Here is a 111,759-nt window from a genome sequence, read left to right as displayed (position 1 = left end):
CTGCCCCGGGTGGGTATCGTCCTCGGCGAAGGCGCAGTCGAGGCGCTGGCCGAACCCGTCGTGCAGTGTGTCGCGTAGCCGCTTCGCAGTCTCCCGTGAGAGTCCGTCCAGCACCCAGACATCCTGCGTTATGTCGGCGAGGACGGTCGCGGCGCGGCGCATCGTGGCCCGGTCTTTGGCCTGAGACTCGAGCCAGCCCATGTTCCAGATCGCGACGTCGATGTCCTGATCTGTGGCTTTATAGGCCTGAAGTACGGCCTCGTTGCCGTCCGGCTCCGCGACCACCGCCGCCGGGACGGCTCTGACTTCCTGCGGCGCGGGCGGGCGGGGTATCGGCTCCGTCCGGCCGCGCACCCCGAACGGACCGGTGATCGAATCGAAGTCGACGAAGTGCGACAGCACGGTCTCGATGGCGGCCCTGTCGGGACCGGGGCGCGCGAGGCGATGCTCTAGATGGACAGCGATGGCGGAGAACTTGATGCCTTCGTTGGCGATCTCGTAGGCCGATCCGTCTTGCAGCCGCTTAGCCCGCTTCTCGTGTTTCTCGACCAGCCCGCGGTCGCGGCGGAAGGCGTGGTGCAGCCCGCAGAGTTTGCCTGTTTGCGCAATCACCGGCGCGCCGGAGGAGCCGCGATCGGTATCGGCGGCATAAAGGAGCAGGTCGCCGTCCACGTTTAGAAGCTCCGTGTCGTCGAGCGACGCCTGCTTGGGACGTCCGTTCGGGTGGTGGATCAGGAAGACCGGCTCGTGATGGCGCAGCACGAACGAACCGCGGGACATCGGGATATACCCGTACTCGCGGGCCGCTTCGTCGCCAATCCAGATGAAGCTGTAGTCGAGCCCCCCCACCGCCGCGCTAGTCAGGAATAGTCGCGCGGGGTCGAGCGGCAGCAACCGGCGCGGCACCGTCACCGTGCCGCCCGCGCCGAGCATCTGCTCGGGCGTGCGCTCGTACTCGAACTCTACGCGAGCCAGACCGGCCGATGTGACGTCGTGAAGCACGTGATTGTTTGTGACCAGCAAGTTTGGGCCTACGAGAAAGCCAGTTCCCGTCCAGTCCCCCCGTTCACCGCGGAAATTGACGCCGCTACAGGTAATGCGGGCGACCGCGCGCCGCCGGTCGGCCAAGATGGCGAGCAGTCCTGCATCGACGACATTCTCGACGCCCACGGCGGCCTCGAACCCCGAGCCGCCGAATCCTGCGGCCATCTCCTCGAAGTTATGGACGGAGCCCGGCGTGCCCGATTTCAGCTTAGCGTAGGCTTCGACGCTCGCCCAGTCGCTGATGAAGGGCGCGCTTTCTGCAGCCATCAAAAGTCCACCTCGGTGCCGCGCGTGTCGACATGGACGAAGTTGCTGTCGAAATAGCCCTTAATCCCGCCAGCATAGCGCGGATCGCTTTCGCGAACCTCACGCGCGACTTGCCGCCAGCGCTCCACCGTGCCGCCGGAGCAGGTCCAGTCTATGGCGTTGAACCGCATGTGCAGGCTTCCCGCGGCCCCGCCGATACAGGTATTATAAGACTGATCGCGATATGCGCTGAGAATGCGAACGGGGGCCCCCAGGCGATGCCGGATTTCGTCCAGCATCTGGGCCGTCATCCTCATGTTTTCCCAAAGATGGGACGGAGGCGGTGCGTTCCGCCCTTCGCAATCCTGACCGGGCTGGTTCCGCCAGCCGAGATAGAGCAGTTCCGTCGCCGAGAAGTGGCGCAGGCCGAGGCCGTCGACGAAGCTTTGAAACGCGGTCAGGTCGAAGCCGCCCGCCTCGAATGGCGAGTCGGCGGCCGCGATGACGGGGGCGTAGGCGGCGGCGAAGCGGGCGCGCCCGTCCGGGTCCGCGCCGATGCTCGTCAGGTCAAGCTCCCGCGAGGGGTCGATGAACGCGTCCTCGCCGGCGTCCGGGTCCCCGCTCGGGGCGGCGATGTCAGCCCAGAGCGCGTCCAGCGCGCTCCCCCCAGACGCGGGGGCGAGCGCGCTGCCGTCCACGGCGTGCGCTAGGAACGCGGCAGCAGGAGGCGCCGCGACGACGGGGGCCACCGGCAGGCGCGCCGGCCGCGCCAGGTACGCGGCTACGCTCAGCCCTTCCCTCGCGGCAATGGCGTCGAGGGCATCGCCCCAGTTGCCCTCCTCGTCGGGGACGGGGATGCCCGCCATCTCGAAACCGTCCTCTAGCCCACCCTCGAGGTAGTCGGCGATCCCGGTGGCGAGCGCGCCCGCAATACGATCACGGTAGCTCGGCTGCATGATCCGCTGTTCCTCGGCGGCGACGTCCATAAAGCTGACCTCGTTGAGACAAACCGCCGTATCGGGATGATGCCCGGATTCGTGCAGCACAGAGAGGCTCTTGCGAATGATCCCGTCGGCCGATTGGGTCGCGTTACGGTCGCGATGCCCGAGTTCGGCCAGCATGGCCGACTGCACGCTCCTCATCAGCCGAATTGATCGGCTGGACGCGGTGTTGGAGTGGAGCCAGGTCTCGGTACCCTGGACACTGCCGTTGAAGCCGTTGAAGTGGACGGAGACGAAGACCTCCGCGGCGACCTCCCGCGCTACGTCTCGACGAGCCGGACCCGAAACGCTCACGTCGGCGTCACGGGTGAGTAGGACGCGGTAGCCACGCGCCTCCAACATCGGACGCGCCCGGCGGCAGACATCCAGCGTCCAGCGCTTCTCCAGGGTTCCGGCGGGGCCGACGGCGTTGTTCCAGCTGGCTGAGGTAAAGTCCGTGTCTGTCGTTCCCCCATGGCCCGGATCGAGTACAACGGTCTGACGCCAACCCGTCTCGAAAGGGGTCTCCGGCGGAGACGCCACGGCGGCAATCTCGAACCCGTCGCCCAGCTTGGCGACATGGGCGCGCACGGCATCCATCAGCGGCGCTGCGGCCCGGGCGAAACCCGCGTTTTCAGGATGCAGTTCGTCGTCCCAACTGTTGCGGTGGTTGCCCACTGTGCCGGTCAGGTCGACGAAGCGGTAATTGTCGAACGCATCCTCCAGCGTCCGTAGCGCCTCGGCAAAGGCCGCCGAGATCACACGGATCACATCGCGCCCGATGTCGAGCGGGATGCCCGCATCCGCGAAGGGCTGCCCGAAATATCGCGCCCCCTCGATTGGAAAGGGCGTGTCGTAGCCGTGGCCGAACACCATCACCTGCGGATGGTTCTGCGCCACGTCAGTCAGGATGTGCCGGTAGTAGCCCAGGATATGTGCGACCGCTCCTTCGAGCGCGGCGGCATCTACCAGGTCCTCCGCCGAGGCGCCGTCAGCATAGGGCAGCAGCAGCTGCTCCAGCCGCCCGTCACCCAGCAGATCGTTGCCCCCACCCGACAACAGCATGACGGGCGCCCCGCTCTCCGACAGCGCGCCGTGGTACTCGCGCCGCACAGCCATGTGCTCCACCAGGTCTCCGGCCGCGTCCAGCGACAGAACAGCGAAGTCGTCCTGCGCCATGAAGACGTCAATGACGTCCTTCAGCTTGATAGGATACTGGAACCAGCTGTCCCCCTCCGAGACGATCCGGGTGCCGCGGAAATTACCTCCGGTCCTCACGCGGTAGACGGCCAGCCGCTTCGCGCGGCTGATGCGGTTGGCCCAATTGACGACGGCGCTGCCCTCGAACGGCCCGGGATCAAGTGCCTCACGGTACTCGGGTTTCGGCTCGACAGCGGCATCATAGGGGCGCCGGGAAGCCTCAGTGACCTGGAAGTGCTCGTCCAGGATGGCGTCCAGCTCGGCGACGTCATTGCGGGACAGCGCGTCATCAATACGGCGCTGCAGGTCGTTCGAATACGTCATTGCGATAACCCTCAATTGGAAAAGAATCTTGGTTCTCATAGTGTTCTCAAGGTCCTGCCCTCCAGGTGGCCTTGATGGTGCGACCGCGCGCGCCCGACGGAACTGGCGTGCCAAGGTGGGCCGACGACGACCCACGAAGGAGAGCGGCCATGACGAATTCTACCACAGATGGGCTCGATCTGGCGAAGAATATGGTCCAGTTGCACAGGACGGACGCGTCCGGCCGCGCAATGCTCCGACACAGGTTGTGGCCGACACAGGTGCCCGAATGTCTGATCTGCCTGCCGTACTGTCCGGTGTCGATGGAAACCTGCGGAGGTGGTGGAATGGGGGACCCAAAAATTGATTGATTGAACAAATAGGCGCCTCCACGGCCCGATCGGGAACATCTCATCCGGCGAAATCGGGAGAACCTTCGATGAACACAGCAAGCAATTGAATACGATCGTCTAAGATCAACCATGCGGCCTTCCGTGGATCCGGGGCGGTACGAATGCCAAAATTCAACCCGTGGGCTTTCGCTGTGACTGAAGGACCGCCAAGGGGCATGTCATAGCCTATATTCCGCACCGGGGACCCGATAGCGCAGTCGGCGTCGCTCTCGTCCAGCATGTCGGCAATCAGAACGCGCTGAGCATTGGGCTGAAAAGCAGCCATGTGCGCGATGGGAGTTAACGGCAGCAAAGTCCCGCAGAGGCGACCTTGAACTGCAAACCTTAGCGCCGTTTGGGTGGGCGACCGCAGCGAATGGCAGAAACGAGCCCTCTTTGAACGATGCCGCGCGATGTATGAACGGCAGCTTTTGATGGAGTGGCCAGAAACGTGACAAAACTGACGGCAATTTTGCTAGGGGTTTGTGGCACAAGATTTTTCAACGATTTCGGTTGATCATAGCGCGGAGACAAAAAAGACCGTTTGTGGCTGGCCAAAAGTATTCATTTTTTCAAACCGCTTAGTGTTGTATGCTCGCGCTCAACTCATGGGAGCTACTCGATGTCTATTGTGAAAGGACTACTTGGGCTGGCTGAGGTGGCAGTCAGGCAGGGAACACCTGTTCTCTCTGCGGAAGCGTATCAAATAGGCTTTGATAACGCACGCGCAGGAAATGCCAAGGAAACTAAGGTTATGCGATTAAAGGGTTATCAGAAGAATAGTGATCGCCCAGAACTACTTAAATACATCAACTCCAATTTCACAGATGCCTATGACGAAGGCTACCGAGATGGTTTGATGCAAGAAGAGCTAGAAGCGCGTAGACAACTCGGACGCTCAAGCCGCTTTGAATGACGCTCTGCCACGTGCGAAAGAAAATGTAGCTCCACCTAGGGCAGAAAAGACTGTTTTTGGCGCTGCTTGATTGTCCCGCCAACTAAGGAAAAGCAGCAGATTAGTAGCCGTGCCAAAGCGAGCGCCGATAACCGGCAAGTGGTGCATCTACCTACTAATTTTCACAAAATGACTTTGGACACAATGCAGAATAGGCTAGGTTCACGAAATCCTCCATAAGATAAGGGGTATTCGCGTTGAAAACCGCTAAATTTTTTTCTCTGACCGGATTCCTTGCGCTCATTGCGCTCATCCCTGTCAGCGCTGCCTCCCAACCCAACAACAGTTGCGACATCATTTTTTCAAAGGAAATGGACGATATGTCTGTGGCAGAGCTCATCTCGGGTTTGGAAGCCTACAAAAAAACTGCTCAGTCATCCTCTGATCATGGCGCATTGCTGATTGATTTGTGCTTAAACAGCCCCGGTGGATCAATATCTGCTGCGAAAACGCTGGTCGAGTATTTAGAAAAAGAGACAGACGGCCCCTGGTCTTCCCCTCACGGTATTTCTACCAGAGTCAAAAACGGCATGACATGCGCTTCGGCTTGCGCACTTGTATTCATGGCCGGGTATGATTGCTGGAAGAACCGTTGTCGAGTTTCACGAACTATAGAACCATTTGCAACACTTGCCTTCCATTCTCCGAACATATCACAAGCGGACTCGACTGCGACAAATCCAACGGTCTCTCGGATTGTTTATCAATCGGCAATGAGTGATTTGGGCTATTTTTTCCAGTTGAACTCCAATCCTTTATTCCTGGGTTCGCGGACTAGATTGCCTAGCACGTTGATCGGCGAAATGCTTAGTCACCATGATCAGGACTTTTTCATTGTTGATAAGTTATTTGAAGCCCTCACGTTCGACATTCAGCTAGCAGGCCATTGGAAAGAACCGATCATTAAGTCCGATGAAGATAGAGCGCTAGCAATGCAATCATTGTGCGATCAATATTATTGGCGCAATCAAGCAAGAAAAACCTATCCCGAAGCCGGTTATCACTATCCAGAAAATCGCACTGAAGCATGGTTCGGAGGCGACGGACCTTTGCAGGTAATGTCGGACTCCTTAAAAAATAAGGTGGTCTACTACAATAGGATGCTAGGTAGTGGAAACACCGCGTGGGCCGTTTGCGCATTCTACTCAGGAAAAGATATCGATTCCTCATTCATTCAAGTGCGGGCCGAGGGAACGGGCGCAGAGATCGAAAGTGCGGACTATGGGATGATATCTTTGAACAACCTAAATCATGAAAGTGATGCGTCGATATCCGAAGCTTGGTCGTTGATCGCACCCGGAATAAGCAGTTACAACGCCCACATGTTTTGGCCAATGTACGAGCGTCTTTCGGAAATAGGCTTAGTGAAACCATGACTAAACAAAGTTCACTTCTGTTGCTTCCGATCTTTTTGGTAGCTGTTTTGAACGCAAGCGATACTTATGCTCAAGATCGTTTGATCAGCACTGCGAAAATCGTTGATCTCGCAGAGAACATTGAAGATTATATAGCCGTGCAAGGGGGTGCGCCAATCGTCGTGATCGTAAAAAAAATTCCCGATCCAAAAATAACGGCCGAAGACATTTCGGCAATGGCAAAAGCGATTACACCAACTCCACGACCAGACAACAGCGGAAGTAATGTCCCTGCAAGTGTGGTCACCGTGTTTGAAGAACAACTCGAGTGCTTAACCACACGAACGAACGATGTAGTGAACGCGTTGACAGGGGCTGATGAAATGGTTGATTTTGCGACCGAGTTGAAGTCAATTTGTAGTGAGTGATGCTCCCAGATACAAAAAATGGGTCGATATCGGTGGCCTGACGTTGGCGGTCGTTGGCGTTTTTACATACTTTTATGGCGAATATCTTGACGACAAGAGAGCACGCGAGGCAGCGGTGTTGGATCGCGTTCAAACACTCCAGACTGAACCCTTGCTTGATCTCAGGCTAACCATCCTTCAGGAGTTCTCAGACAAGAAAACGCAGTTATTTCTTATTTTCGGTCCAACGGAATCAGAACTAGGAAACTACGTCACTGACAAGCTCAAAGACAATACGGATCTTCGCAATTCAATTATTCGCCTAGTTTATTTCTTTGATGAGATTCAAACATGCGTTGAAGCCGAACAGTGCAGCGAAAAGAAGTCCATGTCTTGGATGCAACAAGATGCTGCAGAAGTTAATAGTTTGTTTGGGCCATATATTGGTCAAATCGCATTGCAGTCCGGCCTACCTAGGTTAGGTTGCGGTATGTCGAAATTCGCTACGGGGAAACATCCCGTTCGTTGCGCATCTGCTCCATAAACTGGTCTCTCCAAAGCCGCAGAATGCCTGGGCAAAGATCAGGGGGGGCTACTCGCATTCTATAACTTCTTAACCCAACGCTGGCGGAGCATTAGGACTTCAAAACTAATTTGAAGCGCGGGACGGGTGAGCTTTGTTCTACCTAAGCGAACATCCGTTCCCTAGAACAAGGATCAAGGAATAGGCACTTGGAGATAGCCCACTGCCCGCCGGTAGGCACTGTTGCGCCTCGGCAAGACCGCGCCTTCTAGAACATTAATGTTTGCCAAGCCTGCGCCACTGTCTCGGCATCGGTCTGTCATTTGGTCAATCAGTTGAGCAACCGCATCCGCGCGGAGGTTTGGAAGGTCTGCGTTACCGAAAACGCGACGAGATTGCATTTCTCGACCGATGTCGATCTCCCTTGGCGCTTCCATAAATATCGCGTCCGAGGACCCCCTATCCTGTAGCGGCAAAACTCTCACGCGGATCGGCAGATCTTCCAAGGGTTCAGACCAGTCACCATCTGCGGTGTCTGCATAGCCCCGTATTAACATCTCGGCACTACTGAAGCGCTGCGCCACAAGGAGGCGGAGATAAGCGCTCTCGGCAAGTTCCGCGATGACGGGTTTACCTCTTGCTTCTGCTAGTTCCTCGCTCAGTTCAGAGAGGGCGTCCCAAAAATCTATATTGCTGAAGATTGCTCGGTTCGCCGCTTCACAAAGATTCGCAGCGAGAGCGCCGATCATCTGTTCCGATGGCGGGCCGCCCCAAGCGTCGACTGGTATCGCCTTACGCGGCTCGAAGCCGAATAAAGTGTATTGGTCTAGGGTAGTTTCTGTCCAATCGGGCCTTGCGATGGTGAATGTAGCCCATCGCTCGCGTCCCACGATAAGAACGTTCGCCGTCGGGTGGATTGAGATAACTTCAAGATGTTCGTTGATAGAGTTGAGGTTGTCGCGAAGCTTCGTGAAGGACTCGACCTCGCTTGGGGATAGCGTAAGGCGCTGCATCAAAAGGACAGTGTCGCGGAATTGACGTTCAAGTTCAGCCATGGCCTTATCAGTTTGCGACGCCTTGAGCTCGGCACTGATCGCACGCCTCGATGACTTCAGACGCTCTGCCCTTTCTATAGCCAATGAATCTCTAGCAGAATCTCGCTCCGCTTCCGCCAAAGATCTCGCCTCGGTGGCACGACTTTCTGCGTCGATGGCCAACCGGGACGTATTTTGCGCCTCGTCACGCGCGTTAGTGGCGGCATTTCGCGCAGCATTGGCAGCGTCTCGCTCTTTGATTGCCAAGTCCCTCGCATCCTCGGCGCCATCCCGCTGGGACGTTAGAGACTCGATGGTCGTGTTTTTTCCGGCAATCTGATCTTCTAGTGAACGGGTTCCGAGAAAAAGCGCGGCGACCATTAGGGCCGCGCCAACAATAATAAGTGCAACAGCGGGCGCACCGACGAAGCGACCTTCTGCGATGTTCAACTCCATTTGAAAAAAAGGCTCTCCGCGCCGCATGTGCCATGCACCGAGAACAATACCGATGACGAAAAGAGCTAGACCCGCAAACAATGGTAGGTATGTCATTTGACTGGTATAACATATCTCAGCCCGTGTGTCGGCCCCCGGTCGATGTCTCGGTCCTTCTCGACCTCGCGCTCCACTTCCCGCTCGTCCTCGATCTCCAGCCGCTCGCGCGGCTTGTTCAACACATCGTCCAACCGTTCGCGGATCGACCTGTCATCCTTATTGAGGCCATCATGCTCTGCGCTCTCCCGGTTCTTCCCAAGCGCCTCGCGTAATCGGTCATTAACCTCACGCAGATTTGCCTGTACTTCGTCACTCTGCCCACCACGCTCCGGCCCGTCCTGGTCTCGCCCGGTGATCCGCGCCAACCGCTTACGCACATCGTCTGACCCACGCTCTGCGCTGCGATCTTTCGATGTCGCCGCTGAGTGCAGCCAGACCAGCGGACACACGCCCCTGCCCCGCCTCGCGCTCGGCTCCATAGGTCTCCCGCGCGATATCCAGCCGCTCGCGCATTTCACGGAACGCGGCACGGGCCTGGCGGGCGGCATGGACCACAGCGCCCCGTTCCGTGACCGGCATATATGCCCGCCCCTCTCGCTCTGCCGCCGCCTTCTCGCGCCGTTCCATGGAATTGGCCGCTGGCCCCAGCTTCAGCTCCGGGTCGCGGTCCAGCTCCTCGGCCTTCAGATCATCGCCCCGCTCTTGCGCCGCCTTCCGCTGCTTCTTAAGGGACCGATGATCGACACGCTCCACCTCCCCTACCCGCTCAAGTGCGCGGTTCTCCAACTCGGCCCAACCCGGCCTCACCCGAACAATGCAACAGTCCCCTATTGGATGACGCGGGAAAGATCACACACGATGCAGAAGGCCTACAGTTTGGATCGCAGCGTCTCCTCAGGCTCGCAATGGCGGTAGACTCTGGAGTTCAAGCTGACCTTCTAAGAAGAATCTTGGGAGGCGATCCAATTCCCACTGGATAAGATTGCCCCAATCGCTCGCATGCCTCAGCCGCGCCTGATGTTTACGGCCTCGGCGAAAACGACCGTTTTTGGCACATGGGTTTTGGCATGAGATTTTAGGCCGAGCCTTGCATTCCTTTTAATGCGAAATAGCACATGCTACACTCAGAGTAATTCCTTAGGAGGTCACTGGAATGCGTACTTCATTGAAAGTCGCAAGTTGGTGTGGTGGGATAGCTTTTGTTGCTCAGTGGATTAGGAACATGGCCGTCCCTTCACAGGGTAACATTGATCGAATGTCGGAATACGAAATTTCTAGTTGGAACTCAGTCCTAGAACCTATTGGTTTTGTGGTGGGAATTCTTTGGATCGTGGCCGTGCCAGCATTTCTCTATGGGGCTTATCGGAGCATCATAGAGAGCCGACAACCAAACGTGACCAACATTGGCGGACATAGTATTTCTGCGGGCCCAGGAGCGATTGTAGGTACAGATTCCGCAGAGATCGTTACTGGAACGAAGGCAATTCACAGCACGGTGACGACCAATACCGACCTTGATCGAGCTCTCACAGAGTTAACACGGGCGGTTAGTCAGTCCAGCCTGCCCGAAATCGAGAAAGATCGAGCCGCTGGCTTGGTGGATGAAATACAGGAGGAGCAAAATAAGGATGCGCCTGAAAAGGCTAAAATCTCAAAACTGGTGCCAGAATTGCTAGAAATTGCTAAGAATGTCGGCCCGGCGGCCAAGAGTGTTACGGATGCCATTGCCATCATCCAGAAGGTGTCAAGCTAGTATCCTGTCAAATCTCATCCGTTTTTGTCACAGGCGATAACGACCGCTTATGACCGGCTCGGTTTCTCGAAAGCAGACCTTGGCGCAGCCGCAGCAAATTGCTGCTTTGTCCGCATACGCGCCATTCATTACCTTCTACCAGTAACCTATCACGCCGCCCGGTGAGGGGCGGCGTGGTTGGCGATTTCGGCGGCTTGGAGGAGGAGGTTTTGGGCCTCTTCGAGCTGCGCCAGTTCGGCGTTGAACCGTTTAAGCAGTGGAAGCAACCATTCCTCGCCATCGGTGATCTTTTTTGCGATCTGCGCTCTGGCGTTTCGGACCCTTTCGATATTGGTTTGCTTCGATCCGGTCAGGGTCCGGTGGATGTGGGGGGTTTCGGGAGCCGCTGCCCGAGCGGCGTATCTGGTCGACATAGCACTCCATACCCCATCACCGCAGATGCGCGGCTGATTTCGGGGGGCTGGGGTCGGGTGCTTACATTTGAAAACTCCTGTGTTCGGAGTACTGATATAACCAAGGGGGCTACACTTGAGTAGCTGGCGATATGGAAACAATGCGTTTCCACCGTTTAATCGAAGAGCAAAACCCCGACCTTCTTTCGAAAGCCGGGGTTTTTCAGAAATTGCTGGTTGCGCTTGAGGGGTTTGGTTTCTGGGGATCGAAATGAGCCACTTCATGGCGGTAGCCGGAAATTCCGGTCACCGCCATGCTGCGGGTCACTCGGCGGCGACTGCTTTGGACGCAGCGCCGTTACTGCCCTCGAACTTCCGACGCAGTTCTTCGAACTTGGCGCGCTCTTTTTCCTCGCGTTCCGCAGCCCGCTCGGCCTTACGGGCCTCTGCTTCCTCGGCCTTGGCCGCATCATAGGCGGCCACGATGCCCTCGACTTCCGAAGGGCACAATGGATGCTCCATGATGGAGCGGCGGTCTTTCGACGAGGACGCGCATGCCAGAGCGGACACGACCTCGATGCGGACCTGCTCGCTTAGGCTCGGCAGCACTGCTGCAAAGTTCTGACCGACGGCATTTGCGAAAGACAGGGCGCGGTTCAGCTCGTTGACCGCGGCCTTCGCTACGACGCCAGACTGTATAGCCTGGATGGTGCGGCGCGGGTCGCTGGAAATCGCGCCAACTGCAGGCTGGAAACCATCTGATGCCACCGCGTCAAGGAATTTGCGATGCAGATCGGTGAGGTTAGTTTTGGACATAGGAATTGCCTTTTTGTTAAGTTTAAAATCAGCCACCGGTGTTGCGCTAAGACATCAAAGGCGGCTAATAATGATCTCGGAATGTTTCTTTGGAGAAAATTGTCGAAAGCAGCACTTTTTTTGAAGAAACTTTGTAAGCCATTGATAGATCACGATTCATTTTTCATCAGGCTTAGGTCCATCGGGTGAAGTCGTGTCAGACCGGCCACCATCCACCGCTGAATGTCCACGCTTGAGCAACAATTGTTGCAGGCTGACGACCTGCTTTGCGACCGCTTTCCACGTCGTCCCTAGGTTCTGGCGAATGGCGGGCGGCAGCTCTTTCACAATGTCCATCAGCGCCTCGCGCGTGGTCTCGATCTGATCGAACTCTTCGATCAGTTTTTCCTTGGCTTCACCCCGTGCCCGGGTACGCATGGTGGACCAGACACGACCAAAGATCCCTTCTGCGCGTCGGCGTCCTTTCTTCGACTTGGCCACCCGCTGGATCAGCGTCTTGGCGCTACCGGAAGCCTTGCCGGTTTCGGTCACGGCCAAGCGCGGACCGTTGGCATTCTCCTTCAGCTCGAAGTAATCTTCTGCAAGGCCTTCTGCGGCAGCCAGAACCGAGTCGGCTTCGTCTACCATATCCTGGGCGACGGTTTCCCGCGCCCCGACGGCATCTGAGCGTGCCTGCACTTTAGCGGTATCGGCATTAACGGCAGATTCGGCCTCAAAAAGTGCCGTCTCTCGAGCGTCGAGATCGGATGACCGAGCATTCAGCTCGATGCGTTCAGACCATAGTTCGGTCGCAACCTCCTGCCGCCATTTCCATGTCGGCTTGTGCTCAACCGGGTCTGGCCCCTTCATGCCTGCGGCCCTCGTCTGCCGCGAAGCGAAAGCCCGCGCTTCTCCCCGCACCAGTCCGGCTTGAGCAAACCAAATCCCGGCAATGTCTTGTGCATGTTCATAGGACCGGATCGCGTCGTGCTTGGATGGGATGAGCATCGGCCGACCGTGCTGATCCTCCCCCCGGGGCAGGATCACGGCATGGATATGATAGGTCTTTTCATCTCGGTCAGCGCGGGCGTGCACCATGTCTTCCCCGAAATTGTAGGTCAGCCATCCGATGGCGAGGTCCTCAAAGTGCTTTTCCCGCCGGCGCTTTGCCATCATGCCGCGCCATGTCGACTGATCGCCAGCTGCGGCAAACCAATCTGCATGGGCTGTGATGATCACTTCGCGCATCGGACCATGTTTCGAAGGCCGCCAAGGATCCTTCGGGCCTTCGATCATGCGCTTCTTAATCTCTCCGATGCGCTTCCGTTTCGTGAGCTTTGTCAACTCGGTTGCAAAGTTCTCCATCCGCATGCCATCAATCTCAGCCAAGGCCTCTTTGGCCCAGGTGTCGCTACCGATTAGGAGCTTATTGAAGCGAGTTCGACGCGGCTCGAACTCATAGCCATACATTTGCTTTCGAAGGCGATGCAGTTCGAAACGGGACAGTTGCTCGGGGCGCAAGCCCTCAAAGCGCAGGACGATGGGATGGTTGTTGGTCGTCATTTTTGATCTCCAGACGTTGAGATCAGAAAATGGGTCGATGTTTCAGCGGACCGGAGAAATCAGTTGAAGCTAGCGTGAAAGGAGGTGCAGGGGAAAGTACTCACTAAGTAGACCGCACTCCGGCACCGTTGGTGCCTACGTTCGGTCTACCCGCTCGTCCAGGGCGCTGCCCCGGAACCCCGCCCGCCGGGGGCACTTATGCAGCGGGCACTCCTGCGCGGAGGGCGGCAAGGTCATCGTTCCGCACTCCCCTTGCAACCCCTACTCCCGGGGGAGCGTCGTTCCGCACTCCTCCCCCAAACCCCCGCCTGCTCGCAGGGTCCGTTCGGCACGCCCCTGCACCCCCTTGGTCTTTGCTCAGAACCCAGCAAAACACGAACCCATGAAGAGAACGCTTACGAAAGTGTTCTGTTCATGGGTCCTTGATCTCCCGACACGATCAGACCAGCAGCTCGAAAAGGTTTGCAGCCACCAGTGCCAAGGATCGGTATCCGCAGACAGTGGCCTTTGAAAGGCCTCGACTTTCCCGGAAGCCGACATTCTGTCAAGCCAAAAAGCTGGTCGCGTTTGCCCCGGAGCGAACATTTTCCGGCTGCGGGTATGCAGCGGTCGCAGCCGACCGCATGCAACCCGATCAGGACGTTCATTTTCGCACAGGTTGTGTCGTACGAGGACTTCAAATGTCTTGAAAACCATTATATCTGGCATGCAGGTTAAAGAAGATCAGGGCAGAGCTGACGGTCACGGCCCAACGGACACAGAGGAACAACATGCCTGTAAATTACATTCCGACTATTGGGCGCAGCGAAGAGAAGCATGATATTTCTCTTGTTGTATCTGAGATCAATGCAGAATCTGTGTTCCCTAAACAAGAGAACGTCGTTCTCTATGCAGGTTGGCCTCAAGTAAAAGACTATGACGGTAGAACTCATACCTCTGACCTTACCGCAGTAACCTCTGAACATGGCATTAAACTCGTAAAGTACTCCGCTAGCGCAGATATCAATATTCTTCGCAAGGAAGCACATAGTATTCTTCAAGCCGCAGCAACTACCGATTCTTTACTCTCTAAGAGCCTTATCCTTAAGAAGAAGAGGCGTTTGATAATAGACGTGGTGCCAGTTCTTTTTGCTCCGAATTTGGACGCAGAGGAATTGGGAGTTGCAGATGTTGAAGTCGCAGTCTCACAACATCAGCTTCTTGAAATTTTTCTCGAGGAAGACGAATCTCTAAATGAAGAGCAGGAAGTTGAAATTCGAGCAATCATAGAGGGCGCAAAGGCTCTGGGGCAATTGAAGCCAGTAGATGATGTCTCAGACGCACCTCCTTTAGCAAAAGCCCTCGCTGATCTTGAAGCGATAATATATAACTTCGACGCTACACAACGTTCCGTTGCTCTGACCAATATCGCCGGACCTCAACGCATCAGAGGACTTGCAGGAACTGGGAAGACCGTCATCCTCGCTATGAAAGCCGCTTTGGCTCATATTGAGGACCCAAGCGCTAACATCTTGATTACATACTTTACACGAAGTCTACGCGACGTAATCGAGAGGTTAGTCACAAGGTTCCATCGGCACTTTGCTGAAACCGACCCAAATTGGGAAAGAATTCACGTGAGGCATGGCTGGGGGAGGAGTAACACGCCCGGAGTCTACAGAGATACTTGCATAAGAGAAGGAAGGTCCCCGAAAAGCTTTAACGACCTAAGGGGGCACGCTGACCCTTTCGGCGCAGCATGCAGCGAGCTAGTGGCAGCTAACGCCATTTCCCCTTACTATGATGTAATTTTGATTGACGAAGGCCAAGATTTTCCCGACGGCTTCTACCAGATGTGTTTTTATCTTGCCAAAGGCGAGCGAGATAAAAAGCAAATTGTCTGGGCCTATGACGAACTGCAGAATGTTTTCAATGTGGAGGTTCGAGAACCCGAAACTCTTTTTGGAAATGATTCAGATGGACAGCCTAGAGTATCACTCGGCCGCAGCTTACCGCAGGGCACAGATACAAACGACTTTGTACTCCAACGCTCCTATCGAAATCAGCGGGAGGTTTTAGTACTCGCTCACGCCTTGGGATTTGGCGTTTATTCGAACACAGTTCAAATGCTTGAAAACGCCAAACATTGGGAGGATGTCGGCTATGAAGTAGTGGCTGGCACATTTGACACCGATAGCAATAACGTAGTCGAGCGGCCACTTAGAAATAGTCCGAGTGTTCTAAACTCCCCCGATGCGGTGCCGGTCATTAGCTTGAACTCAGCCCCGAATATTGATGATGAAGTTGAATTAGCCGCTCAGGAGGTTAAGAAGTTCATAGACGATGGAATACTCGCCCATCAAATATTAATTATCAGTTTGGATGATAGATCAGCTCGCCGCTATTTCTCCAATATTTCTGACCGCCTCAATCAATGGGGAATTCCTTGTAACAATATTATCCGAGATAAATACAGCGAACCTCCCTTTCGTATAGATGGCATGGTTACAATGAGTACGGTCTATCGTGCAAAAGGAAACGAGGCCGCCGTAGTGATCGTAGTCGGCTCCGACGCCGCAACGTTGCAAACACGAACTGGTAGAAACAAATTGTTTGTCACGCTAACTCGCACGAAAGCGTGGCTGCGCATATTCGGCGTCGAGACGAAGGTATTCCAAAGCCTTCGGGCTGAAATAGAGAAAGCTGTGAGTGAAGCTCCGAGAATTTCATTCAAAATGCCTAATATGAATACACTAAATACCATTCAACGTGGCTTGGAAGAGAAACATGCGCGACGCATCGAAGCAAAGCGCAGACTTGAGAAGATGAAGAGTGACTTAAATCTGTCGGATGACGACATCGGTAGCTTGATTGAGGATTAATTTTGACACGTGACCACTTCAATAATAGCATCCGCACGTCTCGAAAGGTATTAAAAGAGCTTGGACTTCTCGAAGGTAGTGTCTATGAGATTTCACTTCCCAGGTCTGCGGAGTTCAATAAGACTTGTCTTACTTCAAGAAGCTATGTGGAGATATATGAGAAAGCGCTCTCCCTTTCGCACTACAATCTTATTTTGACGGATCTTGCCTTCTTTCAATTTACATATAAATCACCAGTTGAATTTGCGCTCGCCTTTTACCCTAACCCCAGAATTACGGGTTCAGTTGATGCACTTTCCGACTATGAAGATTTGATTAGGCAGCGAAATGACGATGAAATTGGTGAGGAGGAATTTTCTGAATTAGTCACGCTTATGCCAGCTGAAATTTATGTGCCTCGCATGAGGTATGAATTTAGCAAAAGCCAGCTTCGCACGGTTACACACCCAGGGGCGCACTTCCACATTGGAATGTCCGGTGAGGATCGCTGGAGTTCGGAACGCAAACTGTCACCCCTTTCTTTTCTTTACCTGATGGTTAAATATTACTATCCAAATTACTGGTGGCCTAAGTCGAGGTTTTCGGGTGCAGAAGACCTTTGGAATGATGCCGAAACAATAGAAAACTGCTGGGACGAGAAACTGTCAAAATCACTCCGGAACGATGGCACCTCTCATCTCTTCCATGACGAAGAAAGAAAGAGTTTTCATTTTTCAGCTTCCTACTTTTAGATTGGCTTAGCTAACGCTCTTTTGGGGCCAGTGAAAGGTTTTGGGGTATGCGCCCACCTCGACACCCACAATGGCACCTACGGAATCTGAGTTTCATTCTTTCCGCTCAGAATGAGCGCCCCGTCACTATTTTCGCTTGCGCCGATTTTGCCGAGAGGGACACCCTCTCGGCGCTCTCCCAATTTTACGGCTTCAGCTCAGCCGCGCGTTTGTTGTGACGCGCAGCTGAGCTGAAGCCTTTTGCTTTAGCCTTTCCCGCTGGCGTCGTTTTACCACGCCACAGGAGGCCACTTTGTATCACCACCCCCACCTCTTTTCCGCAGCCCACGATCACATGTCGCTTCAGCTCGGCGATGTCGTATTGTTCCGCTTCCCTCTCAACGACACGAACACCGAACCCGGCGTGCCCAAACGGCGACCGTGTCTGGTGCTCAACACCCTGAGCAACAACGACGACCAATTTGTCGAGATCGCCTACGGCACCTCGGCGGACACGCGGGCTAATCGCGGCTACGAAATCATCGTCAAGCACCCCACCTCGCGTGAGGAGGCCGGGCTATCGAAGCCGACGCGGTTTATTGGCGCGCGACGCATTATCGTGCACGTCAATCACAGCGGTTTTGATGGCCAGACCGAAGGCCTGGAGATCATCGGCAAGCTGGACGCCCCTCTTTTGGAGCGACTCAATGCTGTCCGGGCCCGCATCCAAGCAGAGGCCGACATCGTTGCGCATCACCGCGAAGAACAGCGCGCGGAACAGGTGCGATGGGAACACGAAGCGCGCGGTTTCCGGTAAGGAACCGCGCTTTCGCATTTCACACACCAACTCAAATCAAGACAAGGAAAAAACCTATGGAAATGCCATTCAAATCCGCCAACGAGATCACCGCTATGGCCGCGTCGTGCTTCCCACTTGCACGAGTCGCAGCAACCGGAATCGAACAGGACGTCCTCGAGCTCGTTATCCCAGAAGCAAAGCGAGACGCACAAAAACTTCTCGCCATCCTACGCCGTGGCGCAATCTTCAAGAAGGGCGTTCTTGCGATGCTGCACGAACTGGTGGGTGTTCTGGATGCCCAGATCCTCGAAGGGACCTATGTGGAGACCTACTACGACCATAGCCCCGAGAATGCCTCCAGTGAGAGCAGCTGGAGCAAAGAGCGGCTGACGCCGGAAGCCGACCGACTTGCTAACGCAGTGGCGGTTCTTCTCGAGCTCTATGCCACCCTCGCGGCTGTGCACGACATCCTACAAGCTGAGAAGGCCCTGGAAGGGCTGCGCAGCGCAGCCTGACGGAACACGCGGGCCGGAACACCCGCGTCAGGGCGCGCCGGCGATACTTCTGCTGCTACAGATGTCGGCGCGCCTATCCTCAAAGCTCTGAAAGAACTCAGCGACGATCGCAAATGTGTAGCAATATGTGTAGCAAGAACAGGGTCCATCAAAACGTCGATGCGCGATTGGGCCTTGTTTTTATGGCAATTTCCCGCCTGAAAGACTGGGGAAATGGCGGAGACGAAGGGATTCGAACCCTCGAGACCCTTCCGGGCCTACTCCCTTAGCAGGGGAGCGCCTTCGACCACTCGGCCACGTCTCCGTCGACCCGTTTAGAGAGGTCGCGCCGAAGAGACAAGGCAAAATTGGCCAGAATTTTCGCATTTTCTGAAGGTCTAATTTGTCCGGCCTAGGGAGGCGGTTCCTTGAGTGCAGATCTGCTTAACTCGAAATGCTGCTCTGCAGAGAAACGTCGCTGCTGTTATCTCGTTCGACACCATTTCTTAGCAAGTCCAGCGCCTCTGTAGCAACTCACACGGGAGCGTGAATGACTTGTGAAGCCAAGCCAATTTTCGATCATGCTATTGTTATAAAAGGATGTTTTTGGCCACAGCGAAGCACCGCCGTTCTTAACAACCCGAACTTCTCCCCAATCTCGCTGCAAAGCCGAAACTTTGTTCATCCGGGCGTCGTTACTTCACCACAAACGATGACATCGCAATGATGCGATCTTAGAAAAACCCGAAGGAACACATTATGAAACTCATTCTTACAACAGCCGCCGCCGCATTGATTTCAACTGCCGCCGTCGCGGACAACTCGACCCGCTACAACGACATCTTCCTGAACACCTCGAATGGCGCGGGCGAAGTCTATGGCAACAATGACCGTATGCGCACCGCAGGCGAGTCGACCAAAGCCAATGACATCATGCTAAATACTGCTGATAAAGCCAAGAACGACGATACCGTGATGAGCAGCCGCAACGCCTTGAGCAGCCCCGGTGAAGGTTACGTCTATGGTGGCTTTGGTGCGGGCAACGACAGCAAATAAGCCGTTGACCACCCATTAAAAAAGCCCGGCAGTGCAAAACTGTCGGGCTTTTTGCATTAAGGCCGCGCTAACCGGCCTACTAATGCAGCGATCAGGTATTGAACAGAAAATGCAGCACGTCGCCATCTTTGACGATGTAGCTCTTGCCTTCGGCGCGCATTTTGCCCGCTTCTTTCGCGGGCCCCTCACCGCCGAGGCCTACGAAATCGTCATAGGCGATGGTCTCTGCTCGAATGAAACCCTTCTCGAAATCACCGTGAATAACGCCCGCTGCTTTGGGCGCCGATGTGCCGGTTTTGATCGTCCAGGCGCGCGCTTCCTTGGGGCCGACAGTGAAATAGGTCTCAAGATGTAGCAACTCGTAGCCTGCGCGGATCAAACGATCGAGACCTGCCTCTTTGAGCCCCATCTCTTCGAGGAACATTTCGGCCTCTTCGGCCTCCAGCTGGCTAATCTCTTCTTCGATCTGGGCTGAGATCACGACATGGGAGTTGCCCTGTGCGGCGGCCATTTCGGCAACCTTGGCGGAATGGTCATTGCCTTCGGCGGCTTCCGCTTCGCCCACATTACAGACGTAGAGCACCGGTTTCGTCGTCAGCAATTGCAGCATGCGCCACGCCTTGGCGTCGTCTTCGTCGACTTCGACGGCACGCGCGGGGTTGCCTGCCTCCAACGCCTCAAGTGCCAAGCGCATCAGACGTTCCTGCTGAACTGCTTCCTTGTCACCGCCACGCACTTTGCGGACGATGTTTTGCAGACGTTTCTCAATGCTCTCGATATCGGCCAGCATCAATTCGGTGTCGATGGTTTCGGCATCGGCCACCGGGTCAACGCGGCCTTCGACGTGGGTTACGTCGCCATCTTCAAAACAACGCAACACATGGGCGATGGCGTCAACTTCGCGGATGTTGGCGAGGAACTGGTTGCCCAAGCCCTCCCCTTTGGAGGCGCCCTTCACGAGGCCCGCGATGTCTACGAATGTCATCCGCGTTGGAATGATGCTTTTCGACTTGGCAATTTCGGCCAATGTGTCGAGCCGCGCGTCGGGCACGGCCACTTCGCCGACATTGGGTTCGATGGTGCAGAACGGAAAATTCGCCGCTTGCGCCGCTGCGGTGCGGGTCAGCGCGTTGAAAAGGGTCGATTTGCCGACGTTCGGCAGACCGACGATGCCCATTTTGAAACCCATGACGATACCCCTATAAAAGCTGCGCGTGTGTTAGGGGTAGTGGGCGCAAAGCGCAAGGCTCAGCGCGCGCGGCGGTCCTGATGCGCTTGATAGATCAAGATCCACGCCAGCAGGATGAACATCGGATGCGTCAGCCCTCCTGAGAAGACCACCGCAGGCACCCAGATGATGAACACGACGATTGACAAAAACAGCCGTCCGATCAGCAGGATCGACAGCGGCGGCAGGAAAAGGGCGAGCACATAATTCATGGCGTATGAGATAGGCGCGGCTTTGCCAATTGGAAGGGGCAAAATCGCGCCATCTGCGCTAACTGCGGAAATTTTGCTGTGCCCCGCCCTCTCTACGGATTGATTTTCACCGCTACTTTCGGCATTGCCGAGGAAAGCACCAACAAAGGCCAGCAGCATGACCCGTATCGACGCCAAATTCGAAGACCTCCGCGCCCGCGGCAAAAAGGCGTTTGTCTCCTATGTCATGGCTGGCGACCCGGATTTTGACCGCTCGCTGGAAATCGTGCGCGGTCTGCCCGCGGCGGGTGTCGATATTATTGAGCTTGGCCTGCCTTTCACCGATCCAATGGCCGACGGCCCGACGATTCAGCTTGCCGGTCAGCGCGCCCTTGCGGCAGGCATGACACTGAAACGCACACTCGAAATGGTTCGCGCGTTCCGCAAGGATGACGACACGACCCCGATCGTGCTGATGGGCTATTACAACCCGATCTATTCCATGGGTGTTGAGAAGTTCTTAACCGAAGCCAAAGACGCCGGGATCGACGGGTTGATCGTGGTAGACCTGCCACCTGAAGAAGACATAGAGCTTTGCCTGCCCGCGCAGGACGCCGAGCTGAACTTCATCCGCCTTGCCACGCCCACGACAGACGACAAGCGCCTGCCCCGCGTGGTGCGGAACACCTCTGGCTTTGTCTATTATGTGTCGATCACCGGCATCACCGGCTCAGCCGAGGCGAATGCCGCCGATGTTTCCCCTGAGGTTAAGCGCATTCAAAAGGCCAGCGGCCTGCCCGTGATCGTGGGCTTTGGCGTGAACACACCCGAAAAAGCCCGCGCCATCGCCGAAGTGGCCGACGGCGTGGTGATCGGCTCGGCCATCGTGAACCGCATCGCCAATGGCGACAGCCCCGAGGATGTTTTGGCCTTCGTCAAATCCCTCGCTGACGGGGCGCATTCGGCGTAACCCCCTACCCCAAAGAGATGAACCAAAGCCCGCGCCGCCTGATTGGCCGCGCGGGCTTTGCCGTTAGTGAGCCGTTCACAATTGCCAAGTCCTTCGCCAATTGCTACCCAAAGTTAACTCATTCAGCATAGGTGGCCCATGCCCGTCATCACCAGCATCGACGATCTCAAACGCATCTACAAACGGCGCGTGCCGCAGATGTTCTATGATTACGCAGAGTCGGGCAGCTGGACAGAGCAGACTTTCCGCGAGAACACCAGTGACTTTGACCAAATCCGCCTGCGCCAGCGGGTGGCGGTGGACATGTCGGGCCGCAGCACGGCAACCCGAATGATCGGCGAAGATGTGGCCATGCCCGTGGCGCTCGCCCCCGTCGGGCTGACGGGCATGCAATGCGCCGATGGAGAAATCAAAGCCGCCCGCGCGGCAGAAGCCTTTGGCGTGCCCTTCACCCTGTCGACCATGTCCATCAACTCCATCGAAGACGTGGCCGAGGCGACGACGAAACCCTTTTGGTTTCAGCTATATACCATGCGCGATCAGGATTATGTCAGCCGCCTGATCCAACGCGCTAAGGATGCCAAATGCTCGGCTCTCGTCATCACGCTTGATCTGCAAATCCTTGGCCAGCGGCACAAAGACCTGAAAAACGGTCTGTCGGCCCCGCCCAAACTGACCGCCAAGACAATCGCCAATCTCGCCACCAAATGGGGCTGGGGAATCGAGATGCTGGGCGCGAAGCGGCGGCATTTCGGTAATATCGTCGGCCATGTGCATGGCGTGACCGACAATGCCGACCTCGGCGCGTGGACGGCGGAGCAGTTCGACCCCTCGCTTGATTGGGACAAGATCGCCAAGATCAAAGAACAATGGGGCGGCAAGGTGATCCTCAAGGGGATTTTGGACGCCGAAGATGCACGGATGGCGCTGAAGGTGGGTGCCGATGCGATTATCGTCTCGAACCACGGCGGGCGGCAATTGGATGGCGCGCTCAGTTCAATCCGAATGCTGCCGGAAATTCTCGATGCTGTGGGCGATCAGATCGAAGTGCATCTTGATGGCGGCATCCGTTCGGGTCAGGACGTGCTCAAAGCCATGGCGATGGGCGCGAAAGGCACCTACATCGGGCGTGCCTTTATCTACGGCCTGGGCGCGATGGGCCAACAGGGTGTCACCCGTGCGCTAGAGGTGATCCACCGCGAGCTGGACCTGACCATGGCGCTTTGCGGCGAGACGCAAGTGGCCAACCTTGGGCGGCACAACCTCCTGATCCCCCGTAACTTTGGCGGCGATTGGCAGAAATGGCCGCGTGATCCGGCCAAATGCTGATCTTTCTTAGCCGCGAGCTGACCTTTCTCGCCACGCCCAAAACCGGGACAACGGCCGTTGAAATGGCGCTAAAGCCTGAGGCGGAAATCGTTTTTTCCCGCAATCGCAAACATTTAACCGCATTGCGCTACAAAAAACGTGTGCTGCCGTTCTTGCAGGATACCTTTTCGGCCTCACCCGAGCCGCTGGCGGTGATGCGCGACCCGGTCGCGCAAATTCGCAGTTGGTATCGGTATCGCAGCCAGCCCCGGCTGGATGGCAAAGCGCTTAGCACTAAGGGCCTGACCTTCGAGCAGTTCGCGCTCGAGGTGATCTCTGACGCGCCTCCGCCCCGCGCGCAGATCGGCAGCCAGTTTTCCTTTCTCACTTCGGGCCAAGGCGACCTACTGGTGCAGCACCTCTTTGCCTATGAGCGCCAACCGGCCTTTCGCGAATTTCTGGAAAACCGGCTGGGCCGTGAAATCAAACTGAAGCCCAAAAACATCTCTCCCCATGTGCCTGCGCCCCTTTCCTCTGAGGTAGAAGCACGGCTGCGCGCCGCGCGGGCCAAGGAATTTGCACTTTACGACCGGCTCATGGCAGCCGAAGGCTACCTGCATACGCCGCAGGAATAGCCCGGCACCCGGCCCTTTTGCCCTTTCCAGCCAAGCAAAACCGGTCTATACGCGCGGCTTCACGCGGGAATACAGCCTTGGAGGATTCCCGCCCTAATCAATTGGAGACTAAAATGGCCGGAGAGATTCCTGATCTTGAAGCCCAGGTACGTACGGGGACAGGCAAGGGCGCCGCTCGTCAAGCACGTCGTGACGGCATGGTTCCTGGTATCGTATTTGGTGGTGACAACGAGCCGCTGCCGATCAATATCCCGTTCAACAAGCTGCTGACCCGCCTGCGTCAGGGCCGCTTCAAAGCGACCTTGTTCAACCTTAAGGTTGAAGGCCACGACGACGTTCGTGTGATCTGCCGCGATGTTCAGCGCCATGTTGTCAAAGACCTGCCCACGCACATCGACCTGATGCGCCTGAAGCGGACCACCAAGATCAACCTGTTCATCAACGTCGAAGTTAAAGGCGAAGAAGAATGCCCCGGCCTGAAAAAGGGTGGCGTGCTCACTCTGGTTCGTCCGGAAGTTGAACTGGTCGTGACCGCGGCAGACATCCCTGAGTTCGTGACCGTGGACGTCACTGGTCTTGAGATCGGCGACAGCGCAACCATCAGCCGTGTCGACCTGCCCGAAGGCGCCAAGCCCACAATCGATCGCGACTTTGTTGTCGCTACGGTTTCGGCACCTGCCGGTCTGTCCGCGGCGGATGACGACGAAGACGACACTCCGGTAGACGAAGTGCCAACCACCGAAATGGGTCCGCCCGACGGTGAAGAATAAGCAATCTGCCGCAAGGCATTGCTGGAACGGGGTCGCATCATGCGGCCCCGTTTTGCGTATGGGGGATGATTTCTTTGAAAGAAATCACTACGGAATTTTCAAAAAATTCCGATGCACGGCAGGCCATTCCATCCCCCTGCCCCGCTTGCTAAAATGCACCGAACCACAGGAGACACCGCATGAAACTGATCGTCGGCCTCGGCAATCCGGGCGGCAAATACGCCCGCAACCGCCACAACATCGGCTTCATGGCGCTGGACCGTATCGCGGAGGATCACGACTTCGCCCCATGGAAGGGCAAGTTTCAGGGAAGCGTGAGCGAAGGGCGCTTTGGTTCTGACCGTGCGGTGCTGCTCAAACCCGAGACCTTTATGAACAACTCAGGCCAGTCGGTGCAGGCCGCGATGAAGTTCTACAAGATCGACGCGAGCGATGTGATCGTCTTCCACGATGAGTTGGACCTCGCGCCGGGCAAGGTCAAATGCAAGACGGGCGGCGGCCATGCGGGGCACAACGGCCTGCGCTCAATTCACGCGCATATCGGGGCGGAGTATGACCGCGTGCGCCTCGGCATCGGCCACCCCGGCCATAAGGACGCGGTGGCGGGCTATGTGTTGCGCGATTTTCCGAAAGCGGATGAAGGCTGGCTTGATGACGTGCTTCGGGGGATTACCGACGGCGCCGCTGACCTGGTGCGGGGCGACACCGGGCGGTTCATGAATGCCGTGGCCCTGCGCGTGGCACCGCCGCGTTCGGGCACCGGCAGCAAGGGGCCCAAAAAACCCGCAGATGCAAAACCGCAATCCGCCCCCGCGACTCCCGCCGCACCCAAGCCAGAGGCCGAAGCCCAATCGCCCCTGCAAAAACTGATGGACCGCTTCCGCTGAGCAAATCAGCCTGACGCAATGTCGGACTGGCCCCCGCCCCTGTGCCGTGGTTCACTGAAACTCAACAGGGGGGACATCATGCGAACATTTGGAAAATGGCTTGGCCGGGTCTTGCTGGCGCTTCTGGTTGCGGCAGTGGTCATCGGGCTTTGGAAGCGCGAAGAGATTGAGCGGCTTCTGGCGGTGAACTCTCTCTTCTCGGAAGAGAAGATTGTGCATAACTTCAGTCACATGGATGGTGCCTTCCTTTCTGCACCCGTCTCGCGTGGCGACGGGCTGACCAGCGAGCTTCCCTACGGCCCTGAAACCGAATTGCCCGAAACGGTCGACAGCTGGATCGCTGCCCGCGACGTGACCTCGCTCGTTGTGTTGAAAGACGGCGCCATCGTCTATGAAAACTACTTCCAAGGCACCGGACCTGAGGACCGCCGCATCAGCTGGTCGGTGGCAAAAAGCTATCTCTCCGCTTTGGTGGGTATCTTGCTGGACGAAGGCAAAATTGCGTCCCTTGATGACCAGGTGACCAAATACGCCCCAACCCTCATAGGCAGCGCCTATGACGGGGCGAGCCTGCGCAACGTGCTGCATATGGCCAGCGGGGTGACCTTCGACGAGGACTATCTGGACTACGATTCGGACATCAACCGCATGGGCCGGGTCGTGGCCTTGGGCGGCAGACTAGACGATTTCACCGCCGAATTGACCGAGACTTTCGCCGAGCCGGGCAGCCAGTGGCAATATGTCTCGATCGACACTCATGTGATCGGCATGGTGGTGCGCGGCGCCACGGGGCGCGGTATTCCTGAATTGCTGAGCGAAAAGGTCATTGCGCCCTTAGGTCTTGAATATGCGCCCTTTTACATCGTTGATGGTTCAGGCACCGCATTTGTGTTGGGCGGGCTGAACATGACCACGCGCGACTATGCCCGCTTTGGCCAGATGTACGCGCAAGGCGGCGAATGGAACGGCAAGCAGATCGTGCCTGAGCATTGGGTAGCGGAATCGACCAGCCCCACCGCCCCCACTGCCGACGGCCAGATCGGATACGGCTACCAATGGTGGATCCCCGTGGGCGCGGCAGAGGGAGAATATATGGCGCGCGGCATCTATGGTCAGTACATTTATGTCAACACGGCGCGCGATGTGGTGATTGCTACCAATGCCGCCGACCGCAAGTTCCGTGAGGCCGGCGTATCAGACAAGAACATTGAGATTTTCCGCGAGATCGCTACCTCAGTCTCAGGCGGCACTTAAGGCACAAAGGGAAGACATGACACCCGACAGCAGCATTAACGTTCTGAACCAGCCGCTTGTGATCTGTGGGACAGACCCGGTCACGGGCTTCTTTCGCGACGGGCATTGCAACACCTGCGTGCAGGATCAAGGCAGCCACACGGTCTGCGCAGTGATGACGGCGGAGTTTCTGGCCTATTCCAAGTATGTTGGCAATGACCTCAGCACCCCGCGTCCTGAGTTTGGCTTTGCGGGGCTCAAGCCGGGCGATCCTTGGTGCCTTTGCGCCGCGCGGTTCTTACAAGCCGCGGATGAGGGCTGCGCGCCAAAAGTCCATCTTGCCGCGACCCATTTGCGCGCGCTTGATATCGTGCCGCTGGAGGTGCTGCAAACCCATGCCACTAACACGAGTGACGGATAACCATGCGCCTACGCCTCCTGCCCCTCCTACTGCTTCTGCCTGCTACCGCCTGGGCTGAACCTACCCTGCGCCCTGCAGACAGCGCGCGGCTCGACAACTTCTATGCTGCTTTCGGCGATGCCATTACGCAGGCGCTAGCTTCGGGAGAAGCGGAAGATATCGCCGCGGTAACGCGCGCCCTTTCAGGCCAGCCGCAAGTGGCCTTCTCCGCCGATTTGCAGGGCGATTGGTCTTGCCGCACGATCAAACTCGGCGGGGTCAGCCCGCTGGTGGCCTACTCCCCCTTCAAATGCCGCTTTACCGCGACCGACCGGGGTTTTGCCTTTGAAAAGCTCACCGGATCACAGCTGACGCGGGGGGAGATCACCCTGCGCGATGGCCGCGCGATCTATGCCGGTGTGGGCTATGTCAGCGGGGAAACACCCCCAACCTATGCCGATCTGCCAGCGGATTTCACCTCTGGAGGTAAGGTGCAAAGTGACGTGGCGGTCTTCCAGCGGATCAGCCCGACGCGGGCCCGACTGCTGTTTCCGTCACCGGCTGTGGAAAGCGATTTCGATATTCTGGAACTGACGCGCTAAGGCGCCACGCCGCCCTTAGGCCGCGTGGCAGAGTTGTAGTTTCGACTTGGGACGCGGCATCAGCGCATCGTCCATCAAGTCTTCGATAAATGTACTCAAAAGCTGGGTCCGCCCGGTCACACCAGCCTTGCGATAAATCGCATTGGTCTGTGCCTTCACGGTCCCTTCAGAGGTGCCCCGCATTTCAGCAATGTCGCGCGTATTCAAACCCTTAGTCAGGAAAATCGCAACATCCCGCTCCGCCGGGGTAAGATGCCATTCGCGGAAGTGTTCTTCGAGCACATCGGCGAATTCCACCGTACAATGGCGCAAAGCGGTTTCTGCTTTTTCCGCGCGTTGGATGCTCATCCGAAGGGCCATCCAACCCAGCACAACACCAAGGATCAGACCCAAGACCTGGATCCCCTTGTTCGGTCCAATATCAGCGAGCGGAGTCCCAAATAGCGTCACGCCGCGCCCTTCCAGTGCAAAAACAAGCACGAAATACACTGTGGCGTTGAACTGTAGTGCGGCGATAACCCACAGCGCGATCTTTTTCTTATTATTCATGGTGAAGCCTTGCCTTGATGTCCGCCGTATCTAACCGCGGCACACCGAAGTGCAAGGGATGGCGGCCATGCGCCGTGATCAACCCTTAGTGATTTGGCACCCGCCCCGAAGGGCGAGTGCATTTTCTAGAGGCCAGTTTTCGGGTCAGTTTCTGGCCGGAAGATAGGTTTCACTCAGCGCCGCACGGAGGCGGCAAACCAAGTTTAGCGCGGGAAGCGGTTCACTTTGGCGTCGTCTTGGGCAGCGGGGAAGACAGTAATGGTGACGTCGGATGTGTCTTCGGCGCGGAAGGTGCCGCTGTTGAAGATGTCCAGTTTCACATTGTCGACCGCGTCGTTACGGCTGGAGTAAGAAACACCTGCCTCGGCTTTGTCGTTATAGCCGATTTGCTGGCCTTCCATGCCCTGTGCGAAAGCGGCGGAACCTGCTGTAGCAAGGATCAGGGCGGTTGTTACGAGTGTCTTTTTCATTGTCGTGTCCTTTCGGGGGAAAATTGGGTTTGATCCGCGATTAGCGCGGGAAGCGGTTCACAGACTCATCGCTCTGCTCGGTCGGGAAGACGGTGATCGTGATGTCCGACAGGTCTTCGGCGCGCAGGATGCCGTGCTTGAAGACTTCGAGTTTGGTCTCATCGACGGCTTCGCTGCGGCTGGAGTAGGAAACGCCATTGTCAGCTTTGTCGTTATAGCCGATGCGCTGGCCTTCCATGCCTTGAGCGAAAGCGGCGGTGCCTGCTGTTGCAAGGATCAGTGCGGCGGTTGTGAATACGTTTTTCATATCGTGTTCCTTTTCATTCCCGGGTTGAGTTGCGAGCCGCTCAGTAGCGATGCGGCATCGTCGGGATGACATGGAAAAGGGCATTCGAGGGGGTATTGGCTATCGACCCGGGGTTTAAATCGACCGATCTAAACCCCTGGAAGAGCGTCATAAACCTTGGTTTATGGGGCAGCCGCAGGGCAAAAAACGAAGGAAGATTGCCTTAGCGTCAAGCCTATAAGGGCGAAACCACGTTTCGCAGGCAGGCGCGCTGTCGGTAAACGAAGGCTAGCCGGTCTTTTCGCATTGAGAAAGTTTTTTCGTGCTTTTTCTTGAAAGAACTTCGCCCCCTTCCCAAAGTTTATGCGCATATTCCAAACTTTGTGACGCCGAACGCAAAACGGGCCCGCGATCTCACGCAGGCCCGTCAAGATCGGCTTAGATTCGGTGCTGATTTAGGCGAATTCGCCCATGTCGAAATCCAGCGCGCGGGCAACGGTGAAGATATCTTTGTCACCCCGGCCACACATGTTCATCACCAGCAGGTGGTCCTTGGGCAGTTCCGGCGCGATCTTCATCACGTGGGCTAGCGCGTGGCTGGGCTCCAGCGCCGGGATGATCCCTTCAAGCGCACAAGACAGCTGGAATGCTTCCAGCGCCTCACGGTCGGTAATTGAGACATATTTCGCGCGGCCAATGTCGTGCAGCCACGAATGCTCTGGCCCGATGCCGGGATAGTCGAGACCCGCCGAGATTGAGAAGCCTTCGAGGATCTGCCCATCGTCGTCCTGCAACAGATAGGTGCGGTTGCCGTGCAATACGCCAGGGCGGCCCCCGGTCAATGAGGCGCAATGCTCCATCTTCTCGTTCACACCCTTACCGCCTGCTTCGACGCCGATGATGTTCACCGATTTGTCGTCAAGGAACGGGTAGAACAGGCCCATCGCGTTGGACCCGCCACCAATGGCGGCGATCAGCGTGTCCGGCAGACGACCCTCGGCCTCTTGCATCTGCTCGCGGACTTCCTTGCCGATGATGCTTTGGAAATCACGAACCATCGCCGGATAGGGGTGCGGCCCGGCCACGGTGCCGATGCAATAGAAGGTGTCGCGCACATTGGTTACCCAATCGCGCAGCGCGTCGTTCATCGCGTCTTTCAGCGTGCCGCGACCCGAAGTCACTGGCACGACCTCGGCACCCAGCAGGCGCATGCGGAAAACGTTGGGCGCCTGACGCTCAACATCATGCGCGCCCATGTAGACCACGCATTTCAGCCCGAACTTGGCGCAGACCGTCGCTGTCGCCACGCCGTGCTGGCCCGCCCCGGTTTCCGCGATGATGCGCTTCTTGCCCATGCGCCGCGCCAGAATAATCTGGCCCAGCACGTTGTTGATCTTATGCGCGCCGGTGTGGTTCAACTCGTCACGCTTCATATAGACCTTGGCACCGCCCAGATGCTCGGTCAGCCGTTCGGCGTGATAAAGCGGGCTGGGGCGGCCGACGTAGTGGGTCCAGAGATCATGCATCTCGGCCCAGAAACTGTCATCGGTCTTGGCCTTCTCATATTGCTCTTCCAGTTCAAGAATGAGCGGCATCAGCGTTTCCGAGACAAAGCGCCCGCCGAAATCGCCGAAACGGCCCTGTTCGTCGGGGCCGGTCATGAAGCTGTTGAAAAGATCGTTGGCCATTGCGCCTCTCCTAGAATGTTGCGCCAGCCTTACCGCAGCCCGCCCGCTTGCGCCACCATGAGTTTCGCACAAAGGGCGGGCGGGCAAGGCTTCGCGCTAGTCGAAGAGTTTGAACAACTCGCGTTTCAAGGCATTCTCCAGCTCATCCTTCACGATATCCTCGGTCGAGCGGCTGTCATCCGGCGCGATGTTCAACTCTTCTTGGATTTTCTGACGCACCACATCCTCGGCCCGCTGCTTTTCCTCGGCAAAGTTCAGATCAATCGCGGCACGCAGATCGGCCTTGATCTCAGGCTCGGCCCAAGGCCCCCTGATCCGCACCGGCACCGCCAGCCCGCCGCGTGACGCATTAACGCGCAGCGCCTTGGGCGTGACGGTATAGTCGAGCGTCCGTGCGCCTAGATTGACCTGCCCCTCACCGGTCGCGTTGAAGTTCGGCAGCAGCATCAGCAGATCGTCATTGCGCAGGATACCCTCGGCAATGTCAAAACTCGCCTCCACGGAATCAAATACCGTACTGCCGCCCTTGGCATCGACCGACCCCAACAGCGCGTCCAGATCGATCCCCGCAATCGTGCCGCGCCCCATGGTCAGCACCCCTGCCCCACTGAGCGAGCGCATGATCGCATCCACCGATTGCCCGGAACCGAGGAACGACACCTCCGCAGTCCCGTCCCCGGTAAAGCGCGTCACCCCGGCGGTATCCTCCAACAGGTCGCGCATCTGCACGCCCTGCGCCGTCAGCTTGCCCCCCACCGACAGACCGCTGCGGTTGTTCATCACGAATTCACCGGCAACCTTGCCGCCATAGGCGCTCATATCCTGTAGATCGACCACCATCCGCGCGCGGTCGTTGCGCAGCACGGCGCGTGTGGCCCCGAGCGCGAGTTGCCCCAGATCAATGCTCTCGGCGCTCAGCGCGATGTCCCCGTCAAAAGCCGCAAGCCAATCCGCGTTGATTTCCTGCCGAGACCATCCCTCAAGACCTGCCGCTGTCGGGCTGCCGCTGCTGCCCGTCTCTGTGGCTTCATCCGACAGGGCAGAGAGGTCCAGCGCCCCGGCACGCAGGTTCGCGGTGATCCTCGGCGTGCCGTTCAGCGCCAGATCGGCCTGCCCGGTCAGGCTGTTGCCGCCCAAATCCAATGCGATGTTGCGCAGCGCCAAGCGCCGGTCCGCCGTCAGTGTCAGCCCACTGCGCAGATCGACCGACTGGCCCAACCCCCGTGGCAGGGTGACACCGCCCGCGCCGAAAGACGTCAGAAACCGCGCCGTATCGGGGCTATCGACCCGCAGATCCCCCGCCAGCGCACCGTTGAGCGATCCGCGCCCGTCAAAAGAGATATCGCCGCCCCGCGTCGTGACATCGGCGCGCAAGGGCTGCACGCCCCCCTCCAAAAAATCCGCAAAGCCTTCGATCCGCGCGGCAAGCCGAACCGCCTCCCCCGCCGGGGCCATGCTGGCGGTGATATCCGCCGCCCCGCCCCGCTCGGGCCAATCGAGCGCCAAATCGACACCTTCGTAGCGCAAGACATCAGCGCCTTCCGCGTCATAGATCAGCGTGGCATCGGTCACCGTCAGCTTCTGAATGCTCAGGGGGCGACGGCTGGCGGTCGGCTCGCTCTCTGTCTCAATCCGCGCACCGCTGCTGCTGTCGGTGAACTGCCAACTCGCTCGTCCGTCGCGGCGTTGCTCCAACCGGATCACCGGGCTTTGCGCCGCGATATTGGTGATGCGTATCTCACCACGAAGCAGCGCACCCGCATCCACCCCAATCGACGCATTCGCCGCCGTCAGCATCGCACCCTTATCGGTCCAATCGGCATTGCCGACCTCAAGCCCGCCTGCCGTCACCCCCAACACCGGCCAAAAGGTCACGCCCACATCGCCGGTGATCGACACCTCGCGCCCGGTCATCCGGCTGAGTTGGTCACTGGCAACCCGCGCGATCCGTTCGCCGGGCAGCAGGAACAGCGCCCCCAACATGATCACAACAATCAGCAACAGCGCGCCGATGCCGCGTATAATCCATCTCATGGCTCTCTCCTCCTGCCCGGCAGCTCTTTCCCCGATCACTCGCATGCCTTATAGCGCAATGCATGAGCACAAACCCACCCAATCTGCGCCCCGACCTCGCCCCACAAGCGAAGATCAGCAACCCCGCCCGCCCCGGCCAGCCGACGATCGGCATGGTCAGCCTTGGCTGCCCCAAGGCGCTGGTGGATTCTGAACGCATCCTGACGCGGCTGCGCGCCGAGGGCTATGGCGTGTCGCCTGACTATGCCGGGGCCGATGCGGTGATTGTGAACACCTGCGGTTTCCTCGACAGTGCCAAAGCCGAGAGCCTCGACGCCATTGGCGAAGCGCTGACCGAGAACGGCAAGGTGATTGTCACTGGCTGTCTGGGGGCCGAGCCGGACTACATCCGCGAACACCACCCCAAGATCCTCGCCGTGACCGGCCCGCATCAATACGAACAGGTGCTCGACGCGGTGCATGGCGCGGTGCCGCCCAGCCCCGACCCATTCATCGATTTGCTGCCCGCGCAACAGGTCTCTCTGACCCCGCGGCACTACAGCTATCTCAAGATTTCCGAGGGCTGTAACCACAAGTGCAAGTTCTGCATCATCCCCGACATGCGCGGACGCCTGCAAAGCCGCCCCGCCCATGCGGTGCTGCGCGAGGCCGAGCGGCTGGTCGACAATGGCGTGAAGGAGCTTCTGGTCATCAGCCAAGACACCTCCGCCTACGGCGTTGACATCAAACACGCCGACGACCGTGGGCACCGCGCCCATATCACCGATTTGGCGCGTGATCTCGGTAGTTTGGGCGCATGGGTGCGGCTACACTACGTCTATCCCTACCCCCATGTGCGCAAACTGATCCCGCTCATGGCCGAAGGGCTGGTACTGCCCTACCTCGATATTCCGTTCCAACACGCCCACCCGGACGTGCTGAAACGCATGGCCCGCCCTGCGGCGGCGTCGAAAACCCTCGATGAGATCGCCGCATGGCGCGATACCTGTCCCGACATCACCCTGCGCTCGACCTTCATCGTCGGCTATCCGGGTGAAACTGAGGCGGAGTTCCAAACCCTGCTCGATTGGCTTGATGAGGCGCAACTCGACCGGGTTGGTTGCTTTCAATACGAAAACGTCGAAGGCGCGCGATCGAACGCACTGCCCGACCACGTGGCGCCGGAGGTCAAACAAGACCGCTGGGACCGCTTCATGGAAAAGGCGCAGGCCATTTCCGAGGCCAAGCTCGCCGCAAAAGTCGGCAAGCGCATCGACGTGATCGTTGACGAGATCGACGAAGACGCCGCCACCTGCCGCACCAAGGCCGACGCGCCTGAGATCGACGGCAACCTTTTCATCGACGAGGATTTCCAGAACCTCAAAGTCGGCGATATCGTCACTGTCGAAGTCGAAGAAGCCGGCGAATACGATCTTTGGGGACGTCAGATTAACTGACGCCCCCCGGTGGCCGATCAGGCGTAGGCGCCTGCCGAATAGGTCAGCTCATAGCTGTGGCTGTAAAGCTCGAACACAATGCCAAAGGGGTCTTCGACATAGACCATACGGTAGGGTTTCTCGTCCGGGTAATATTCTCGCACCGGCATCCGCTGCTTGCCGCCCGCCGCGACGATCCGCTCTAACAGCCCTTCGACATCCGGGTCTTGGATGGCAAAATGGAACGTGCCGTGGCGCTTGTGCTCTAGCTTTTCTTCGGGGGCGTAATTGCCGGGGAATTCAAAGATTTCGATGCCGATGCCATCTGCTGTGGCTAGATGGGCAATGCGCAGCGATCCCCAGCCGGGGCCGAAAACATCCGTGCACATGACGCCGATGGCCGTGTCTTCTTCTACCGCTTCGGTGGGCTGCATCACGACGTAAAAGCCCAACACTTCGGAATAGAATTTCACCGCAGCGTCGAGGTCCGGCACGGATAGGCCGATGTGGGAAAAGGTACGGGGGGTGGTCATATGTGTTCTCCTGTTTGCATTGAAGTCGAGATAGACAGGCGCACCCCACATGTGAAATTATCAAATCTCATCGAAATCATAACGAAACGTTTGCCATGCTAAACGCCACTTGGCTTGAGACCTTTACCAACCTTTGCGAAACAGGACATTTCACCCGCACGGCAGAGCGGCTCAACATGACCCAGCCCGGCGTGTCGCAGCACCTGCGCAAGCTAGAGGATCAACTGGGTCAGCCGCTAATTGCGCGCGACGGGAAAAGTTTCACCCTGACCCCAGCAGGTGAGGCGCTCTTTGAGACCGGTCTTGCCCGCCGCAGCGAAGAGCAGGGCCTGCGCGAACGGATCGCCACCGACCTGCCCGACCGGGGCGTGGTGCATATCGCCTGTTCCGGCAGTTTCGCCAGGCTGCTGCATCCGCTGCTTTTAGATTGGATGGCCCAAGCGCCGGACCTTACCCTGCATCTCGAAGCCGCCCCCCAAGCCACAATCCGCGCCGGGTTGCTGGATGGTCGGTTCGATCTGGGCGTGCTAGCCGATGATCCCGCCCATGCAAGACTGGAAGCCCAGCATCTGGGGCGCGAGGAACTTTGCCTTGTTCTGCCGGTTAATGCATTGGAACAGATAGACAGTTTCGCCGATCTCGAAGTGCGCGGCTTCATCGCGCACCCCGATGGCTTTGCCTATGCCGATGATCTTTTGCAGCTTAATTTCCCCGACAGTTACCCGGGGGCAGACCGGATGCGGCTGCGCGGCTACGTGAACCAAATCGGCCAGATCCCGGCGGCGGTCGCGCGGGGGTTGGGTTACACGCTTTTGCCCCGCAGCGGGGTCGAGACTTTCGCGGCGAAAGACCGGCTTCGGCTGCAGCCTCTGCCGAAACGGCGCTGGCATGATCTTTGGCTCGCCTCGCGGCGTGGGCGGCCTCTGCCCGCCCGAATGCGCAGGGCAGCAGAACTGATCGCTGAGGCCGCTGCGAGATTGCACTAGGTCGCACAATTCGCCGATATTGTGGAACCAAACCACCCCGCTACTAGATATATCTACAAGAAAGGGCGCGACTACGGAGAGACTTGAACGCGTTCCCCTTCTGTTCTATATGTAGAACGCAGTAGCAGAGGAATGACCACATGTCTTTTCAACCTCAGTTTCCCGGCATCTTCGACCCTGATCAACGGGGTCGACCGCCACGCGGCAGCGACAGTGCGCAGCCCAAACAGGCCGACCGCCGCATGCCCGCGACAGAAAAACAAATGCAATACGCGCGCTCCCTCGCCAAGCGAACCGGCGATGATCTCCCCGAAGGGATCGAAGCGGACCGCGCAGCCCTATCCGAATGGATCGACGCGCATAAACCCCGCGCACTGGAGGGGCCGTTTGCCGCTTACCCTTCGGCGAAACAAGTCGCCTTCGCCGAACGCATCGCGCGCCTGAAGCGCCGCGACGTGCCGGAGGAGTGTTTTCGCGATAAAACCCTAATGTCGCGTTGGATCGACGGCAATAAACCGCGCTGATCTGGGGGGGGCGGCGCGCTTTACGCGCCGTTACCTCTGGCAGCGGTAAACTTCGCTGCTACCTTCAATTCATGAGCTATCCGACCTCCACCGCTGAGACTTTGGCCGACGGCACAGTGCATGTGCTTAGCCTCGGGTTTGCTATTCCTGCCAGTATCTTGCTGATGATCCATGCAGGGCAAGAGGGGCAGTTGACCGCGACGGCGATCTACGCCGGTTGTATTCTCGCCTCTTTCACTGCCTCCGCCGTCTACCATCTGCTGCCCTTCGACCGCAGCCGCGCTTTTCTGGGCCGCGTCGACCACGCCGCGATCTATTTCAAAATCGCGGGCACCTATACGCCGCTTGTGATGGTGATCGGTTCGGGCTTTGCCTATGGCATTCTCGGCGTGGTCTGGGCTTTGGCGGTGATCGGCGCGGTGGCCAAACTCTGGTTCTGGCGCACGGATGCGCGCGGATCACTGGCGCTCTACCTCGGAATGGGCTGGCTTTCCGTCCTGCTGATTTATCCGATGTGGCACAATCTGCCCGGTGCCGCACTGGCGCTGGTGGCGGTCGGCGGCCTCACCTATTCGGCGGGAACATTGATCTACGCCCATCCCGGCATGCGCTATCAAAACGCGATCTGGCATGTGTTCGTGCTGATCGCCACGGCCTGTTTCTTTGCCGCAATTGCGCTGAGCCTCTAGGCCGCGCGTTCGTCAAGGTAGGCCCGCACGCAGGTCTGGACATGGCGAAAGCGGTCGCCGCCAAGGTGTTTCCCGCCATACCAGCGCGTCACCACGATCAGATGATCCTCCAGCCCTTCGCGCTCCAGCATTCGCACGATCACCATTCCGGCCCCGGATTCGCCATCGTCACCTTTAAGCGGCCCGCCGTCTGACAGGAGCACCGCCCAAGTGTTATGCGTGGCCTTGGCGTAGGATTTGTCGCGCCTGAGGTCTTTCAGCGCGGCATCAACTGCCGCACGGTCCCGGGCATCACAGCCCGACACCGCGTATTTTGACCCGCGGTCGTTCAGCACATGCCCCAGTTTGAGCAATCCGTCACAGCCCTGCCATGGTGCGGCGCACAGTGTCGATCCGGGAACTGTTGGGCGGATGCGTGCCAAGGAAACGATCACCCGGATCGGGAATGCGGGTAAAGAATTCCGCCCCCCGCAGCGGGTTGTATCCGGCCCGCGCAGTGATGATTGTGCCAAGGGCATCGGCCTCAAGCTCAAAGTCTTTGGAATAGCGCCGCGCCCCAACCTCTGCGCCCAGTTCCTGCGCCGTGCGCACAGCGGTTGCGTCACCACCGCTCAGCGTGGCGATCCCAGCAAAGATCACCGCACCTGCCATGGCGTTTTGCTGCTGACGGGCAATGTGGCCTGCGATGTGGTGCGCGGTCTCATGGCCCAGAACAAAGGCCAATTCATCTGCGTTCCGGGCGTCCGCGATCAGCGCCAAGGTGAATGCAACAATCGGGCGGCCATTCTTATCAAGCGTTTGGAAGGCGTTGGCCGGCTGTCCGGGACGGTCGTCCACAACGATATTGAAATCGCAGTTCAGCCCGGTGGTGCGGTTGCGGCACTCACGCTCGGCCACCGGCTCAAGCGTGCGGACCACCTGCACAAAGCTGCGCGCAGCGGCGCTGGCGTTGAGCCTTGAGTCGGATTCCTGCGTTGTTCTACGCGTATCTGAGGGTATCGGCCCTGTTTGAATAGGTGCCACGTCACAGGCCGAAAGTAGGGCAATGACGCCAAGTGCGCCCAGGGCATTGATAAATCTCACGACAGTTCCTCGCTCGGTTTGTCCAACCCCCTCTCTATCATGAGCCGCCCCCGCTGCCACCCCCGTTCACGGAGCTTTGACGCCCCACCGAACGTGGCCTTGCGCTCGCGAGCACACAGCCCATCTTGCGCTTGGCCGCACAAAGCCTGTCTTGCGCTCGCGAGCACAAAGCCTGTCTTGCGCTCGCGAGCACAAAGCCTAATGTGCCCTTATGTTTACCATCGAGCATGAATTCGACGCCACCGTCATCACCCTGATTGACGAATCCGACGCCCCCCTGCGCGAGGACGTGACCGTCTCTGCTTTTGCAGAAGAGATCACGATCGAGCAATGGGACGCGCGCACAGACCGTGTGGCCAAGATCACCCTGTCCCCCGCGCAATTGCGCGATCTGACAGCGGCCTTAAACCTGCCCGAGGGCATCTACCGCAGCAATTCCTAAGGATCGTCACATGGCCACTGGCACAGACATCAAGACCTATTTCAACGGCGCATGGCACGACGGCGATCTGCCCACCATCAAGGCCGCAGACCACGGCGCATGGCTGGGCACCACCGTCTTTGACGGGGCGCGGCTGTTTGACGGGCTCGCCCCCGATCTGGAAGCGCATTGCGCTCGGATCAACCGCTCGGCCCGCGCGTTGATGATCACCCCCACGGTCGAAACCGAGGATATGATCGAAATGTGCCGCGAAGGGCTGAAAAGCTATTCGCGCGATCAGGCGGTGTATATCCGTCCGATGTATTGGGCGTTGGCCGGTGATGAGCTGGGCATCGTGCCCCGCGAAGGTGCCACCGGATTCGCCATCAGCCTTGAAGCAATCCCCATGGCCCCACCCGAGGCCGCCACGACCCTGACCCGCACCCGTTTCCGCCGCCCGGTTCTCGAAGACAACGTCGTCAACGCCAAGGCGGGCTGTCTGTATCCCAACAACGCCCGCATGATGGTCGAAGCACGCTCCAAAGGGTTCGGCAACGCACTGGTGGCCGATGCCATGGGCAATGTCGCCGAAAGCGCCAGCGCCAACGTCTTTATGGTCAAGGATGGCGAGGTTTTCACCCCCATCCCCAACGGCACCTTCCTTGCCGGGATCACCCGCGCGCGGCATATGTCGAACATGCGCGACGCGGGCATAAAGGTGCATGAGAAGGTGCTGGGCTTTGATGATTTCCACGAGGCTGACGAGGTCTTCTTGTCGGGCAATATGATGAAGGTCACCCCCGTCAGCGCCTTTGACGAAACGAAATACGGCACCGGTGCAAACCAAAACCCGGTCACGCGCCAAGTACGTGAAATGTATTGGGATTGGGCCGCCAGTCAGCGCGGCTAACGGCCCGGTCGGCTGCGGCGCGTGAAAGCATTTGCCAGCGCCGCCCGCCCGCGCCATGATCGCACCGCACCGTCAAGTGGTGCGGAGAGAGGGTTTGATGCGTAAATTCTTAGTGGTGCTGGACGATAGCACCGAATGCCTGAACGCCATGCGTTTCGCCGCCCTGCGCGCCGCGCGTACCGGGGGCGGCGTGGCCGTCCTCTCAGTGATCCCGCCCGAAGAGTTCAACCACTGGATTGGCGTTGGTGATCTGATGCGCGAAGAGGCCCGCGAACGGATCGAGGTGCATTTTGAGGTTTTCGCCAAATGGATGCGCGACAAACAGGGCGTTGATCCCGAGTTGATCATCCGCGAGGGCGAACCTACCGATGAGATCATTCAGCAACTCTCTGACGACCTGGACATCGGTGTTCTGGTGCTGGGCGCAAGCGGTGACCGCAAGAAAGGCCCCGGCCCGCTGGTGACGCAATTGTCCCGCTCTGCAGGGGCATTGCCAGTACCGATTACCATCGTCCCCGGCGATCTCAGCAAGGAACGTCTTGAAGCGATCACCTGACGCACCCCCAGATTAGAACCGTTCTAAACCTTGACTTGCAGCCCCTGCGGGCGCATATCAGACCCACGCCGAAAGCGAGGTAAACCCTATGTTCATCCAGACCGAATCCACTCCGAACCCCGCAACGCTCAAGTTCCTGCCGGGCCAGACCGTGCTGGAAATGGGCACCGCAGATTTTCCGACCCCAGACGCCGGGGCGACATCGCCGCTGGCCCAACGGCTCTTTGCTGTTGAGGGTGTGACAGGCGTGTTCTTTGGCACCGATTTCGTCACCGTGACGAAGCAAGACGCAGTGGAATGGGACCATGTGAAGCCCGCCCTGCTCGGCGCGATCATGGAGCATTTCCAGTCAGGCGACGCAGTCATGGCCTCCGACCACCAGCCCACATCGGGCCACGCCGCACATGACGGCGAAGATGGTGAAATCGTCGGCCAGATCAAAGAGTTGCTGGACAGCCGCGTGCGCCCTGCCGTGGCCCAAGATGGTGGCGACATCACCTTCCACGGCTTTGAGCGTGGCGTTGTCTATCTGCACATGCAAGGCGCCTGCGCGGGTTGCCCTTCGTCCACGCTGACGTTGAAAATGGGCATCGAAAATCTGCTGCGTCACTACATCCCTGAGGTGACAGAGGTTCGTCCGGTTGCCTGAGAAGTCAGACACGAGGCCGCTGATTTTGGCCTTCGACACATCGGCCGCGCATTGCGCGGCCGCTTTGCTGTCGGGCAACCGAGTATTGGCGTCGCGCGTCGAGCCGATGGCCAAAGGACAAGCCGAACGTCTGCTGGTGCTCTGCGAAGAGCTGCTGGCGGAGGCGGGTGTGACCTACAGCGACCTCACGGCCCTTGGCGTTGGCATCGGACCGGGCAATTTCACCGGCATCCGCATCGCCGTCTCCGCCGCGCGCGGGCTGGCGCTTGGCCTTGGCATACCGGCGGTCGGGGTCGATGCCTTTGACGCATTGCGCGAAGGCCATGACGGCCCCTGCGCCTGTGCCGTAGATGCACGCCGCGATCAGGTCTTCCTCCAAGGCTTTGACAACGCGGAGATTTCTACCCCCGGCCTTTACGACGCTGCCGCCCTCCCCGCCTTCACCGGCCCCTTGATCGGCGCAGACGGTGAGCCGCCCGCGATGCCAGTGGCCGAAGCCATCGCCCGCATCACCGCCCGCCGCTATGCCAGCAACCCACCGCGCCCCGCGCCGCTTTACCTGCGCCCCGCCGATGCAGCACCCGCACGCGATGCGCCCCCGGTGCTTCTGCCGTGACATCGGCAGAGCTTGCCGCCCTCCATGCCGCCGCCTTTATTCTAGACAGGCCGTGGCAAGAAGCGGAGTTCGACAGCCTGCGCGACAGCCCTTTCGTGCATCTTTTCACCCGGCCCGGTGGCTTTGCCCTGACCCGCACTATCGCAGGCGAATCTGAGTTGCTGACCCTCGCGGTCGATCCCAGCTACCAACGCCAAGGTTTGGGCCGTGCGCTGCTGCGCGACTGGTTGGCCGCCCTGCCCGCCGACTGCGACAGCGCCTTTCTTGAGGTCGCAGCAGACAACCATCCCGCCCGCGCGCTCTATGCCAGTGAGAACTTCGCCCAAGTCGCAACCCGACGTGCCTATTATGCGCGCATCGATGCTCCAGGCGTCGATGCTTACATCCTACGCCGCGACTTGACCCGTGGTCACTCTGGCGATCTTGCCGCACTGCACGCAAAAAGCGGTTGACCCACCCCCCTGCCTGCGCCCTAAATTGCACCTGATCAATTGATCCACAAACGCCGAGGCGGCAGCATTTGCCAGACCGCCCGGCACCACAAACCGGGAGACGATAAATGACCCTCATGACAAAATTCCTCGGCGCAGCCGCAGGCATGGCCCTCACTTCGGGCGCCGCGCTGGCCGAACCCGCACTGATCTTTGACCTCGGCGGCAAGTTCGACAAAAGCTTTAACGAAGCGGCGTTCAACGGCGCGTCCCGCTGGGCCGAAGAAACCGGTGGCAAATTCGCCGAGATCGAAATGCAGTCCGAAGCACAGCGCGAGCAGGCTCTGCGCCGCTTTGCCGAATCCGGTGCCAACCCGATCATCACGATGGGTTTCGCCATGGCCGATCCGCTCTCGACCGTCGCACCTGACTACCCCGACACAAAATTCGCCGTGGTCGACGTGAACTGGCTCGACCTGCCCAACGTCCGTCAGGTCAGCTTTGCCGAGCATGAAGGCTCCTATCTCGTCGGCGTCATGGCCGCGATGGCGTCTGAATCCGGCACGGTCGGCTTTGTCGGTGGCATGGATGTGCCGCTGATCCGTCACTTCGGCTGCGGCTACGCGCAGGGCGTTATGGCCACCAACCCCGATGCCAAAATCGTCGCCAACATGACGGGCACCACCCCCGCCGCTTGGAACGACCCCGTCAAAGGCTCCGAGATCACCAAAGCGCAGATTAACCAAGGCGCTGACGTGGTCTACGCCGCGGCCGGTGGCACAGGCGTGGGCGTGCTGCAGACCGCTGCCGACGAAGGCATCCTCAGCATTGGCGTGGACAGCAACCAAAACCACCTGCACCCGGGCAAAGTCCTGACCTCGATGCTGAAGCGCGTCGATGTCGCGGTCTATGACGCGATGATGGCCGGTGAAAACCTCGAAGTTGGCGAAGTCGTGACCCTCGGCCTTGCCGAAGAAGGTGTCGGCGTCGCCATGGACGAGCATAACGCCGATCTGGTCACACCCGAGATGAAAACCGCAGTCGAAGAGGCGCGCCAGAAGATCATCGACGGTGAGATCAAAGTGGTCTCCTACTACGAGAACGACAGCTGCCCGGCGCTGGACTTCTGAACTTAGATTAACCAAAATGACCCTAAGGGCCGCGCCGTTCCATCGGCGCGGCCCTTTCCGAACATGACACCGTGACCCGGACAGAGATGGGCCAATTCCAGAGCAAGGGCCGCCACGCCCGCAGGACCTTTTGATATGACCGACACCGCACACGGCTCCGCTCCAGCGATCGAACTCAAGGGCATTTCCAAAGCCTTCGGCCCGGTACAGGCCAACAAAGACATCTCGATCCGCGTGATGCCCGGGACGATCCACGGGATCATCGGCGAAAACGGCGCGGGCAAATCGACGCTGATGTCGATCCTCTATGGGTTCTACAAAGCCGACGCGGGTGAGATTTTCATCAGCGGCAAAAAGACCGACATTCCCGACAGCCAAGCCGCGATTGCGGCGGGCATCGGCATGGTGTTCCAGCACTTCAAGCTGGTCGAAAACTTCACCGTGCTGGAAAACATCATTCTGGGCGCCGAAGATGGCCGCCTGCTGAAGCCCTCGCTGTCGAAGGCCCGCAAAACGCTGATCAGCTTGGCCGAAGACTACGGCCTCAACGTCGACCCCGACGCACTGATCCAAGACATCGGCGTTGGCATGCAGCAGCGCGTGGAGATCCTCAAGGCGCTCTACCGTCAGGCCGATATCCTCATTCTCGACGAACCCACTGGCGTGCTGACCCCTGCCGAGGCCGACCAACTATTTCGCATCCTTGGCCGCCTGCGGTCTGAGGGCAAAACCATCATCCTCATCACCCACAAGCTGCGCGAGATCATGGAGATCACCGACACCGTGTCGGTCATGCGCCGTGGCAAAATGACTGCAACCGTGAAGACCGCTGAGACCTCGCCGCCCGAACTGGCCGAGCTGATGGTCGGCCGCAAGGTCTTGCTGCGCGTCAATAAAAAGCCCGCCACCCCCGGCGATGTCATTTTGGATGTCAAAGGATTGCGTGTCGTCGACAGCAAAGGCGTCGAGCGTCTGCGCGGCATTGATCTGCAGGTTCGCGCAGGCGAAGTGCTGGGCCTTGCGGGCGTGGCGGGCAACGGCCAATCCGAACTGCTCGAAGTGCTGGGCGGCTATGCCGATGGCACCGGCAGCGTCACGCTGAATGGCACCCCGCTGGACCTCTCGGGCAAGAAATCTGACGGCCAATCGCGCCGCGCGCGCGGTGTGGCCCATGTGCCCGAAGACCGCCAGCGCGAAGGTCTGATCATGGATTTTCAGGCGTGGGAGAACAACGTCTTCGGCTACCACAGGGATGAGCGTTTCCAAAGCGGTATGCTGATGGACCATGCCGCGATCCGCGCAGACGCCGAAGACAAAATGGAACGTTTCGACGTGCGCCCGCCCGATCCGACGCTTGCGGCAAAAAACTTCTCCGGCGGCAACCAGCAAAAGATTGTTCTGGCGCGTGAGATTGAGCGCAACCCTGACCTCTTGCTCATCGGCCAGCCCACACGCGGCGTCGACATCGGCGCGATTGAATTCATTCACGAGCAGATCATCGCCCTGCGCGATCAGGGCAAAGCGATCTTGCTGATCTCGGTTGAACTCGAAGAAATCCTCGCTCTGTCGGACCGCATCGCGGTGATGTTCGACGGGCAGATCATGGGCGAACGCGCTGCCGATCAGACCGACGAAAAGGAATTGGGGCTGCTCATGGCAGGCATCACCGACACTGAAAACGAACATAGCGTGGCCGAAGTTGAGGCCAATCTCGCCCGCGTTGGCGGCGACGCCAGCAAGGAGGTCTGAGATGGACGTGATGCCAAAATGGGCCGAGGTCATCCTCGTGCCGCTGATCTCTTTGCTGCTGGCGGCCCTGCTCTCGGCGCTGGTGATCCTCGCCATTGGGGAAGACCCGATTGCCGCCGTGACGCTAATGGTCAAAGGCGCGCTCGGCTCGACCTATGGCTGGGGCTACACGCTTTATTACGCGACCAACTTCATCTTCACCGGCCTCGCCGTTGCCGTCGCCTTTCACGCGCGGCTGTTCAACATCGGCGGCGAAGGTCAGGCGATGCTGGGCGGTCTCGGTGTGGCCATTGCCGCACTCTATATCCCCTGGCCGCATTGGACGCTGGCGCTGATCGGCTGCGGTGTGATGGCCGGGCTTTTGGGCGCGATCTGGGCCGCGATTCCCGGCTGGTTGCAGGCCAAACGCGGCAGCCACGTCGTCATCACCACGATCATGTTCAACTTCATCGCCGCCGCCCTGCTGAACTATGTGCTGGTTAACGTCATGCGTCCGCCCGGCAGCATGGACCCGGCCAGCGCGCGCTTCCCCGAAGCCGTGCATCTGCCCACGCTGCATGAATTGCTCGCCCCTCTGGGCATCGCATTCTCCAAATCCGCCCCGGCGAACGTTTCACTGCTGGTGGCCGTGGCGGCCTGTGTGGTGATCTGGCTGCTGATCTGGCGCACCCGTCTGGGCTATGAAATCCGCGCCTATGGCCATTCGCAGCCTGCGGCGAAATACGCCGGCATCTCGCCCGTGCGCATCACCATGGTCACCATGATCATCTCGGGCGCGCTTGCGGGTCTGATGGCGATCAACAACGTCATGGGCGAAAGCGAACGTCTGGTCTTGAACGCCACAGAAGGCGCGGGCTTTATCGGCATCGCCGTGGCGCTGATGGGGCGTTCGCACCCGGTTGGTGTCTTCTTCGCCGCCCTTTTGTTCGGTTTTCTCTACCAAGGCGGCGCCGAACTAGCCCTTTGGACCTCGATCCCGCGCGAATTGATCGTCGTGATCCAAGCGCTGGTGATCCTCTTCACAGGCGCGCTCGACAACATGGTGCGGATGCCGCTGGAACGGCTCTTCTTGATGTTCCGCCGCCCCGGCCCCCCTGCCAACTCCGCTGACAGCGAGCCCAAACCCGGCCCCCGCAGCGCCCAGTCGGAGAGCGCGGAATGAGCCCTTATACCCCCCTGAGAAAGCGGGTCTGACCTATGGACTATATCACGCTCATCCAACTGCTCGACAGTACCGTGCGCCTCGCCACACCGCTGCTGCTGGCCTGCCTTGCCGGTCTTTTCTCCGAACGCGCGGGTGTCTTTGACATCGGGCTTGAGGGCAAGATGCTGGCCGCCGCCTTCTTCTCGGCGGCGCTGGCATCGATCACCGGCTCGGTTTGGCTTGGCCTCGCGGCGGGCATTGGCGCGTCCATGGTGCTCAGCGCCGTGCACGGGCTGGCTTCGATCACCTTCCGTGGCAACCAGCTGATCTCCGGCGTTGCGATCAACTTCCTCGCCGCCGGTATGACGGTTCTGATCGCGCAAGACTGGTTTGCCCAAGGCGGCCGCACCCCGTCGCTCTTTGGCGGCGCGCGGTTCGAGCCGATCACCCTGCCTTTTGCTGATGCCGTGGCCGATGTGCCGATTATTGGTCCGCTCTACGAAGAACTGATCTCGGGCCATTCGATCCTTGTCTATGCCGCCTTCCTTGCCGTGCCGCTGACATGGTGGATCCTGTTCCGCACCCGTTTTGGCCTGCGTCTGCGCGCTGTGGGTGAAAACCCTGCCGCAGTCGATACCGCTGGCGTCTCGGTCGTCGGTTTGCGCTATGCCGCTGTGGCCATCGCTGGGTTGCTTTGTGGCGTGGCGGGGGCTTACCTCAGCACCGCGCTGCAGGCAGGCTTCGTCAAGGACATGTCCGCTGGTCGCGGCTTCATCGCGCTGGCCGCTCTGATCTTTGCCAAGTGGCGGCCTTGGTACGCGCTTTGGGCGACCCTGCTCTTCGGCCTGTTCGGCGCGCTGGAAACGCGCCCCGATGTGATCCAATCAGTGATCGGCATCAAGGTTCAAGGCCAGCTCTTGGGCGCTCTGCCCTATCTGATGACCGTAGTGATCCTCGCGGGCTTCGTCGGCAAGGCGATCCCGCCCCGTGCAGGCGGCGAACCCTATGTGAAAGAACGCTGACAAACCTCTCCGGCCCTTGCACCCGAGGGCCGGATCGGCGCAACATATTCTAAGGGTCGCATCACTGCGACGCGCTATCTTGAATCGCGCGGCCGTTCAGGGCTAGGAAACGTCATGCAAATCTACCTGCCCATTGCCGAAGTATCGGTTAACGCCTTTCTCCTTCTAGGATTGGGCGGAATTGTGGGCATCTTGTCAGGCATGTTTGGCGTCGGCGGCGGGTTTCTGATCACCCCGCTGCTCTTCTTTGTCGGCATCCCCCCTGCCGTGGCCGTGGCCACCTCGACCAACCAGATCGTTGCGTCGTCTTTTTCGGCCCTGCTCGCACATCTGAAACGACGCACGGTGGATTTCCGAATGGGCTGGGTGCTGCTGGCTGGGGGTCTGATCGGCTCCGGCATTGGCATGTTTATCTTTAACTACCTAAAGTCGCTCGGTCAGGTCGATCTGCTGGTGACCCTTTGCTACGTGATCTTTCTGGGCATCATCGGCGGGCTGATGTTCTTTGAATCGCTCCGCGCCATCCGCCGCAGCCGTAAGGGCGGGCGCGTGCAGCGCAAAAAGCATTATTGGGTTCACGGCCTGCCCTTCAAGCTGCGTTTCCGCGTTTCAGGTCTTTATATCTCGGTAATCCCGCCCGTGTTGGTTGGCGCAGCGGTCGGGATGCTCTCGGCCATCATGGGCGTCGGCGGCGGCTTTATCATGGTGCCTGCGATGATTTATCTGCTGGGCATGCCGACCAAGGTCGTGATTGGCACCTCGCTGTTGCAGATCATTTTCGTGACCGGTTTTACCACCATGCTGCACGCGACCACCAACCAGACGGTCGACATCGTGCTGGCAGTGCTTTTGCTGGTCGGCGGGGTGTTGGGCGCACAGGTCGGTACGCGGATCGGCGTGCGGATGCAGGCCGAACAGTTGCGCATCTTGCTGGCGGTGCTGGTCCTCGCGGTCTGCGGCAAGCTTGCGCTTGATCTGCTGTTGGAACCGGCCGAGCTCTATTCCCTCAGCCCGGTGGCGGCAGAATGATCCGCGCAGTTTTCGCATTCGTTGGCCTGTTGTTCACAGCTCTCACCGCCACGGCGGAAGAGGAGATCGTGCTGGGCCTCAGCCAAGCCGAAGTCTCCATCACCACCAATTTCGATGGGTCCGAAATTCTCGTCTATGGCGCTGTCAAACGTGAAACTCCGATCCCCGAAGGCGCGCCGCTTGAGGTGGTCATGACCGTTTCTGGCCCCTCGACCCCGATCATGGTGCGGCGCAAGGAGCGGCGGTTTGGCATCTGGGTCAACGTGGACGCCGTCGAGGTCGACCGCGCGCCGAGCTTCTATGCGGTGGTCACCTCTGGCCCGCTGTCCGAAGTGCTTAAACGCATCGAAGACCTGCGCCACCGCATCTCCATCCCCCGCGCCATCCGCTCGGTCGGGGCCCCGATGGAGATCGAAAACCCGGTTAAATTCACCGAAGCCCTAATCCGCGTGCGCACGGCTTCGAACCTTTACCAAGTCATCGAAGACGGCGTGAAGGTTGACGAACAGACCCTCTTCCGCGCCGCCGTGGCCCTACCCGCCTCCCTCACCGAAGGCGCCTATGACACGCGGATTTTCTTGACCCGTGGCGGCGATGTGGTCGCGCAGTATGAGACGGTGATCGACGTGCGCAAAGTCGGGATGGAGCGGTGGCTGTTCAACCTTGCCCACGAACAAGCGTTTATCTACGGGCTGCTGTCGCTGTTTATCGCCGTTTCGGCGGGCTGGGTTGCCTCAGCGGTCTTCGGGTTGCTGCGCCGCTAAGCCGCGCCGTCTTCGGTCGCCTCCAACGTCAGCGCTGCGGCCGGAGCGGCGCGCAGATCATCGACGCGCAGCGGCCCAGATGGTTTGCTTAACCGGTTGCGCACCACCCAGATCAGCCGCTCCTGCGCGCGGGTGATGGCAACGTAGGCAAGCCGTTTCCAAAGCGGTTGCCCGGCCTCACTTCGCCCCATTCGCGCGGCAGCATAAAGATCGGGCGCAAAGACCTGCACGCTTTCCCACTGGCTGCCCTGCGCCTTATGGATCGTCACAGCAGCGCCGTGCAGAAACGTAGCCCCCATCCGCGCTGCGAAGGGGATGAAAGGCTCTTCCTCATCCGGTTTCTCGATCTTCACGATCGACGCGGCACTCACCTGCGGGTCTTCGGCACCTAGGACGTGCAGGCGGCTGAACCCCGGCTTGCGCCCCTCGCCTAGATAGACCACCTGCGCGCCTTTGATCAGGCCGCGCGCCTCTAGATCCAACCGCTTCTTGCGGTGTTTCAAGGGCAGTTCGATCCCGTCGCAGATCAGCGGCTCACCGGCCAGCAGCGCATCTTCGGGCGCACCGTGCACCGCACGGAATGCGTTGATCAGCCGGATGCGCGTCGCGTTGCGCCAGACCAGTACCGGGCTGCGCGCCATCAGATCGACCTCAACTCGCTGGCCCCAGACCACCCGGTCATCGCGGCGCGCGGCGTCTTCGATCATCCGCTCAAAATCATGAAACTCAAGCTGAGGATCGGCCAGCGCATGGGCCAGATCGAGGATCGGGTTGTCAGCTTGCTGCCGGTGGATGCGGTTAAGGTTCAGCACCCGTTTCTCGGGCAGCTTCTCAAACACCATTGTGCCCGACTGCCCCACTGGGGCCAACTGCGCAGGATCGCCGAACAGCAGAAGCGTCGGGAAAATCTCTTTCAGGTCTTCGAACTGCTTGTCATCCAGCATCGAGCTTTCGTCGACAAATCCGATATCCAGCGGGTCTTCGCGGCGCTTCCACCCGGTGATAAAGTCGCTGCCGCGCAAGCCCGCCGCCGCCAAGGCGCCCGGCACAGATTTGTTGTTTGCGAAAAACGCGGCGGCTCGGTCAAGGGCGATATCGCTAAGCCCCTCAATGTTAGGTTTCTCACCGTTGCCCGTCAGCCATTCAGCGATGCGCTCGTATTCGGGGTGATAAACCGGTGTATAGAGAATGCGGTGGATCGTCGTCGCAGGCACGCCGCGCAGGCGCAGCACGCTTGCCGCTTTGTTCGTCGGCGCGAGGATCGCCAGCGTGCGTTTCTCGCGCTTCTTGCGCGATTCGTAATCGCCCGAAACGATGTCGACGCCCGCCGCTTCCAAGGCACGATAAAGCTCGGCCAACAGCAGCGTTTTGCCCGATCCGGCCTTGCCCGTCACCGCCATCACCTGATCCGGCCCGCCTGCAGGCGGCATCAGCAATGAATCGTCCAAATCAATGCCCGCAGAGCGCAGCATTTCAGCCACCTTATCATGGGCGGCGGCTTGGTCTTCGGAATAGGTCAGCGCGGTAGATGTCATTGGGCGACCCTAATTGAGCCCCGCGCCGGGGGCCAGATGGCTTCGCCCTGCCTGCCCGCGATTCCGCTCAAATAGCTCGCTTAAACCACGATCAATCCCCGGCTTAGCGCCCGCGCGACCGCGTGGGTGGTGTTTGAGGCACCCAGTTTGAACCGGGCGCTTTCGACATAGGCGCGCAGCGTGTGTTCCGAGATCGACAGTCGCTGGGCGACCTGCGCACGGTTATAGCCCACCGCCAGTAGCGTCATTGCATCCACCTCGCGGGGTGACAACGCCTGCACCGCCCCCGGCCTGCGGTTTGGCGCGAGCGCGAGCGCCTTTTCGTTGAAACAATGTGCCGCCCAGATCAAGTCGCGCCGGTGCCGGGCGGTGAAACTTGCCCAAAGGGCATCGGTGCAGCTGTGGTTTGTCGTAAACAGCGCAAATTGCCCATGCGGCCCGCGTACAGGCACCGAAAACCCCTGATTGCCCACGCCATGATCCGATGCATCCCGGCGGAATTTCCGCGCCGCCCGCGAGGTCCAATCAAGGTCTTTCCAATCCACCGGCTCAAACCGGCGATAGCAGCCGCTGACCACCGGATCGATGCGCAGGTAATTGTGTTCGTGGTACCGCTCGGACCAAAGCGCCCCATAGGTGCCGCAGCCATACTGTTCGCCCGCCGTGTCGATCCAATGATAGACAACATGCAAAATGCCATAGTGGTCGCGCAGGGCTTCGCTTACCTGCCCAAGCGCGGCCTGCCCATCAGCCTGAGCCAGCCTTTCCCAAATCTGTTCCAGATGCGGCTCTATCTTCATGCGGCCTGCCTGCGATCCTCTCGCGCTGCGCGGACATTTCAGCCAGAGCAATAAGCGCCGCGTCGTCCAACTGTTCCGCCGTGCGGGGCAGATGGTTTGCCGTGGCGAAAGCCCTTAGATCGGCCAATACGTCCAATATCCAATCGTCTTGCATGAGGGTCGCCCGGTTTTGGTTAATGGCAGATTAATACAACCTTAGCATGTACGTGATTTCGCACCATCCGCGCATTTTACCCCCCCGTAAATGGCGGGACCGGCTGCGCCTAAGCCTCTGTTTCCCCTGAGGGGCAAACGAAAACCCCCGCGGCCAAGGCCACGGGGGTTCCTAATTTCATCAATGGGTCAGGCTTAGTCGCGGGCCATCACCGCGTCTTCGAGTGTACGCAGTCCGGTCGTCGGCGCCTGCACCAAGACAGACATGTTGCCCGGCTTATGCTCATTGCGCATCATCTTCATATGCGCCTCAGGCAGATCAGCCCAGCTAAAGACCTCGGACATGCAGGGATCAAGGCGGCGTTCCATCATCAGTTTGTTAGCCGCACTTGCCTGCTTGAGGTGGGCAAAGTGGCTGCCCTGCAAACGCTTCTGGTGCATCCACATGTAGCGCACGTCGAAGGTCAGGTTGAACCCGCTCGTGCCCGCGCAGATCACGACCATGCCGCCTTTTTTCACCACGAAGGTCGAAACCGGGAAAGTCGCCTCGCCGGGGTGTTCGAACACCATGTCGACGTTCACACCCTTACCGGTGATGTCCCAGATGGCCTTGCCGAACTTGCGGGTCTCATTGAACCATTCTTTGTATTCCGGCGTGTTCACCGTGGGCAACTGGCCCCAGCATTTGAAATCCTTGCGGTTCAAGACGCCCTTGGCCCCCAAATCCATCACGAACTGGCGTTTGCTTTCATCTGAGATGACGCCAATCGCATTGGCGCCTGCCGTGTTGATCAACTGAATCGCATAAGAGCCCAAACCGCCGGACGCGCCCCAGACCAACACGTTTTGACCGGGCTTCAGGTCATGCGGTTCATGGCCAAAAAGCATCCGGTAAGCGGTGGCCAGCGTCAGCGTGTAGCACGCACTCTCTTCCCATGTCAGATGCTTGGGGCGCGGCATAAGCTGTTGGCTTTGAACGCGGGTGAACTGCGAGAATGACCCATCCGGTGTCTCATAACCCCAGATCCGCTGGCTGGGGGAATACATCGGGTCGCCGCCGTTGCACTCCTCATCGTCGCCGTCGTCTTGGTTGCAATGGATCACGACCTCATCGCCGACCTTCCAACGCGTGACCTTATCACCTACCGCCCAAACGATGCCCGAAGCATCGGAACCGGCGATGTGATAGGGCTGCTGGTGACCGTCAAAAGGGCTGATCGGCACGCCGCGCGCAGCCCAGACACCGTTATAGTTGATCCCTGCCGCCATAACCAAAACCAGCACATCTTGGCTGTCGAGCTCTGGCACATCAACAACTTCCTGCAACATCGCGCTGTCCGGGTCGCCGTGACGCTCGCGGCGGATCGCCCAAGCATACATCTGTTTCGGGACATGACCCATTGGGGGCATTTCGCCCACTTCATAGAGGTCTTTTTGCGGGGCGTCATAGTCGGCGTGTTTCGTATCCAGTGCCATGTGGGCCTCCTGCCGGTAATCTGTGTCTACAAGGTCTGTGCCGCACTGCAGAATCGCGTCGGCTCCCCTTTGGGATATGGCCCACCGCGCAACATTGCAACCCCTAGAAGTCTACTTTTGTAATTTTATGACCCAGCAGCTGCAGCATTTTGCGCCGCAGGTGCAGCATCCCCGTTAGAGAAATGCGCAATAGAATTCGCATAGAACGCCAAAACCGGCTCCTGCCCTGCCATCACTTGCAGCCCATGCTCAGTCTCAGAAATGACGCCGCGTTTTTTCAGTCTGGCAGCGGCACGGGCGACACGTTCAGGAAGAACATCAGGTTTCGGCACGCGGTTGCGTGCTGGCATCTGCTGCAGCGTGGCCTCTACTTTCGCAAGCAGATCGGCGTGCTTCAACGGCGCGGTTTCTTGCAACATCACCCGCGCGATCAAGGGCACGGTCAGCACCGGCATCGCCTCCGCGATCCGGTCCATCAACATTTCAGAAAGCACAGTGACCGGCACATCCGCGCCCGCGCGCCGCAAGGACAGCGGATCACCAAAAGTCACCGCAGCGGTGCCAAACCGCGTGTCATGCCCGCGCATCCGCCGCCACATCTTGCGCAAGACGAACCCCACAATCACCGTGATCCGCGCGCCAAAGCGTCGGTCGCCCCGCTGCCCGGCGGCGATCAACACGCGGTCTTCGAGCACCCGGTCATAGTTAATCGCCACCGGCACAAAGATGATGTCGCGCTCGCCTTCGGGGTCGAACCCTTCCACCACATAAGACAGCAACCCCACCTTGGGCGGCTGCAGCGCGCCAGTTAAGCTGAGCCCCCCTTCGGGATAGAACGCCTGCGTCACCCCGCCTGCCGTGGCCATCTGCACATAGCGCGCCAGCACCTTACGATAGAGCGCCCCGCGCGATCGCCGCCGGATAAAGTAAGCGCCCAAAGAGCGGATCAAAATACTCAACGGCCAGACCCGCGCCCACTCCCCCACCGCATAGCTCAGCGCTGAGGACCGCGCGGCGAGATAGGTCACCAGCATGTAATCCATATTCGAGCGGTGGTTCATCACGAAAACCACCGTCGCGTCGCGCGGCAGGGAGGCAAAGGTCGTCTCGTTGCTCTCTGCCGTTTCGATCCGGTAGACCGCATTGGCCAACAGCCGCGCCAGCCGGATGCCAAAGCTGAAATAAGCGAATGCCGAAAAGCGCGGCACGATCTCGCGAGCATATTCGCGGGCTTTTTGAAAGGCGACATTCTCCGGCACGCCATTGCTGCGGGCGTAGTTGACGATCTCTTGGCTGACCTCCGGATCATAGATCAACCGCTGGATCATATCATGCCGCCGCGCCAGCTTGAACGGCTCGATGGGCCGGGTGAGCCGCTTGTTCAATCGCGCCACCGCCCGTTCAAGCCGCCGGCGAAAGAACCAGCGCACCGAAGGCAGCAGAAAGTGGCTCAGCGCCGTGACGGCTGCGAAAACCACGATGAGGATGAACAGCCAAAGGGGCAATTGCACGGTCTGCGTCATGGCTTAACCCTTACAGCGCGGGGCTGAGAGAACAATATTTATCTGTTTCTGGCCGCGCCGCAGCCGCACAGGTGATGCCGCAACGCAGCGAATTGACAGAGGCATATTATTTCCCCTATCAACGATGTAACGCAACTTTATTGCCACACCGATTCAAGAGGCTCCCGATGACGCAACCGCAGAAAGACCGCCCCTGGCTCATTCGTACCTATGCGGGCCATTCCACCGCCGCTGCATCCAACGCGCTCTACCGCTCGAACCTTGAGCGCGGTCAAACTGGCCTGTCGGTTGCTTTCGATCTGCCAACCCAAACGGGCTATGACAGCGACCATGTGTTAAGCCGCGGAGAGGTTGGCAAAGTCGGCGTGCCGGTGAACCATCTTGGCGATATGCGTGCGCTATTTGACGGAATTCCACTTGAGCAGATGAATACGTCTATGACGATCAATGCGACGGCCCCTTGGCTGCTGGCGCTATATATCGCCGTGGCCGAGGAACAGGGTGCGGATGTCGCAGCCCTACAAGGCACAGTGCAAAACGATCTGATTAAAGAATACCTCAGCCGGGGCACCTATATCTGCCCGCCCGCACCGTCGCTCAAGATGATCGCGGATGTGGCCGAGTATTGTTATAAGAACGTGCCAAAATGGAACCCGATGAACGTCTGTTCCTATCACCTGCAAGAGGCCGGCGCGACGCCAGAACAGGAATTAGCATTCGCCCTCGCCACCGCCACTGCCGTGCTTGACGCGCTAAAGCCCCGTGTCCCTGCCGAGGATTTTCCGCAATTGGTGGGGCGTATTTCCTTTTTCGTGAACGCCGGCATCCGCTTTGTCACAGAGATGTGCAAAATGCGCGCTTTCGTAGACCTTTGGGACGAAATCTGCAGTGAGCGTTATGGTGTAGAAGATCCCAAATTCCGCCGTTTCCGCTATGGGGTGCAGGTCAATTCGCTTGGCCTAACCGAACAACAGCCCGAAAATAACGTTTACCGTATTCTCATTGAAATGCTGGCCGTGACCCTTTCGAAGAAAGCCCGCGCCCGCGCCGTGCAATTGCCCGCATGGAACGAAGCGCTTGGCCTGCCCCGGCCCTGGGACCAGCAATGGTCAATGCGCATGCAACAGATCATGGCCCATGAAACCGACCTTTTGGAATTCGACGATCTTTTCGATGGCAACCCAGCAGTCGATGCCAAGGTCGAATTGCTCAAAGAAGGCGCACGGGCCGAATTGGCGAACTTGGACGGAATGGGCGGTGCCATTTCCGCGATTGACTACATGAAAGGCCGTCTGGTCGAAAGCAACGCCGATCGCCTACGCCGGATAGAAAGCGGTGAAACGATCGTGGTTGGTGTTAATAAATGGCAACAGGGTGCCCCCTCTCCGTTGATGACCGGCGCCGGGGATATCATGCAATCCGATCCGGGGGCTGAGGCCGATCAGCTAGCCCGCCTTGAGGCATGGCGCGCGGCGCGTGATGAGGAGGCAGTCAAGCAAGCGCTGGCCGATCTACGCGCCGCAGCCAGCGCGGGCGACAATATCATGCCTGCGTCTATCACCGCGGCCAAAGCAGGTGTCACTACAGGCGAATGGGCCGCACAGATGCGCGCCGTTCACGGAGAATACCGTGGACCTACAGGGGTTTCCTCAAGCCAGTCCAATAAGACCGAAGGGTTGGAAGATTTGCGCGACGCCGTAGATGCCGTCAGCGATCGTTTGGGTCGCAGGCTTAAGTTCCTTGTCGGCAAACCAGGGCTTGATGGCCATTCCAACGGGGCCGAACAAATCGCTGTGCGCGCCCGCGATTGCGGCATGGACATCAGCTATGAGGGCATCCGCCTCACCCCCGCCGAAATCGTCGAAGCCGCCCAAGCGGAAGAGGCCCATGTGGTCGGTCTTTCAATTCTCTCTGGATCACATGTGCCTTTGGTCGAAGACCTGATGAAACGTATGCGCGACGCGGGGTTAAATCATATTCCGGTTATCGTCGGTGGTATTATTCCCGAAGCCGACGCAACCCGCTTGCGGGCCGCCGGGGTGGCGCAGGTTTATACGCCAAAGGACTTTGAATTGAATGTCATTATGAATGATATCGTCACCCTAGTAGACCCCGCCGCAGTTGCAGCTGAATGATTTGACACAAAATTTTTCGTGCAATTAACTATTTCGCTCTATAATTCCCTTACCAGCACAATCTGGAAAGGAAAAAACAGATATGGAAAAAGACCTGAAATCCATGAGCCGCAAGGATCTGGAGAAACTTTTGTCGGATGTCAGAAAGGCGTTGCAGGCGGCGCAGACACGCGAGCGGCGTTCTGCACGCAAAGCGGCCGAGAAGGCAGCGGCGGAATATGGCTTTTCCCTCAATGACTTGTCCGACGACAAACCCGAACCTAAGAAGGCGAAAAAGCCGCGCAAGGTTGCTGCGGGCCCGAAATCGAAACCCCAGTTCGCCAATCCCGAAAACTCTTCGCAGACTTGGACTGGAAAAGGCCGCCAACCGAATTGGTTTCGCGCCCAGGTAGAAAACGGCGCCGATCCAGAGTCGATGCGGGTCTAAACTATTCTCGATTTACGGGAATTGGACGCCGATGAATTAGATTTCATTGGCGTCTTTTTTTTGTGAAAATGCAATTTCCGAAATGAACGCGGCACAGTTTTGCAGGGCCCATGCCGACATTACGTTATCCCCGCGCGGCCCATCAGTGCCCTTGTGAACCGCGCGCCTCACAGGCAAAATGCGCCAAACATAAGGAGTTAGAAATGACCGTCCATATTGGCGCAAAACCCGGCGATATCGCTGAAACCGTATTAATGCCCGGCGACCCGTACCGCGCAAAATGGGCCGCAGAGACCTTTCTTGAAGGGGCCGAACTGGTCAACGAAGTGCGCGGCATGTTGGGCTTTACCGGGACTTGGCGCGGCAACCGTGTAACGATCCAAGGATCCGGCATGGGCATGCCGTCGCTGTCGATCTACGCCAATGAATTGATGATGGAATATGGCGCCCAGACCTTGATCCGCATTGGTTCGTGCGGGGGAATGCAGCCCCATGTCGGCATTCGCGACGTGATCATCGCCATGACAGCCAGCACAATCACCTCTCCCTCCTCCGGTATTTTTCGGGAATTAAATTATGCCCCCTGTGCCGATTGGGGGCTTTTGCGCGCTGCTGTGACGGCTGCTGAGAAATTGGATGCCAAGACCCATGTCGGTGGCATCTATTCCTCGGATGTCTTTTACGCCGAACGTCCTGATCTGGATGAGCAGATGGTCCGCCACGGTATTCTGGGCGTCGAGATGGAAGCAGCTGAACTTTACACGCTGGCCGCGCGGCACAAGCGTCGGGCGCTGGCGGTATTGACCGTAAGCGATCATCTGCAGACTGGTGAGGCGTTGCCTTCAGAGGACCGCGAAAAGAGCTTTGGCGATATGGTTGAGATTGCGCTGGAAGCGGCATTTGCCTGAGGGTCGCGCCCGCTGAGAGTGCGGACGGTATTTGAAAAAGGATGAAAAGGCGCGGCAAGGTCGCGCCATTTGCCTTTGTTGTGGTGAACGTTAGGCGCGCGTGGCTTTGTTCGGGGGACGCGTTGAGCGCGGCTTACAGGCGCGGTGCATCGAGCCCTTTGAGGCAGCGATCAGGCGGCCCTTCGCTGCGGTAAGCTTCGGCCCCGCAGGCGACGCATTTGTATTTGCGCAAGCTCCCCTTGTCGCCTGTGCGGTCTTCGCGCCAGCGGCAGTCGCGTGTGGCTGCGTTGCGCCGGGCGAAGATCATCACGATAACGAAGACGATTATGATGACGAATGGCAGGATCATGGTGCAAACCAAAGGCCCGGCGCTTGGCCGGGCCTTGTTGTCAGACGGTGTTGATCAGACGGTCCGTTCGACCATCAGTTTCTTGATATTGGCAATCGCTGCTGCCGGGTTCAGGCCCTTGGGGCAGGTCTTGGCGCAGTTCATGATCGTGTGGCAGCGGTAGAGTTTGAAGGGGTCTTCCAACTCATCCAGACGCTCGCCTGTGGCTTCATCGCGGCTGTCGATGATCCAGCGATAGGCGTGCAGCAGTGCTGCTGGCCCAAGGTAGCGGTCGCCGTTCCACCAGTAGCTGGGGCAGGATGTCGAGCAGCAGGCGCACATGATGCATTCATAGAGCCCGTCGAGCTTGGCGCGGTCGTCGATCGACTGCTTCCATTCTTTGCGCGGCTGCGGTGTCTCGGTTTCGAGCCAGGGCTGGATTGAAGCGTGCTGGGCATAGAAGTGGGTCAGATCGGGGATCAAATCCTTGACCACCGGCATATGCGGCAGCGGGTAGATTTTAACCACGCCGTTGATCTCTTCCATGCCGTAAGTACAGGCCAGCGTGTTGATCCCGTCGATGTTCATGGCACAAGAGCCACAGATGCCTTCGCGGCAGGAACGGCGGAAGGTCAGCGTGGGGTCAATCTCGTTTTTGATCTTGATCAGCGCGTCGAGGATCATCGGGCCGCAATCGTCCATATCGACGAAATAGGTATCCAGCGCCGGGTTTTTGCCGTCGTCGGGGTTCCAGCGATAAACGTGGAACTCGCGCAGGTTGGTGGCGCCCTCAGGCTTGGGCCATGTCTTACCGCTGGTCATGCGGGAGTTTTTCGGAAGCGTCAGTTGAACCATTTTGCGTCTCCTAAAGCGTCATGCCGGCTGCGGGCGCGGCGGCCAGCAGGCAGGATCGGGTCTCGGGGCGCGACAGGATCGTGCGCACAGTGCCCGTTGTGGTGTCCTCTACGCCGACAACAGCGGCGCGGGCCAGTTCGCGCAGTTCCAGCGCGTCGGCATTGTCGATAATGCAATCGGTGAAGGGGGTGATGAGCCCTTTGGGCACCTGCGGGAAGCGGGTGGCCAAGATTTCGGTCACCACGCCTTTGGAGCCTTGGCGGGCAGTGTCATCCACGACCTGCTGAACTTCGACACAGGCCGTGAGCGCCGTGAGGCTGGCTGCAATGAGTACGGTGCGCAGCATCAATACACCCGTGCCTTGGGGGCGATCTTTTTCATGTCGATCCCGCCTTCGTCTTCTTTGGTCAGCGGGTCGAGGTGCACGGCGCGGTAGGTGAGTTTCGCGTCATTGCCATCGAACCACGCCAACGAGTGCTTGCGCCATTCGTCGTCGTTCCGATCTGGGTAGTCTTCGTGTGCGTGCGCGCCACGGCTTTCCTTGCGCGCGGCGGCGGCGGTGATCGTCGCGGTGGCGTTGGGCATGAGGTTGGTTAGCTCCAACGTCTCCATCAGATCAGAGTTCCACACGAGGCTGCGGTCGGTGACATGCAGGTCGTTGAGCTTGCCTGCGACCTCGATCATCTTCTCGCGGCCCTCTTCCAGCGTCTTGTCGGTGCGGAAGACGGCAGCATCGGCCTGCATGGTCTTTTGCATCTCAAGGCGCAGTTCCGAGGTCGGTGTGCCGCCCTTGGCGTGGCGCAGACCGTCGAAGCGGTCGAAGGCCTTGGCGACGGAGGCCGGGTTCGCCGTTGGCACGGCAGTCTCGGGATCAACGATCTTGGCGGCGCGGATCGCGGCGGCGCGACCAAAGACCACGAGGTCAATGAGCGAGTTGGAGCCGAGGCGGTTGGCCCCGTGCACGGAGGCGCACCCCGCCTCGCCCACGGCCATCAAGCCGGGTGCGATGGCGTCGGGGTTGTCGGCGGTCGGGTTCAGCACTTCGCCCCAATAGTTCGTGGGGATACCGCCCATATTGTAGTGCACCGTCGGCAGAACCGGGATCGGCTCTTTCGTTAGGTCTACACCAGCAAAGATACGCGCCGATTCAGAGATGCCCGGTAGGCGCAGGTCCAGCGTTTCTGGCGGCAAGTGGTTCAGGTGCAGGTGAATGTGATCTTTATTCTCGCCCACACCGCGGCCTTCGCGAATTTCCATCGTCATGCAGCGCGAGACAACGTCGCGCGAGGCCAAATCTTTGTAGGTCGGCGCGTAGCGTTCCATGAAACGCTCGCCTTCGGAGTTGGTCAGATAACCGCCCTCGCCCCGCGCGCCTTCGGTGATCAGACAGCCCGCACCATAGATGCCGGTGGGGTGGAACTGCACGAATTCCATGTCTTGCAGCGGCAGGCCCGCACGGGCCGCCATGCCGCCACCGTCGCCGGTGCAGGTATGGGCCGAGGTGGCCGAGAAGTACGCTCGGCCATAGCCGCCGGTCGCCAGCACCACCATTTTGGCGCTAAACAGATGCATAGTACCATCGTCCAGCTTCCAGCAGAGCACGCCTTGGCAGACACCGTCATCCGACATGATCAGGTCGATTGCGAAGTATTCGATGAAGAACTCGGCCTTCTGCTTCAGCGACTGACCATAGAGCGTGTGCAGGATCGCGTGGCCGGTCCGGTCCGCGGCAGCACAGGTGCGCTGCACGGGGGGGCCTTCGCCGAATTCGGTGGTGTGGCCGCCGAAGGGGCGCTGGTAGATCTTGCCCTCTTCGGTGCGCGAAAACGGCACGCCGTAGTGTTCCAGCTCATAAACCGCCTTGGGCGCTTCGCGGGCGAGGTATTCCATCGCATCCGTGTCGCCCAGCCAGTCAGAGCCTTTGACCGTGTCATACATATGCCACTGCCAGTTGTCGGGGCCCATGTTGCTCAGGGAGGCCGCGATGCCGCCCTGCGCCGCTACAGTGTGCGAGCGGGTTGGGAAAACCTTGGAGATACAAGCCGTGCGCAGCCCCTGCTCCGCCATGCCCAATGTCGCGCGCAGGCCAGCACCGCCTGCCCCCACCACGACAACGTCATATTCGTGGGTTTCATATTCATATGCTGCCATTAGATCGGTCTCCCGTTTGGGCGTATTGTTTACAGGGCGAGCTTGGCAATGGCGAAGACGCCGACTGCTGCTGCGCCGTAGCTGATGATGGTCATCACGATGATGGCGATTTTATTGGCGAGACCGTGGACATAGTCCTCGATCAGCACCTGCACGCCGTCATTGAAGTGTTTAAAGCCCACGATCAGCGTCAGCGCCGCTACGATGGCCGGGAATGGCCGCGCGTAATAGGCGAGGATTTCTTCATAGGTGCCGCCAAGGGCGCTGCCGAAGGTAAAGACAAAAAGCGGGATCAGCACCAAAAGCGCCAGCGAAGAGACTTTCATCGCCCAGAAATGCGCGGTGCCGGTTTTGGCCGAGCCGAGGCCGAGGGCGCGTTTGCGGTCTGTCATATAAGCCATGGGTTCGCTCCTCAAACGATGATGACGGTCAGGACGGTCAGCACGACAGACCCGATCAGCGCGGCGATGCCCAGCTTCTCAGCGGTCGGCACGTCGAGCATGCGGCCCGTGTCCCAGATCAGGTGCCGGATACCGGCGAGCGTGTGATACCACAGGCCCAAGAGCGACAGGGTGAACACCAAGTCACCGAACCAGCTGGTCATGATCCCGTTTACCGTATCGAAATACTCAACCGAAGTGGCCGCAGCGAGGAACCACCAGACGATCAGCAGCGCGGTGATCAGCATCGCGTTGCCAGTGATCCGCGTGAGGATCGAAGTCATGGAGGTCAATTGCGGGCGGTAGATTGTCATATGCGGGGAAAGCGGGCGGTTACCCCGGTTCACATCGGCCATGGCGCGGTCCTTTGTCCTGTGCTTTGCATCTTGATAGCGGTTTTTACGGGACTGTCACGGGGAACTCCCGAGAATCTGCGGGATTTGGCCGGTCATTTAGCGGAAAAATGATGGGCTGCGGCTTTAGGGTGCATATTTGTGATCACAGCAGATTGACGTGTGATCACAAACGGGACCACCACATGCCCCAACGAAAAAAGCGCGCCCCAAGGGACGCGCTTTTCAATCTCAGGCCATGAATGGCTTACGCGAGGCTTTCGTCGATGCCCTTGCAGGCTTCAACCAGACCTTTAACCGCGGTCACGGAATTGTCGAACATGGTCTGCTCGTCTTTGTTCATCGAAATCTCGACAACACGCTCAATACCACCGGCGCCGATCACCGTGGGCACGCCCACGTAGAAACCGTTCAGACCGTAAGCGCCGTCAACATAGGCGGCACAAGGCAAAACGCGCTTTTGGTCTTTCAGATAGCTTTCCGCCATCTCAATCGCGGAAGTCGCGGGCGCGTAGAACGCCGAACCAGTTTTCAGCAGGCCAACGATTTCGGCACCGCCATCACGGGTACGCTGCACGATCGCATCAAGCTTGTCCTGCGTGGTCCAGCCCATCTTTACCAGATCAGGCAGCGGGATACCGGCAACCGTGGAGTAACGCACCAGCGGCACCATCGTATCGCCATGGCCGCCCAGCACGAATGCAGTGACGTCTTTCATGGAGACGTTGAACTCGGACGCGAGGAAGTGACGGAAGCGCGCGGAATCGAGCACACCTGCCATGCCGCAGACTTTCTCATGTGGCAGGCCCGAGAATTCGCGCAGCGCCCAAACCATCGCGTCCAGCGGGTTGGTGATGCAGATTACGAAAGCGTCGGGGGCGTGTTTGGCAATGCCCTCGCCCACGGATTTCATAACCTTGAGGTTGATCCCCAATAGGTCATCGCGGCTCATGCCGGGCTTGCGGGCAACGCCAGCGGTGACGATGCAAACGTCTGCACCTGCGATGTCAGCATAGTCCTGCGTGCCCGACATGGTGGCGTCGAACTTGCCCGAAGGGCCGGAAGAAGCGATATCGAGCGCTTTGCCCTCAGGTGTGCCCTCGGCAATGTCGAACAGGACAACGTCGCCCAGTTCCTTCAGTGCTGCGAGATGGGCGAGAGTGCCGCCGATTTGCCCCGCGCCAATAAGCGCGATCTTGGGTCTGGCCATGGTCATGTCTCCGACAGAGGTTTCATTTGCGCCGGAGATACCGAAATGCACGGTCTCGTGCAAGTTGCAGCATTGCACAGAGGCCAAACCCTGCTCCTGCCACGAAAAAGGCCGCCCCGAAGGGCGGCCAATTGCTGAAACTCAGGGGTAAATATTAGTCGCCCTGGTACTCTGGCTGCGATTCCAGACGCTCTTCGGTGCTGTCGATGTAGATACGTACATCATCACCTTCGACGTTTTTCAGAACCTGCAGTTCGTCAAATGTCACGGCCACTGGCTTTTCGCCCAGACCAAGGAAACCGCCAACGTTGATGACCACACGGTCGATTTTGCCGTTGTCGCCGATCAGCAGCGTGTCGATTTCACCGACTGTTTCGTCGTTGGCACCATATACATAGGAACCTTCCAGATCATCGGCAGACATCTGTTCGATCATGCCAGCTTCGGCAGCGGCATAGCCTTCACGCTCAACTTCGGGACGCGGCAGCATTTCACGCTCAACTGTCTCGTCGCCGGTGATCACGGTGGTGTTGGCGTCCGCTTCGTTGACAGCTTCTTCTGTCTCAGCTTCGGCGTTTTCCATCATGGTTTCGGCTTCTTCTGCCATTTCCTCAGATTCGGCCTCTACTTCGTTGGCCATCTCTTCGGTTTCGGCTTCGACGTTCTCAGCCGCGTTTTCGGCGTCTTGTGCCATTTCCTCGGTCTCGGCCTCTACTTCGTTGGCCATTTCCTCGGTTTCGGTTTCAGCATTTTCAGTTACGACTGTGACGTTATCGTCGGTCTCAGTCATAGCTTCGTTGTTCATCGCCTCGCCGTCCATCATGGGACGTTCGAATTCAGGCGCCTGCTCAAGCATCTCTTTCGAGGTGTTCACGACGAGGAAACGATCGCCGTCTTCGTCGGTCAGGATTTTGATTTTGTCCATGGAGATCGACACGTCACGCTCGCCCATACCAAGGAAGCCGCCAATGCCGAGGATTACGGCAGTCACGTCACCGTCTTGGGTTACGATGATGTCATTGATCTCACCAATGTCATCCCACTCTTTTTCAGCGTCTGCTGCGAGGGTTGCGTCGGCTTCAACCTCAGCTTCCGAGTTGTAAATGCGCATGCCGATCAGGTCGGAGGCGAGGAAGTCTGTCTGCTCAATGGCGACGTTGCCAAAGCCTTCGGAATGTGCGTCAGCAAAGGCCGCGCCGGTCATGGTCAGTACGATGGCCGTGGTGCTCAGAAAACGTTTCATTGTAATACTCCTTCCAATGAGCGAGTGTTGTTCGCTCTTCTGCAACCACAACCCGAATGGCCTCATCCAGTTCCAAGGCTGAACAAATAAATGACGCGGCACACAGATATCCAGACATAGGAAGGGCGGCCCATGGCCGCCCTATGCATTCCGCAGAACTTGCGTATTCCAAAGTTACCGCCCGCGTCAGGCGTCCTTGCCCTTCGCGGGTAACCCTTCGGCCAATTCTTCAAACCCCTGCCCGGACGCCACCAGACAGGTAATTCCGTTGGTGCCAGTCACGGTGATCGTCCAGCTCCCTGTCTGATCAGACGCAAAAATTTCAATCACCGCGTTGTCCCCGCCCAGCCCCATCGAGTGCCGCGTTTCGCCATACCCATCGGCCAACCGCAGCACCACATGATCGCGCGGAGCGCAGCTGCGAGGGGTCTGCGCTTCGGTCGTGGTGGCCAGCACCAAAGCCGACGCCGCGGTAAGGGCGGCAAGGTGAATGATCTTCATTAAACGTGTCATAGCTTCTGCCTTCGCATCAAAAGGCGTGGCCCTAAGGACTGGCAATGCGCGATCTTCCGCATCACCCCGCGGGCGGCCTTGGTTGAAATGACTGCATCTGTGCGACGGGATGGATCGGCAGATGCGATGCAGTGCAGACTGCGCCTCAGGCCTAAAGGAGTGGTTAACCCGCCGTCCGGAACCGCCGCGCCTTTGAGTTCGCTGCGTCGCGGCATATTTGGCCTTGAAGTTTTCGCACAAAAATGCCCCTCTGCACGCAACAATGTTAGGCGGACATTACGCCGCCCTGCCCAAGGAGCCTCACATGACCGCCACCACCCGTCCGCTTCGTTCCGTCCTCTATATCCCCGGCTCCAAGCCCCGCGCCCTCGACAAGGCACGCGGCTTGGCCTGCGACGCGGTGATATTTGATCTCGAAGACGCGGTTTCACCTGATGAGAAGACCGCCGCCCGCGAGACGCTGGCCGAGGCACTGGCAACGGGCGGCTATGGTGCACGGATGCGCGTGGTGCGCATCAATGGGCTGGACACAGAATGGGGCGCTGATGACGCCCGCGCCGCTGCCGCGATGACGCCCGATGCGATTTTGCTGCCCAAGGTCGGCTCTCCCGCCGACCTCGAAGCCCTGACCGAGATTATCGGCGACATCCCCCTCTGGGCGATGATGGAAACTCCAGGCGCGATGCTGAACGCCGCCGCCATCGCCGGGCACCGCCAACTGCAGGCGATGGTTATGGGCACCAACGATCTGGCCAAAGACCTGCAAACCCGCTTCCGCCCCGACCGCCTGCCGCTGGTCACCGGCCTCGGCCTCTGCCTGCTGGCCGCCAAGGCGCATGGCATCGCAATTATTGACGGTGTCTATAACGCCTTCAAAGACGAAGAAGGTCTGCGCGCCGAATGCGAACAGGGCCGCGACATGGGTTTTGACGGTAAAACACTAATCCACCCGGCGCAGCTTGATATCGCCAATGCGGCCTTCACCCCTTCGGAAGACGAAGCCGCCCTCGCCCGCCGCCAAATCAACGCATACGAAGAAGCGCAAGCCGCTGGCCAAGGTGTGGCGGTCGTTGATGGCAAGATCGTAGAAAATCTCCATGTTGCCACCGCCCGCGAAACACTGGCAAAACTGGAGGCAATTGCAGCCATGACCCCGGAGTCCTCCTCATGACCATTCTCATCCTCGGCCTGATCCTTTGGGTCAGCGCCCATCTATTCAAACGCTTGATGCCCGGCCCCCGCGCGGAAATGGGCACCGCAGGTCGCGGTGCCGTGGCGGCGGCGCTGGTCGTGGCGCTGGCCCTGATCATCTGGGGCTATCGCACAGCCGAATTCATCCCGGTCTGGAACCCGCCCAGCTTCTTCACCCATATCAACAACCTGCTGATGCTGCTGGCCTTCTGGGTCTTCGGCTCAAGTGCGGCCAAAGGCGCGAAAGCATGGCCCGCCTATAAAACCCGCCACCCGCAGCTGCTCGCCGTCAAGATCTGGGCCACTGCGCACCTGCTGGTCAACGGCGACCTCGCCGCGATCCTGCTGTTCGGCACCATGCTCGGTTGGGCGATGAGCGAAGTCATCCTCATCAACCGCGCCGAGCCAAACTGGACCCCTCCGCCCCACGCAGGCCGCGCCACCTATATCCGTCTGATCGTCATCTCCGCGATCCTTTTCCTTCTCGTCGCCGCCATCCACATGTGGCTGGGCGTCATTCCCTTCCCCCATTAACTCGGAGCCTGCCATGAAAGTTTACCGCTTCCTCTCCGAAGAGGACACATCCGCCTTTTGCCACAAGGTCACCGACGCGCTGAACAAGGGATGGGAGCTTTACGGCACCCCGACCCAGACGTGGGACCACAAAGCCGGGGTCATGCGCTGCGGCCAAGCCGTGATCAAAGACGCGCCCGGCACCTATTCGCCCGATGTTAAACTGGGCGAACAGTGATGAGTAAAACCAACCGCGGCCGCTTTTTTGAGGACTACCAACTGGGCGAGGTGCTGCACCACGCAGTACCCCGCACGGTTGGAGAAGGCGAACGCGCGCTCTATCATGCGCTCTACCCCGCGCGTCATGCGCTTTATTCTGCGGACAGTTTTGCACAATCTTGCGGGCTTAAGGCCAGCCCGCTTGACGATCTGATCGCCTTTCACATCGTCTTTGGCAAAACCGTGCCGGATGTTTCCCTCAATGCGGTGGCCAACCTTGGCTATGCGCAGGGCCGCTGGCTGATGCCCGTCTGGCCCGGTGACACGCTGCGCGCCGAAAGCGAGGTGATCGGCCTCAAACAAAACTCCAACGGCAAGACCGGCGTTGTCTGGGTCCGCACCACGGGGCTGAACCAACACAACGAGAAGGTGTTGGAATACGTCCGCTGGGTGATGGTTCGCAAAAACAATCTGGATGCCGCAGCGCCGGAAACGACCGTGCCTGACCTGCCCGACGCCTTGACTGTCGAGCAGCTTAAGGTGCCAGAGGGGCTGGACTTCACCCACTACGATTTCGCCCTCGCCGGAGAGCCGCACCGCTGGGGCGATTACGAAGTGGGTGAAAAGATCGACCACGTCGATGGCGTAACGGTCGAAGAGGCCGAGCACATGATCGCCACGCGCCTGTGGCAAAACACGGCGAAAGTGCACTTTGACACCTCTGCCCGGCCCGATGGGTCGCGCCTGATCTACGGCGGCCACGTCATCTCAATGGCACGGGCGCTGTCGTTCAACGGGCTGGCCAACGCGCAGATGATTGTGGGCCTTAACGGTGGCGCGCATGCGAACCCTTGCCTGTCCGGAGACACAATCCGCGCATGGACCGAAGTGCTCGACAAAGCCGAGACAGCAGCCCCCGGCGTCGGCGCAATCCGTCTACGGTTGGTCGCCACCAAAGGCGGCACCCCGTTTGAGTTGCGCGATGAGGCAGGCAAATACCGGCCAGAGGTTCTGCTTGACCTCGACTACTGGGCGCTCATGCCGCGCTAAAACGCTGGCCTGACCAGACGGTCGGGCCGCCTATCCCCCCTTATACAAGCAAAAATCAGCCGATTCGGACGTGTTGAGCGAATTTGTGATCACACGCATTTGGCGTGTGATCACAAATGCCATTTTTAGCTGGTCAAACCCAACTTTCTCGGAAAAAACCCTTACAGGAACGAGAGTCACCCCCATACTAAGGGGCAACTGGAACAGAAACGGGACCGTTTTTCATGAACATCCACGAATATCAGGCGAAAGCCCTCCTGCGCAGCTATGGCGCCCCTGTCTCCGACGGCCGTGTCGTGCTCAAGGCCGAAGACGCCAAGACCGCCGCTGGCGAGATGGACGGCCCGCTTTGGGTGGTCAAAGCGCAAATCCACGCAGGTGGCCGCGGCAAAGGCAGCTTTAAAGAAGCCGGTGCTGGCGAAAAGGGCGGCGTGCGCCTGACCAAATCCGTGGAAGAAGCGGCAGAAGAAGCCAAAAAGATGTTGGGCAAGACGCTGGTGACACACCAGACCGGCCCCGCAGGCAAACAGGTTAACCGCATCTACATCGAAGACGGCTCCGACATTGAGCGTGAGTTGTACCTCGCGCTGTTGGTCGACCGTCAGACCAGCCGCATCTCCTTTGTCTGCTCCACCGAAGGCGGCATGGACATCGAAGAAGTCGCCGACGCGACACCTGAGAAAATCCTCAGCTTCTCCGTCGATCCGGCCACTGGCTACCAGCCCTTCCACGGCCGCCGCGTTGCGTTTTCGCTGGGCCTCGAAGGCACGGCTGTCAAACAGTGCGTCAAACTGATGGGTCAGCTTTACCAAGCCTTCGTTGAGAAGGACATGGAGATGCTGGAGATCAACCCGCTGATCGTCATGCCCGGCAACGACCTGAAAGTGCTCGACGCGAAGGTCAGCTTCGACGGCAACGCGATGTACCGCCAGCCCGACGTCGCCAACCTGCGTGACGAGACCGAGGAAGACAGCAAAGAACTCGAAGCCTCCAAATACGACCTCAACTACATCGCGCTCGACGGCGAGATTGGCTGCATGGTCAACGGTGCGGGCCTCGCCATGGCGACGATGGACATCATCAAGCTCTACGGTGCCGAGCCTGCCAACTTCCTCGACGTGGGCGGTGGTGCGACCAAAGAGAAAGTCACCGAAGCCTTCAAGATCATCACCTCGGACCCGCAGGTCAAAGGCATCTTGGTCAACATCTTCGGCGGCATCATGCGCTGTGACGTCATCGCCGAAGGCGTTGTCGCCGCGGTGAAAGAAGTCGGTCTGAAAGTGCCGCTGGTTGTCCGTCTTGAGGGCACCAACGTCGAAGAAGGCAAAGCGATCATCAACAACTCCGGTCTTGATGTCATCGCTGCTGACGACTTGAAAGACGGCGCTCAGAAAATCGTGAAAGCGGTTAAGGGCTAAACGCTTCTGTCGGCCACCCCTGCCCAGCGTTTGGGGTGGCCGATACCACCGTCTTTGCCGCCCCGCTGCGGCAGGGGCATTCCGGCCTAGCAATGTCGCGCAAACCTAAGAATGCAACGAGGTCAGCATGGATCAATCTCCCAAATCCTCCCCCGTTCTCGCGGGTATTGCGCTATTGGGGGCCGGGCTTTTGATCCGTCAGTGGCAGCCCGATGCCCTGCGGCTGCCCGAGCCTGAGAACAAAAAACGCCTCGACCGAGGTCTGCCCCGCGCTGCGCGCAAATCGCGTGACGGCTTGGCGATGATCCTGCCGTCCAACCTCACCGGTTCAATTGGCCGGAGCCTGATGGTGATGGGTGCCGGTCTGTTGACCCTGCGCGCTCTCGATTTTCTCGCCGACGATAACGAGCGTCTTTACTGATGTCGCTGATGCCACCCCTCCTCCTGACCGGCCTTCTGGCCGCCCCCGCTTTTGGCGGGCCAGAAGAGGTGGCCATCTCACGCTTTAATGACTGGTGCTTCAAGGCTGGCCAGACCGAGGCGCAAGCCCGCGATAATATGGCCGCCGATGAGGCACCTTTCGCCCTCACCTTCTGGGACGACAGCCTAGAGCCACGACCAGACGACGCCCCGCGCGGCGTAGAGCGGCGCTGCGAAGTGACGTTTGACGGCGATCACACCGCCGCCGCCATCACTGCCTTGCGCGCGCAAATGGCCACCCCGCCCGTTTTTGGTGATGCGATTCCCCTGCCCGACACCCATAGCGCCGGCCCCGGCACCGCGTTGATCGAGGGCCGTGAATTGCTGCGTGGTCGCGTGGCCGTCGTGCATGTTGGAACGCGCAGCGCTCAGGCCGCGACGCAGACTTTCATGGCTGTTGACCGGCTCTATGATGGTCTTGGACTGCCCGCGGAGGTGTCGCAATGACCGCCTCTCAACGTCAGGGTTGGACCCTTTTGCTGACGCTGGGGCTGGCCTTTGCCATGCAGATGTTCACCGTGAACACACTGCCCGTCGCCACTCAGGAAACTTTGCTCGCGGAAGGTGGCTTTTACGAAAGTCTTTCCGTTGTGGGCTACCTGCTGTGCATTGCAGCGCTGATCTGGACGTTACGCGGCGCGGTTCTGCGGGTCTGGTACCTGCCGCTGGTACTGGCCGTTATGGCAGCACGCGAACTCGACCTCGACAAATCGCTGTTCACCCGCGGCCTGTTTAAGGCCCGGCAATATACCGGCGACGACGTCCCACTGGGCGAGCGACTGGTCGCGGCGCTGATCCTTGCGATTATCATCTGTGCAATCCTGCTGATGCTGTGGCGCCACGTCCGGCCCTTCCTTGCCGCCCTGTTTCAGGGGCGCGCATGGGCCGGGGCCGTCCTGCTCGGGATCGGTTTCACCGTCGCTTACAAACTGCTCGACGGCATCGCCCGGAAACTCGCCCCCTTGGGGATCGAGATTTCTGCCGATGCCGAACGCACCGCTTTCGTCGTCGAGGAGATCGGGGAGCTTGGCATCCCGGTCATGTTCCTCGCCGCCATCCTGCTGTGGCCCGGCCCCGCGCCGACCACGGCGCATCCCACCAACCGGGCGCATCGCGCCTGACGCCCCCGGGGCCCGCCCCCGGGATTAAATATCACCGACCAAGGAAGAAATCATGGCCGTACTAGTCAACGAAAACACCAAAGTCATCTGTCAGGGTCTGACCGGCTCGCAGGGGACGTTCCACACCGAACAGGCCATTGCCTATGGCACCAAGATGGTCGGCGGCGTCACGCCCGGCAAAGGCGGTCAGACGCACCTCGACCTGCCCGTGTTCAACTCCGTCCACGAAGCCAAGCACGTGACCGAGGCGAACGCCTCCGTGATCTACGTCCCGCCCCCCTTCGCGGCAGACTCAATCCTTGAGGCGATCGACGCCGAGATGGAACTGATCGTCTGCATCACCGAAGGCATCCCGGTTCTCGACATGGCCCGCGTCGCTCGCGCGCTCCAAGGCTCCAAATCGCGCCTGATCGGCCCGAACTGCCCCGGCGTCATCACGCCCGACGCCTGCAAAATCGGCATCATGCCGGGCCACATCCACCGTCGCGGTTCGGTCGGCGTTGTGTCGCGCTCGGGCACGCTGACTTATGAGGCGGTCAAACAGACCACCGACATGGGCCTCGGCCAGTCCTCTGCCGTTGGCATCGGCGGCGACCCCATCAAAGGGACCGAGCATATCGACGTGCTGGAAATGTTCCTTGCAGATGACGAGACACATTCGATCATCATGATTGGCGAAATCGGCGGCTCCGCCGAAGAGGAAGCAGCACAGTTCCTTGCCGACGAAAAGAAAAAGGGCCGCTGGAAGCCGACCGCTGGCTTCATCGCGGGTCGCACGGCCCCTCCCGGCCGCCGCATGGGCCACGCAGGAGCGATTGTCGCCGGTGGCAAGGGCGACGCGGAAAGCAAGATCGAAGCGATGAAAGAAGCCGGTATCGTCGTGGCTGACAGCCCCGCGACACTGGGCGAAGCGGTCAAAGAAGCGATCGACAAGGGCTAACCCCCCTTCCGGTCTTGTGGCCCCCCTTCCGGTGCCGCAAGACCCCACGACCCCTATGCCTACGGTCCCAACCCACACGAGGTACTCTCATGACCGACCAACCCGCCAACGAACAATTCCGCGCCTCCTCCTTCATGGAAGGCGAAAACGCAGAGTATCTTGAGGCGATGTACGCCCGCTATGCCAACGATCCCAACGCGGTCGACGACGCTTGGCAGGAATTTTTCGCGGCGATGGGCGACGACGCCGAAACCGCACAGGCAGAGGCCGCTGGCCCCTCTTGGGCACGGTCCGACTGGCCCCCCGCCCCCGCGGGTGAAGTCATGGGCGCGCTGACCGGTGTTTGGCCCGAACCCGCCGAGGCCCAGGCCGCAGGCGAAAAAATCAAAACCAAAGCCGCAGAGAAGGGCGTCGAAGTCTCGGACGCACAGGTCAAGCAAGCCGTGCTCGACAGCATCCGCGCGCTCATGCTGATCCGCGCCTACCGCATCCGGGGCCACCTGGCCGCCGACCTTGACCCGCTGGGCATGCGCGATACCGGCAACCAGCCTGAGCTTGACCCGAAGTCCTACGGTTTCACCGAGGCCGACATGAACCGCCCGATTTTCATCGATCAGGTGCTGGGCCTTGAAGTGGCGACAATGAAGCAGATCGTCGACATCGTGCGCTCAACCTACTGCGGCACCTTCGCGCTGCAATACATGCATATCTCCGACCCCGAGCAGGCCGGTTGGCTGAAAGAGCGGATCGAAGGCTACGGCAAGGAAATCCACTTCACCAAGGAAGGCCGCAAGGCGATTCTAAGCAAGCTGGTCGAGGCCGAGGGCTTCGAAAAGTTCCTGCACGTGAAATACATGGGCACCAAGCGTTTCGGCCTTGATGGCGGTGAAAGCCTTGTTCCCGCGATGGAGCAGATCATCAAGCGCGGCGGCCAGTTGGGTGTCAAAGACATCGTCATCGGCATGCCCCACCGGGGCCGCCTGTCGGTGCTCGCCAACGTTATGCAGAAACCCTACCGCGCGATCTTTAACGAATTCCAAGGCGGCAGCTTCAAACCGGACGATGTGGATGGTTCGGGCGATGTGAAATACCACCTCGGCGCGTCCTCGGACCGTGAGTTCGACGGCAATTCCGTTCACCTGTCGCTGACCGCCAACCCCTCGCACCTTGAGGCGGTGAACCCCGTCGTGCTGGGCAAGGTCCGCGCCAAGCAGGACCAGCTGAACGACAAGGACCGCACCGCCGTCATGCCAATTCTGCTGCACGGCGATGCGGCCTTTGCTGGCCAAGGCGTCGTGGCGGAATGTTTCGCGCTTTCGGGCCTCAAGGGTCACAAAACCGGCGGCACCATGCATATCGTGGTAAACAACCAAATCGGCTTCACCACCGCGCCGCATTTCTCGCGTTCCTCGCCCTACCCCACTGACAACGCGCTGGTGGTTGAGGCGCCGATCTTCCACGTCAACGGCGACGACCCCGAAGCGGTCGTGCACGCCGCCCGCGTGGCCACCGAGTTCCGTCAGAAGTTCCACAAAGATGTGGTCATCGACCTCTTCTGCTACCGCCGCTTTGGTCACAACGAAGGCGACGAGCCGATGTTCACCAACCCGGTGATGTACAAGAGCGTCAAGAAACAGAAAACCACGCTGAGCCTTTATACCCAGCGTCTGGTTGCCGACGGTCTGATCCCCGAGGGTGAGATCGAAGACATGAAGACCGCCTTCCAGAACCATCTGGGCGAGGAGTTTGAAGCGGGTAAGGATTACCGCCCGAATAAGGCCGATTGGCTGGACGGCAAGTGGTCGCACATGGACAAAAAGAAAAAGTCCTACCAGCGCGGCAAGACGGCCATCGCCCCCGAAACCCTGCAAGACGTCGGCAAGGCGCTCACCACCGCGCCGGATAAATTTCCGCTGCATAAAACCATCGGTCGTCTGCTCGAAGCAAAAAAGGCGATGTTCGAAAGCGGTGAAGGTTTTGACTGGGCCACGGCTGAGGCAATGGCGTTTGGCTCCCTGCTGACCGAAGGCTACAAGGTTCGTCTGTCTGGCCAAGACAGCACACGCGGCACCTTCAGCCAGCGGCATTCGGCATTCGTCAATCAAGACAACGAAGACCGCTACTACCCGCTGAACCACATCCGCGAGGGGCAGGCCGAGTATGAAGTCATCGACTCGATGCTTAGCGAATATGCGGTGCTGGGCTTTGAGTATGGCTACTCACTGGCCGAGCCCAATGCACTCACCCTTTGGGAAGCGCAGTTTGGTGACTTCGCCAACGGCGCACAGATCATGTTCGACCAGTTCATCTCAAGCGGTGAAAGCAAATGGCTGCGCATGTCGGGCCTCGTTTGCCTGATGCCGCACGGCTATGAGGGTCAGGGTCCAGAGCACTCCTCCGCCCGTCTGGAGCGTTTCCTCACCATGTGTGGCGGCGACAACTGGATCGTGGCGAACTGCACCACGCCCGCCAACTACTTCCACATCCTGCGCCGCCAACTGCACCGCAGCTACCGCAAGCCGCTGATGTTGATGACCCCCAAATCCCTGCTGCGCCACAAGCTTGCGGTGTCCAACGCGGATGATTTCACCACCGGGTCGAGCTTCCACCGCGTGCTCTGGGATGACGCACAAAAGGGCCATTCCGACACCAAGCTGGTCGCGGATGACAAGATCAAGCGCGTGGTGATGTGTTCGGGCAAGGTCTATTACGACCTGCTGGAAGAACGCGACGCTCGCGGCATCGACGATGTCTATCTCCTGCGGTTCGAGCAGTTCTACCCCTTCCCCGCGCAATCGGCGGTCAAGGAACTGGAACGCTTCAAAGGGGCCGAAATGATCTGGTGCCAAGAAGAGCCCAAGAACCAAGGTGCTTGGTCCTTCATCGAGCCCAATATCGAATGGGTTCTGGGCCGCATCGACGCCAAACACGGCCGCGCCTCCTATGTGGGCCGCGCCACCGCCGCCTCGCCCGCCACGGGTCTGGCCAGCCAGCACAAAGCACAACAAGCCGCCCTCGTCGACGAGGCGCTGACCATCAAAGGAAACTAAACCATGACAAGCGAAGTACGCGTACCCACGCTGGGCGAATCCGTCACCGAAGCCACCGTTGCCACATGGTTCAAAAAGCCCGGCGATACCGTCGCGGTGGATGAAATGCTCTGTGAGTTGGAAACCGACAAAGTCACCGTCGAAGTGCCCAGCCCCGTTGCTGGCACCTTGAGCGAGATCGTGGCGCAAGAAGGCGAAACCGTCGGCGTCGACGCCCTGCTGGCCAACGTCAGCGAAGGCGACAGCGGGTCCAAGGCCGCGCCCAAAGCCAAAGAAGCCGCAGAAGACGACGAAGCTGTGTCCCAGTCCGATCGGGGCGGCGATGCGCCCAAAGCCATCGACGCAGGCTCCGCCGACGTGGCTGCCCGCGAAGGCGAAACCATTGAGGTCAAAGTGCCCACACTGGGCGAGTCGGTCACCGAAGCGACCGTTAGCACTTGGTTCAAGAAAGTCGGCGACAAGGTCGAAGCCGACGAAATGCTCTGCGAGTTGGAAACCGACAAAGTCAGCGTCGAAGTGCCCTCGCCCGCCGCCGGCGTGCTGGCCGAAATCCTCGCCGACGAAGGCACCACCGTCGAAGCCTCCGCCACGCTGGCCGTACTGACCTCCGGCGCAGGCGCTGCCGCCCCCAAAGGCGAAGACGCCAAATCCGGGGCGGGTGCTGCTCCTGAAACCAAATCCGCCGACACTTCGGGCAAAGACGTGGAAGACGCCCCTTCAGCCAAGAAAGCCATGGCCGAAGCGGGCCTCAGCCGCGATCAGGTCACCGGCTCGGGCCGTGACGGTCGCGTGATGAAAGAAGACGTGGCCAAGGCCGTCGCGGCTGGCACCTCGGCCCCCAAAGCCGAAGCCAAACCCGCAGCCCCCCGCGCCGCCTCCGCCCCCGATGACGCGTCGCGCGAAGAGCGGGTCAAAATGACCCGCCTCAAGCAGACCATGGCGCGCCGCCTGAAAGAGGCCCAGAACACCGCCGCGATCCTGACCACCTTTAACGAGGTGGACATGACCGAGGTCATGGAATTGCGGAACACCTACAAGGCTGATTTTGAGAAGAAACACGGCGTGCGGATGGGCTTCATGTCCTTCTTCACCAAGGCCTGCTGCCACGCGCTCAAGGAAATCCCCGAGGTCAACGCCGAGATCGACGGCACCGACATCATCTACAAGAACTACGTCCACATGGGCGTCGCCGCAGGCACGCCCACGGGCCTTGTGGTGCCGGTGATCAAAGACGCCGACGCGATGTCTTTCGCCGAGATCGAAAAGGCCGTGAACGCCATGGGCAAAAAGGCCCGTGACGGCAAGCTGACCATGGGCGACATGACCGGCGGCACTTTCACCATCTCCAACGGCGGCGTCTACGGCTCGCTGATGACCGCACCGATCCTGAACCCGCCACAGTCGGGTATCCTCGGCATGGCGAAGATTCAGGACCGCCCAATGGCGATCAACGGCGAGGTCGTGATCCGTCCGATGATGTATATCTCGCTCAGCTATGACCACCGGATCATCGACGGCAAGGGCGCTGTGACTTTCCTTGTGCGCGTCAAAGAGATGCTGGAAGATCCCCGCCGTCTGTTGATGGATCTGTGATACCATAGGCGGGGGGAGACCCCCGCCCTATATACCCGCAGACCGGGTGGGGCGTCCCACCAACTGAAAGGGCCAAACCATGACCGAAACCACCTTCCTCGCCGCCTATGGCCTTCTGGTCATGCTAACGATCCTGCTTCAAGTGCTGGGCGCGACCCGGCAGCTCTCAATGGGCTACCTAATGTCCTCGCGCGACGAGACCCGCACGACCACCGGCATGACCGCCCGTCTGGGCCGCGCGGTTGATAACTCCGTCGTGGCCATGGCGCTTTTCGCGCCTGCAGTGCTGCTAGTCGAGATGCTTGGCCGCAATAACAGCGCCACGCTGCTGGCCGCCCAAGTCTTCCTACTAGCGCGGATCATCTATGTGATCGTCTACGCACTCGGCGTACCGACAATCCGCACGCTGGCATGGCTCGCAGGCTACGCCGCCACAGCGGTCCTTTATTTCCACGCGCTCTGAAAGGGCATTCAAATGCAGATGATCTGCCACTTCGACGTTACCGACTTCGTCGCTTGGAAAAACGCCTTCGATGCCGATGCCGAGGCGCGGCGCAACGCGGGGCTTTCGGTGCTGCAAATCTGGAAACACGCCGACAGCAGCACCAAGGCTTCCGTCCTGCTCGACGTCAATGACCGCAAGAAGGCGGACGACTGGCTCACCCGCTCCAACGCCCTTAGCAGCGATGACAAGGGCACCGTGACCAACGCGACAGCCGTCTTTGTGAAATCCGCATGACCACCGAACTGACCGTCCTGACCCTTGCCGCGCTGCTGCAGGGGGTGCAATTCGTGGTCTACGCCGTGCCCGCCAACCGCGAGCTTGGCCCCGGTTATACCATGTCTGCCCGCGACCGTGATCCGTCGCGCGCACTGTCGGACCGCACTGCCCGTCTGGGCCGCGCGCTTGATAACCACTTCGAGGGGCTGATCCTTTTCGGCATCGCCGTGGGCGTGGTGCAGATGTCGGCCCAGAACACCGCGTTCACTGCCGCCTGCGCTTGGGTCTATCTCATCGCCCGCGTGCTTTACGTGCCCGCCTATGCGCTCGGCCTGCGCCCGCACCGCTCACTCATCTGGGTCGTGGGTTTTGCCGCGACCATGTTGATGCTGGTGGCGGCCCTCATTTAACCCTTTCCCCAACACCCGCAGGCAGCGGCGCTTGCACCTGAAACCCGCGCCCCCTACCTTGCCTGTAACACCCGACTGCTAAGGAGACCCCCCATGTCGAGCTATGATGTCATCGTGATCGGCTCCGGCCCCGGCGGCTATGTCGCCGCCATCCGTTGCGCGCAACTGGGCCTGAAAACCGCCTGTGTTGAGGGCCGCGAGACCTTGGGCGGCACCTGCCTCAATGTCGGCTGCATCCCCTCCAAGGCGCTGCTGCACGCCACGCATATGCTGCACGAGGCCGAGCATAACTTTGGCGAGATGGGCCTGAAGGGCAAAAGCCCCTCCGTCGACTGGAAGCAGATGCTGACTTACAAAGACAAGACGATCGAGACCAACACCAAGGGCATCGAATTCCTGTTCAAAAAGAACAAGATCGACTGGCTTAAAGGTTGGGGATCGGTGCCAGAGGCTGGCAAGGTCAAGGTTGGCGACGAGGTCCATGAGGCCAAGAACATCATCATCGCCTCGGGCTCCGAGCCCGCCGCCCTGCCCGGCGTTGAAGTTGACGAGCAGGTCGTCGTCACTTCCACCGGCGCGCTGGAATTGAACAAGATCCCCAAGAAGATGGTCGTGATCGGCGCGGGCGTCATCGGGCTGGAGCTGGGCAGCGTTTACGCGCGTCTGGGGACCGAAATCACCGTCGTTGAATACCTCGACGCGATCACGCCAGGCATGGACCCTGAGGTGCAGAAAACCTTCCAGCGGATGCTGAAAAAGCAAGGCATCAACTTCGTCATGGGCGCCGCCGTGCAAAAGACCGAAGTCGCCAAGGGCAAGGCCACGGTCAGCTACAAGCTCCGCAAAGACGACAGCGAGCATGAGATTGAGGCCGATACCGTTCTCGTCGCCACGGGCCGCAAGCCGGTGATCAAAGGGATGGGTCTGGACGATCTCGGCATCAAAATGACCGAGCGCGGTCAGATCGCCGTGAACGAGCATTGGGAAACCTCCGTCAAAGGCGTCTATGCCATCGGCGACGTTATCGAAGGCCCCATGTTGGCGCACAAAGCCGAGGACGAGGGCATGGCCGCCGCAGAGGTGATCGCGGGTAAACATGGCCATGTGAACTACGGCGTGATCCCCGGCGTGATCTACACCCACCCGGAGGTCGCCAGCGTCGGCGAGACCGAAGCGACGCTCAAGGAAGCGGGCCGGGCGTATAAGGTCGGCAAGTTCTCCTTCATGGGCAACGCGCGGGCCAAGGCGGTCTTTGCCGGTGACGGTTTCGTCAAGCTGATCGCCGACAAGGAAACCGACCGCATCTTGGGCTGCCACATCATCGGCCCCGGCGCAGGCGATCTGATCCACGAGGTCTGCGTGGCGATGGAATTCGGCGCCTCGGCGCAGGACTTGGCGATGACCTGCCACGCGCACCCGACCTATTCTGAAGCGGTGCGCGAAGCCGCGCTGGCCTGCGGCGATGGGGCGATCCACATGTAAGCGATGCGGGGCGGACCAATGGCCCGCCCCTCACCGACTGTGCTGTGCCTACCAGCGACCGCAACTGCGGAAACCGGCGCGGCGACGTTGCTCAGATTACCTGTTTGGCTGATCAAGACGGGGTTCAGTCAATCAGGGCTTTCACCAAAAGCGTCGTAGCGGCCGCGAGGTAAATGTCGCTGTTATTGACGACATAGACTTCGTTCCGGCCTGGTCGGGCAAGGCCGCGCGCCTGCCAATTGTTCACAATGGTCACATCCTGTTTGCGGAACCGATGCCCAACGGCCTTTTGATGATGCTGCCGCTTTTCCACAATAACTTTAGCATGGCGGTTTTGATCGGCTTTTTTGACTTGCCGGTTTTGATCCGCTTTTGTGACCTGACGGCTTTGATCAACCTTTTTGCTTTGGCGGCTCTGATCAGCTTTCTTAACCTGCCGGCTCTGATCATCTTCGTTGACCTGACGCTCTTGATCAGCGTGCCTCTCCACTGCTCTTTCCGCCATGGCCGAGATCGGCATCACCGTCACCGCTGCAAGAGCCAAAACAACAACAGTTGCGCCTCGTTTCATGAAAGTCTGCATTGAGTCCATTCCTTTGGTTCAGTCCTTATTGAACGGCTGGCAGCTGGAAATCCGTCGCTAAAATTTTTGCCTTTTTTCAGTCATAGAAACCGTTGCTGATCGATGGGTGGCATACGCTAAGTGTACAAGGTGTTTACCGCCCTGCCCTAAAACCCATCCCGTCGGGCCATTTTAGGGAAGATAAGATCCTGCGTAGGGTGATCATGTTGCTACGTAGAGACATGCAGGGTGACGCCTGTCTTTTCCACACCTCACGGCGGCGCCGCGACATCAAGCGCTTCCCACATACGTGAATTTCTGATCCGCCGAGTAAAGGCTTCTGCCGCAGTGCTGCCGTGCCGATAAGGTGTGGTGGACGGTGCAGGCCCACAGGTGGTGTTAGAAAGCACCGCCCGGCTTGCGACCATCCGACCCATATTGCTTATGTCAGGTCTTCAACGCAGGCCGCCACCCAGCTTCATGCAGCAACGCATTAGAACGGCTCTCCACCTCTTCTTCCAAGCGCGCCATGAAAGCACGCTTGTCCAACCCCGGCTGGATCGGTTCAAGAAACTCGACGACCGCCAGACCCGGCTTGCGGTACAGCCCCCGACGCGGCCAGAAGTGGCCCGCGTTGGTCGCCACAGGTACACAGACCTGCCCCATTTGGTCATAAAGCACCGCTGTGCCGACCTTGTAAGGCGCGCTCAGGCCCGGGGCAACGCGGGTTCCTTGGGAATAGATCACCAACTGCCCCGGCTCGACCCGACCGGCGTTCACGTCGGCCATCATCTTGGTAATCGCCTGTCCGCGCTTGCCACGGTTAACGGCAATCATGCCCATCCGTTTGGCATATTGCCCGATCACCGGGGTCCAAAGCACTTCGCGTTTCATGATGAACTTCGCCCGCGGCAAGGCGTGAAAAATTATCAAGATATCCAGAAACGATTGGTGCTTCGCCGCCACCAGCACCTCGCCATCAGGCACCGTGCCACGCACTTCGCAGCGCAACCCGATCAGCCAGCGCGCCGACCACATGGCCCAAGCGGCATAGGCCTTGCAGGCCCGATACGCCCCACGTTTGGAGAACATCGCCCAGGGTGCGAAGGCCAACCCGATCACCGGCATGGCCACGGTCACCTGCACGATATAGAGGATCGAGCGGATCCACTGCAGCAGCTTCATGTTAGTTCCCTCAATGTGCGCCGCGCGGCAGCTCCGGTGGCGGCGAAGGCCACTGCGCCGACCAACAGCGGCACCAGAAGCGGCACCACCCAATGCCAGCCGCGAAAGCCCAAACCGGTCAGAAAACCGCCCGCTTCGCCTGCGTCGGGCAATAGGACGACCGCCACCACGCCCAGAACCGTGCCCGCCGCCGCCCCTAAAAGCGCGCGCAGGGTGAAACGGCGAATGAAGGCGCGAGCGATATAGTCATCGGTCGCCCCCACCAACCGCAGCACGGCGATCACCTGCGCATTTGCCGCCAGCGCGGCCTGTGCCGCCAAGGTGACCATCGCCGCCACCGCCGCCCCGATCAGCAGGGTCGAGATCCACCCCAACAGCCGCAAACGGCTTGCCGCGGCAACCAGCGGCGCGCGCCAGCGGCTGTGGTCGTCCAGCACGGCTCCCGGCACTTCAGCGGACAGACGCAGGCGCAGGCCGACGGGGTCCAGCCCCTCGCCTTCCTCAACCACTTCGATCAAACGCGGCACCGGCAGGTTTTCCATCGCCAATTCGGGGCCAAACCATGGGGCGAGCAGTTCTTCCTGTTCTGCATCCGTCAACGCGCGGGCCGAAGCCACGCCCTTGGTCGTCTGCAAAAGTTTCAACGCCGCCTCAGTCTGCGCTGCGCGTTGATCCAGCGGAGCCACGATACGCACTGTAGCCGACTGCGCCAACTCCTGCCCCCAAACCTGCGCCAAACGGCCCGACGCCAGCGACAGCGCCAAGGCAAAGACCGCCAAGAAGGCCATCGCACCCGCGGCGAACAACGTTAACTGCGCAGTGAACCCCGACGGCGGCACCACACGGTCCGCCTGTCTGTCGCCTTTGAAAATCGCGCGAAAGGCGCCCATGTCGAAACGCTTCACAAATCCGCCCCCGCCAATTGAATGCGCCGATTGGCGATGCGCAACACCCGCGCTTGCACATGCGCCTTGGTGGCGCGGATCAGGCCAAGGTCATGGGTGGCAATCAACACGGTCTTGCCCATGCGGTTCAACTCGATCAGCAGGCGCAGCAGGCGTTGGGACATCTCCCAATCAATGTTGCCGGTCGGTTCATCCGCCAAAATCACGTCTGGCGACATAATCACTGCGCGCGCCAGGGCCGCACGCTGCCGCTCCCCGCCAGATAGCTCGGGCGGCAGGGCATCGGCGCGGTGGGTCAGGCCAACCCAAGACATCAACTCTTCCAAATCCGTGCCTCCGGCCTCGGCCTGACGGCCTGAGACGTTCAGTGGCAGCGCGATATTTTCGGTCAACGGCAGATGGTCGAGGAATTTTACGTCCTGATGCACCACACCAACGCGGCGGCGCATGAGCGCAATGTCATCGCGCCCCAGCCCGCGGACATCGGCCCCGAACATCCGCAGGTGCCCTGCCGTGGGCAGCAGAGCGCCGTAGCAGAGCTTCATCAATGTGGTCTTGCCCGTGCCCGATGGGCCGGTGAGGAAATGAAACGATCCGGGGGCAAGTTTCAGCGTGATGTCGGACAGCAGTTCGCCCCCGCCATAGCTGTAGGCCACATTTTCGAGCTCTATCACGCATCCACCTTAAAACACTTCGACCTGTTGTGCCTCAGCACCGGAAAGGATTCAATCACCCAGAACCCTAGCACCCTGTCCAGATATCACTTTTCCTACGTTATTCTAGGACATATGCTGTCCGTTACGATCCGAGAGCACCGAACGAACCCAGGAATGACCATGCGGCTGATCTGCCCAAACTGCGACGCGCAATACGAAGTCCCCGACGAAGTGATGCCGGTAGCGGGGCGTGACGTGCAATGTTCCAACTGCGGGCAGACGTGGTTTCAGTATCATCCCGACAATGCGCCAGAAGAAGATTACCCAGAGGATGACAGTCCTGAGCGCGCTCATTCGGACGGCAACGACACAGGCTACCACGACCCAGACTACGATGACCCGGATTACGACGATGACGTGATGCATATGAAGCAACGCGCAACCGACGATGCGGGTAACGAAGAAAAGGCAGCCAATAGCTTGCCTGATCTCCAGCCGTTCGGGGATGAGGATTACGAGAACGATAGCCTCGAAGATGACGGGTCTTTTGACGATGACGCGGCCTTCGACGATGGCTATGATTTCGAGCCAGAGGAGGAGGCGCAGCGCCCGACCGCCGCGCCCACCGCAACTGCACCCATGAGACGCCCGCTGGATCCGGCCATCGCCGAAATCCTGCGTCAGGAGGCGGCAGCAGAGCAAGATGCCCGCCGCAAGCGTCAGTCAGACCCACTGGAAACCCAGCCGGATTTGGGCCTTGATGACGCCCCCCGCGCTGAACCCCCAAAAGACCCCCGGCCCGACATTGCCGAAGCGGACCATGTGCCCGCGGATGAGGATGCCCGCCGCGCCCATGATGCCAGGCTGCGCATGGCCAAGATGCGGGGGGAGCCAGTCCCCGAGAGCGAAGCCTACGGCAGCGCCTCGCGCCGCGACCTGCTGCCCGATATCGAAGAGATCAACTCGACCCTGCGCCATGATCGCAACCAAGGCCAGCATGCGGGGCCAACACCGACGGCCGCGCTCGACAGCCCCGAGAGCACGCGCAAGTCGGGAGGATTCACGCGTGGTTTCGTCTTGATGATCGCCTTGGCGGCCATCTTGGCGGCGGTTTATGTCTATGCGCCGCAGATTGCGCAATCATTGCCGCAGGCCGATCCTTACCTGTCGTCCTATGTGGCGTGGATGGATGACGCGCGGATTTGGTTGGACGGGCAGCTGCAAGACCTGCTTGTCTGGCTTGACACCGTGGCGACCCAATCGCAGGGCTAACCCCGCCTAGAACCGATCCAACAGTCTGTTGAGGTAATCCCGCTCAACCTCTGGCCGCTCTGCCTCGCCCGAGCGGCGGCGGATTTCGTCCAGCAGACGCCGCGCGCGGCCCTGATCGTCAGGACCCTGAGCCAGCGGCGCGTCCGAGCTATTGGCCCCATTGCCCCCCTGCTCGCGGCCCAGCGGATCGCGCGCCTCGGCCCGGCGGTCGCCCTCGGCAGTGCCTTGGCCGGGTTGGCCCTCGCCCTGCTCTTGCTCCATCGCATCGCCAAGCGACCGCATCCCCTCGCGCAGCGCTTCCATGGCCTGCGCTTGGTTGTCGATCGCCTCGGCCAACTCATCGCGGCGCAGGGCGTCGCCGGCGCGGTCCATCGCCTCTCCGGCACCCTCTAGCGCCTCGCGCGCGGCATCGCCCTCGGGCGTGCCTTGCCCCGGCAGACGGCCTTCCTGACGGCGCAGCTCGTCGCGCAGCGCTTGCTGACGCCCGGCCAGTCCTTCTTCGGCGCCCTCTTCGCCGGATTGGCCGCCCTGCCCTTGCTGGCCCTCATGGCTCTGACCACGCCCCTGACCACCATTGCGGCCCTCGTTGCCTTCATTCTCACCCGCGCCCGTGCCGGGGTTGAACTGCTCTTGCAGGTCGCGGAAGGCCTGATCGCTCAGCCCCTGTTGCTCGCGCAGGGTTTCCGAGAGACCCTCCATCGCCTGTTCACCCGGTGAATTGCCGCCCTCGCCCGGCTGGCCTTGGGTGACGCGCATGTTCTCCATCATTTCCTGCAACTGACGCAGCGCCTCAGCAGCTTCGGCCATGCGGCCCTGCTCCATCAACTCCTGAATGCGGTCCATCATGCGTTGCAGATCGTCTTGGGTCATCTGCATGGACTCGCCTTGGGGCTGCTGGCCTTCGCCCTCGCCCTCCTGTGCCTGTTGGCGCTGGAGTTGCTCTAAGTACTCTTCGGTGGCGCGGCGCAGCTCTTCCATCAGTTCGGCAATCTCGGCCTGTGAGGCACCGTTTTTCATCGCCTCATTCAGCCGATCCTGCGCGCGACGCATCCGCGCCAGCGCATCGGCCAGCACGCCTTCCTCCAGTTCGATCGCCAGCGCCCAGAGGTCTTCGGCCATCTCGGTCTGGACCTCTTCGTCCAACCCAAAGCGCGCCCGGATTTCCAGACGGCGGATCATTTGCTTGAGCCGTAGAACCGTGACATCCGAGCGCAGATCCTCCCCCGGCGCATAGGTCACAGCCCGGAGTACCTGCGCGATGCGTGGCGCATTGGCCCGCGACCACAAAAGATCGCGACGCATTTCGATAACCGCTGCTGCCGCCGGATCAAAGAAGCGCCGCCCCGGCAAGGTCAATTGGCTTGGCTCAGTCGCGGCTTTCTGTTCGGCGGCGTCGAGCACGGAAAGCTCAAGGGACACCGGCAGATTGGCCCATGGATGCTTCGAGAAATTCTCAATCAGATTTTCTTCGAACTGCCGCCGATCGCCCGTGATCGGCATGGGCAGGGGCACAACAATCTCGGGCCGCGCGTCAGGGTCGATGGTCAGCCCATAGCGGCGGTCAACAGAGGCCAGATCAAGGCTGATCCGCGCCTCACCCGCTTCGACGCCATAGTCATCCCGCGCGATGAAAGGCAGGCTCATTTCGCCCAAGGCCGTAACTTCGGGCGGGCCTTGCCGCTCAATTTGCGGGGCGGCGTCGGGCAGCATTGTGATCTGCCATGCCCGCGCGCCCGGCCCTTCGATGGCGATCTCTCCGCTTTGGCGCAGGGTGAAATTCTGCGCCGTTTCCGCGCCCGGCTCGGCATCACGGCCCGAAACACTTTCCGCCACGGTCAACGCGCCAACCTCGCCGTAAAGCCGCAGGGTGATCAGCGTCCCCGCCGGAAGCGACAGCGCCCCCGCCTCGAGATCATTCAAATAAAGTGTCGGCTTGCCCGTATGGCGCGGCGGTTCTGCCCAACCTTCCCAAACCGGACCAGAGGCCAGCGCACCGCCCGCCCCGCCTGGTGTAAGCTGTGTCACCTCACCCAGCCGCCAGACCGAGCCAAAGACCAGTGCCACCACAAAAGCCAAAAGCGCCACATAACGCAGCGCATAGGGATCGGATGGCGCGACCCGCAGATCACCCTTCACCGGCTTGGCCGTTGCCGCCCGCGCGGCCATACGTTTCTGATGGGCCTGCCAGACCGCTGCCGAGGCCGCATCGCCCCCACCAATCGCCTGGTCGTCCAAAAGCGCCCGAATGGGCCGCCCCGGCAGGCTGGCATCCAGGCGCGCCAAGGCTTCGGCCTGCGAGGGAATACGAAAGCGCCGCAGCGCGAAAAACAATGTGCCGAGAAAAAGTAGACCAACAGCGACCAGCACACCCCAAAGCAGATCACCGCCCAGACTGTCCTGCGCCCCCATCATCAGCAGCGCCAGTACGGCGAGACATAGCGTCAGCATCGGCCAAAGCGCCTGTACCAGCGCTTCAGCCAGCATCCCCCCCCAGGTCAGCCGCAAGGGCCAGCGCAGCGCGCGCAGCCCGTCTGTCCTGTCAGTGGATGCCTTCATGCGTCACGCTCCCGCGCTCCGGCGGCGGGATGCCGTCAGAGCCATTCAGGGATGGTATCGCGGTTTATCATTTCGTCAAAGCTTGGCCGTGGGCGGATAACCGCGAATTGATCGCCGTTGACCAAAACTTCAGGGATGAGCGGGCGCGAATTATATTCGCTGCTCATCACCGCGCCGTAGGCTCCGGCAGAGCGGAAGGCCACCAGATCGCCAGAACCGAGCGTGGGCATCATCCGCTGCTTGGCAAAGGTATCGCCGGATTCGCAAACCGGGCCGACGATATCGACAGGGCGCGGTTCGACCCCCGGTGCGGGTTCATTGAGGGGCACGATATCATGCCATGCGTCATACATCGCCGGGCGGATCAGATCGTTCATCGCGGCATCAAGGATCAGGAAATCGCGACCTTCTCCGGATTTGAGGTAGATCACCTCACTCACTAAGACACCTGCGTTCCCGGCAATCAAGCGCCCCGGCTCAATCTCAATCTCGCAATCCAGATGCCCCAGCGTGCGCTGCACCATGGCGCCATAATCCGTCGGCAGCGGTGGCGCGGTGTTCGACCGCTCATAAGGAATGCCAAGCCCGCCCCCAAGGTCCAGCCGCCGGATGTTATGCCCATCGGCGCGCAGCACTTCAGTCAGTTCCGCCACCTTGCCATAGGCCTGCTCAAATGGGGCAAGATCGGTCAACTGGCTGCCGATATGCACATCGATGCCGATGATCTCCAACCCCGGCAGCGTGGCGGCCATGGCATAGACCTCACGGGCGCGTGCAATCGGGATGCCGAACTTGTTTTCGCTCTTGCCGGTGGCGATCTTGGCGTGGGTCTTGGCATCCACGTCCGGGTTCACGCGGATGGTGATCGGGGCGACCTTGCCCAGCTCGCGCGCCACGATATCAAGCAGGATCATCTCCGGCTCGCTCTCGACGTTGAACTGCCGGATACCGCCCGTCAGGGCCAATTCGATCTCTTCGCGGGTTTTGCCGACGCCGGAAAAGACGATCTTGTCGCCCGGCACGCCAGCCGCCTTGGCACGGCGGTATTCCCCGCCCGACACCACATCCATCCCCGCGCCCGCCTGCGCCAGCGTGCGCAACACGGCTTGGTTGGAGTTGGCCTTCATCGCGTAGCAGACCAGATGGTCCATGCCCGAGAGCGCGTCGTCAAACAGGTGGAAGTGGCGCAGCAGCGTCGCGGTGGAATAGACATAGACCGGCGTGCCGACAGCGGCGGCGATCTCGGCCAAACTTACGTCTTCGGCATGCAACACACCGTCTTTATAGAGAAAATGATCCATCTGCGCGTCGCCTTATATCGTCCCGGCTCTATTTAATCGGCGCTGTCCGCAGGAACAGATAGAGCGGCAGGCCACAGCTCACCCCAATACAGAACGTGGCGGGAATGGCAATCAAGCTGAGGAAATTCCGGCGCACGGCGACCTCGGCGATGATCCAAATGGTCAAAGACACGGCAGCGATGGTCAGATCCCAGACCAGCCCGCTGGCGGCGGCATTGGCGTGCCACGCATCGACCATAGCGCTCAGGCTCCAGCCTTCGGCGTTGAACCACGTGATGAAGTAATACATCGGATGGATCGTGCCCCAGACCGCGAGGGCGAGGTAGAGCATGCGCAGCGGCGACATCTTAAAAGTTCCGTACCACGCCGACGGTGGCATAGCCTGACAGGCTGATCCCCGGTTCGGCTGATGGTGTCGACGCATCTTGGCGTGCGGAAGACTGCGGCGGGGTGCAAGCGGCCAAGGTGAGCGCGCCGGCCACCAGCGTGACATGCAAAAGCGGCCTCACCCGCCCAGCCCGAGGGCGAGCGAAAATGGCCCGCGTCGCAGGCCTACAGCGGTGCCGACCGAGACGCCCGACGACGACATGGTGATCGTGCTGCTGGCGGTGGGCTGCACCGGTTCGCCATCCGTACCGCAGGCGGTAAGGCTCAGCAGGGAAAGGATCGCAAGGCTGCGTTTCACTTCAGGATTTCCTTCCAACGCTCAACTTGGGCACGCACCTGCGCAGGGGCGGTGCCGCCATAGGACATGCGAGAGTTTACCGAGTTATCGACGCCAAGCACATCGAAAATTTCCTGCGTGATCTCGGCATGGACCGATTGCATCTGCTCCAGCGTGAGGTCGGGCAGATCACAGCCCTGCGCCTCGGCCATAGCGACCAGCGTGCCGGTCACGTGATGCGCATCGCGGAACGGCAGGTTCGGCACCCGCACCAGCCAGTCGGCCAGATCGGTGGCGGTGGAGAAACCCGAGCCCGCAGCGGCGGCGAGGTTCTCACGCTCAGCGGTCATGTCGCCGACCATCCCGGTCATCGCGGCAAGCGCCAGCATCAGGTTGTCGGCGGCGTCAAAGACCTGCTCCTTGTCTTCCTGCATGTCCTTGGAATAGGCCAGCGGCAGCCCCTTCATCACGATCATCAGCGCGGTGTTCGCGCCGAAGATGCGGCCCACTTTAGCGCGGATCAGCTCGGCGGCGTCGGGGTTTTTCTTTTGCGGCATGATCGAGGAGCCGGTCGAGAAGCGGTCCGACAGCGCCACGAAACGGAACTGTGCCGAGGACCAGATCACCAGTTCTTCGGCAAAGCGCGACAGGTGCATGGCGCAGATGCTGGCGGCGCCCATGAACTCCAGCGCGAAGTCGCGGTCGCTGACGGCGTCGAGGCTGTTGGCGGCGGGGCGGTCAAAGCCAAGTGCCTCTGCCGTCATGTCGCGATCGATCGGGAAGGACGTGCCAGCCAAAGCGGCGGCCCCCAAGGGGCATTCGTTCATCCGTTTGCGGGCATCGCGGAAACGCGACAGGTCGCGGCCAAACATCTCGACATAGGCCATCATGTGATGGCCCCATGTCACGGGCTGCGCGGTTTGCAGATGAGTGAAACCGGGCATGACCCAGTCGGCCCCCGCGTCGGCCTGAGACAAAAGCGCGCGGATCAGGGCTTGGAGCCCCTCGTCGGCGGCGTCCAACTGGTCGCGCACCCAGAGTTTGAAATCGGTGGCGACTTGGTCGTTCCGGCTGCGGCCCGTGTGCAAGCGGCCTGCGGGCTCACCGATCAGGTCTTTCAACCGCGCCTCGACGTTCATGTGGATGTCTTCAAGGGCTGCCGAGAACTCGAACCGGCCCTCTTCGATCTCTGACAAGATCGTGAGAAGCCCTTCCCGTATCGCGTCAGCATCGCTATCAGTCAGGATGCCCGTGGCTGCCAGCATGGCGGCATGGGCACGCGACCCGGCGATGTCTTGTGCGGCCATCCGTTTGTCGAACCCGATCGAGGCGTTGATCGCCTCCATGATCGCGTCCGGTCCGGCGGCGAAACGGCCACCCCACATTTTGTTTGAGGTCGTGTCGGTCATGTTGAATACCCTTGGAGGGACGTATGAAAAATCTCGTGCTTGGCTTCGTTTATACGCTGCTTGTCGCAGGTGCAAACCCCGCCCTTGCCGGAACAGCTGACATCGCAGGGCTGCGCGAAGGGGATATGAAGAAACTCGTGATCCACGATGCGCCGCAGGCGGCATCTGACGTGACTTTCGAGCGTGAAGATGATGGCGAGGCAATGTCGCTGACGGATTACGAAGGTAAGATCGTGCTGGTGAACTTCTGGGCCACATGGTGCGCGCCTTGCCGCAAGGAAATGCCGCAACTGAACGCGCTGCAAAAGGAATTCGGCGGCGATGATTTTCAGGTGCTGACCATCGCCACGGGCCGTAATTCGCCCGAGGGAATCACGCGTTTCTTTGAAGAAGCCGGGGTCGACAGCCTGCCGCGCCACCAAGACCCGAAGCAGAAGCTCGCCAGCCAGATGGGCGTTTTCGGCCTGCCGATTAGCGTGCTGCTCGACCGCGAGGGGCGCGAGATCGCCCGGTTGCAGGGCGATGCGGAATGGGATTCAGAAAGCGCGCGAGCGATTATCGCGGCGCTGATCAAAGAAGAAGCCGAGAGCTAAACCCCAAACGCGAGGTCGGGCGTCAGCGCCCGGCCCTTATGCCACATGCCGCAAGATCGCCGCCTCAGACGTGCTGAGATTGCGCCGCGCGAACCCGCCGTAAATGTGTGGATCAACCTCCAAGCCCGGATGCGCCGCCAAAAGCCGCGCCCGGTCCTGCGCGCCGAGGCTGGTAAGCGAGGCGGAGGCCGGATGGAAGCTCTCGGTTTCCACTCCATTGGCCCACAAGACCTGATGCTCGGCCAGCAGCACATGGATATAGGTCACCTCGCGCAGGGACATATCGCTGGCCACGCTGCGCCCGTTGATCAAATCCTTGGCCGCGACCAATACTTCGTCACAGTTGAACAAATCACGGGCCTGCGGGCCTTTCAGCACGATCCGGTGATCCGGTGAGACCAGCAGTGAAGCGTCTGGCTGCGCGATCCCCAACGCGCCGGGGCGAAACCTGACGGGGCGCAGATGAGGCATGGCATGCAGCCGCGCCCCGCTCATGCGGCGGCTGCCGATCCATTCGAGCGGCTGCGCGCCGTTGTCTTTGGTTTGGATCAAATCGCCCTCACGCAGGTCTTCAATTAAGGCGCTGCCCAAGGGGGTGCGAATGCGGGTGCCGGGGGTAAAGCAGATAACCCCACCGCTGTCGGCCCCTGACTGCGCATTGCGCATCAGTTTAAGCGTACTGTGCATCACCCAAAGCTCGCAATCACGCGGCGGCAGTTCATCGATAAACATCAACAGCGGCGTCCGGCCTTGGCCTGCGTCAATCAGCGTAACCGTGTAGGTCTGCGCGCCATTGGTGACCATGAAGCTGTTGTCGAGCGGTGGGGCGGTATGGTCGTCCCGCAGAGCTTTGGGTGGCATCACGCCCCCCTCCTCCAACGCAACGCCGATAAGGCGTTGCACCATGCGGGCCGCGCGTTTGCGCAGCTGCTCCGCCCCGTCCGCCATATCCAGCCGCAATACATCATTCGGCCCATCCACACGGATAGTATCCCCGCGCCACGCCCAAGCAGAGCCCAGTTCGAGCGACTGCACCGGTGCGGCCTCCAGACCGTCGATCTCTGTTTGCGACCAGCTGATGACAAACGTGCCTCGAAAGCCCGTTTTCATTACTGCTCTGCCTGCCTCGTGTTTTTATTAACGCCAGCCTAGCAAAGCCTCTGCCCCCGCGGAAGACGTCAAGAACGTGGCAATTCAATCTGTTGCAAATTGATCTTCATGCGCCAATCGGGCACTGGCACCCGGAACGCTTGTAAATCGCCAGCGTCTTGGTAACGTTATTCAGGTCAAATAGCCGGAGGCAGCCCATGTCGGAAGAAGTCCCCCCCACCCCGTCACGGCGGATCGTCTCTTCGCGGCATTTGGCCGAGGGCGAAGGCTGGGAAGCCTCTGAGCTCGAATACGGGATGATCATCGCCTATAACGCCTTCACCCGCTGGATGTCGCGCTGCATGGCCGCAGCGGGTAATGGGGATTTGACGCCGCTGGAAATCCTCGTACTGCACAACGCCAACCACCGGGGCCGGGAAAAACGGCTAACGGATATCTGTTTTCTGCTCAACATCGAAGACACGCATACGGTGAACTACGCGCTGCGCAAATTGGTGAAGGCTGAACTACTGACTGCCGAAAAGCGCGGTAAAGAGGTGTTCTACCGCACCTCAGCCGCGGGGGCCGATCTTTGTGAAGCCTATCGCGCGATCCGGCAGGCCTGCTTCCTTGACGGATTGCCGCGCACCGATATCTCGGGCGAGGAATTGCGCCAGATCGCGGCGCAGCTTCGGGCGATGTCGGGGCAGTACGATCAAGCGAGCCGCGCGGCGGCCTCGCTGTAGAGCGGGACGCGGGAGAGGTTCCCCCGCGTTCCATGTGGCTTACATCAACGCGGCAATCGCGCGGGCCGTGTCGTTCATACGGTTCGAGAAGCCCCATTCATTGTCATACCAGCTGACCACGCGGATCATGCCGCCATCAGTCACGCGGGTCTGGTCGGGCGCGAGGGTCGAGGAATGCGGGTCGTGATTGAAATCGGTTGAGACCAGCGGCGCAGGCTCATAGGCCAACACGCCCTTCATCGCGCCATTTGCGGCCTCTTGCATCGCCGCGTTCACAGCCTCTGCCGTGGCGGGTTTCTTGGGCATAATGCACAGATCAACGAGCGAGACATTGGCCGTCGGCACCCGCACGGCGGAGCCTTCGAGAACCCCTTTAAGATGCGGGATAACTTCGGAAATCGCGGCAGCAGCACCGGTTGAGGTGGGCACCATCGACAGGGCAGCGGCGCGGCCACGATACGGGTCGCGGTGCGGGCTGTCATGGGTCGGCTGGTCGCCGGTATAGGCGTGGATCGTGGTCATATAGCCGGTCTCGATGCCAAAGGTGTCGTCAAGCACTTTGGCCACCGGGGCGAGGCAGTTGGTGGTGCAAGAAGCGTTGGAGACGATCACGTCCTCGGCGGTCAGCTCTTGATGATTCACACCGTAAACCACGGTGCGGTCTACACCCTTGCCGGGGGCCGAGATCAGTACCCGCTTGCTGCCATTCTCCAGATGCTTCGCCGCCGCATCGCGCGTGGTGAAGAACCCGGTACACTCATAGGCGACATCAACATCGCCCCAAGGCAGTTTCGCCGGGTCACGCTCTGCCGTCATGCGGATGGTCTGGCCTGCGACATGCAGGTTCCCGTCTTTCAATTCGGCATCCACGGTCAGGCGGCCATGGATACTGTCGTATTTCAGCAGGTGCAGCAGGTTCTCGGCATCGGTCAAATCGTTAATTGCGACAACTTCGATCCCGTCAAAGCCGTTCTCGATAAGCCCGCGCAGTACGCAGCGTCCGATGCGGCCAAAGCCGTTAATGGCAATTTTCGTAGTCATGATGAATCCTCCGGTGGCCCTGTTTCGGGCGGATTGGCGCGGTTAGCGCTAACATAGCAGGAGACACGACGGAGTTCAATCGGCCATAGAAGCGAAATCGGGCCCCGGTGGGGGACCGATCAAAAGGTCGGGGCGCGCTATGGGTTTACGAATGCGCGCTATGGCGTCGTCGTACGCTGTCAGGTCTTCCCGGCAGGCTAAGCCGCGCATCGTTTCGCGTTTGACGTGAGATCACCCGACCTTTGGCAACAACGCAAAGCCGGTCAGGCCGCAGGCGCAGCGCCTCAATTGGGTTGCCCGCATCAAGCACCACCAAGGAGGCGGTCGCCCCGACCTTAAGGCCATAATCCTGCAAGCCCAGAATCCGCGCGTTCACATTTGTCACCATGTCGAAGCAGCGGTGCATTTCTTCCGGCGAAGTCATCTGCGCCACATGCAGCCCCATGAAGGCCACGTCGAGCATGTCGCCGGTGCCCATGGAATACCACGGGTCCATGACGCAATCCTGCCCCCAGCCGACGTCGATGCCCATCGCCTGCATCTCTTTCACGCGGGTCAGGCCGCGCCGTTTCGGGTAGGTGTCGTGACGGCCTTGCAGGGTGATGTTGATCAACGGGTTCGGGATCGCGGCGACCTGAGCTTCGGCCATCAGCGGCAGCAGTTTCGAGACGTAGTAATTGTCCATCGAATGCATCGACGTGAGGTGCGACCCGGCCACCCTGCCCTGCAGGCCGAGGCGCTGCGTTTCATAGGCGAGGGTTTCGATGTGACGCGAATGGGGGTCGTCGGTCTCGTCGCAATGCAGATCGACCATGAGGCCGCGTTCGGCGGCGAGTTCGCAGAGTGCTGTGACGGAACGTGCGCCATCGGCCATGGTGCGCTCGAAATGCGGGATGCCGCCGACCACGTCGACGCCCATGTCGAGCGCGCGGATCGTGTTCTCATGCGCCGTGGGGTCGCGGTAGAGGCCGTCTTGGGGGAAGGCGACGAGTTGCAGGTCGATGTAGTCTTTGACGGTTTCGCGCACGTCCAGCAGGGCTTCGACGCCCAAGAGGCGGTCGTCACAGGTGTCGACATGGCTGCGTATGGCGAGCAGGCCCAATGAGGCGGCCCAGTCGCAGTATTCCAGCGCGCGGGCTTTGACCTCGTCTTGGGTCATGACCTCTTTGAGTTCGCCCCAGAGGCCAATGCCTTCGAGCAGCGTGCCGGAGGCGTTGATACGCGGGGTGCCGTAGCTGAGGGCGGCGTCCATGTGGAAATGCGGGTCGACGAAGGGTGGGCTGACGAGGTCACCGCTGGCGTCGATAGTCTCGCGGGCCTCGGCGGTGGAGAGGTCTTCGATGGCGGTGATTTTGTCACCCCTGATGCCGATGTCGGTGGTGCGGCCATCGGGGAGTGTGCCGCCTTTGATGATGATGTCGAACATGCGTAGGTCCTTTTTAATTATGTCCCGCCCGGACGCAGGCCGGGCAGCCCCCGACCGCCCCCCTGGACGGGGGCTTCTCCCCCACCCGCGGTCGGGGGCAGCCCTTAGTGATCAATAGCGAGCCGTTCAGCGCTCACCTTTGTTGAATGGCACCATCAGCGCCGCAGGCACCTGTGCCCGCCGCGACATAACGACCAGCGCGAGGATCGATAGGATGTAAGGGGCCATCAGGAATATCTGATAGGGAATATCCGCGCCAAGTGGTGTCTGTTGCACTCGAATTTGCAACGCATCAAAGGCCGCGAACAGCACAGCGCCCAGCAGCGTCTTGCCGGGTTTCCACGAGCCAAAGACCACCAGTGCGATGCAGATCCACCCACGCCCGTTGACCATCTCAAAGAAGAAGGAGTTGAACGCCGACATGGTCAGAAACGCCCCGCCCACGGCCATAAACCCGCTGCCGACCATCACCGCGCCGATGCGGATGGCAGAAACGCTGAGCCCCTGTGCCTCGACCGCCGCCGGGTTCTCGCCTGCTGCGCGCAGGGCGAGGCCCATGGGCGTGCGGTAGAGCACCAATGTTACGACCAAGACCAGCACGAAGGCCAGATAGGTCAGCGGGGTCTGGTTAAAAAGCGCGGGGCCGATCACAGGGATGTCGGAGAGGATCGGGATTTCAAGCGGTTGGAAGGCTTCGATCTTCGGCGGCGAGGTGACCTCGGGCAGCGCCAGACGGTAGCAGTAGTAGGTGAGCGACGTGGCCAGCAGCGTGATGCCAAGGCCGACGACATGCTGGCTGAGACCGAAAGGCACGGTGAGCACGCCGTGCACGAGCCCGAAGGCCATGCCCGAGAGCATTGCCACCGCAACCCCGAACCACAGGCCGCCGCCGAGGTAGACGGTGAGCCAACCGGCAAAGGCGCCGACAGCCATGATGCCTTCGATGCCAAGGTTCAGCACCCCTGCCCGCTCGCAAATGAGCTCGCCTAAGGCAGCAAAGATCAGCGGCGAGGCGATGCGGATGGCGGCGGTCCAGAAGCTGGCTTGCAGCAGGATGTCAAGGATATCCATCAGTCGCGCCTCACCCGGAATTTGGTCAGCATGATCGCCAGCACCATCGCCAGAAGCGCCAGCGCCAGCATGATGTCAGCCAGATACGTCGGCACCCCGGCTGCGCGGCTCATGCTGTCAGCGCCAACGAAGATGCCCGCGACGAAGAGTGCGGCGATGACCACGCCCAGCGGATTCAGCAGCGCCAGCATGGCGACGATGATGCCGGTGTAGCCAAAGCCGGGGGAAATATCCAAGGTCAGGCTGCCCTTCAGCCCCGCCACTTCTGAAAACCCCGCGAGGGCCGCGAGGCCACCCGACAGCAGTGCGGTCTTGATTAACACGCGGTTCACCGGGATGCCTGCAAACCGCGCCGCTGCGGGGTTCAGACCCACGGCGCGCATCTCGTAGCCGAGCGTGGTGCGGCGCTGGATCACCCAGACAATAAGGGCAGAGATCAGTGCGAGGCCAAAGCCCCAGTGCAGGCGCAGCCCGTCGACCATGCGTGGCAGCCGCGCCTCTTCGATCAGCCGCGCGGATTTGGGCCAGCCGAGGCCCATCGGGTCTTTCAGCGATCCTTCGAGCAGCATAGAGACCCAAAGCAGAACGACGAAATTGAGCAAAAGCGTGGTGACGACTTCATCGACGCCGAAGCGGGTCTTGAGAAAGGTCGGGACCAGCAGCACCAGCGCACCGCCAAGCATGGCAGCCACGGCGATGGTGGGCAGCAGCGCAAAGGCGGGCCAAGCCAGCGCGCCGGTGCCCAGCACCACCGTGACCACCGCGCCCATGTAAAGCTGGGCCTCGGCGCCGATGTTCCACAGTTTGGCGCGGAAGGCGACGGCGACGGCGAGACCGGTGAAGATTAATGGCGTGGCGCGGTTGAGGGTTTCCAACGTGGCGAATTTGGAGCCGAAGGCGCCTTTGACGATCAGGCCCAGCACCGAAAACGGCTGCGCGCCTGCGACCATGGCCAGCAGCGAGGCCGCGACCACCGTGGCGAAAAGTGCCAACGCAGGCAGGCCCAGCGAGCGGGTCCAAGTGGAGTTGGCGACGGGTTCAAGCCGCATGAGAGGTCTCCTCGAATCCATCGCCCGCCATCCAGACGCCCAGCTCGGCGGGGGTGAGCGCGCCGCGGGCGAACCCGGGCGAGAGGCGGCCTTCGGAGATCACGTGGATCACGTCCGACAGCGCCGTGACCTCGTCGAGGTCTTCCGAGATCAGCAGCACCGCGGCACCGCGGTCGCGCGCGGCGAGGAGTTGTTCGTGCACGTAGGTCAGCGCCCCGATGTCGAGGCCGCGCACCGGCTGGTTGGCCAGCACCACCGAGGGCGCGGTTTCCAGCACGCGGCCAAGGATCAGCTTTTGCATGTTGCCGCCTGAGAGCAGCCGGATGCGGGTTTCGGGGCCGGGGCAGCGCACGTCGTAGCCCTTGATGATCTTGGCGGCAAAATCGCGAGCGGCGCGCCAGTTCATCCAGCCGTGGCGGGAGAAACCGGGGCGGGAATAAAGTTCGAGCACCGCGTTCTCGGTGAGGTCGAAATCGGCGATGGTGCCGGTCTTTTGTCGGTCTTCGGGGATGCGGGCAATGCCTGCGCTGATCGCGGCATGGGGCGACCAGCCGCGTGGCGCGCCCCCTTTCACGTGAAACGTACCGGAGGCAGGGCGGAGCAGCCCGCCGATGAGGTCGGCAAGGGCGGTTTGGCCGTTGCCGGAGACCCCGGCGAGCCCGGTGATCTGGCCTGCGCGCAACTCGAGGTCAACGTTCTTCAGCCCCGGTGCAGAGCCGATGTCGAGTGTGGAGACGCCTGCCAGCGTGACCAGTGCCGCGCCCGGATCAGCGCGGCGCACCACGGGGGCTGCAACCTCGGAGCCGACCATCATCTGCGCCATGGCAGCGCGGTCAGTCTCAGCGGTCTTGGCCTCGGACACCAATTTGCCGTGGCGCAGCACAACGACGCGGGAGGAGATTGCCATGACCTCGTGCAGTTTGTGGGAAATGAAGATGACCGAGAGGCCAAGCGCCACGGCCTTGCGCATGGTGGCAAAGAGGTCCTCGGTCTCTTGAGGGGTCAGGACGGCGGTGGGCTCGTCCAAAATCAGGACGCGCGCCTCGTGGTAGAGGGCTTTGAGGATCTCAACCCGCTGGCGCTCGCCGACGCTGAGGCTGCCGACTTGGGCTTCGGGGTCCACGCGCAGCCCATAGTCCTCCATCAGCGTCACGATCCGCTGCCGCGCCTGCGCCCGGCCAAAGCCGGGGCGCCAGATCGAGCTGGTGCCGAGCACGATGTTTTCCAGCACGGTCATATTGTCCGCCAGCGTGAAATGCTGGTGCACCATGCCCACGCCAGCAGCCAGCGCGGCGCGGGGATTGCCAGCGGGCAGACGCTGGCCAAAGACTTCGACATAACCTTCGTCCGGCGTGTAATGGCCAAACAGGATATTCATCAACGTGGTCTTGCCCGCGCCGTTTTCGCCAAGCAGGGCAATGACTTCGCCCTGCCGCAAATCAAAGCTGATCGCGTCATTGGCGGTGAGTTTGCCAAATCGCTTGGTAATGTTGTCGAGGCGCAGAACGACCTGCGCCTCGGGATGTTGATCGGTCATTTAGGAGGACTTTGGCTCTTCGTCGTTGATCTCGACGGTGAAAGAGCCGTCCTTGATCGCCTGCTCGCGCTCCTTGACCATATCCATCGCCTCTTGCGGGACCTTGCCCTCGAAAGTGCCCATAGGGGCCAGCGAGGAGCCGCCCTCGGCCATGAAGGAATAGCGGCCGTAGTCGTCGGCCTTGAACTCTCCGGCCTTCACCGCGGCGATGGCGGTGTCGAGCGTCGGCTCGAAATGCCACAGGGCGGAGGCGACAACGGTCTCGGGATATTCGGCTTGGGTGTCGATGACGTTGCCGATGGCCAAAATACCTTTTTCCTGCGCCGCGTCAGAGACGCCGAAGCGCTCGGCATAGAGGACGTCGGCCCCCTGCTCGACCATGGCAAAGGCGGTTTCCTTGGCTTTAGGCGGATCGAACCACGAGCCGATGAAGCTGACTTGGAACTTGATGTCGGGGTTCATCTCCTGCGCGCCGGCCATGAAAGCATGCATCAGGCGGTTCACCTCCGGGATCGGGAAGCCGCCGACCATGCCGATGTTGCCGCTCTCAGTCATGGCACCCGCGATGATGCCTGATAGATACGCGGCGTCTTGGATGTAGTTGTCGAAGACGGCGAAGTTTGGCAGAGCGTCGTCTTGCTTGAAGCTGGAGCCCATCAGGAAAGCCACATCTGGGTAATCGGCAGCAACTTCGCGGGCCTCGGCTTCGGCGCCGAAAACTTCGCCCACGATCAACTGGTTCCCAGCTTCGGCATATTCGCGCAGCACGCGGGCATAATCGGTGTTGGAGACATTCTCGGTGAATGTATATTCGATGTCGCCGCGTTCCTGTGCCGTCTCAGCGGCTTTATGGATGCGGCTGACCCACTGCTGCTCGACCGGCACGGTATAGACGCCCGCGACTTTCAGCGGTTCAGCGGCCAGCGCGCCCTGCGGCAAAAGGCTGGCCCCGGCCAGCATGGCTGCCGTGCCCAATAGGAAGCGGCGTGTGAGATTGCGTTGTGTCATGTGGTATCCCCCGTTGGTTATTCATTTTACCGTTTGATAAAATATTTTACCTGTCAAGCTTATCCTGACCCTAGGTCAGCCCAAGCTTTTCCGAATTCTCGCAATGTGCTGATTAATTTGGCGGTCAGCGAGCGAAGCGGTAAATAGGGTCGATCCCAAGGATCGGATTCTTCATACGATATGTATTGCACCGCAATCTGCGCGCCGCGCAACCTGTGATCGTGCGTGGGCAAGGAAATTTCTCCATTGATGACAAGGGGAAGCGTCACCTGGACGCCCTGGGGCTGGGCGACTGTGTCGGACCTCTGGCTTGGCCATGCGGACCAACGTCGGGTATCTATTCGTGCAATTGAACCAGCTTGCCTCACACCATATGGGCCTTTTCCCATCCCTACCCTGCAGGGCACTGGAGGCCTACGGGCAACTCCTCGAAGTCGAAAAACGTCAGCCAGTTTACGGTGCCTTCGCGGACGAACAGAACGGTTTCATAGACCGCCTTGGCCAAGGGCGCGGGAGGTTCGTTCGTGATGGCGAAGGTCAGCTTGCAGCAGTGTAGCGTCAACGGGGGGCGGTGACAGTGCTGACTTAAATACTCAGGCTAAGCAGGCCTCGCCCTGTCCACAGGGAACAGTTGCGGCGGAGTTGTGTTGTGCTGCTGAAACCATCGCGCGTGGCAACATGGGCCCGCGCAGAGAAGGAGGCCAGAATGACCGACGAAAGCCAGAAGATCGCGACCATCGATCCCACGCATAACGTGGCCCTGTTCACGCCGGACGCCAAAGCGCTGGAACAGGCGGCCTCGGCCGGGATGAAAACGGTGGTGAACTTCCGTGCTTCGGATGAGAAAGGCGGCCTTTCCCCCGATGAAGAGCGGCTGGTGGCCGAGAAGCTGGGGCTGAACTACCTGCACCATCCGGTCACGCCCGATACGCTTGGCCCCGATACGGTGGACGAATTCCGCAAGTCATTGGATGACCTGCCGCAGCCGGTGTTCCTGCACTGCGCCTCGGGCAAGCGGGCCGGGGCGATGACGCTGATGGCCCTTGCGGCAGACAAGGGATGGGACGGTGACACGGCCCTGCAAGAAGGCAAATCACGCGGCATTGACCTGACCGAAGAGAAGATCGGCCAGTTGGTCAAATCCTACGCGGATCGCAAAGCATGAAAGAGGCGTCCGGTTTTGCCGGGCGTTTATTTTTGCGCGCAGTAGAGGCCGTGCAGCGTTTCCAGAACCGCCACGGCCTCCTGCCCTTTCACCCGGTAAAAGATCGTCTGCCCCGCGCGGCGACTGTCTACAAGCCCCGCTTCTTTCAGCTTTTTGAGCTGCTGTGACATGGTGGATTGAGACAACCCGCAGGCCTGCGCCAAATCCCCAACCGAACGCTCTCCGCCCAGCAGACGGCACAGGATCTGCAGCCGCGCCTCTGATGCGAGCATCGTCATCAGAGCAGCCGCTCCGGCAATGTCACCGTCCAAGAAATCGTCCGAGTTTTTCATATTAGCATCATTGAATATTAGGAATGGGTAATATATACTGAATAGCAGTCTGAGACAAGCCAGCCGCCAAGGCGGGCGCGTAAGGAGTTGAGAGATGGAAACCGAATTCACACCTTGGCTGTCGCTGGGCGGCGGCGCGCTGATCGGAGCCTCGGCGGTACTGCTGATGGCAACGAACGGCCGTATCGCGGGCATCAGCGGGCTGACCTCACGGCTTTTCGCGCGCAGCAGTGACGGCGAAGCGCGGGGCGTTTCGTTCTTTTTCGTGCTGGGGCTTTTGCTTGCGGCGCCCCTTTGGTTGATTGTCTCGGGCGGCTGGCCGCAACAATGGGTGCCGTCGAACCCGCTTTTGATGGCTCTGGCCGGGCTGTTGGTCGGTTTTGGCGCGACCTATGGCAATGGCTGCACCTCGGGCCATGGGGTCTGTGGGATCAGCCGTGGCTCGGCGCGGTCGATCGTGGCGACGGTGACCTTCATGGCAACGGCTTTCGTGACCGTATTCGTCATGCGGCATGTGTTGGGGGCGTGATATGAAACAGATATTCGCGCTACTCTCCGGCCTCGTCTTTGGCACCGGCCTTATCGTCTCTGGCATGGCGGACCCCGCCAAAGTGCTGAACTTTCTTGATGTCTTTGGCACATGGGACCCCAGCCTCGCCTTTGTCATGGGCGGTGCCATCGCCGTGACCGCACCGGGCTTTGCATTGCTGTTCCGCAGCCGTCAGACCCCCTATTTCGACAACACATTCCGCGTTCCCACCCGTAATGATCTTGAGCCGAAGCTGCTGACCGGTGCTGCGATCTTTGGCGTCGGCTGGGGCTTGGGCGGCTTTTGCCCCGGCCCTGCGTTGACCGCCCTGCCCTTGGCGGCCAGTGGCACGTTGATCTTTGTCCCCTTCATGCTGGGCGGCATGTGGATCGCCCGCCACACCCCTGATTTGACTCTGAAAACTAAAGAAGGAACTGCCTGATGAGCGACCCTCTTAACTCCCCCATTGTGCGCCATTCCCCCTCAACCGGTGCAGGCAGCCCCGATGTCTGGGGCATTTATGAGCCCGACACAGGCTCGATCCAATACATCTGCGCCGATCCGGCGACCAAAAAGGCCGCGCTGATCGACGTGGTCTGGAACTTTGACCCGAAGAACTACAAGTTCAGCACCGAAAGCATGGATCAGGTCTTGGATCTTGTGAAAGAGCACGGTCTGAGCGTGGAATGGGTGCTTGATACGCATCCCCATGCCGACCACGTCATGGCCTCCGCCCACCTGAAAGAACGGACCGGCGCGCCCAATGCCATCGGTGCGCTGGTGCCTGAGATCGCTAAGATTTGGGCGGATCTTTATAATTTGCCAAAGGCTTTTGACCCCGACCGCGATTTTGATCATCTGTTTGAAGAGGGGGAGACGTTTAAGATTGGTGAATTGGACGCCAAGGTGATGCTGTCGCCCGGCCATACGCTGGGGTCGATCACCTACGTCTGCGGCGATGCGGCCTTCGTGCATGACACATTGATGCAGCCCGATGCAGGCACCTCGCGGTCGGATTTTCCGGGGGGCAAAACGGCAGAGCTTTGGGACTCGATCCAAGACATCCTAGCCCTGCCCGGCGACACACGGCTTTACATCGGCCATGACTACGGCACCGATGAGCGCAAGGAGCCGACGTGGGAAGCCACGGTGGATGAGCACAAGACCAAGAACATCCACGTTAAGGACGGCACAAAGCGCGAGGACTATATCGAGCGCCGCCAGAAGCGAGACGCAACCCTATCGCTGCCGAACCGCATCCTTGCCGCCTTGCAGATCAACCTGCGTGGCGGGCGGCTGCCCCCGGCAGAGGATGACGGCAATCACTACCTGAAACTGCCGGTGAACCGCTTCGACTAAACCAGACCGGGCGGCCCTTCGGGGCGGCCCCCCTCCCCCTTGACGGATAGCCCAACATGACCCTGCCGCCGCTTGCGCAATATCTGCCGATCCTCGACTGGGGGCGGCGCTATGACCGTGGCCAGTTCACCGGAGATATGGTGGCGGCGGTGATCGTCACCATCATGTTGATCCCGCAATCGCTGGCCTATGCGCTGCTTGCGGGGATGCCGCCTGAGGCGGGTATCTATGCTTCTATCGCGCCGATTGTGCTTTATGCGATTTTCGGCACCAGCCGGGCGCTGGCAGTGGGGCCAGTGGCGGTGGTGTCGCTGATGACGGCGGCGGCGGTGGGCAACATCGCCGAAGCTGGCACGGCGGGCTATGTCACGGCGGCGCTGACGCTGGCGTTTCTGTCGGGCGCGATACTGCTGGCGCTTGGGCTGTTTCGGCTGGGGTTTTTGGCGAATTTCCTGTCTCACCCTGTGATCGCGGGGTTCATCACCGCCTCGGGCATTCTGATCGCCGCCAGCCAGTTGCGCCATATTCTGGGGGTCGAAGGCGAAGGCCATACGCTGGTCGAAATCCTCGCCAGTCTTTGGGCGCATCTGGGGGAGGTGAACCCGATCACCCTGCTGCTCGGCGTAACCACGACAGCGTTTCTATTCTGGGTCCGGGGCGGGCTGAAGCCCTTGCTCTTGCGTATCGGGCTGGGGCCGCGCATGGCTGATATCGGGGCAAAAACGGGCCCGGTTCTGGCGATCGTCGGCACCACACTGGCGGTTTGGGCCTTTGATCTGGGCAGCCGCGGCGTGGCCATCGTGGGCGAGGTGCCCCAAAGTCTGCCGCCGCTCACCCTGCCTTCCTTCTCGCCGGACCTACTGTCCCAGCTTTTCATCCCCGCGCTGCTGATTTCGATCATCGGCTTTGTAGAGAGCATCAGCGTGGCGCAGACATTGGCCGCCAAGAAACGCCAGCGCATCGATCCGGATCAAGAACTCATCGGTCTGGGCAGTGCGAACCTCGGGGCCGCCTTCACCGGGGGTTTCCCGGTCACCGGGGGCTTCTCCCGCTCTGTGGTGAACTTCGACGCGGGGGCCGAGACGCCCGCCGCGGGCGCCTTCACCGCCGTAGGGCTGGCGCTCGCGGCGCTGTTTCTCACGCCGCTGATTTTCTTCCTGCCCAAGGCGACGCTCGCCGCCACGATCATCGTCGCGGTGCTGAGCCTCGTCGATTTCTCGATCCTCAAACGCGCTTGGGCCTTTAGCCACGCCGATTTTGCGGCCGTGAGCGTGACGATCCTGATGACGTTGATCTTCGGTGTCGAAGCGGGGGTGAGCGCCGGGGTCATCACCTCAATCCTTGTACACCTTTATAAGACCTCGCGCCCGCATATGGCCGTGGTGGGCCGCGTGCCGGGCACTGAACATTTCCGCAATGTGCTGCGCCATGAGGTTGAGACCCAACCGCATGTGCTGTCGCTGCGGGTGGATGAGAGCCTCTACTTCCCCAACGCGCGCTACCTAGAGGACCAGCTTGCACGCTATGCCGCCGAGAAGCCCGAGCTGACGGATGTGGTCCTGATGTTTCCGGCAGTGAATGAGATCGACCTTTCGGCACTGGAGTCGCTTGAGGCGATCAACACACGGCTACGAGATGCCGATATCCGGCTGCACCTCAGCGAGGTGAAAGGCCCGGTGATGGACCGTCTTCAGCGCAGCCATTTCTTGGATGAGCTGACGGGCGAAGTGTTTCTCAGCCAGCATGAAGCCGTTTGCGCCTTGGCAGAACGGCACTAAAGACAATCGACAATTCGAAGCCCCCAAGGGAACCGCCCGGCCCGTCGCGCGTTTGCCTGCCATGAACAAGATTTTCGCGCGCGCCGCCGCCCTCTCCGCTTGGCTTTTCGCCACTGCTGCCTCTGCCGAACAGGTGGGGAATGTCGACGTGGACTGGCTCGGCAATGACATCATCGTCGAAGCGGTGGCCGACCCCAAGGTCAAGGGCGTGACCTGCCATCTGGCCTATTTCGAGCGCGGTTTGATTGACCGCCTGCAAAAGGGCAACTGGTTTGAGGACCCGTCGAACTCCTCCATCTCTTGCCGTCAGACCGGCCCGATTGAAGTGGGTGATATCGAGATGGATGATGAAGGCGAGAATGTCTTCAGCGAACGCCGCTCGATCATCTTTAAAACCCTGCGGGTGAAGCGTATTTTCGACAAAGAGAACAACACACTGATCTACATCAGCCACAGCCAGCAGGTGCAGGACGGATCGGCCAAGATGTCGATGTCGACCGTGCCGCTCTACCGGCCCGGACAATAAGCCCAAGGGCCAGGGATTCCTCGGCAAAGCCTTGCCATCATAGCAATCCCGACTTGTCGGGCGACCTGCCTGCGATATGCTGCGCAAAACGCAACAATGCAGCGACAGGCAGGTTTCATGAGACATTCACGCAGAACATTCGCATTCGGCCTCGCCGCACTGGGGCTAACATCGGCCTGCTCGAACGGCGGCGGCGCGCTCGGCCCCGCTGCGGCGGCAGGGATGCCGGACGATCTGCGGCCCGTGGCCAATGCAGGATACGATGCTTGGGTCGCGTCGTTTAAGGGCCGTGCCTCGGCGCAAGGGATTTCTGCCAGTACATTGGCCCAAGGTTTCAGCGGCGCGGGCTACCTGCCGGGTGTGGTGAAACGGGACCGCAACCAAACGGAATTCAGCCGCAGCTTGGAAGATTACCTCGCCATCGCGGCCTCGGACGAACGCATTTCCAAAGGCCGTGCCGCTTTCGCACGGCACCGCAGCACGCTCAGCGCGATTGAGAACCGCTACGGCGTCGCCGCCGAGATCGTCGCGGCGGTCTGGGGGCTTGAGAGCTTCTTTGGCGAACGGCGCGGCAATGTGCCTGTGGTCTCCGCCACCTCAACACTGGCCTATGACGGGCGGCGCGGCGCATTCTTTGAAAAGCAACTGATCGCGGCGCTGAAAATCTTGCAAAACGGCGACATCAGCGCGGACCGCCTTACCGGGTCTTGGGCAGGCGCGATGGGGCATACACAGTTCATTCCCACGTCCTATCAAGCCTTTGCCGTGGATTTCACCGGCGACGGGCGACGCGACATCTGGTCGGAAGACCCCAGCGATGCGCTGGCGTCGACCGCCGCCTATCTGTCGCGTAATGGTTGGACGCGCGGTGTTAAATGGGGTGGTGAATTGGGCAGCATCCCCGCCAGCGCCGGATCGGTGATCCAGCCGCAGGCAGGCGGCCCGCAGTTTGTCGTGACCAGCAATTTCCGGGCGCTGAAGCGCTACAACAACTCCGACAGCTACGCGATTGGCGTAGGCCATCTGGCCGACCGCATCGCCGGGGGCGGGCCGCTGCGCGGCAGCTTCCCACCCGATGCCAATGGGTTGACCAAAGACGACCGTATGGCGCTGCAACAGCGGCTGACCGCGCGGGGGTTTGACACCGATGGCACCGATGGGGTGATCGGGCCAAACAGCCGCAAAGCGATCAGCGCCTATCAGGCCAGCGTGGGCCTGCCTGCGACGGGCGAGCCTTCGGTCAAGCTGCTGCGCCGCCTGCAATAGGCGGGCCTAACCGGGGCTGATCCCGGCACGGTCGAGCATCCCTGCCACCTCGGCGAACGAGGACTGCGGCGGGGTATGCTCGGCCTTACGCTGGCTGAGGAAGGCCTCGCAAGGTCCGGCAAAGGCGATGGCGCGGTCCAATTCGGGGTTGCTGCCACTGCGATAAGCGCCGATGCGGATCAATTCCTCCATATCGGCATGGGCCGCCAGCGCCTTATGAGCGGCAGTCAGCAGCGTATACTCCACATCACTGTGGCAATCCGGCAACGTCCGCGAGACGCTGGCCAGCAGGTCAATCGCCGGGTAGCGGCCCTTTTCGGCAATCTTGCGGTCGAGCACGATATGCCCGTCCGTGATGCCGCGCACGGCGTCGGCGATGGGGTCGTTCATATCGTCACCATCTACTAGAACGGTGAAAATCGCGGTGATATCGCCCTTGCCCACCGGCCCCGGCCCGGCACGTTCGAGCATCTGCGGAAGCTCTGAAAACACCGTCGGCGGATAGCCCTTGGCGGTGGGGGGTTCGCGTGACGCGAGGCCGATTTCGCGCTGCGCCATGGCAAAACGGGTCACGCTGTCCATCAGCAGTAACACATGCTGGCCCTGATCGCGGAAATGCTCGGCCACGGCCATAGCCGTCCACGCCGCCTGGCGGCGGGTGAGCGGCGGCTCATCTCCGGTGGCGACCACCAGCACCGCCTTCTCCATTCCCTCGGGGCCAAGGTCGGATGAAATGAAATCCTGCACCTCGCGGCCCCGCTCGCCGACCAACGCCATGACCACCACATCACACTCTGTATAGCGTGCCAGCATGGCCATAAGCGTCGATTTACCGACACCAGAGCCTGCAAAAATGCCCAAGCGCTGGCCTTGGCAAAGCGGGGTGAACACATCGAGCGCGCGCACATGGGTTGCCAGTTTCGGGCCGATGCGTTTGCGGTCGAACGCACCCGGAGGGGGCGCGCGCAGCGGGCGCGGTTGGTTGCCTTCAGGCAGATGTCCCTTCCCGTCGAGCGGTGCGGCAGAGGCACTGATCACCCGCCCCTTCCAGCTTTCATCCGGGCGGATCACATCGCGGCCAATCGCGACCTCAACCCGATCACCCGCTGCGACCCCGCGCCACGAACCGAAGGGGAGCAATTCTGTGCCATGCGTGCCTAAGCCTACGACCTCTGCATGGACCGGCCCGTCAGAGCCATGCACGATGCAGCGCTCACCGATGCCCAGCACCCGCTCCAGCCCCACGGCAGTCAGGGTAATGCCGGTGATCGCCCGCACTTCGCCGGTGATCTCGGCCTCGCCCGCCTCGCGGGCAAAGCTTGTCAGCTCGGAAAAGAGTGTCTGCATGGATAAATTTCCTCTAGGAGAGTAGGCTATTATTTACTATACAAGGATTAAACAGGCTATAGGCAAAAAAATGAACTTGTCTAATCTTTCTATTCTTGGGCTCGCTTCGGACCGGATGCAGTGGCTTTCGGCCCGGCAAAAGGTTGTGTCTGAAAACGTGGCCAACGCATCGACGCCGAACTTTAAGGCGCGTGACGTGTCGTCCTTCGCCTCAATGCTGAGCGTAGAGCTTTCGCGCGATAATGGGTTAGTAACAACCCATGACAAGCATTTCACCGGCGTGGCCCAAGGCACACCCGGCGTTCGCGAGGTGACGGATCGCAGCGCCCTCGGCACAACGCTGGACGGCAATACCGTCAACCTAGAAGAACAGGCCGTGAAGGCCGCCGAGATCGACGATCATTACAGGTTGGCCGCACAGCTTTATCGCAAGAGCTATGACATGCTCACCATGGCCGTCACCGGGAACAGGTAAGGAAAACGCATGGATCCGCTTCAGTCTATCGCCAAAATTGCCGCCAGCGGGATGACCGCGCAGACCGCGCGTCTGCGGGTGATTTCGGAAAACGTAGCCAACGCCGATTCAACGGGGACCACGCCCGGCGCTGATCCTTTCCGCCGCAAGACCATCAGCTTTTCCGAGTTGATTGACCGTAACGGGGGCGGATCACTGGTTGAGGTTGACCGTATTGGGCGTGATCAATCGCCCTTCCGGCGCGACTATGATCCAGCGCATCCGGCAGCGGATGACACTGGCTATGTCAATCGCCCGAATGTCGATCCGATCATTGAGATGGCCAACATGCGCGAAGCATCGCGGAATTATGAGGCAAACATGAACATGTTCGAGTCCGGCCGCCGGATGCGCAGCCAAATGCTCGACCTGCTGAAGTGAGGCTGACATGAGCGATCCTGCGTCCCTGATCTCTACCGCCGCCGTCCGGGGTGCCTACCGCACCTCGCAATCGCTGACGGGCCAAAAGGGCGAAGGCATCGCCGAAGAAGCCGGCGCCAGCGCCAATAGTTTCACCAATCTGGTGCAGCAGGCCTCGGAAAGCGCGCTGGAAACGGTGCGCGGGGGCGAGGCCGTGGCCCAAGCCGGGCTGCGCGGTGAGGCGGATACACAACAGGTGGTCGAGGCGATGCTCGCGATGGAAAGCACCGTGAAAGTGGCCGTGTCGGTGCGCGACCGCTTTGTCGAAGCCTATCAGGAAATCCTGCGGATGCCGATCTAGGCCATGACCGAAACCCAGACCTATGACATCATCTCTGACACCGTCTGGGCAGTGCTTTTGGCCTCTGGTCCGGTGCTGGGGGTGGCATTGGGCATTGGTTTGGTGATCGCGTTTTTCCAAGCACTCACGCAAATTCAAGAAATGACGCTGACCTTCGTGCCCAAGATCGTGATGATCTTTCTCACCCTGCTGGTCGCGACGCCGTTTATGTATGCCACGCTAAAGAACCTGTCGGACACGGTCTTTGACCTTGTGCAGAGCGGTGGGCTGTGAGGGTGTTTTGGCATATCGCCCGCGCGGCGCTGGTTGGGGTGGTCTTTAGCACCCCTGTCCTCGCACAGGGCTGGGGGTCATTTTATGAGCCATCGCAGAAAAATGCGGTAACCTCGACGGCACGCACGCTGGCCGCTAAGGGCGGGCCCGAAGGCGTCTGCATCCGCGAAATCCTCGCAGCACAGACGCGGCATGGCATTCCTGACAATTTACTGCTGGCCATCGGCCTGCAAGAAGCAGGCACAAGGCGCAACGGACATTTCACGGTCTGGCCCTATGCGGTGAACGCGGCAGGCGAAGGGCGGCTGTTTGACAACCGCAACGCAGCACTTGATTGGGTGGCCGAACGGCAGGCGAGCGGCATCCGCTCTATCGACGTGGGCTGTATGCAGATCAACATGCGCTGGCACCCCGATGCCTTTGCCAGCGTGAGCGAAGGTTTTGATCCGCGGGTGAATGTCGATTACGCCGCGCGTTTCCTCAAGCGGTTGCACCGGCGCACGGGCAGTTGGATGCAGGCCGCCGGATCCTATCATTCGTTCGAACCAGAATACCGCGACGTTTACCTCGACCGACTGCAAAAGAACATCTCCGCCGCCAATGCGCGGCTGCCGGAGTTTCAGGCGCTGGCCAGTGCCAGCCCTGTTGCCGTGCGTCCACGGAAACCTGCGGCGAAATCCTCCGGCAGCTACGACAGGTTGGCGGCCAAGGCCACTTGGGGCGCGCAGATCGGCGGGGCGGAAAATGCCCGCCGTTCGCTTTACTCCGCGCATGAAATGCAGCCCGTCTTGCCGCAATTCACCACCGTCAAAGCGGAGAATGCGGGATGAGCACGAAACCAAACTCCATGATGCCGCAATGGCGCATGTTTGGCGCCAATAAGGACGTCAGCTTTGCCGTGGGCATGTCGCTGGTGCTGGCGGTTCTGTTCCTGCCGCTGCCGCCGATCTTGCTGGACTTTGGGCTGGCGCTGTCGCTGTCGCTCAGCGTGCTGATCTTCATGGTCGCGCTGTGGATCCCTTCGCCGTTGCAGTTCAACTCTTTCCCAACGCTGTTGCTGGTCACCACCATGCTGCGCCTGTCGCTGAACGTGGCTTCAACGCGGCTGATCCTCAGCGAAGGCCATGCCGGCCTGCACGCCGCGGGCGATGTGATCCAGGGCTTCTCCAAGTTCATCGTGGCAGGCAATTTCGTCATCGGCGTGGTGATCTTTGCCATTCTCGTCATTATTAACTTTGTCGTTATTACAAAGGGTTCGACCCGTATCGCCGAAGTTGCCGCGCGTTTCTCTCTGGATGCGATGCCGGGCAAACAGATGGCGATCGATGCTGACATGGGTGCTGGGCTAATCGACGAAGACGAGGCCCGCCGCCGCCGTAAGGAACTGGAAGACGAAAGCGCGTTTTTCGGTGCCATGGATGGTGCCTCGAAATTCGTGCGCGGCGATGCGGTGGCGGGGCTTATCATCACGCTGATCAACGTGGTCGGCGGCATTCTGATCGGTGTCGTGCAGCGCGGCATGGGCGTGGGCGATGCCTTTAACGTCTTTACCTCGCTGACCATTGGCGACGGGCTGGTCAGCCAGATTCCGGCGCTGGTCGTGTCGCTGGCCGCGGGTCTGATCGTGACCAAGGGCGGCACGCGTGGCGCGGCGAACGAAGCGGTCTTTGACCAGCTGTCGAACTTTCCTAAGGCGCTTTATATGGCAGCGATCCTATTGTTCGGCATCGGCCTTCTGCCGGGTTTTCCGCTGCTGGTCTTTGCGCTGCTGGCCGCTGCCATGGTGGGCTTGGGCGTGGTGATCCAACGCGGCGCAGCAGAGGCGGCAGACGCCAAGGCGCAGGCCGACGCGGAGGCGCAGAAAAAGCAGGACATGCCGGAGGTCGACAGCAACCCCATGCACCTCGACGAGTTGCGGCTGGTACTGGGTGAAGGGCTGGTGGCATTGGCCAACCGTCCCGACGCGGTGCTGCCGAGCAAGATCAAATCGCTGCGCAAGCATTTCGCCGAAGAGTTCGGTTTCCCCATGCCGTCGGTGCGGATCAAGGATGACGTGAGCTTGCCGATTAACAGCTACTCGTTCCAGATTCACGGTGTCGATGTCGCCAAGGGCGACATCCGCGCCAATCAGATGATGGTGATCAATCCCGAGGGCGCGCCGCTGCAACTGCCGGGTGAGGCCACGCGTGAACCCACCTTCGGACTGGACGCGCTTTGGGTCGACAGCAAGGTCGCCGATCAGGCCGAGGCGCAGGGCTATACGGTCGTCGATCCCGAAAGTGTCATCACCACGCATCTGACCGAAGTGGTGAAAGAGAACATGTCCGAACTGCTCACCTATGGCTCGGCGAAAGAGGCCATCGAGGGGCTGGACCGGAATTACCAAAAGCTGGTCAACGACCTGCCCGTCCCCTCCCCCGCCATTCTGGTGCAGCAGGTCTTGCAGGAACTGCTGCTAGAGCGCGTCTCAATCCGCAACCTGCCGCTGATTGTTGAGGCGATGGCCGAAGCCACGCGCCAAACGAGCAAGCCCGCGCTGGTGCTAGAAAACGTGCGCCGTCGTCTGTCGAGCCAGATTTGCCAAGGTCTGTCCGATGGGCAGGGATTTGTGCCCGTCATCACCCTGTCGCCGTCATGGGAGGCCGAGTTCATTGACGCGGTCAAAATGGTCGGCGATGACCGGACATTCGTCATGTCGCCCAAACGGGTGCAGGAATTTGTGCTGCAAGCCCGCCAGCAAATTCAACGCTTCGCCTCTGAAGACAGCTGGCCCGCGCTGATGGTCAACCCCGAGGCGCGGTCTTATGTGCGCTCCATGCTAGAGCGGGTTAGCCCGATGACGCCGGTGATCTCTAACGCCGAAATTCATCGCAAAGTATCCCTGCGGACCGTCGCCACCATCGGGGGCTAGGGATGGACCTGTCCGCCCTCCTAACCGACGCGCTGATGGGATATTTCGTCGTCTTCGCCCGCATTGGCAGCGCGTTGTTGTTCATGCCGGGCTTTGCTGAAACCTCTGTCCCGACCCGGCATCGGCTGTTCTTTGGTCTGATCCTGAGTGCCGCGCTCTATCCCGTGACCGGACTTGGCCCGGTGGCCGAAGACCGCCCCGGTGCCTTGCTGTTGATCTTCGGATCCGAGATCACTGTCGGCCTCTGGATCGGGCTTGTGGCGCGCACGCTGCTCTCGGCGCTGCAATTTGCGGGCTATCAGATGGCGCTGATGTCGGGGCTGGCGAATGCCTTGGCACCGAACATTGGCGCGTTCGAGGGGGCGACCTCCATGGCGGCGATGTTGCTGATCGGGGCGACCGCATTGATCTTTGTCACAGACCTGCATCACCTGATTATCGAGTCGTTGCTGATGTCTTATCAGGTTTTCA

Annotated in this window: 119 protein-coding genes and 1 tRNA gene (2 of these 120 running past the window's edge); 69 read left to right on the top strand and 51 right to left on the bottom strand. The window is 60.1% G+C overall.

The window, feature by feature from the left end:
- Both WNY61_RS07815 and WNY61_RS07810 read right to left on the bottom strand, forming a co-directional pair.
- On the bottom strand, window positions 1-1,311 hold the 5' portion of the coding sequence (locus WNY61_RS07815) for a serine protease (RefSeq protein WP_342850906.1). Its footprint begins 1,347 nt before the window's first position; only the first 1,311 of its 2,658 coding nucleotides appear in the window; the start codon lies at window positions 1,309-1,311; its stop codon lies off the left edge, out of view.
- On the bottom strand, window positions 1,311-3,794 hold the full coding sequence (locus WNY61_RS07810) for an N-acetylmuramoyl-L-alanine amidase (RefSeq protein ID WP_342850905.1): 2,484 nt from the start codon (window positions 3,792-3,794) through the stop codon (window positions 1,311-1,313). The genes WNY61_RS07815 and WNY61_RS07810 overlap by 1 nt, the downstream gene beginning before the upstream one ends.
- A gap of 993 nt (window positions 3,795-4,787) precedes the next feature.
- On the opposite strand from WNY61_RS07810, the gene WNY61_RS07805 reads away from it, so the two are divergent.
- The 4 genes from WNY61_RS07805 to WNY61_RS07790 all read left to right on the top strand — a co-directional run bounded on the left by WNY61_RS07805 (window position 4,788) and on the right by WNY61_RS07790 (window position 7,426).
- The gene (locus tag WNY61_RS07805; RefSeq protein WP_342850904.1) at window positions 4,788-5,081 is read left to right on the top strand and encodes a hypothetical protein; all 294 of its coding nucleotides are present in this window, start codon (window positions 4,788-4,790) and stop codon (window positions 5,079-5,081) included.
- 236 nt (window positions 5,082-5,317) lie between these two features.
- Entirely contained in the window at window positions 5,318-6,496 is a 1,179-nt protein-coding gene (locus WNY61_RS07800) for a hypothetical protein (protein WP_342850903.1), read from the top strand.
- Entirely contained in the window at window positions 6,493-6,903 is a 411-nt protein-coding gene (locus WNY61_RS07795; protein WP_342850902.1) for a hypothetical protein, read from the top strand. The genes WNY61_RS07800 and WNY61_RS07795 overlap by 4 nt, the downstream gene beginning before the upstream one ends.
- A complete protein-coding gene (locus WNY61_RS07790; protein WP_342850901.1) occupies window positions 6,896-7,426 on the top strand; it encodes a hypothetical protein in 531 nt (176 codons plus the stop codon). Before WNY61_RS07795 ends, WNY61_RS07790 begins: the two co-directional genes overlap by 8 nt.
- Window positions 7,427-7,599: 173 nt before the next feature.
- On the opposite strand, the gene WNY61_RS07785 is transcribed toward WNY61_RS07790, so the two are convergent.
- From WNY61_RS07785 to WNY61_RS07775, 3 genes are read right to left on the bottom strand one after another with little or no spacing between them, the layout of a single operon-like run.
- A complete protein-coding gene (locus tag WNY61_RS07785) occupies window positions 7,600-8,991 on the bottom strand; it encodes a hypothetical protein (protein WP_342850900.1) in 1,392 nt (463 codons plus the stop codon).
- On the bottom strand, window positions 8,988-9,311 hold the full coding sequence (locus WNY61_RS07780) for a hypothetical protein (RefSeq protein WP_342850899.1): 324 nt from the start codon (window positions 9,309-9,311) through the stop codon (window positions 8,988-8,990). The genes WNY61_RS07785 and WNY61_RS07780 overlap by 4 nt, the downstream gene beginning before the upstream one ends.
- The gene (locus WNY61_RS07775) at window positions 9,304-9,741 is read right to left on the bottom strand and encodes a hypothetical protein (RefSeq protein WP_342850898.1); all 438 of its coding nucleotides are present in this window, start codon (window positions 9,739-9,741) and stop codon (window positions 9,304-9,306) included. Before WNY61_RS07775 ends, WNY61_RS07780 begins: the two co-directional genes overlap by 8 nt.
- A 346-nt stretch (window positions 9,742-10,087) precedes the next feature.
- Between WNY61_RS07775 and WNY61_RS07770 the strand changes: the two genes are divergently transcribed.
- Window positions 10,088-10,687 carry a hypothetical protein gene (locus WNY61_RS07770; protein WP_342850897.1) on the top strand — a complete coding sequence of 200 codons (600 nt, stop codon included), beginning with the start codon at window positions 10,088-10,090 and terminating at the stop codon, window positions 10,685-10,687.
- Window positions 10,688-10,836: 149 nt separating this feature from the next.
- Here WNY61_RS07770 and WNY61_RS07765 read toward each other — a convergent pair whose 3' ends face one another.
- The 3 genes from WNY61_RS07765 to WNY61_RS07755 all read right to left on the bottom strand — a co-directional run bounded on the left by WNY61_RS07765 (window position 10,837) and on the right by WNY61_RS07755 (window position 13,437).
- Complete coding sequence (locus WNY61_RS07765) at window positions 10,837-11,100, bottom strand: hypothetical protein (protein WP_342850896.1); 264 nt, start codon at window positions 11,098-11,100, stop codon at window positions 10,837-10,839.
- A gap of 303 nt (window positions 11,101-11,403) precedes the next feature.
- On the bottom strand, window positions 11,404-11,895 hold the full coding sequence (locus tag WNY61_RS07760; RefSeq protein WP_342850895.1) for a hypothetical protein: 492 nt from the start codon (window positions 11,893-11,895) through the stop codon (window positions 11,404-11,406).
- A gap of 156 nt (window positions 11,896-12,051) precedes the next feature.
- Window positions 12,052-13,437, bottom strand: coding sequence for a hypothetical protein (locus WNY61_RS07755; protein ID WP_342850894.1), 1,386 nt, complete (start codon window positions 13,435-13,437; stop codon window positions 12,052-12,054).
- Between the two features lie 770 nt (window positions 13,438-14,207).
- On the opposite strand from WNY61_RS07755, the gene WNY61_RS07750 reads away from it, so the two are divergent.
- The 4 genes from WNY61_RS07750 to WNY61_RS07735 all read left to right on the top strand — a co-directional run bounded on the left by WNY61_RS07750 (window position 14,208) and on the right by WNY61_RS07735 (window position 18,322).
- Window positions 14,208-16,298 (top strand): ATP-binding domain-containing protein, encoded by a 2,091-nt coding sequence (locus WNY61_RS07750; protein WP_342850893.1) that lies wholly within the window; start codon window positions 14,208-14,210, stop codon window positions 16,296-16,298.
- Window positions 16,299-16,300: 2 nt separating this feature from the next.
- Window positions 16,301-17,029, top strand: coding sequence for a DUF2290 domain-containing protein (locus WNY61_RS07745; RefSeq protein WP_342850892.1), 729 nt, complete (start codon window positions 16,301-16,303; stop codon window positions 17,027-17,029).
- Between the two features lie 292 nt (window positions 17,030-17,321).
- Window positions 17,322-17,825 (top strand): hypothetical protein, encoded by a 504-nt coding sequence (locus WNY61_RS07740; protein ID WP_342850891.1) that lies wholly within the window; start codon window positions 17,322-17,324, stop codon window positions 17,823-17,825.
- 56 nt (window positions 17,826-17,881) lie between these two features.
- Complete coding sequence (locus tag WNY61_RS07735; RefSeq protein WP_342850890.1) at window positions 17,882-18,322, top strand: hypothetical protein; 441 nt, start codon at window positions 17,882-17,884, stop codon at window positions 18,320-18,322.
- A gap of 214 nt (window positions 18,323-18,536) precedes the next feature.
- On the opposite strand, the gene WNY61_RS07730 is transcribed toward WNY61_RS07735, so the two are convergent.
- A tRNA-Ser gene (locus tag WNY61_RS07730) sits at window positions 18,537-18,626 on the bottom strand.
- Window positions 18,627-19,060: 434 nt separating this feature from the next.
- Here WNY61_RS07730 and WNY61_RS07725 point away from each other — a divergent pair.
- The gene (locus WNY61_RS07725) at window positions 19,061-19,357 is read left to right on the top strand and encodes a hypothetical protein (protein ID WP_342850889.1); all 297 of its coding nucleotides are present in this window, start codon (window positions 19,061-19,063) and stop codon (window positions 19,355-19,357) included.
- A gap of 91 nt (window positions 19,358-19,448) precedes the next feature.
- On the opposite strand, the gene ychF is transcribed toward WNY61_RS07725, so the two are convergent.
- Both ychF and WNY61_RS07715 read right to left on the bottom strand, forming a co-directional pair.
- Complete coding sequence (gene ychF, locus WNY61_RS07720) at window positions 19,449-20,546, bottom strand: redox-regulated ATPase YchF (RefSeq protein ID WP_342850888.1); 1,098 nt, start codon at window positions 20,544-20,546, stop codon at window positions 19,449-19,451.
- A 59-nt stretch (window positions 20,547-20,605) separates the two neighbouring features.
- Window positions 20,606-20,797 (bottom strand): hypothetical protein, encoded by a 192-nt coding sequence (locus tag WNY61_RS07715; protein WP_342851105.1) that lies wholly within the window; start codon window positions 20,795-20,797, stop codon window positions 20,606-20,608.
- 157 nt (window positions 20,798-20,954) lie between these two features.
- Between WNY61_RS07715 and trpA the strand changes: the two genes are divergently transcribed.
- From trpA to WNY61_RS07675, 8 genes are all read left to right on the top strand, one after another.
- Window positions 20,955-21,746, top strand: coding sequence for a tryptophan synthase subunit alpha (gene trpA / locus WNY61_RS07710; protein WP_342850887.1), 792 nt, complete (start codon window positions 20,955-20,957; stop codon window positions 21,744-21,746).
- A 138-nt stretch (window positions 21,747-21,884) separates the two neighbouring features.
- Window positions 21,885-23,075 (top strand): alpha-hydroxy acid oxidase, encoded by a 1,191-nt coding sequence (locus tag WNY61_RS07705; protein WP_342850886.1) that lies wholly within the window; start codon window positions 21,885-21,887, stop codon window positions 23,073-23,075.
- A complete protein-coding gene (locus WNY61_RS07700) occupies window positions 23,069-23,689 on the top strand; it encodes a hypothetical protein (protein ID WP_342850885.1) in 621 nt (206 codons plus the stop codon). The genes WNY61_RS07705 and WNY61_RS07700 overlap by 7 nt, the downstream gene beginning before the upstream one ends.
- A gap of 113 nt (window positions 23,690-23,802) precedes the next feature.
- Window positions 23,803-24,459 carry a 50S ribosomal protein L25/general stress protein Ctc gene (locus WNY61_RS07695; RefSeq protein WP_342850884.1) on the top strand — a complete coding sequence of 219 codons (657 nt, stop codon included), beginning with the start codon at window positions 23,803-23,805 and terminating at the stop codon, window positions 24,457-24,459.
- Between the two features lie 179 nt (window positions 24,460-24,638).
- Complete coding sequence (gene pth / locus WNY61_RS07690; RefSeq protein WP_342850883.1) at window positions 24,639-25,346, top strand: aminoacyl-tRNA hydrolase; 708 nt, start codon at window positions 24,639-24,641, stop codon at window positions 25,344-25,346.
- A gap of 78 nt (window positions 25,347-25,424) precedes the next feature.
- Window positions 25,425-26,600, top strand: coding sequence for a serine hydrolase (locus tag WNY61_RS07685; protein WP_342850882.1), 1,176 nt, complete (start codon window positions 25,425-25,427; stop codon window positions 26,598-26,600).
- 16 nt (window positions 26,601-26,616) lie between these two features.
- The gene (locus WNY61_RS07680) at window positions 26,617-27,000 is read left to right on the top strand and encodes a DUF2237 domain-containing protein (RefSeq protein WP_342850881.1); all 384 of its coding nucleotides are present in this window, start codon (window positions 26,617-26,619) and stop codon (window positions 26,998-27,000) included.
- Window positions 27,001-27,002: 2 nt separating this feature from the next.
- On the top strand, window positions 27,003-27,581 hold the full coding sequence (locus tag WNY61_RS07675; protein ID WP_342850880.1) for a DUF4893 domain-containing protein: 579 nt from the start codon (window positions 27,003-27,005) through the stop codon (window positions 27,579-27,581).
- Window positions 27,582-27,596: 15 nt separating this feature from the next.
- Here WNY61_RS07675 and WNY61_RS07670 read toward each other — a convergent pair whose 3' ends face one another.
- From WNY61_RS07670 to WNY61_RS07650, 5 genes are all read right to left on the bottom strand, one after another.
- Entirely contained in the window at window positions 27,597-28,130 is a 534-nt protein-coding gene (locus WNY61_RS07670; protein WP_342850879.1) for a LuxR C-terminal-related transcriptional regulator, read from the bottom strand.
- A gap of 203 nt (window positions 28,131-28,333) precedes the next feature.
- On the bottom strand, window positions 28,334-28,600 hold the full coding sequence (locus tag WNY61_RS07665; RefSeq protein WP_342850878.1) for a tryptophan synthase subunit beta: 267 nt from the start codon (window positions 28,598-28,600) through the stop codon (window positions 28,334-28,336).
- A gap of 40 nt (window positions 28,601-28,640) precedes the next feature.
- Entirely contained in the window at window positions 28,641-28,907 is a 267-nt protein-coding gene (locus WNY61_RS07660; protein WP_342850877.1) for a tryptophan synthase subunit beta, read from the bottom strand.
- 434 nt (window positions 28,908-29,341) lie between these two features.
- Window positions 29,342-30,574 (bottom strand): tryptophan synthase subunit beta, encoded by a 1,233-nt coding sequence (gene trpB, locus WNY61_RS07655; RefSeq protein ID WP_120350504.1) that lies wholly within the window; start codon window positions 30,572-30,574, stop codon window positions 29,342-29,344.
- Window positions 30,575-30,670: 96 nt separating this feature from the next.
- The gene (locus WNY61_RS07650; RefSeq protein ID WP_342850876.1) at window positions 30,671-32,608 is read right to left on the bottom strand and encodes an AsmA family protein; all 1,938 of its coding nucleotides are present in this window, start codon (window positions 32,606-32,608) and stop codon (window positions 30,671-30,673) included.
- A gap of 62 nt (window positions 32,609-32,670) precedes the next feature.
- Between WNY61_RS07650 and rimO the strand changes: the two genes are divergently transcribed.
- On the top strand, window positions 32,671-34,044 hold the full coding sequence (gene rimO, locus WNY61_RS07645; RefSeq protein WP_342850875.1) for a 30S ribosomal protein S12 methylthiotransferase RimO: 1,374 nt from the start codon (window positions 32,671-32,673) through the stop codon (window positions 34,042-34,044).
- 17 nt (window positions 34,045-34,061) lie between these two features.
- On the opposite strand, the gene WNY61_RS07640 is transcribed toward rimO, so the two are convergent.
- Window positions 34,062-34,556: a lactoylglutathione lyase family protein gene (locus WNY61_RS07640; RefSeq protein ID WP_342850874.1), complete on the bottom strand. Its 495-nt coding sequence runs from the start codon at window positions 34,554-34,556 to the stop codon at window positions 34,062-34,064.
- Between the two features lie 95 nt (window positions 34,557-34,651).
- On the opposite strand from WNY61_RS07640, the gene WNY61_RS07635 reads away from it, so the two are divergent.
- The 3 genes from WNY61_RS07635 to WNY61_RS07625 all read left to right on the top strand — a co-directional run bounded on the left by WNY61_RS07635 (window position 34,652) and on the right by WNY61_RS07625 (window position 36,755).
- Window positions 34,652-35,542 carry a LysR family transcriptional regulator gene (locus WNY61_RS07635; RefSeq protein WP_342850873.1) on the top strand — a complete coding sequence of 297 codons (891 nt, stop codon included), beginning with the start codon at window positions 34,652-34,654 and terminating at the stop codon, window positions 35,540-35,542.
- Between the two features lie 140 nt (window positions 35,543-35,682).
- Window positions 35,683-36,066 carry a hypothetical protein gene (locus WNY61_RS07630; RefSeq protein WP_342850872.1) on the top strand — a complete coding sequence of 128 codons (384 nt, stop codon included), beginning with the start codon at window positions 35,683-35,685 and terminating at the stop codon, window positions 36,064-36,066.
- 71 nt (window positions 36,067-36,137) lie between these two features.
- A complete protein-coding gene (locus WNY61_RS07625; RefSeq protein WP_342850871.1) occupies window positions 36,138-36,755 on the top strand; it encodes a hemolysin III family protein in 618 nt (205 codons plus the stop codon).
- Here WNY61_RS07625 and WNY61_RS07620 read toward each other — a convergent pair.
- The gene (locus WNY61_RS07620; RefSeq protein ID WP_342850870.1) at window positions 36,752-37,108 is read right to left on the bottom strand and encodes a YigZ family protein; all 357 of its coding nucleotides are present in this window, start codon (window positions 37,106-37,108) and stop codon (window positions 36,752-36,754) included. The genes WNY61_RS07625 and WNY61_RS07620 overlap by 4 nt on opposite strands.
- A gap of 4 nt (window positions 37,109-37,112) precedes the next feature.
- Window positions 37,113-37,838, bottom strand: a complete 726-nt coding sequence (locus WNY61_RS07615; protein ID WP_342850869.1) for a M48 family metallopeptidase — start codon at window positions 37,836-37,838, stop codon at window positions 37,113-37,115.
- A gap of 211 nt (window positions 37,839-38,049) precedes the next feature.
- Here WNY61_RS07615 and WNY61_RS07610 point away from each other — a divergent pair, with 211 nt between their 5' ends.
- The 12 genes from WNY61_RS07610 (at window position 38,050) to WNY61_RS07555 (ending at window position 48,259) form a co-directional block, all read left to right on the top strand.
- A complete protein-coding gene (locus tag WNY61_RS07610) occupies window positions 38,050-38,280 on the top strand; it encodes a hypothetical protein (protein WP_007117540.1) in 231 nt (76 codons plus the stop codon).
- 10 nt (window positions 38,281-38,290) lie between these two features.
- Complete coding sequence (locus tag WNY61_RS07605; RefSeq protein ID WP_342850868.1) at window positions 38,291-39,169, top strand: branched-chain amino acid aminotransferase; 879 nt, start codon at window positions 38,291-38,293, stop codon at window positions 39,167-39,169.
- Between the two features lie 97 nt (window positions 39,170-39,266).
- On the top strand, window positions 39,267-39,725 hold the full coding sequence (locus WNY61_RS07600; RefSeq protein WP_342850867.1) for a universal stress protein: 459 nt from the start codon (window positions 39,267-39,269) through the stop codon (window positions 39,723-39,725).
- Between the two features lie 88 nt (window positions 39,726-39,813).
- On the top strand, window positions 39,814-40,374 hold the full coding sequence (locus WNY61_RS07595; RefSeq protein WP_007117543.1) for a NifU family protein: 561 nt from the start codon (window positions 39,814-39,816) through the stop codon (window positions 40,372-40,374).
- 25 nt (window positions 40,375-40,399) lie between these two features.
- On the top strand, window positions 40,400-40,990 hold the full coding sequence (gene tsaB, locus WNY61_RS07590) for a tRNA (adenosine(37)-N6)-threonylcarbamoyltransferase complex dimerization subunit type 1 TsaB (RefSeq protein ID WP_342850866.1): 591 nt from the start codon (window positions 40,400-40,402) through the stop codon (window positions 40,988-40,990).
- A complete protein-coding gene (locus WNY61_RS07585; RefSeq protein WP_342850865.1) occupies window positions 40,987-41,442 on the top strand; it encodes a GNAT family N-acetyltransferase in 456 nt (151 codons plus the stop codon). The genes tsaB and WNY61_RS07585 overlap by 4 nt, the downstream gene beginning before the upstream one ends.
- A 107-nt stretch (window positions 41,443-41,549) precedes the next feature.
- The gene (locus WNY61_RS07580; protein WP_342850864.1) at window positions 41,550-42,551 is read left to right on the top strand and encodes a BMP family ABC transporter substrate-binding protein; all 1,002 of its coding nucleotides are present in this window, start codon (window positions 41,550-41,552) and stop codon (window positions 42,549-42,551) included.
- Window positions 42,552-42,686: 135 nt separating this feature from the next.
- A complete protein-coding gene (locus tag WNY61_RS07575) occupies window positions 42,687-44,300 on the top strand; it encodes an ABC transporter ATP-binding protein (RefSeq protein WP_342850863.1) in 1,614 nt (537 codons plus the stop codon).
- 1 nt (window position 44,301) lies between these two features.
- Entirely contained in the window at window positions 44,302-45,462 is a 1,161-nt protein-coding gene (locus tag WNY61_RS07570; protein ID WP_342850862.1) for an ABC transporter permease, read from the top strand.
- Window positions 45,463-45,497: 35 nt separating this feature from the next.
- Entirely contained in the window at window positions 45,498-46,466 is a 969-nt protein-coding gene (locus WNY61_RS07565; RefSeq protein ID WP_342850861.1) for an ABC transporter permease, read from the top strand.
- A gap of 114 nt (window positions 46,467-46,580) precedes the next feature.
- Entirely contained in the window at window positions 46,581-47,495 is a 915-nt protein-coding gene (locus tag WNY61_RS07560) for a sulfite exporter TauE/SafE family protein (RefSeq protein WP_342850860.1), read from the top strand.
- The gene (locus tag WNY61_RS07555; protein WP_342850859.1) at window positions 47,492-48,259 is read left to right on the top strand and encodes a TIGR02186 family protein; all 768 of its coding nucleotides are present in this window, start codon (window positions 47,492-47,494) and stop codon (window positions 48,257-48,259) included. The genes WNY61_RS07560 and WNY61_RS07555 overlap by 4 nt, the downstream gene beginning before the upstream one ends.
- Here WNY61_RS07555 and WNY61_RS07550 read toward each other — a convergent pair.
- The 4 genes from WNY61_RS07550 to WNY61_RS07535 all read right to left on the bottom strand — a co-directional run bounded on the left by WNY61_RS07550 (window position 48,256) and on the right by WNY61_RS07535 (window position 53,746).
- Window positions 48,256-49,794 carry an AAA family ATPase gene (locus tag WNY61_RS07550; RefSeq protein WP_342850858.1) on the bottom strand — a complete coding sequence of 513 codons (1,539 nt, stop codon included), beginning with the start codon at window positions 49,792-49,794 and terminating at the stop codon, window positions 48,256-48,258. The genes WNY61_RS07555 and WNY61_RS07550 overlap by 4 nt on opposite strands.
- Before the next feature lie 80 nt (window positions 49,795-49,874).
- Window positions 49,875-50,594, bottom strand: a complete 720-nt coding sequence (locus tag WNY61_RS07545; protein ID WP_342850857.1) for a LuxR family transcriptional regulator — start codon at window positions 50,592-50,594, stop codon at window positions 49,875-49,877.
- A 348-nt stretch (window positions 50,595-50,942) separates the two neighbouring features.
- Window positions 50,943-52,223, bottom strand: a complete 1,281-nt coding sequence (gene ccrA, locus WNY61_RS07540; RefSeq protein WP_342850856.1) for a crotonyl-CoA carboxylase/reductase — start codon at window positions 52,221-52,223, stop codon at window positions 50,943-50,945.
- Window positions 52,224-52,348: 125 nt separating this feature from the next.
- A complete protein-coding gene (locus WNY61_RS07535) occupies window positions 52,349-53,746 on the bottom strand; it encodes a 1-acyl-sn-glycerol-3-phosphate acyltransferase (RefSeq protein ID WP_342850855.1) in 1,398 nt (465 codons plus the stop codon).
- Window positions 53,747-53,913: 167 nt separating this feature from the next.
- Here WNY61_RS07535 and WNY61_RS07530 point away from each other — a divergent pair, with 167 nt between their 5' ends.
- The 3 genes from WNY61_RS07530 to deoD all read left to right on the top strand — a co-directional run bounded on the left by WNY61_RS07530 (window position 53,914) and on the right by deoD (window position 57,216).
- Window positions 53,914-55,881: a protein meaA gene (locus WNY61_RS07530; protein ID WP_342850854.1), complete on the top strand. Its 1,968-nt coding sequence runs from the start codon at window positions 53,914-53,916 to the stop codon at window positions 55,879-55,881.
- 82 nt (window positions 55,882-55,963) lie between these two features.
- Window positions 55,964-56,308, top strand: coding sequence for an H-NS histone family protein (locus WNY61_RS07525; RefSeq protein WP_342850853.1), 345 nt, complete (start codon window positions 55,964-55,966; stop codon window positions 56,306-56,308).
- Between the two features lie 203 nt (window positions 56,309-56,511).
- The gene (gene deoD, locus WNY61_RS07520; RefSeq protein ID WP_342850852.1) at window positions 56,512-57,216 is read left to right on the top strand and encodes a purine-nucleoside phosphorylase; all 705 of its coding nucleotides are present in this window, start codon (window positions 56,512-56,514) and stop codon (window positions 57,214-57,216) included.
- 133 nt (window positions 57,217-57,349) lie between these two features.
- On the opposite strand, the gene WNY61_RS07515 is transcribed toward deoD, so the two are convergent.
- From WNY61_RS07515 to WNY61_RS07475, 9 genes are all read right to left on the bottom strand, one after another.
- Window positions 57,350-57,565, bottom strand: coding sequence for a hypothetical protein (locus WNY61_RS07515; protein WP_342850851.1), 216 nt, complete (start codon window positions 57,563-57,565; stop codon window positions 57,350-57,352).
- Window positions 57,566-57,619: 54 nt separating this feature from the next.
- Window positions 57,620-58,399 (bottom strand): succinate dehydrogenase iron-sulfur subunit, encoded by a 780-nt coding sequence (locus WNY61_RS07510; RefSeq protein WP_342850850.1) that lies wholly within the window; start codon window positions 58,397-58,399, stop codon window positions 57,620-57,622.
- Window positions 58,400-58,409: 10 nt separating this feature from the next.
- On the bottom strand, window positions 58,410-58,745 hold the full coding sequence (locus WNY61_RS07505) for a hypothetical protein (RefSeq protein ID WP_342850849.1): 336 nt from the start codon (window positions 58,743-58,745) through the stop codon (window positions 58,410-58,412).
- A complete protein-coding gene (gene sdhA, locus WNY61_RS07500) occupies window positions 58,745-60,550 on the bottom strand; it encodes a succinate dehydrogenase flavoprotein subunit (RefSeq protein WP_342850848.1) in 1,806 nt (601 codons plus the stop codon). Before sdhA ends, WNY61_RS07505 begins: the two co-directional genes overlap by 1 nt.
- Window positions 60,551-60,579: 29 nt before the next feature.
- Entirely contained in the window at window positions 60,580-60,951 is a 372-nt protein-coding gene (gene sdhD / locus WNY61_RS07495; protein ID WP_040700195.1) for a succinate dehydrogenase, hydrophobic membrane anchor protein, read from the bottom strand.
- 11 nt (window positions 60,952-60,962) lie between these two features.
- Complete coding sequence (gene sdhC, locus WNY61_RS07490) at window positions 60,963-61,346, bottom strand: succinate dehydrogenase, cytochrome b556 subunit (RefSeq protein WP_007117564.1); 384 nt, start codon at window positions 61,344-61,346, stop codon at window positions 60,963-60,965.
- 244 nt (window positions 61,347-61,590) lie between these two features.
- Window positions 61,591-62,553 (bottom strand): malate dehydrogenase, encoded by a 963-nt coding sequence (gene mdh / locus WNY61_RS07485; RefSeq protein ID WP_007117565.1) that lies wholly within the window; start codon window positions 62,551-62,553, stop codon window positions 61,591-61,593.
- A gap of 154 nt (window positions 62,554-62,707) precedes the next feature.
- The gene (locus tag WNY61_RS07480) at window positions 62,708-63,796 is read right to left on the bottom strand and encodes a PRC-barrel domain-containing protein (RefSeq protein ID WP_342850847.1); all 1,089 of its coding nucleotides are present in this window, start codon (window positions 63,794-63,796) and stop codon (window positions 62,708-62,710) included.
- A gap of 186 nt (window positions 63,797-63,982) precedes the next feature.
- The gene (locus tag WNY61_RS07475) at window positions 63,983-64,309 is read right to left on the bottom strand and encodes a hypothetical protein (protein ID WP_342850846.1); all 327 of its coding nucleotides are present in this window, start codon (window positions 64,307-64,309) and stop codon (window positions 63,983-63,985) included.
- A 304-nt stretch (window positions 64,310-64,613) separates the two neighbouring features.
- On the opposite strand from WNY61_RS07475, the gene WNY61_RS07470 reads away from it, so the two are divergent.
- The 15 genes from WNY61_RS07470 (at window position 64,614) to lpdA (ending at window position 78,497) form a co-directional block, all read left to right on the top strand.
- A complete protein-coding gene (locus tag WNY61_RS07470; RefSeq protein ID WP_342850845.1) occupies window positions 64,614-65,480 on the top strand; it encodes a CoA ester lyase in 867 nt (288 codons plus the stop codon).
- On the top strand, window positions 65,477-66,034 hold the full coding sequence (locus WNY61_RS07465; protein ID WP_342850844.1) for an NnrU family protein: 558 nt from the start codon (window positions 65,477-65,479) through the stop codon (window positions 66,032-66,034). The genes WNY61_RS07470 and WNY61_RS07465 overlap by 4 nt, the downstream gene beginning before the upstream one ends.
- A 13-nt stretch (window positions 66,035-66,047) precedes the next feature.
- Window positions 66,048-66,251 carry a DUF1737 domain-containing protein gene (locus tag WNY61_RS07460; RefSeq protein WP_342850843.1) on the top strand — a complete coding sequence of 68 codons (204 nt, stop codon included), beginning with the start codon at window positions 66,048-66,050 and terminating at the stop codon, window positions 66,249-66,251.
- Window positions 66,251-67,282 (top strand): MaoC family dehydratase, encoded by a 1,032-nt coding sequence (locus WNY61_RS07455; RefSeq protein ID WP_342850842.1) that lies wholly within the window; start codon window positions 66,251-66,253, stop codon window positions 67,280-67,282. Before WNY61_RS07460 ends, WNY61_RS07455 begins: the two co-directional genes overlap by 1 nt.
- A gap of 224 nt (window positions 67,283-67,506) precedes the next feature.
- Entirely contained in the window at window positions 67,507-68,700 is a 1,194-nt protein-coding gene (sucC, locus tag WNY61_RS07450) for an ADP-forming succinate--CoA ligase subunit beta (RefSeq protein ID WP_342850841.1), read from the top strand.
- Between the two features lie 127 nt (window positions 68,701-68,827).
- Window positions 68,828-69,121: a hypothetical protein gene (locus tag WNY61_RS07445; RefSeq protein WP_342850840.1), complete on the top strand. Its 294-nt coding sequence runs from the start codon at window positions 68,828-68,830 to the stop codon at window positions 69,119-69,121.
- An 8-nt stretch (window positions 69,122-69,129) separates the two neighbouring features.
- Window positions 69,130-69,627 (top strand): hypothetical protein, encoded by a 498-nt coding sequence (locus tag WNY61_RS07440; protein WP_342850839.1) that lies wholly within the window; start codon window positions 69,130-69,132, stop codon window positions 69,625-69,627.
- Window positions 69,624-70,301, top strand: coding sequence for a hypothetical protein (locus WNY61_RS07435; protein ID WP_342850838.1), 678 nt, complete (start codon window positions 69,624-69,626; stop codon window positions 70,299-70,301). The genes WNY61_RS07440 and WNY61_RS07435 overlap by 4 nt, the downstream gene beginning before the upstream one ends.
- A gap of 52 nt (window positions 70,302-70,353) precedes the next feature.
- Window positions 70,354-71,241, top strand: coding sequence for a succinate--CoA ligase subunit alpha (gene sucD / locus WNY61_RS07430; protein ID WP_342850837.1), 888 nt, complete (start codon window positions 70,354-70,356; stop codon window positions 71,239-71,241).
- Window positions 71,242-71,330: 89 nt separating this feature from the next.
- Window positions 71,331-74,291, top strand: a complete 2,961-nt coding sequence (locus tag WNY61_RS07425) for a 2-oxoglutarate dehydrogenase E1 component (RefSeq protein ID WP_342850836.1) — start codon at window positions 71,331-71,333, stop codon at window positions 74,289-74,291.
- Between the two features lie 3 nt (window positions 74,292-74,294).
- Entirely contained in the window at window positions 74,295-75,884 is a 1,590-nt protein-coding gene (odhB, locus tag WNY61_RS07420) for a 2-oxoglutarate dehydrogenase complex dihydrolipoyllysine-residue succinyltransferase (protein WP_342850835.1), read from the top strand.
- Window positions 75,885-75,963: 79 nt separating this feature from the next.
- Window positions 75,964-76,347 (top strand): MAPEG family protein, encoded by a 384-nt coding sequence (locus WNY61_RS07415; RefSeq protein WP_342850834.1) that lies wholly within the window; start codon window positions 75,964-75,966, stop codon window positions 76,345-76,347.
- Window positions 76,348-76,359: 12 nt separating this feature from the next.
- The gene (locus WNY61_RS07410; protein WP_342850833.1) at window positions 76,360-76,623 is read left to right on the top strand and encodes a hypothetical protein; all 264 of its coding nucleotides are present in this window, start codon (window positions 76,360-76,362) and stop codon (window positions 76,621-76,623) included.
- Window positions 76,620-77,015 (top strand): MAPEG family protein, encoded by a 396-nt coding sequence (locus WNY61_RS07405; protein ID WP_342850832.1) that lies wholly within the window; start codon window positions 76,620-76,622, stop codon window positions 77,013-77,015. The genes WNY61_RS07410 and WNY61_RS07405 overlap by 4 nt, the downstream gene beginning before the upstream one ends.
- 93 nt (window positions 77,016-77,108) lie before the next feature.
- Complete coding sequence (lpdA, locus tag WNY61_RS07400) at window positions 77,109-78,497, top strand: dihydrolipoyl dehydrogenase (protein WP_342850831.1); 1,389 nt, start codon at window positions 77,109-77,111, stop codon at window positions 78,495-78,497.
- Window positions 78,498-78,621: 124 nt separating this feature from the next.
- Here the strand turns inward: lpdA and WNY61_RS07395 are convergent, their stop codons facing one another.
- The 4 genes from WNY61_RS07395 to WNY61_RS07380 form a co-directional block, all read right to left on the bottom strand.
- Window positions 78,622-79,080: a hypothetical protein gene (locus WNY61_RS07395; protein WP_342850830.1), complete on the bottom strand. Its 459-nt coding sequence runs from the start codon at window positions 79,078-79,080 to the stop codon at window positions 78,622-78,624.
- A gap of 426 nt (window positions 79,081-79,506) precedes the next feature.
- The gene (locus WNY61_RS07390) at window positions 79,507-80,244 is read right to left on the bottom strand and encodes a lysophospholipid acyltransferase family protein (RefSeq protein WP_342850829.1); all 738 of its coding nucleotides are present in this window, start codon (window positions 80,242-80,244) and stop codon (window positions 79,507-79,509) included.
- Window positions 80,241-81,134, bottom strand: a complete 894-nt coding sequence (locus tag WNY61_RS07385; protein WP_342851104.1) for an FtsX-like permease family protein — start codon at window positions 81,132-81,134, stop codon at window positions 80,241-80,243. Before WNY61_RS07385 ends, WNY61_RS07390 begins: the two co-directional genes overlap by 4 nt.
- Window positions 81,135-81,145: 11 nt before the next feature.
- Window positions 81,146-81,823 (bottom strand): ATP-binding cassette domain-containing protein, encoded by a 678-nt coding sequence (locus tag WNY61_RS07380; RefSeq protein ID WP_317389817.1) that lies wholly within the window; start codon window positions 81,821-81,823, stop codon window positions 81,146-81,148.
- Between the two features lie 162 nt (window positions 81,824-81,985).
- On the opposite strand from WNY61_RS07380, the gene WNY61_RS07375 reads away from it, so the two are divergent.
- Complete coding sequence (locus WNY61_RS07375) at window positions 81,986-83,077, top strand: zinc-ribbon domain-containing protein (RefSeq protein ID WP_342850828.1); 1,092 nt, start codon at window positions 81,986-81,988, stop codon at window positions 83,075-83,077.
- A gap of 6 nt (window positions 83,078-83,083) precedes the next feature.
- Here WNY61_RS07375 and WNY61_RS07370 read toward each other — a convergent pair whose 3' ends face one another.
- Genes WNY61_RS07370 through argH form a run of 6 tightly spaced genes read right to left on the bottom strand, consistent with a single transcriptional unit; the run spans window position 83,084 to window position 89,007 of the window.
- Entirely contained in the window at window positions 83,084-85,633 is a 2,550-nt protein-coding gene (locus WNY61_RS07370; RefSeq protein ID WP_342850827.1) for a DUF4175 domain-containing protein, read from the bottom strand.
- 35 nt (window positions 85,634-85,668) lie between these two features.
- Window positions 85,669-86,934: a diaminopimelate decarboxylase gene (lysA, locus tag WNY61_RS07365; protein WP_342850826.1), complete on the bottom strand. Its 1,266-nt coding sequence runs from the start codon at window positions 86,932-86,934 to the stop codon at window positions 85,669-85,671.
- Window positions 86,935-86,962: 28 nt separating this feature from the next.
- Window positions 86,963-87,280, bottom strand: coding sequence for a DUF2834 domain-containing protein (locus tag WNY61_RS07360; RefSeq protein WP_342850825.1), 318 nt, complete (start codon window positions 87,278-87,280; stop codon window positions 86,963-86,965).
- Between the two features lies 1 nt (window position 87,281).
- Window positions 87,282-87,443, bottom strand: a complete 162-nt coding sequence (locus tag WNY61_RS07355) for a hypothetical protein (RefSeq protein ID WP_342850824.1) — start codon at window positions 87,441-87,443, stop codon at window positions 87,282-87,284.
- Window positions 87,440-87,619, bottom strand: coding sequence for a hypothetical protein (locus WNY61_RS07350; protein ID WP_342850823.1), 180 nt, complete (start codon window positions 87,617-87,619; stop codon window positions 87,440-87,442). The genes WNY61_RS07355 and WNY61_RS07350 overlap by 4 nt, the downstream gene beginning before the upstream one ends.
- On the bottom strand, window positions 87,616-89,007 hold the full coding sequence (gene argH / locus WNY61_RS07345) for an argininosuccinate lyase (protein WP_342850822.1): 1,392 nt from the start codon (window positions 89,005-89,007) through the stop codon (window positions 87,616-87,618). The genes WNY61_RS07350 and argH overlap by 4 nt, the downstream gene beginning before the upstream one ends.
- Before the next feature lie 23 nt (window positions 89,008-89,030).
- Between argH and WNY61_RS07340 the strand changes: the two genes are divergently transcribed.
- The gene (locus tag WNY61_RS07340; protein WP_342850821.1) at window positions 89,031-89,600 is read left to right on the top strand and encodes a TlpA disulfide reductase family protein; all 570 of its coding nucleotides are present in this window, start codon (window positions 89,031-89,033) and stop codon (window positions 89,598-89,600) included.
- A 36-nt stretch (window positions 89,601-89,636) separates the two neighbouring features.
- On the opposite strand, the gene WNY61_RS07335 is transcribed toward WNY61_RS07340, so the two are convergent.
- Window positions 89,637-90,710 (bottom strand): Hint domain-containing protein, encoded by a 1,074-nt coding sequence (locus WNY61_RS07335; protein WP_342850820.1) that lies wholly within the window; start codon window positions 90,708-90,710, stop codon window positions 89,637-89,639.
- 197 nt (window positions 90,711-90,907) lie between these two features.
- Here WNY61_RS07335 and WNY61_RS07330 point away from each other — a divergent pair, with 197 nt between their 5' ends.
- Entirely contained in the window at window positions 90,908-91,435 is a 528-nt protein-coding gene (locus WNY61_RS07330) for a winged helix DNA-binding protein (RefSeq protein ID WP_259948005.1), read from the top strand.
- Between the two features lie 39 nt (window positions 91,436-91,474).
- Here WNY61_RS07330 and gap read toward each other — a convergent pair whose 3' ends face one another.
- From gap to WNY61_RS07300, 6 genes are all read right to left on the bottom strand, one after another.
- Window positions 91,475-92,476 (bottom strand): type I glyceraldehyde-3-phosphate dehydrogenase, encoded by a 1,002-nt coding sequence (gene gap, locus WNY61_RS07325; RefSeq protein WP_342850819.1) that lies wholly within the window; start codon window positions 92,474-92,476, stop codon window positions 91,475-91,477.
- A 145-nt stretch (window positions 92,477-92,621) separates the two neighbouring features.
- Complete coding sequence (locus WNY61_RS07320; protein WP_342850818.1) at window positions 92,622-93,902, bottom strand: amidohydrolase family protein; 1,281 nt, start codon at window positions 93,900-93,902, stop codon at window positions 92,622-92,624.
- Window positions 93,903-94,028: 126 nt separating this feature from the next.
- A complete protein-coding gene (locus WNY61_RS07315; RefSeq protein WP_342850817.1) occupies window positions 94,029-94,973 on the bottom strand; it encodes an ABC transporter permease in 945 nt (314 codons plus the stop codon).
- Window positions 94,973-96,022, bottom strand: coding sequence for an ABC transporter permease (locus WNY61_RS07310; RefSeq protein ID WP_342850816.1), 1,050 nt, complete (start codon window positions 96,020-96,022; stop codon window positions 94,973-94,975). Before WNY61_RS07310 ends, WNY61_RS07315 begins: the two co-directional genes overlap by 1 nt.
- Window positions 96,012-97,559, bottom strand: a complete 1,548-nt coding sequence (locus WNY61_RS07305) for an ABC transporter ATP-binding protein (RefSeq protein WP_342850815.1) — start codon at window positions 97,557-97,559, stop codon at window positions 96,012-96,014. The genes WNY61_RS07310 and WNY61_RS07305 overlap by 11 nt, the downstream gene beginning before the upstream one ends.
- The gene (locus tag WNY61_RS07300) at window positions 97,560-98,567 is read right to left on the bottom strand and encodes a BMP family protein (RefSeq protein WP_342850814.1); all 1,008 of its coding nucleotides are present in this window, start codon (window positions 98,565-98,567) and stop codon (window positions 97,560-97,562) included.
- A 706-nt stretch (window positions 98,568-99,273) separates the two neighbouring features.
- Between WNY61_RS07300 and WNY61_RS07295 the strand changes: the two genes are divergently transcribed.
- A complete protein-coding gene (locus WNY61_RS07295) occupies window positions 99,274-99,732 on the top strand; it encodes a sulfur transferase domain-containing protein (RefSeq protein WP_342850813.1) in 459 nt (152 codons plus the stop codon).
- A 26-nt stretch (window positions 99,733-99,758) separates the two neighbouring features.
- On the opposite strand, the gene WNY61_RS07290 is transcribed toward WNY61_RS07295, so the two are convergent.
- Window positions 99,759-100,064, bottom strand: a complete 306-nt coding sequence (locus tag WNY61_RS07290) for a metalloregulator ArsR/SmtB family transcription factor (protein ID WP_067628498.1) — start codon at window positions 100,062-100,064, stop codon at window positions 99,759-99,761.
- A gap of 94 nt (window positions 100,065-100,158) precedes the next feature.
- On the opposite strand from WNY61_RS07290, the gene WNY61_RS07285 reads away from it, so the two are divergent.
- The 6 genes from WNY61_RS07285 to WNY61_RS07260 all read left to right on the top strand — a co-directional run bounded on the left by WNY61_RS07285 (window position 100,159) and on the right by WNY61_RS07260 (window position 105,522).
- Window positions 100,159-100,593, top strand: coding sequence for a YeeE/YedE family protein (locus tag WNY61_RS07285; protein WP_067628499.1), 435 nt, complete (start codon window positions 100,159-100,161; stop codon window positions 100,591-100,593).
- 1 nt (window position 100,594) lies between these two features.
- Window positions 100,595-101,035 (top strand): YeeE/YedE family protein, encoded by a 441-nt coding sequence (locus WNY61_RS07280; RefSeq protein ID WP_342850812.1) that lies wholly within the window; start codon window positions 100,595-100,597, stop codon window positions 101,033-101,035.
- Window positions 101,035-101,952 carry an MBL fold metallo-hydrolase gene (locus WNY61_RS07275; protein WP_342850811.1) on the top strand — a complete coding sequence of 306 codons (918 nt, stop codon included), beginning with the start codon at window positions 101,035-101,037 and terminating at the stop codon, window positions 101,950-101,952. Before WNY61_RS07280 ends, WNY61_RS07275 begins: the two co-directional genes overlap by 1 nt.
- 56 nt (window positions 101,953-102,008) lie before the next feature.
- Complete coding sequence (gene sulP / locus WNY61_RS07270) at window positions 102,009-103,730, top strand: sulfate permease (RefSeq protein ID WP_342850810.1); 1,722 nt, start codon at window positions 102,009-102,011, stop codon at window positions 103,728-103,730.
- Window positions 103,731-103,791: 61 nt separating this feature from the next.
- Entirely contained in the window at window positions 103,792-104,256 is a 465-nt protein-coding gene (locus WNY61_RS07265) for a CreA family protein (protein ID WP_342850809.1), read from the top strand.
- A 117-nt stretch (window positions 104,257-104,373) separates the two neighbouring features.
- Window positions 104,374-105,522, top strand: a complete 1,149-nt coding sequence (locus WNY61_RS07260; RefSeq protein WP_342850808.1) for a lytic murein transglycosylase — start codon at window positions 104,374-104,376, stop codon at window positions 105,520-105,522.
- Window positions 105,523-105,528: 6 nt separating this feature from the next.
- On the opposite strand, the gene WNY61_RS07255 is transcribed toward WNY61_RS07260, so the two are convergent.
- A complete protein-coding gene (locus tag WNY61_RS07255; RefSeq protein WP_342850807.1) occupies window positions 105,529-106,869 on the bottom strand; it encodes a FliI/YscN family ATPase in 1,341 nt (446 codons plus the stop codon).
- Window positions 106,870-106,939: 70 nt separating this feature from the next.
- Here WNY61_RS07255 and flgB point away from each other — a divergent pair, with 70 nt between their 5' ends.
- The 7 genes in view from flgB to WNY61_RS07220 are tightly spaced (at most 9 nt apart) and all read left to right on the top strand, a layout consistent with a single transcriptional unit that may run on beyond the window.
- Entirely contained in the window at window positions 106,940-107,344 is a 405-nt protein-coding gene (gene flgB, locus WNY61_RS07250) for a flagellar basal body rod protein FlgB (RefSeq protein WP_342850806.1), read from the top strand.
- Between the two features lie 9 nt (window positions 107,345-107,353).
- Window positions 107,354-107,764, top strand: coding sequence for a flagellar basal body rod protein FlgC (gene flgC, locus WNY61_RS07245; protein WP_342850805.1), 411 nt, complete (start codon window positions 107,354-107,356; stop codon window positions 107,762-107,764).
- A 7-nt stretch (window positions 107,765-107,771) separates the two neighbouring features.
- On the top strand, window positions 107,772-108,104 hold the full coding sequence (locus WNY61_RS07240; protein ID WP_007117617.1) for a flagellar hook-basal body complex protein FliE: 333 nt from the start codon (window positions 107,772-107,774) through the stop codon (window positions 108,102-108,104).
- Window positions 108,105-108,107: 3 nt separating this feature from the next.
- A complete protein-coding gene (gene fliQ / locus WNY61_RS07235) occupies window positions 108,108-108,377 on the top strand; it encodes a flagellar biosynthesis protein FliQ (RefSeq protein ID WP_342850804.1) in 270 nt (89 codons plus the stop codon).
- The gene (locus WNY61_RS07230) at window positions 108,374-109,207 is read left to right on the top strand and encodes a lytic transglycosylase domain-containing protein (RefSeq protein WP_342850803.1); all 834 of its coding nucleotides are present in this window, start codon (window positions 108,374-108,376) and stop codon (window positions 109,205-109,207) included. Before fliQ ends, WNY61_RS07230 begins: the two co-directional genes overlap by 4 nt.
- Window positions 109,204-111,288: a flagellar biosynthesis protein FlhA gene (gene flhA, locus WNY61_RS07225; protein WP_342850802.1), complete on the top strand. Its 2,085-nt coding sequence runs from the start codon at window positions 109,204-109,206 to the stop codon at window positions 111,286-111,288. Before WNY61_RS07230 ends, flhA begins: the two co-directional genes overlap by 4 nt.
- 2 nt (window positions 111,289-111,290) lie before the next feature.
- Window positions 111,291-111,759: the 5' portion of a flagellar biosynthetic protein FliR gene (locus tag WNY61_RS07220; protein ID WP_342850801.1), read on the top strand. It continues 287 nt past the right edge of the window; the window shows 469 of its 756 coding nt (coding positions 1-469); its start codon is at window positions 111,291-111,293; the stop codon falls past the right edge of the window.

Origin of the sequence: Sulfitobacter sp. AS92 (assembly GCF_038900015.1) — a bacterium.
GTDB lineage: Bacteria > Pseudomonadota > Alphaproteobacteria > Rhodobacterales > Rhodobacteraceae > Sulfitobacter.
This window is presented reverse-complemented; position numbering and strand designations above follow the sequence as displayed.

Coding starts and splice junctions, on each gene's coding strand:
- WNY61_RS07810 (WP_342850905.1), bottom strand. CDS start 3,794: ATGACGTATTCGAACGACCTGCAGCGCCGTATTGATGACGCGCTGTCC.
- WNY61_RS07805 (WP_342850904.1), top strand. CDS start 4,788: ATGTCTATTGTGAAAGGACTACTTGGGCTGGCTGAGGTGGCAGTCAGG.
- WNY61_RS07795 (WP_342850902.1), top strand. CDS start 6,493: ATGACTAAACAAAGTTCACTTCTGTTGCTTCCGATCTTTTTGGTAGCT.
- WNY61_RS07785 (WP_342850900.1), bottom strand. CDS start 8,991: ATGACATACCTACCATTGTTTGCGGGTCTAGCTCTTTTCGTCATCGGT.
- WNY61_RS07770 (WP_342850897.1), top strand. CDS start 10,088: ATGCGTACTTCATTGAAAGTCGCAAGTTGGTGTGGTGGGATAGCTTTT.
- WNY61_RS07765 (WP_342850896.1), bottom strand. CDS start 11,100: ATGTCGACCAGATACGCCGCTCGGGCAGCGGCTCCCGAAACCCCCCAC.
- WNY61_RS07760 (WP_342850895.1), bottom strand. CDS start 11,895: ATGTCCAAAACTAACCTCACCGATCTGCATCGCAAATTCCTTGACGCG.
- WNY61_RS07755 (WP_342850894.1), bottom strand. CDS start 13,437: ATGACGACCAACAACCATCCCATCGTCCTGCGCTTTGAGGGCTTGCGC.
- WNY61_RS07750 (WP_342850893.1), top strand. CDS start 14,208: ATGCCTGTAAATTACATTCCGACTATTGGGCGCAGCGAAGAGAAGCAT.
- WNY61_RS07735 (WP_342850890.1), top strand. CDS start 17,882: ATGGAAATGCCATTCAAATCCGCCAACGAGATCACCGCTATGGCCGCG.
- WNY61_RS07725 (WP_342850889.1), top strand. CDS start 19,061: ATGAAACTCATTCTTACAACAGCCGCCGCCGCATTGATTTCAACTGCC.
- ychF (WP_342850888.1), bottom strand. CDS start 20,546: ATGGGTTTCAAAATGGGCATCGTCGGTCTGCCGAACGTCGGCAAATCG.
- WNY61_RS07715 (WP_342851105.1), bottom strand. CDS start 20,797: ATGAATTATGTGCTCGCCCTTTTCCTGCCGCCGCTGTCGATCCTGCTG.
- trpA (WP_342850887.1), top strand. CDS start 20,955: ATGACCCGTATCGACGCCAAATTCGAAGACCTCCGCGCCCGCGGCAAA.
- WNY61_RS07705 (WP_342850886.1), top strand. CDS start 21,885: ATGCCCGTCATCACCAGCATCGACGATCTCAAACGCATCTACAAACGG.
- WNY61_RS07700 (WP_342850885.1), top strand. CDS start 23,069: ATGCTGATCTTTCTTAGCCGCGAGCTGACCTTTCTCGCCACGCCCAAA.
- WNY61_RS07695 (WP_342850884.1), top strand. CDS start 23,803: ATGGCCGGAGAGATTCCTGATCTTGAAGCCCAGGTACGTACGGGGACA.
- pth (WP_342850883.1), top strand. CDS start 24,639: ATGAAACTGATCGTCGGCCTCGGCAATCCGGGCGGCAAATACGCCCGC.
- WNY61_RS07685 (WP_342850882.1), top strand. CDS start 25,425: ATGCGAACATTTGGAAAATGGCTTGGCCGGGTCTTGCTGGCGCTTCTG.
- WNY61_RS07680 (WP_342850881.1), top strand. CDS start 26,617: ATGACACCCGACAGCAGCATTAACGTTCTGAACCAGCCGCTTGTGATC.
- WNY61_RS07675 (WP_342850880.1), top strand. CDS start 27,003: ATGCGCCTACGCCTCCTGCCCCTCCTACTGCTTCTGCCTGCTACCGCC.
- WNY61_RS07670 (WP_342850879.1), bottom strand. CDS start 28,130: ATGAATAATAAGAAAAAGATCGCGCTGTGGGTTATCGCCGCACTACAG.
- WNY61_RS07665 (WP_342850878.1), bottom strand. CDS start 28,600: ATGAAAAAGACACTCGTAACAACCGCCCTGATCCTTGCTACAGCAGGT.
- WNY61_RS07660 (WP_342850877.1), bottom strand. CDS start 28,907: ATGAAAAACGTATTCACAACCGCCGCACTGATCCTTGCAACAGCAGGC.
- trpB (WP_120350504.1), bottom strand. CDS start 30,574: ATGGCCAACGATCTTTTCAACAGCTTCATGACCGGCCCCGACGAACAG.
- WNY61_RS07650 (WP_342850876.1), bottom strand. CDS start 32,608: ATGAGATGGATTATACGCGGCATCGGCGCGCTGTTGCTGATTGTTGTG.
- rimO (WP_342850875.1), top strand. CDS start 32,671: ATGAGCACAAACCCACCCAATCTGCGCCCCGACCTCGCCCCACAAGCG.
- WNY61_RS07640 (WP_342850874.1), bottom strand. CDS start 34,556: ATGACCACCCCCCGTACCTTTTCCCACATCGGCCTATCCGTGCCGGAC.
- WNY61_RS07635 (WP_342850873.1), top strand. CDS start 34,652: ATGCTAAACGCCACTTGGCTTGAGACCTTTACCAACCTTTGCGAAACA.
- WNY61_RS07630 (WP_342850872.1), top strand. CDS start 35,683: ATGTCTTTTCAACCTCAGTTTCCCGGCATCTTCGACCCTGATCAACGG.
- WNY61_RS07625 (WP_342850871.1), top strand. CDS start 36,138: ATGAGCTATCCGACCTCCACCGCTGAGACTTTGGCCGACGGCACAGTG.
- WNY61_RS07610 (WP_007117540.1), top strand. CDS start 38,050: ATGTTTACCATCGAGCATGAATTCGACGCCACCGTCATCACCCTGATT.
- WNY61_RS07605 (WP_342850868.1), top strand. CDS start 38,291: ATGGCCACTGGCACAGACATCAAGACCTATTTCAACGGCGCATGGCAC.
- WNY61_RS07600 (WP_342850867.1), top strand. CDS start 39,267: ATGCGTAAATTCTTAGTGGTGCTGGACGATAGCACCGAATGCCTGAAC.
- WNY61_RS07595 (WP_007117543.1), top strand. CDS start 39,814: ATGTTCATCCAGACCGAATCCACTCCGAACCCCGCAACGCTCAAGTTC.
- WNY61_RS07580 (WP_342850864.1), top strand. CDS start 41,550: ATGACCCTCATGACAAAATTCCTCGGCGCAGCCGCAGGCATGGCCCTC.
- WNY61_RS07575 (WP_342850863.1), top strand. CDS start 42,687: ATGACCGACACCGCACACGGCTCCGCTCCAGCGATCGAACTCAAGGGC.
- WNY61_RS07570 (WP_342850862.1), top strand. CDS start 44,302: ATGGACGTGATGCCAAAATGGGCCGAGGTCATCCTCGTGCCGCTGATC.
- WNY61_RS07565 (WP_342850861.1), top strand. CDS start 45,498: ATGGACTATATCACGCTCATCCAACTGCTCGACAGTACCGTGCGCCTC.
- WNY61_RS07560 (WP_342850860.1), top strand. CDS start 46,581: ATGCAAATCTACCTGCCCATTGCCGAAGTATCGGTTAACGCCTTTCTC.
- WNY61_RS07555 (WP_342850859.1), top strand. CDS start 47,492: ATGATCCGCGCAGTTTTCGCATTCGTTGGCCTGTTGTTCACAGCTCTC.
- WNY61_RS07550 (WP_342850858.1), bottom strand. CDS start 49,794: ATGACATCTACCGCGCTGACCTATTCCGAAGACCAAGCCGCCGCCCAT.
- WNY61_RS07545 (WP_342850857.1), bottom strand. CDS start 50,594: ATGAAGATAGAGCCGCATCTGGAACAGATTTGGGAAAGGCTGGCTCAG.
- ccrA (WP_342850856.1), bottom strand. CDS start 52,223: ATGGCACTGGATACGAAACACGCCGACTATGACGCCCCGCAAAAAGAC.
- WNY61_RS07535 (WP_342850855.1), bottom strand. CDS start 53,746: ATGACGCAGACCGTGCAATTGCCCCTTTGGCTGTTCATCCTCATCGTG.
- WNY61_RS07530 (WP_342850854.1), top strand. CDS start 53,914: ATGACGCAACCGCAGAAAGACCGCCCCTGGCTCATTCGTACCTATGCG.
- WNY61_RS07525 (WP_342850853.1), top strand. CDS start 55,964: ATGGAAAAAGACCTGAAATCCATGAGCCGCAAGGATCTGGAGAAACTT.
- deoD (WP_342850852.1), top strand. CDS start 56,512: ATGACCGTCCATATTGGCGCAAAACCCGGCGATATCGCTGAAACCGTA.
- WNY61_RS07515 (WP_342850851.1), bottom strand. CDS start 57,565: ATGATCCTGCCATTCGTCATCATAATCGTCTTCGTTATCGTGATGATC.
- WNY61_RS07510 (WP_342850850.1), bottom strand. CDS start 58,399: ATGGTTCAACTGACGCTTCCGAAAAACTCCCGCATGACCAGCGGTAAG.
- WNY61_RS07505 (WP_342850849.1), bottom strand. CDS start 58,745: ATGCTGCGCACCGTACTCATTGCAGCCAGCCTCACGGCGCTCACGGCC.
- sdhA (WP_342850848.1), bottom strand. CDS start 60,550: ATGGCAGCATATGAATATGAAACCCACGAATATGACGTTGTCGTGGTG.
- sdhD (WP_040700195.1), bottom strand. CDS start 60,951: ATGGCTTATATGACAGACCGCAAACGCGCCCTCGGCCTCGGCTCGGCC.
- sdhC (WP_007117564.1), bottom strand. CDS start 61,346: ATGGCCGATGTGAACCGGGGTAACCGCCCGCTTTCCCCGCATATGACA.
- mdh (WP_007117565.1), bottom strand. CDS start 62,553: ATGGCCAGACCCAAGATCGCGCTTATTGGCGCGGGGCAAATCGGCGGC.
- WNY61_RS07480 (WP_342850847.1), bottom strand. CDS start 63,796: ATGAAACGTTTTCTGAGCACCACGGCCATCGTACTGACCATGACCGGC.
- WNY61_RS07475 (WP_342850846.1), bottom strand. CDS start 64,309: ATGACACGTTTAATGAAGATCATTCACCTTGCCGCCCTTACCGCGGCG.
- WNY61_RS07470 (WP_342850845.1), top strand. CDS start 64,614: ATGACCGCCACCACCCGTCCGCTTCGTTCCGTCCTCTATATCCCCGGC.
- WNY61_RS07465 (WP_342850844.1), top strand. CDS start 65,477: ATGACCATTCTCATCCTCGGCCTGATCCTTTGGGTCAGCGCCCATCTA.
- WNY61_RS07460 (WP_342850843.1), top strand. CDS start 66,048: ATGAAAGTTTACCGCTTCCTCTCCGAAGAGGACACATCCGCCTTTTGC.
- WNY61_RS07455 (WP_342850842.1), top strand. CDS start 66,251: ATGAGTAAAACCAACCGCGGCCGCTTTTTTGAGGACTACCAACTGGGC.
- sucC (WP_342850841.1), top strand. CDS start 67,507: ATGAACATCCACGAATATCAGGCGAAAGCCCTCCTGCGCAGCTATGGC.
- WNY61_RS07445 (WP_342850840.1), top strand. CDS start 68,828: ATGGATCAATCTCCCAAATCCTCCCCCGTTCTCGCGGGTATTGCGCTA.
- WNY61_RS07440 (WP_342850839.1), top strand. CDS start 69,130: ATGCCACCCCTCCTCCTGACCGGCCTTCTGGCCGCCCCCGCTTTTGGC.
- WNY61_RS07435 (WP_342850838.1), top strand. CDS start 69,624: ATGACCGCCTCTCAACGTCAGGGTTGGACCCTTTTGCTGACGCTGGGG.
- sucD (WP_342850837.1), top strand. CDS start 70,354: ATGGCCGTACTAGTCAACGAAAACACCAAAGTCATCTGTCAGGGTCTG.
- WNY61_RS07425 (WP_342850836.1), top strand. CDS start 71,331: ATGACCGACCAACCCGCCAACGAACAATTCCGCGCCTCCTCCTTCATG.
- odhB (WP_342850835.1), top strand. CDS start 74,295: ATGACAAGCGAAGTACGCGTACCCACGCTGGGCGAATCCGTCACCGAA.
- WNY61_RS07415 (WP_342850834.1), top strand. CDS start 75,964: ATGACCGAAACCACCTTCCTCGCCGCCTATGGCCTTCTGGTCATGCTA.
- WNY61_RS07410 (WP_342850833.1), top strand. CDS start 76,360: ATGCAGATGATCTGCCACTTCGACGTTACCGACTTCGTCGCTTGGAAA.
- WNY61_RS07405 (WP_342850832.1), top strand. CDS start 76,620: ATGACCACCGAACTGACCGTCCTGACCCTTGCCGCGCTGCTGCAGGGG.
- lpdA (WP_342850831.1), top strand. CDS start 77,109: ATGTCGAGCTATGATGTCATCGTGATCGGCTCCGGCCCCGGCGGCTAT.
- WNY61_RS07395 (WP_342850830.1), bottom strand. CDS start 79,080: ATGCAGACTTTCATGAAACGAGGCGCAACTGTTGTTGTTTTGGCTCTT.
- WNY61_RS07390 (WP_342850829.1), bottom strand. CDS start 80,244: ATGAAGCTGCTGCAGTGGATCCGCTCGATCCTCTATATCGTGCAGGTG.
- WNY61_RS07385 (WP_342851104.1), bottom strand. CDS start 81,134: ATGGGCGCCTTTCGCGCGATTTTCAAAGGCGACAGACAGGCGGACCGT.
- WNY61_RS07375 (WP_342850828.1), top strand. CDS start 81,986: ATGCGGCTGATCTGCCCAAACTGCGACGCGCAATACGAAGTCCCCGAC.
- WNY61_RS07370 (WP_342850827.1), bottom strand. CDS start 85,633: ATGAAGGCATCCACTGACAGGACAGACGGGCTGCGCGCGCTGCGCTGG.
- lysA (WP_342850826.1), bottom strand. CDS start 86,934: ATGGATCATTTTCTCTATAAAGACGGTGTGTTGCATGCCGAAGACGTA.
- WNY61_RS07360 (WP_342850825.1), bottom strand. CDS start 87,280: ATGTCGCCGCTGCGCATGCTCTACCTCGCCCTCGCGGTCTGGGGCACG.
- argH (WP_342850822.1), bottom strand. CDS start 89,007: ATGACCGACACGACCTCAAACAAAATGTGGGGTGGCCGTTTCGCCGCC.
- WNY61_RS07340 (WP_342850821.1), top strand. CDS start 89,031: ATGAAAAATCTCGTGCTTGGCTTCGTTTATACGCTGCTTGTCGCAGGT.
- WNY61_RS07335 (WP_342850820.1), bottom strand. CDS start 90,710: ATGAAAACGGGCTTTCGAGGCACGTTTGTCATCAGCTGGTCGCAAACA.
- WNY61_RS07330 (WP_259948005.1), top strand. CDS start 90,908: ATGTCGGAAGAAGTCCCCCCCACCCCGTCACGGCGGATCGTCTCTTCG.
- gap (WP_342850819.1), bottom strand. CDS start 92,476: ATGACTACGAAAATTGCCATTAACGGCTTTGGCCGCATCGGACGCTGC.
- WNY61_RS07320 (WP_342850818.1), bottom strand. CDS start 93,902: ATGTTCGACATCATCATCAAAGGCGGCACACTCCCCGATGGCCGCACC.
- WNY61_RS07315 (WP_342850817.1), bottom strand. CDS start 94,973: ATGGATATCCTTGACATCCTGCTGCAAGCCAGCTTCTGGACCGCCGCC.
- WNY61_RS07310 (WP_342850816.1), bottom strand. CDS start 96,022: ATGCGGCTTGAACCCGTCGCCAACTCCACTTGGACCCGCTCGCTGGGC.
- WNY61_RS07305 (WP_342850815.1), bottom strand. CDS start 97,559: ATGACCGATCAACATCCCGAGGCGCAGGTCGTTCTGCGCCTCGACAAC.
- WNY61_RS07300 (WP_342850814.1), bottom strand. CDS start 98,567: ATGACACAACGCAATCTCACACGCCGCTTCCTATTGGGCACGGCAGCC.
- WNY61_RS07295 (WP_342850813.1), top strand. CDS start 99,274: ATGACCGACGAAAGCCAGAAGATCGCGACCATCGATCCCACGCATAAC.
- WNY61_RS07290 (WP_067628498.1), bottom strand. CDS start 100,064: ATGAAAAACTCGGACGATTTCTTGGACGGTGACATTGCCGGAGCGGCT.
- WNY61_RS07285 (WP_067628499.1), top strand. CDS start 100,159: ATGGAAACCGAATTCACACCTTGGCTGTCGCTGGGCGGCGGCGCGCTG.
- WNY61_RS07280 (WP_342850812.1), top strand. CDS start 100,595: ATGAAACAGATATTCGCGCTACTCTCCGGCCTCGTCTTTGGCACCGGC.
- WNY61_RS07275 (WP_342850811.1), top strand. CDS start 101,035: ATGAGCGACCCTCTTAACTCCCCCATTGTGCGCCATTCCCCCTCAACC.
- sulP (WP_342850810.1), top strand. CDS start 102,009: ATGACCCTGCCGCCGCTTGCGCAATATCTGCCGATCCTCGACTGGGGG.
- WNY61_RS07265 (WP_342850809.1), top strand. CDS start 103,792: ATGAACAAGATTTTCGCGCGCGCCGCCGCCCTCTCCGCTTGGCTTTTC.
- WNY61_RS07260 (WP_342850808.1), top strand. CDS start 104,374: ATGAGACATTCACGCAGAACATTCGCATTCGGCCTCGCCGCACTGGGG.
- WNY61_RS07255 (WP_342850807.1), bottom strand. CDS start 106,869: ATGCAGACACTCTTTTCCGAGCTGACAAGCTTTGCCCGCGAGGCGGGC.
- flgB (WP_342850806.1), top strand. CDS start 106,940: ATGAACTTGTCTAATCTTTCTATTCTTGGGCTCGCTTCGGACCGGATG.
- flgC (WP_342850805.1), top strand. CDS start 107,354: ATGGATCCGCTTCAGTCTATCGCCAAAATTGCCGCCAGCGGGATGACC.
- WNY61_RS07240 (WP_007117617.1), top strand. CDS start 107,772: ATGAGCGATCCTGCGTCCCTGATCTCTACCGCCGCCGTCCGGGGTGCC.
- fliQ (WP_342850804.1), top strand. CDS start 108,108: ATGACCGAAACCCAGACCTATGACATCATCTCTGACACCGTCTGGGCA.
- flhA (WP_342850802.1), top strand. CDS start 109,204: ATGAGCACGAAACCAAACTCCATGATGCCGCAATGGCGCATGTTTGGC.